Below are 115,343 nucleotides of genomic sequence, written 5' to 3' on the forward strand. Positions count from 1 at the left end.
TGTAAGCATTAAAGACGAAGACGGCGACTCATTGAGTGAAGTACGGCATGTTCCTTTGGAATCAACACATTTGAAAAAAATAGTAGAAATAAACCAGTTGGTAAGAGATATAGGAAAATTAAAATATAATATAGATGAAGCCAGAAAAAAACTTGAAGAATGCGAGGCCGTTCCTGAAACTTCGTTACTTACCGGACTGTTATTCTGTGCAATAGGAATAGGGGCGTTTACTTATATATTCGGCGGAACCTTAACAGACGTATTGTTTGGATCCCTGATAGGAGTGGTAGAGCAGTTGTGTGTTGCCACACTTTCCCGTTTTAATGTTAATAAGTTTCTAACCGTAACATTCGGCAGCATGACTGTGGCGCTTTTATCGACTCTTTTGGTTCAGATCGGAGTACTTACGGGAAGCAACATGGTGGTAATAGGCGGAATAATGCCGCTGCTTCCCGGAGTTGCCTTTACGACATCAATAAGAGAGTTGTATAACAAAAATTATATGTCAGGAATAATAAAACTTGCGGATACGCTTATTACAACCATGTGTATCGCGCTCGGAATCTATATTCCGATTGTTATGACGCACTACTTGGGAGGAATACTTTAATGGATATCATCATACATTTTACGGTATCCGCCGTTGCAACATTTGCATTCGCTAAATTGTTTAATGCTCCGGTAAAGGAATTGTTATATTGCGGAATTACCGGCGGAATTGCATGGATAATATTTTTTATACTCTCAAACAATAATTTAGGTGTGGTTTTGCCGATGCTTATTTCATCCTTCGGACTGACAATATTTGCAAGAATTATTGCCGCAATCAGAAGGGTTCCGGTAACGGTCTATCTCGTATGCGGCATATTTCCGCTTGTTCCCGGTAGGGGAGTATATTATACAATATATTATCTTATTACGAGAGAGAGCGGACTTGCCGGAGAATACGGTCTAAGGACGCTTGAAGTTGCAATAGCCATCACATTCGGGATAATATTCGGTTCGTCAATACCTCAAAAATTCTTTAACAGATTTAACAAAGAATACCGTAATAAAAAAGAACTTACAAAATAAAACTTAAAGAATAGAAACCCCGTTTTTTCGAAGCACGTACTTAATAATTTAGGTCGGTTCGAAAAGGACGGGGTTTTATATTAAATATTAAAACAAAGAGTGTATAACTCATTATGAGTCATACACTCTTTTAATTTATACTTAATTATCCTTAAAATACGGTCTTACATTTTTAATAGCGTTAATGCCGTAAACAATTTATTTATTATATGCCGGGCTATGCCTTGTAAATCATTTAAATATAAACTGTATTAACAGCATATAGCTTATTGTTCCTCCGGCAATTGATATAAGCATGTTTCTTTTCCACAAATGCAAAACGATTATTATTCCGATTGCAATGGCTTCCGGTATGCCGTGACTGCCCGACAAAACATTTGTATTTCTCAGAGCATATACAACAAGAAGACCGAATATGGAACCGGGAATTACTTTCCCGAGATACTGAATATATTTTGGGGTTGTCTTACCCGACGGAAATATTATAAACGGCAAAAACCTTGTTATAACAGTTCCTAGAACAACCATCCCTATTGTAATTATCTGTTGTTCAAGTGTCATGATTATCCTGTTTTTCCTTTATTATTTCATATGATTTATTTTCTTTTTTATTATTAATATCGTATTCATTGTCTGCACAATATTTCTTTCTTAAAAATGTCAAAAGAATGACTATGGCAGCCATGGAAGGAATTATAAATTTATCGGGTCCCAGCAATATAAGAAAGATAACAGACGCCGCAAGTCCTATAATAGCATTGATATGTTTTTTCTCACTTAACCACTGTTCAAGGAAAATGACAACAAACATTGCCGTCATTACAAAATCTATTCCCTCCAGATTAAACGTTATAAAAGAACCGAGTATTCCTCCGAGTGTGGAACCGACTATCCAATATATCTGATTAAGGAGGTTTACAAAGAACATAAACCAGCCTCTGTCAACATGATGCGGAATATCTGCAGTATAATTAATGGAAAAACTCTCATCACACATACCGAATATTAAATATCCCTTTTTCCATCCTGTGCCTCTGTATTTATCGAGCATGGATAATCCGTAAAATATATGTCTTGCATTAATTATCAGAGAAGTAGTAAACGCCTGTAAGGGATTAAATGCCGTAAGAAGTAAATTGACGGTTACAAATTCCATGGAACCGGCATAAATAAAAGCACTCATAAACATGGGATAAAGAAATGAAAAACCCGATGCACTCATATATATGCCGTAAGATATTCCCAGAAATATAAAGCCTGCAAGAGTGGGTATGGTGTGAGGAAATGCCGCAGCAAGTGCCGTCTTAACCGTGTTTGACTTTCTATTCATAAAATTTCCTTCACATATCGATAAATTTATTTATAAACTTATAATTTGCAATGAAATGAATTCTAACATAATATTATTTAATAGTAAATTTAAAAGGAGATAAGGAAAATGGTGAAAATATACGGTGTGGACGGATGTCCTTTTTGCGAATATATTAAGCCTCAGGTAGAAGGCAGAGAAGATGAGTACAGATATATAAATGTCGGTGAAAACATAAGGTCTTTTAAGGAATTTATGGCATTAAGAGATAACCGTCCGGAATTTGACGATGATAAAGCAAGAGGGAAGGCGGGTGTGCCGGCATTTCTTCTTGAAGACGGAACAATTACATTTAATCCGTATGATGTAGGGCTTGAAAGACTCGGCGGAAGACCTTGATGATCCGGACCATAAATCGCTTTATGAAAATGATATGGAACAGATGACAGCGTATTCCGTATCAATATTAAAAATGAAATTTATAAAAAACTCATGAATATGGGAATATAAAAACAACCGCCTCGGAATAATCGATTGATATGTAACCGTAATCCCGGACACATATCAATACCCCGAAGCGGTTGTTTTTATGGTTCAGTATGTATTCGTAAATATTCAAATGAAAAATTACAACTGAAAACAGTGTGAAAATAAATTACTCGGAATATTTTAATATCTTTTTTAACAGCGGCGCAACAGGTATTGCGATGGCTGCCGCAACGGAAACCTGTATAATGTTTCCCGGTATTGATCCTATCGGAGCAACCCAGTTACCGTAAATAATTCCTTCTGCAAGATAATATCCGCCGACTTTTATTACAATGGCAATAATCACGGAGATGATTGAGTTTATCACGTAATTTTTTATAGGTTTTTTCTCGGCAAATAATCCTACGACCATTCCCATAAGACCTACAATGACAAATGTGAACGGCGACCATAAAACCCATCCGCTCGTAAGATCGAATAAAGCCATTCCGAAGGCTCCCGCGACAGCTCCGGCTTTCCAACCGAAGACTAAGGCGGCAATGAGCATCGGAAAATTTCCCAGATGAATAAGTCCTCCGCTTCCGACAAACGGCAATCTGATATTTATAAGCCATGTAGAAATATATGTAAGTGCAATAAATATTGCATAAACGGCGATTATTTTCGTTTTACTGTTTAATTTTTGGGCATTTGAACCTTGTTTCACTGTTATATTTCTCCTTTGCCGTAATTATCAATAGAAAAACAACAACCGCCAATATACTTTAATCTTCATATTGAACAGTCGTTGTGTATAATATTCTTATGATTTTATATACAATACTATAAAACAATGATAAATTAAAGTAAAACATATGTTTTACTTTAATTTATCATTTAGAAATACATAAGGAGTAAGTTATGTTTAATGAAGAAGAAGCATTTGTATCGCCTGATGCGGACGTGTTCGGAGACAGAGAACATAAACCGTTCAAGCTTCATTCCGATTTTGCTCCCACCGGCGATCAGCCACAGGCAATTGCAGAGCTGGTGGAAGGATTCAAAGAGGGAAACCAATTCGAAACGCTGTTAGGTGTTACCGGCTCCGGAAAAACATTTACAATGGCAAATGTTATAGAGAAGCTGGGAAAACCCACATTGGTAATAGCTCATAATAAGACTTTAGCGGCTCAGCTGTATGGGGAACTTAAACAGTTTTTTCCCGAGAATGCAGTTGAATATTTTGTATCATATTATGATTATTATCAGCCGGAAGCATATGTACCGTCTTCGGATACTTATATTGCAAAGGATTCTGCAATAAATGATGAAATAGATAAGTTAAGACATTCGGCGACAGCATCCCTTTCGGAACGAACCGATGTAATTATAGTAGCATCCGTTTCGTGCATTTACGGTCTCGGAGCGCCTATTGACTACAAAAACATGACTGTTTCACTCAGACCCGGCGATATAAGAGACAGAGATGATATAATCAGAAAACTTATAGATATCCAATATAACCGTAACGAACAGGATTTTCACCGCGGAACATTTCGTGTAAGAGGAGATGTCCTTGAAGTATTTCCCGCATCATCATCCGACGACGCCGTAAGAATAGAATTCTTCGGTGATGAAATAGACAGAATATCGGTTTTTGATTCTCTTACGGGAGAAGTTAAAGGTGTTCTGACTCATACGGTTATTTTCCCTAATTCTCATTTCGTTGTCGATAACAATAAACAGGAAAAAGCCATAGAGGCGATAAAGAAAGAATTAAAGGAAAGGGTGCAATATTTTAAATCCGAAGATAAGCTGCTTGAAGCCCAAAGAATAGAGGAGAGAACCAACTTCGACATAGAAATGCTTGAGGAAACGGGATTCTGTTCCGGCATAGAAAATTATTCAAGACATTTGGCGGGACGAACGGCAGGTGAAGCTCCGTATACTCTCATTGACTATTTCCCGAAAGATTTTCTTATAATTGTGGATGAATCACATATTACAATTCCTCAAATAGGCGGAATGTATGCGGGAGACCGTTCAAGAAAAAATACTCTCGTGGATTACGGATTCAGATTGCCGAGCGCTCTTGACAACAGACCTTTAAGTTTTGAGGAATTTGAAAGCAAAATTTCGCAAATGCTGTTTGTTTCCGCAACGCCTGCAAAGTATGAAAAAGAACATGAAATACTCAGAGCAGAGCAGGTTATCAGACCTACGGGTCTTCTCGATCCTAAGATAGACGTAAGACCTGTTAAAGGTCAGATTGACGATCTTATTTCAGAGATTAATAAAGAAGTCGCAAAGAAGGGCAAGATACTGATAACCACCTTAACAAAGAAAATGGCGGAAGATTTGACACTTTATCTGAAAGAAGTCGGTATAAGGGTTAATTATCTTCACGCCGACATAGATACTCTTGAAAGACAAAAAATAATAAGAGATATGAGACTTGACGCTTTTGATGTTCTTATAGGCATCAACCTGCTGAGAGAGGGACTTGATATTCCGGAAATAAGCCTTGTTGCCATAATCGACGCCGATAAGGAGGGCTTCCTTCGTACGGAAACATCACTTATTCAGACAATAGGCAGAGCCGCAAGAAATGCAGACGGACATGTTATCATGTATGCCGATAAAATAACGGATTCCATGCAAAAAGCCATTGACGAAACGGCCAGAAGAAGAAGTATTCAGGAAAAGTATAATAAAGAGCACGGAATTACTCCTAAAACAATTAAAAAAGCCGTAAGAGACCTTATAAGTATTACAAAAGCCGCCGATGCGGATACGCCTTCCAAAACAATAGAAAAAGATATTGAATCCATGAATATCGGAGAACTCAAAAAACTTAAGAGCAGCATTGAGAAAAACATGCATAAAGCCGCTGCCGAACTTAATTTTGAAGAAGCCGCAAGATTAAGAGACCGAATGATAGAAGTTAATAAATATATATATGAAAATAAGTAATATTTATAAAAATATTTACACGTCACGAAGAAAACTCCGAAAAATATTTAATATGATTATAATTTAAGTATTGTGCTTTTTATTGAATATAATTATAAATTATTACGGCTATTTTGTTATAAAATTAGGTTATGTATATAGTATACTGATTCTATTATTTATATTTGGAGGACTCTCATGGTTAAACATATTGTTATGTGGAAATTAAATGATGATATTCAGTCGATGGATAAAGAACACATACTTGATAATATGAAGACTCATTTGGAAGACCTTAGAAATGATGTTGAAGGATTGTTATCAATCAGTGTAAATATATATCCGCTGGACACTTCTACGGTTGATGTTATGTTAACTTCACTTCTTATAGATGAAGAAGCTCTTAAAAATTATGCAAATCATCCTAAGCATATCGAAGTTGCCGAAAAGTATGTAAAACCTTTCGTATGTTCAAGAAGCTGTATGGATTATACGGTATAACCGGTCAGTCCGTAACGGATTTACACAATAAAACTCCTGCCCGTTAAATTGAGTAATGCTCAATAAACGACAGGAGTTTTATTAAAATATCTTATATGAATTGATTATATTCTTGATACATTTGTTTTTTTTGCGGCATCGGCAACGGCTTTTGATACGGCTTTACCGACTCTTTCGTCAAAAGCTTTCGGTATAATATAATCCGGACTTAATTCATCCTCCGAAACAAGGTCGGCTATTGCTTTGGCAGCCGCCATTTTCATCTCTTCATTTATCTCACTTGCGCGAACATCAAAAGCGCCCCTGAATATTCCCGGAAACGCAAGTACATTGTTTATCTGATTAGGATAATCGCTTCTTCCCGTAGCGATTACCTTAGCGCCGCCTTTCCTTGCCTCATCCGGCATAATCTCCGGAACGGGATTGGCGCATGCAAATATTACGGCGTCTTTATTCATTGTTTTTACCATATCCGCGGTAAGAAGTCCGGGAGCGGATATTCCTATGAAGACATCGGCTTCTTTTATAACATCCGACAGACTTCCCGATTCATTGTTCGGATTAGTTATTTTTGCCATTTCTTTTTTTACGGGATTAAGATTGTCGCGTCCGGCTGCTATGGCACCGTGTCTGTCCGTCATAATTATATTTTTATATCCCGCCGAAAGGAGTAACTTTACTATTGCTATACCGGCGGCTCCGGAACCCGAAGTAACTATTTTTACACTTTTATCTTTTCCCACAACTTTTAAGGCATTTGTTAAACCTGCCAATGTAATAATGGCCGTGCCGTGCTGATCGTCATGAAAAACGGGAATATCACATCTTTCTTTTAATTTTTTTTCTATTTCAAAACAACGGGGAGCAGATATGTCTTCAAGGTTAATTCCGCCGAATGAACCTGATATATTTACAACCGTTTCCACAAATTCATCAACATCCTTTGTCTTTATACATATAGGAAATGCATCCACTCCTCCGAATTCCTTAAAAAGTACACACTTGCCTTCCATTACGGGCATTCCCGCCTCAGGACCTATATCACCGAGACCCAGAACGGCACTTCCGTCCGTAATTACGGCGCAAAGATTCCCTCTTCTTGTAAGATTGTATGATTCATTAACATCATCTTTTATCGCAAGGCACGGAGCGGCAACGCCCGGGGTATATGCAAGGGCAAGATCTGTATCATTTTTAACCTCAACTCTTGAATTTATTTCTATTTTTCCCTGTTTTTCTCTATGTAATCGTAATGCTTCCTTAGCGTAATCCATAATAATCCTCCAAATAAAATAACTGTTCATAATCTTATTACATACAACCGTATAATTCAAATATTTAAAAAGGAGATATCATGCAGTTTTCAGTTGAACAATTAAAGGCAATTCACCATATGAAAGGACCGGCTCTTGTACTTGCGGGACCGGGCAGCGGAAAAACCGCTGTATTGACCGAAAGAACCGTTAATCTGATAAATCAAGGAGCAGACCCTAATGGGATTTTTGTATTGACATTTACGAAAAATTCCGCATATGAAATGGAAAAAAGGTTTATTGATAAATACGATGCATGCGGAGACGTATTCCGTATTCCGTCGTTTTCCACAATTCATGCTTTGGCATGTAAAATAATAGGTAATTCCGAAGAGAAATACGAAATTATTAATGGAACAGAACAGGCGCAGCTGCTTAATTATGTTTCAAATGAGGCGGCAAAGAGAGAACTCGTCACCGTTACGGGCGATAAATTCAACAAAATGATTTTGAATGAAATATCAAATTATAACAATTCTTTTAATGATATGTTGTTCAATGTTAATAATTGCAAAAAAATACAGGATAATACATTCATAAAAGATATTTTCAATGCAGAATTAAATAAAAAAATACTTTCGGACTATAAACCTATAATATTGAATTCATCTCAATTTGTATTTATATATAGCATGTATGATCGAATATTAAAGCAGCGAAAACTTATTACATATGATGATATGATAAAAAATGCGATTAATACATTGTCAGTCGATGATAAAGTATTAAAAAAGTTCAGAGATACGACTCGTTACATACTGGTTGACGAATTTCAGGATACGGATTTAAGCCAGCTTTATATGATTATGCTGCTTTTGGGAGATGAAAAGAATTTATTTGCCGTAGGCGATGAAGATCAGAGTATTTATTCATTCAGAGGCGCTAATCCGGATATTATGCTTATGTTTAAAGATATTTTCCCTGATTCATGTAAATATTATCTCAAAAATAATTACAGATGTGCCAAGAAGATAGTTCAATTATCATCCACCCTCATAAAAAACAATATTAAAAGATTTAATAAGGAGACGATTGCGGTTCGAAAACACAACGGTAATTTCAAAATAATTAAGGCGGAAGACGAAAACAGCGAAGCGGTGCATGTACTTAATTTTATAAAAAACATTATCGATGAGGAGAAAAGCACCGATAAATCCGTATGCGTGCTTGCAAGGACCAATCAGGGTTTAAAGAGAATATCCAACCTGCTTATGGCAGAAAATATTGATTTTTATTTAAAAGACAAAATAGACAATATTTTTGAAAAAGATGTTTTTAAACTTTTGATTATTTTTTTAAAGGGGGCAGCCGATATGTACGATACTGATTCATTTTATATAATATTGTATATCGTAAATATCGGAATAAAGTCCGCATCGGTAAACGGAAATTCGGATGTATATTCCAACATGATAAAATATGCCGCAGGTGACGATTTTCTGATTGACAAAATAAATAAATTAAGAGAACAAATGGAATTTACGGCAACCTTACCGCCTGCGGCGGCAATTATTTTTTTGGAAAATCAATTTAATATCAGTGGTTTTTTAAGCAAAAGAGATGAATATAAAAATGTGAAACCGGAAATAATAAAAGAAAATATTTTATTCTTATGCAGGTTGTCATCCGGTTTTTCAACCGTCAAAGATCTTCTGAAATACGTATCCGGATATAATGAACGTATAAAAGCATCCTATGAGAAATCGTCAAAACCCGAAAACAGCCGTGTGAGAATAACCGTATCCACAATACATTCTTCAAAAGGCCTGGAATATGACTCTGTTTGGATAATGGGAGCAAATGAGGGAAGCATTCCTTCAAGAAAAGCATTGACGCCCGGCGCAACGGAAGAGGAGCGGAGACTGTTCTATGTAGCAATGACACGAGCCGAAAATAATCTTTATATAAGTTTTCATAACAGAGAACGCGGTAAAATCTCTAAACCGTCACGCTTTTTAAAAGACATCAATATTTAAACGCGATTTATACATTTATAAAATTATTCATAAATTATTAATATTCATATATAAAATCAACTTGAAACATTGTTAAATAAAGATTATTATATAGACGATATTATATTATTAATCAATAGTGTGTTCAGATTATAAATCCATAAGTCAGACTTTTTAAGCGGAATCTTATAATCTCTGCTGATTGAACATTACGGAGGCTATGTATGGATCGTATAGATAAGAAACTTGTTACACTTTTGCAGGACAATGCTCGACTACCCCTAAAGAACCTGGCGGAAAAAGTTTTTCTGTCATCACCGGCGGTATCGGCAAGAATCGAAAGGCTTGAAGAAGAGGGTATCATTCTCAAGTATGAAGCAAAAGTTGATTATAAAAAATTAGGATACAACATAACGGCATTTATTAATGTGGAAGTTGCTCCCGTAAGAAAGCAGGATTTCTACGAATTTATTAATAAATGTCCGTCAGTTATTGAATGTAACTGCGTAACAGGTGTGTATTCCATGCTTCTGAAGGTAGTGTTTAAGAGTACTGAGGATCTCGATATATTTATCGGACAGCTCCAGCAATTCGGCAGAACGTCCACACAGATTGTATTTTCCACTCTGGTGGAACCTCGCGGAATTGATGTCAACAGTAACGACACAGTTAATCAATGTACTAAAAAAGAAGAATAATCAAGACCGTATATAGTCCGGTGACCGCATTAAATATTGACAAATATATGTTTATTTAGTTAAACTATTGCCAATATATGTCGTTCGCCGGACTTATATTTTTAATAAATGAGCGAAATTTTAACAGGAGGTAATTGGTATGTTTGATCATAAGCAGTATAGCAGAGGCTATTTTATGCCACCGGTCGAATGCATTGACTGGGTAAAAAAAGAGTATATAGAAAAGGCTCCGATATGGTGTTCTGTTGACCTAAGAGACGGTAATCAGGCTCTTATCGAACCTATGAGTTTGGAAGAAAAGTTGGAGTACTTCAATATGCTTCTCAAAATCGGTTTCAAACATATTGAAGTAGGATTTCCGGCTGCCTCCGAGACAGAATATGAATTCTTACGCACATTAATAGAAAAGAACATGATTCCCGACGATGTAACCGTACAGGTTCTTACACAGGCAAGGGAACATATTATCAAAAAGACATTCGAGGCAATTTCAGGTGCCAAGAACGCCGTTGTTCATGTTTATAATTCGGTATCAAAAAACCAAAGAGAACAAGTATTTAAGAAATCTAAGGAAGATATTAAAAAGATTGCCATGGAAGGCGCTCATATGCTCAAGGAACTTGCAGCCAACGAAAAAGGCAATATTGTGTTTGAATACAGTCCAGAAAGTTTTACGGGTACCGAGCCTGAATACGCTCTTGAAGTAAGTAATGCCGTAATCGACATATGGCAGCCTACGCCTGATAAGAAATGTATTCTTAACTTACCTGCAACGGTTGAAGAGTCTCTTCCTCATGTATACGCACAGCAGGTAGAATATATGCATAAATATATTCATAACAGAGACGGAGTACTTATTTCATTACATCCTCATAACGACAGAGGAACAGGCGTTGCATGCGCAGAACTCGGATTACTTGCCGGAGCCGACAGAATAGAGGGAACTTTATTCGGTAACGGCGAAAGAACCGGTAATACGGATATTATTACGGTTGCAATGAATATGTATTCCCACGGCGTTAATCCTGAACTTGATTTCTCAGATATTACATCCATTGCAGAGAAATACGAGAGACTTACAAGAATGACCGTAAGTCCGAGACAGCCATATTGCGGTCAGCTTGTTTTTGCAGCATTCTCAGGTTCGCATCAGGATGCCATTTCAAAGGGATTACACTACAGAGCTGAAAAAGAACCTGAAAAATGGTCTGTTCCTTATTTACCTATCAACCCGGAAGATGTGGGAAGAACATACGATTCAGATGTAATCAGAATAAACAGCCAGTCCGGAAAGGGCGGCGTTGCATATATTCTTGAACAGAATTACGGACTTGACATTCCTAAGACAATGCGTGAAGACTTGGGATATGCCGTTAAAAATGTATCTGATATCGAACATAAGGAACTTTCTCATCAGGAAGTTAAGGATATATTTGATAAAAGATATATTAAATATAATGATGCATTTGCAATTAACGGAGTACATTTTATTCAGGAAGACGATAAGACGATTACCGCAAGCGTTACATTTGTTGAGAACGGAAATAAAACAATAGAATCCCAAAGAGGAAACGGACGACTCAATGCCGTATGCAACGTTATTAAAGCTCACTTTGGATTAGATTATGATGTAACAACATATGAGGAACATGCCATGACAGTGGGATCCGATTCCACAGCCATAGCATATGTAGGTATTACGGATAATAACGGTAAGTCATATTTCGGAGCCGGCGTGGATCCCGATATTATGAGAGCTTCCATCGATGCATTAGAGTCTGCATTTAACAGAGCAATAACAGACGGCAAAAATTGAAACGTCTGATTGCCAGTGATATTGACGGCACACTGCTAAAAGACGGAAAACAGACATTAGATAACGACTTTTTTGATTTAATAAACACCCTGTACGCTCAGGGTGTCTTATTTGTTGCAGCAAGCGGCAGACAGCTTGCAAGTTTGAAAATGCTGTTTGAACCGGTAGCCGACAATATTGTATTTATTGCCGAAAACGGTGCATATGTTTCCTACAAAAATGAGATAATACATGAAAGCTGCATGAACAAATCATTGGTTCACGGCATTGTCAAATACATTTTATCAAATAAAAAGTATGAACCTATTATCTCTACAAAGGATACCGTGTATTTATCAAAGAACTTTTATGATCATTTCAGAAAAGGTAATGAAAAAATACTGTATACGTCCACAATTACGGATGATTTCTTTGGGATTACGGAAGACGTCCTTAAGATTACGGCATGTTCCTTTGACGGATTTACAAAAGAAGATAAAATGAATATTGATGAGACATGGAGAAAATATGTTAATACAACCATGTCGAGCAGTATTTTTTTTGATTTTATGAATCCGGGAGTCAGTAAGGGCGTTGCATTAAAATCTGTTTTAAAACTTTTCGGACTCAGTTCTTATGATGCGATTGCATTCGGCGATAATTTTAATGACATTTCAATGTTTGAGAGTGTTGATAATTCATTTGTCATGGAAAGTGCAGATGATTTAGTTAAGCAGCACGCTAAGTTTGTTGTTTCTGATGTTCCTGAAACAATCAGAAAGATATACAATCTGTAATAATATGAAAAAAAGAATTATAAAAAGCAAAAAAAACAAATCATTTATTATATTGGGTATAGTTGCTGCCGCAATTACCGTATACGGAATATTTTTTAACGGTCACTTCGTATATTTTACATTCGGAGTTCCGAGCGGAAATGTTATGCGTGCCGATAATGAGAATATTTCTGAAATGGCCGCCAATATATTTCTGTCAGACGAAAAATCGTTATATGAACAGGTAGCCAATGACGATCTTTTTACAAAGAATATCGGTAATACAAGTATTGACGATTATTTAAAATCAAATGTTGAAAGCAGACTCTCCAGAATTGCAACTCTTAATGTCTATGCCGAAAAAGAGGGTATAAGCCTTTCACATTTAAAAAATAACGATATTGCCATAGCCGCCAATGCATATTATCAGGCTCTTACTCCTGAACAGCGTACGGCCATAGGAGCCGATGTCACGAAACTTGAAGAACTGTTCAGACAATATGCAATTGCCGACGAAACCGCGGATATATTATATTCAAAAAGCGATTATGAAGTAAGCGCCGATGAAGCAAGAGTTATTTCCGTTCAATACATCACAGCGGATTCAAAAGAGAAAATTGAAGAAGCAAGCAATAAGCTGTCATCCGGTAAAAATTTCTCCGACGTTGCCTTAGAGTATAACGGTAATTCCGATTATACAGTCGAGATGAAAAGAGGTCAGTTTGATAAAGCTTTTGAAGATGCCGCATACGCCTTATCTTCAGGTCAGACAAGCGGAATTGTTGAATCTAAAGGAAGATATTATATCATTAAATGTTCATCCGATAATGAACAGGCTAAAACCGACGCCAATTTAGTTTTACTCAGAGAACAGCGTAAAAATGAATTCTTTGAAAATCAGTTTTTAAAGTTTGAAAATAATATTTATGTCGAAGTAAATAACGGTATTTGGAATAAAAAATCAGTAAACGGAGCAACTTCGCTTCCGGTAAGATTTGAAAGCTTTTATGAACAGTATTTGAAATAAATTTATTTTAAAAGCGAAATAGCAAATAGACATTTGTTATTTTGCTTTTTTATTGTAAATAAAATATAAAACACGGTTTTAACATCATTTCCGTAAAAAGATTATTTTATAAAGATTTAAAAGTTTAATTAATACAAACAGGGATCAGAGGAGAGTATATGTCAGATAATAATTACAGCGCCGAACAAATTTCCATATTGGAAGGCCTTGAAGCTGTCCGAAAAAGACCCGGAATGTATATAGGAAGTACAGGGATAAGGGGGCTTAATCATTTAATATATGAAATAGTGGATAATGCAGTTGACGAGCATTTAGAAGGTTTTTGTTCAGAAATAACAGTTACTCTTGAATCTGACGGTTCGGTAACCGTTGAGGATAACGGTAGGGGAGTGCCCGTCGAAATGCATCCAACCGCCGGGATACCGGCAGTTGAAGTTGTATTTACCATGCTGCATGCCGGAGGTAAGTTTGAAAATTCCGGTTATAAAATATCGGGAGGTCTGCACGGAGTAGGCGCCGCCGTTGTAAATGCCCTCTCAAAACGACTTGTTGTTACAGTAAAAAGAGACGGCATAATCTACCGACAGATATTTGAAAGGGGTATAACCAAGTCCCCCCTTGAACAAGTAGGTAAATGCTTAAAAAAAGATACCGGTACAAAGGTTTCTTTTTTACCGGATGATGAAATATTTGAAAAAACAGTTTTTAAGGAAGATGCCGTTAAGTCAAGACTGCATGAAACCGCATACCTAAACCCCGATTTAACCATAATTTTTGAAGATAAAAGATTCGGAAGAGATGAGAGAATCATATTTCATGAGCCTAAGGGCATAGAAAGTTATGTCGCTGACATCAATAAGAATAAAGAAGCAGTTTCATCAATAATCCACTTTAAAGACGTTTATGAAGGAATTGAAGTTGAAGTAGCATTTCAATATGTAAATGTTTTCGAGGAGAACATTTTCGGATTTTGCAACAATATTTATACACAAGAGGGCGGAACGCATATTACGGGTTTTAAACAGAAATTTACAACCATTATAAATCAATATGCACGGGAACTCGGAATATTAAAGGATAAGGACGCAAACTTTACCGGTCTTGATGTACGAAACGGAATGACCGCAGTTGTTGCCGTTAAGCATCCTGCTCCCAGGTTTGAAGGTCAGACAAAAACGAAGCTGGACAACCCGGATGCGGGAGTTGCCGTATCAAATATTACGGGAGATGAAATAACCCTCTATTTTGACAAGCATCAGGAAGAACTGAAAGCTGTCATAGAATGTGCCGTTGCATCGGCTAAAATCAGAAAGGCTGAAGAAAAGGCAAAAAATAATGTCTTAAAGAAAACAAAGTATTCATTTGACAGCAACGGTAAACTTGCCAATTGCGAAAGTAAAAATCCGGAAGAATGTGAAGTATTTATAGTAGAGGGAGATTCTGCCGGAGGTTCTGCCAAAACCGCCCGTAACAGAGCTACTCAGGCAATTCTGCCGATTCGCGGCAAAATCCTTAATGTTGAAAAGGCATCCATGGATAAGGTACTGGCCAATACGGAGATTCAATCCATGATTTTAACCTTCGGATGCGGTTTCTCCGAAGGTTACGGAAATGACTTTGACATAACCAAACTAAGATATAATAAAATCATTCTCATGACTGATGCAGACGTTGACGGAGCTCATATAGATACTTTACTTTTAACATTCTTCTACAGATTCATGCCTGAACTGATTACAAACGGTCATATTTATATCGCAACTCCTCCGCTGTACAAGGTTATTCAAAAGAACGGAAAGGGTGAATATCTGTATGATGATAAGGCGCTTGAAGATTACAGAAAAAAACACAGAGGAAAATCATTTACTTTACAAAGATACAAGGGACTCGGAGAAATGGATCCTGAACAATTGTGGGAAACAACCCTTAATCCGGAAACAAGAATATTGAAACAGGTGGAAATAGAGGATATTCGCCTTGCAAATGAAGTTACCGAAATGCTTATGGGCAGCGATGTTCCTCCGAGAAGAAACTTTATCAGAGAACATGCCTCAGAAGCGGAAATCGATGCATAAACACACAATAGGAGAGAACTATGTCTGAAAAAATTATTAAAACCGAATATTCTGATGTTATGCAAAAATCATATATAGATTATTCCATGAGTGTTATTACTGCCAGAGCATTGCCTGATATAAGAGACGGGCTCAAACCTGTTCAAAGAAGAGTTCTTTATGCCATGGATCAGCTGGGTTTAAACTTTGATAAACCTCACAGAAAATCCGCACGTATAGTAGGCGATGCCATGGGTAAGTATCATCCTCACGGCGACAGTTCGATTTATGAAACCCTTGTTGTTCTCAGTCAGGATTTTAAAAAGGGAATGGCGCTGGTTGACGGTCACGGTAATTTCGGATCCATTGAGGGAGACGGAGCTGCCGCAATGAGATATACGGAAGCTAAGCTTAAAAAATTTACAAAGGATGTTTTTTTAACGGATCTCGATAAAAACGTAATTGATTTTATCCCTAATTTTGACGGTACCGAAAGCGAACCGGAAGTTCTACCCGTAAGAGTACCTAATATACTTGTAAACGGTGCCGACGGAATAGCAGTAGGTATGGCTACCAACATTCCGACTCATAATCTTAATGAAGTAATTGATGCGATTATTTATTATTTTGACAATACAATCATTAAAAACGGCACCGTATCTCTCTCGGACATATTAAATATCCTGCAAGGTCCTGATTTTCCCACAGGAGGCATAGTAATTAACAAATCGGATTTATATGATATTTATAATTCCGGAACCGGCAAAATACGACTGCGCGGTAAAATACAATTTGAAAAGGGAAAGGGAAGAGAAAAAGACAGGCTTGTCATTACCGAGATTCCATATACCATGATCGGTAATAATATTACCAAGTTCATGTCCGATGTGGCACTTCTTATTGACAGTAAGCAGGCAAATGAGATTACGGATATTTCAAACGAATCTTCAAAAGACGGTATAAGAATAGTTTTGGAACTTAAAAAAAATGCTGATACAGACTATCTTACAAACCTCCTTTACAAAAAGACAAAGCTTGAAGATACATTCGGCGTAAATATGCTCGCTACTGTAAACGGAAGACCGGAAACCCTTTCATTGATCGATATTTTTAAACATTTTACTGATTTTCAGATTGATATTAATAAAAGAAAATATTCAACTCTTCTCGAGAAAGAACTCATCAATAAAGAAATAAAAGAAGGATTGATTAAAGCAGTAGACTGTATAGATTTAATTATTGAAATTCTGCGAGGTTCAAAAAAACTTGATGATGCCAAACAATGCTTAATATACGGAAAAGTCGATAACATTAATTTTAAATCCGAAGAGTCAAAGGAAAATGCCAAGACGCTTTTATTTACCGAGAAACAGGCGGATGCGATCCTCTCAATGAGATTGTACAGACTTATAGGATTGGAACTTGAGCAGCTGCATAAAGAATATAATAAATGTCTTAAGGATATAGCATCATATGAGAAAATTCTTTCAAGTACAAAGGAAATAATAAAAGTTATAAAAAAAGATCTGGAGCACATAAAGAAAGATTACGGATATGAAAGAAAAACCGTAATAACGGATGCAAAAGAAGCGATAGTGCCTGAAAGAGAAATTCCTACGGTCCGCATGAACTTTTTAATGGACAGACTGGGATATGTAAGAATGATAGACGGAACTGTATATGATAAAAATGCCGATACGGTAATTTCGGAAAATAAATTCGTATACAGCTGTCTTAATACGGATACATTATTGATATTTACGGATAAAGGTAATTTACACAAAGTATCGGTAAGTGATATTCCTTTTACAAAGCTTAAGGAAAAAGGCGTTCCGATTGACAATATATCCAAACTTGTCACTGCAGAAGAAAATGTGGTTTATATAACAACAGACAGAGAACTTGAAAACGACGGCAACGGTCTTTTATTGTTTATTACATCAAACGGCTTAGGAAAAAAAGTTGAAAAATCCGAATTCTCGGTTACAAAAAAATTGACGGCATCCACAAAACTTAATCCGGGTGATCGTATTATAAGTATTATTGATATCGGAAAAAACAATATGTCGGATACGGATACAAGAACGGTAACCCTTAAGGGAAGCAACAAAAAGAGGATTAATTTTTATTTATCTGACATTCCGGTAAATAAAAAGGGTGCGGCAGGCGTAATATGCGTAAAATTAAATGACAGCAGTTCAGTAACCGAAGCTGAAGTAAAAGAGCCTGATGCCAGATTAAAAATCATAAAAAGAGGCGGATATATGTCATAATAAACATTTAAGAACATATATTTTTGACTTTATAATTTCAAATGTCACTTAAATCCCGAATATTATTTAACAGGCGAACAGCCTGATGTAATATGTAATATATAGATATACAAAAAGGAAGTGCGATATGCCGAATTATTAAGTAATTAAACCTGCTTATAACGGCGATTCCGTACTTCCTTTTTTGTTTTTTATATTTATAATTTTAATATTATTCCGTATTTAAATTATTCGGATAAATACTTTTCGTATTCATTGATGGCTTCACGCATTCTTTCCGGTCCCGGAGCACCCTTTGTAAGCCTTGCGTCGACGCATGTCTCAAGGCTTATTGCGTCATAAATATCCCCGTCAAATATCTCGGAAAACTCTTTAAATTCATCAAGAGTAAGATCCGAAAGAGATATGTTACGATCAAGGCAATACAAAACCATCTCACCGATAACTCGATGAGCATCTCTGAACGGCATGCCGTGTTTTACAAGATAATCCGCTGCATCCGTGGCATTTGTAAATCCTTTCATGGCACTGTCCTTCATTCTGTTTTCATTAAATTTCATGGTTACTATCATTCCCGTAAATAAAATGATGGAATTATTAACGGTATCAATAGCATCAAAGGATAATTCTTTATCTTCCTGCATATCTTTATTGTATGCAAGAGGCAGTCCCTTCATAACGGTCAGCAGGGAAACCAAAGCTCCGTATACTCTGCCTGTCTTTCCGCGAACAAGTTCCGCAATATCGGGATTCTTCTTCTGAGGCATAATGGAGCTTCCCGTAGAATATGCGTCATCAATTTCCGTAAAACCGTATTCGTTTGAATTCCAAATACATATTTCTTCGGACAATCTGCTTAAGTGCATCATTATAATCGAAAGATCCGATAAGTATTCAATCAGATAATCTCTGTCGGATACCGAATCCAAGCTGTTTCTTGTAGGGGCCGTAAAGCCTAAAAGTTTAGCTGTCTGATCTCTGTCAAGAGGATATGTTGTTCCGGCAAGAGCGCCTGCGCCGAGAGGACAATAGTTCATTCTCTTATAATTGTCTTCAAGCCTGCCTCTGTCTCTTACAAACATTTCAAAATATGCTCCCAGGTGATGTGCAAGCGTTATCGGCTGAGCTTTCTGCAAATGTGTAAATCCGGGCATAAAAGTATTGATATTTTCCTTCATTACTTTTAAAAGTGCTTCCAAAAACTCTTTAAGCAAAAGATTGGTATGTTCTATCATTGAGCGAATATATAATCTCATATCAAGAGCAACCTGATCGTTTCTGGAGCGACCCGTATGGAGTTTTTTCCCGACATCGCCGATTCTTGTAATGAGATTAGCTTCCACAAATGTATGTATATCTTCATACTCATTGTCTATAACCAGATTTCCGTCTTCAATATCTCTTAAAATATTCTTAAGTTCGGAAACAATAAGCTCGGATTCCTCTTTCGGAATAATATTGCAATCACCAAGCATGGCAGCATGAGCAATACTTCCCTCTATATCCTGTTTATAAAGTCTTTTATCAAAACCGATAGAAGCATTAAAGTCATTTACAAGTTTATCTGTTTCTTTTGTAAATCGTCCACCCCAGAGTTTCATATATGTCCTCCAAATTTTAAATATACTGTTCGTACAAATAACAAAGCCATAAGAATAAAATCTTATCTTATGGCTTTATAATATAATCATCTTATAATAACATATCAAAACGATATATTCACTTTTTATTTTTATATTTAATAATCATTATAGCTGCGAGCAATGATACACATGATAACGAAACAGTTAAACCAAGATATAAACCTTTCGGCTTATATTCCATAAATATATGATGTTTTCCGTCCGATATATCCGCGCCTGTTAATGAACCCATTACCTCATAAGTGTCGGTTTTTACTCCGTCCACATAAAGCGTCCAGCCCGGATCATAAGGAAATGTAAATAAAACGCTTCCTCCGGAAGAATCAATGTCGCCTTCAATTGATGTATCGGTATATCGCGAAAGTGTAACGGAGTTGTTGTTCAGTTTTTTTATTCCGTCTGAGAGATTGTTTTCATCCATTACATATATTTCGGCATTCATTTCTTTTTCAGAGTCAATATCTATGGATTCTCCTTTTTTAAGATATCCGATATCAACGATGTGATTATGCTTATTTAAATCAGAAAATGTTTTTGAATATACATCACTTTCCTTTGTAATAGTAATATCTTCCGGTGCATTTCCTGATAATTCCATATAATAGTGTCCGGATCGTTCTGCGGTAACGGTTTTTAATCTTTCATAATCTATTGTATCTGTTTTTGTAAATAAATCCCCGATACCGGTCATCTTTTTAAAAATGTCATTTTGATATAATAATGCACCTGAGATTGTTGTTCTTGACACAAAACTCTCTTTTGCAAGGGCAGCAGGAATTGAGTAACCTATAGGTAAGACACTGTTTAACTTATATATTGTATAATTTTCATTCTCTTCATATTTACTCATGAACGGATCGCTGTAATCTGAATATCTGCTTGAAACATATTGAACCCCGAAAAAGGCATATGCAAATAACGTGGCTCCCAGTCCGTTATATGAATTAACGGACGATTTCATTCCCATATTTTTATATAAAAGCGAAAGGCCCTTTGGAGATGAAGAAGAAAATATACTCATTGAGTGGTAGGAATACCAGTTTCCGTCATTGTTGGTTCTCGGCTCCTGTTGTTCAAGCCTGAAAAATTCATTATTATTGTCGGTAGAAATGCGTGAAACAGTTTCAGCCATTTTTTCGTCGTTTTTTATATATCCGCCGTATGATAGCGTCGGAAGTCCGGTAATTCCCATATTTAAAGCACATTCCGTTACCATTGTCCCGGAAATTACAAATGTAAACCATGCCTTCATTGACAATCTTCGTTTTCTTTTAACTCCCAAAGAAGATTTATCGGATTCTTGGGACAGAATATATTTATCCCAGAGCAATAAGCAATAGTATATCCATATTAATATAATTGTACCTATTATGCTCCATCTGCCGTATATATAGTTATTATCGTCAACAAGAGTTGTATCTCCGGCATACATAAAGTACACATATGCAAGAAATGCGTTGGATATCGAAGCGCTTATTATAATATGTGTAATACTTATTCCTCTTCTGTGTTTTATTGTCATATACATTACAGTCAGCATAAAGAATATATACATAAATGACTGTCTTGCCGGAAGAGAGTTCGGAAAATGCATACCATGCCATATATAATCCGGAATATTAGTCATGAAGCTAAACAGAAATACGGCAAGTAAAGCTCCGTATACAATTCTGGTTTTTAACTTTATTTCTTTATTCATGGCAAACAACGGTATCAAAACAAATACAAATGCTCCGCAATATATATTCGGATAATGCTTTGTCCACATATATGTATCGAGATTTGATATATGTCTTGAAAACATAAGGCCGAAATCAAAATAAAATCTTAATGTATTAGGAAAATCACTGTCAGACGAAGCCGATAACTTAAAAGCATAATATTCCGGTATTAGCAATATGCATGCAATTCCCACGGCAATCATTCCGTAAATAATAAATTTTGCCGTTCTTGATAAATAAAACTTTAATTTATTCTCCTTTGGATCTGCCAATATGAGCAATACAATAAAATATATAACCAGTGTGACGATAAGTATTATGGCAATATAGTAATTAAATAATACACTTAACGATAAAGTGATACAGAACATAAAAGGCTTATTCTTATTTACCAGCCTTTCCAATCCGAGAATTACAAGGGGCGCAACGGCAATACAGTCAAGCCACATAACATTCCATTTATATGCCGCCATGTAACCGGACAGAGCATAAAACACGGCCAAAAAAGCAGTAAATGAACTTTTCGTATTAAAATGTTTTGACAAATATACTGTCATTGTAAGTGATGCCATTGAACACTTCGCAACAATAATCCAATCCAAAACAACCGGTATCATATTATGCGGAAACAATGCAACAATCCAGTTGACGGGACTTGATAAATAATAGGCGTATTCCGCCAAAAAATTGCTTCCCAGACCGTTGTTCCACGTATAAAATATACTTCCGCCGTTTCTTATTTTGTACCATAGTTCCGAATAAAACGGAGTATATTGATGATACATGTCGGACGGCATATATAATCTGTTTCCGAAAGGCGCAACGCCTCTGATAATAAATAAGACCACAAATATAAGAATTGGAATGAGGACTGCCAATATATATCTGATATTACCGGTCAATATAAATTCATTTGTATCTTTTATAAATATGTTCCGAAAAAAAAGCCTGAATTTACTTTTTTTCTTTATGTATGTATTTGTATTATTCATAATCATCTCCATATATACTGTATCGGTTAAGTGTAGCATATTATAACCAACTCATAAAACTAAATAAAATTAAACCAAAAGGTGTTTGTATTTGATTACGATAAAATATTATATAATCCCATATATTTTTAATATAAAGCAGACGATATTTTACATATGTATTTTTAATGTTTTACCTTGTAAATACCTTTTATCTCGGATATTATTAAGACAGTATGCGATAGGAGATCCTTAATCTGATTAAGGAGCATAACTTGAAAAAGAATGTTTTTAAAAGATATAAATATACAAAAAACATAATTATTTTTTCATTTGTTTTTATTTGCGGAATCGTATCTTTAATATTTTTTCAAAGTAATAAAAATTCTTCGGATGATTTCACCGTTTCGGAGTCTTCCGCCGCAAATAAAGACAATAACAGGGAAAATGAATTTAATACCGATACATCCGCTGTCGAAAAATTAGTTGTATATGTGTGCGGAAGGGTTCGTACGCCCGGAGTATATGAGTTGAAATACGGGGACAGAGTAATAGATGCCGTAAATATGGCAGGAGGAACTCTCGAAGATGCCGATTTAACAAGCATTAATATGGCGGAACCTGTTGAAGATTCATCTAAGATAGAGATCTATTCCATGGGAAATACCGCAAATGATAATTCGGGGGAAAATAATACGGAATCAGATAAGGCGGATTCATCTTCGGACAACTCCGGTAAAATCAACATTAACAAGGCTGATTTGACATCTCTTATGTCTCTTCCGGGTATAGGAGAGGCAAGAGCAGGTTCCATTATTGCATATCGCAGGGAGCACGGCAGTTTTAAAACCATAGAAGATATTATGAACGTATCGGGAATAAAAGAATCGGCATTTTCCAAAATAAAGGATTTAATTAAAGTTTAAGTTGTTATTGAGGTGATTTATGGCTACAAAGGTTTTAGCTGTTGATGATGAAAAAATTATTATCAAAGGACTGAAGTTTAGTCTTGAAAGAGACGGCTTTGATGTTGTATGTGCATACGACGCCGACGAGGCGCTTGCGCTTGCGGAGAGTGAAAAGCCCGACATTATATTACTCGATGTCATGCTCCCCGGACTCAGCGGATATGAGGTTTGTGAACGAATAAGAGAGTATTCCGACGTACCGATAATTATGCTTTCGGCCAAAGGTGAAGATATGGATAAGATAATGGGGCTTGAATACGGTGCGGATGATTATATTACAAAGCCTTATAATATACTTGAGGTAAAGGCACGTATAAAAGCCGTTCTCAGACGAAGGGGATCTAACGATAAAAAGGAAAATTCTTCCAACGAAATTGTTTACGGCCTTTTCCGTCTTAATCTAGACAGCAGAACTCTTTATATAGACGGCAGAGATGCGGATCTTACGGTTATCGAATTCAACCTTCTTGAAGCTATGGCAAAACAGCCCAATAAAGTGTTTTCAAGACAGGATTTGTTAAAAATCGTAAGAGGGGAAGTAGATAAAGCTGACGCAAGATCCATTGATGTACATATAAGAAGATTAAGAGAGAAGATTGAAGAAAATCCAAGCAGTCCTAAATATGTTCATACAAAATGGGGAGTAGGTTATTATTTCCATGCCTGATAAATCATATTCCAATAACGATAAGAAAAGCTTTTCCGTTAAAATAAAAAATGTATTTAACAGTATTTTCTTTAAAACGGCTGCCATGTTTGTTGCTTTTTGTATAATACCCATTAATATTTTTAATTATTTTAACGGATATTATTATCAATCGGTCATCATTAATTCGGAGTTGACCGACAACATGCTTAAAAGTAATGTTGTAGCCGACAGAATAAGCAAGGTCGGTTCCTACAGTGAAGCGGAATCCCTCGGAATTGTGAATTCAATGTCTGATTTTGCAAGGTTAAACAATATCCGACTCCGTATTATCGATGATAATTTTTCCGTAATAATGGATTCATATTCTCTCGATAACGGTAAAACGATTTCCAAGTCGATTATATATAAGGCTTACGGCTCCGGAGAAGCCGCCAACATTTACAATAAAAATACCCGAAGCGTTGAAAGTGCTTCTCCTATTTTTGACAGCAATAATAAAATTATCGGCGTTGCTCTTGTAAGCTCAGATATTTCGGATATAGACGAAATGTTTCTCTATGAGAAAGAGCGGTTCCAGATTATATCAGTATCAATTTCATTTATATTGATTCTTATTATTATTCTCTACGTATATATAATAAGAAGAAAATATGTACAACTTGATAAATCAATAAGTTCAATAGCCGACGGAAATACTGAAATAAGACTTCAGGAAAATTCCGGTTCATTTGAATATAAGGCAACAGCCGCATCTTTCAACAGGATTATGTATAATTCCGCGGAGGTTGACAAGGCACTGAATGCATTTGTTTCTAATGCATCACATGAATTAAAAACACCTATGACATCCATGAAGCTTATTGCCGACTCTCTTCTTCAGGAGGAAGATGTTCCCGCAGATATCTACAAAGACTTCTTAAAAGATATTGCTTCCGAAATTGACAGGGAAAAAGAAATAATAGATGACCTTCTTATGCTCACAAGAATGGATAATTCCGTTTCCTCATTAAATATTTCGCTTGTAAATATTAATACTCTCGTAGAAGTAATGTTAAAGAAGCTTACTCCGATTGCTGACGAAAAAAACATTGAGATAGTTTATGAGAGTATGAGAAACATTGAAGCGGAAGTAGATGATATTAAGCTTACTCAGGTTGTCACAAACCTTGTTGAGAATGCTATAAAATACAATGTGCCAGGCGGAAAAGTCATTGTTACGTTAAACGCCGATATCGATTCCTTTTTCCTGCGAATTCAGGATACGGGTATCGGTATTCCTGAAGAACATCAAAAGCATATTTTCCAGCGTTTCTACAGGGTGGATAAAGCAAGATCGAGAGAAACCGGCGGTACCGGATTGGGATTGTCCATTGTTGATTCCATAGTATCCGGTCACGGAGGACAAATTAAAGTCGTAAGTAAACCGGCAGCGGACGGAGAAAAGTTCGGAGAAACGGTATTTACCATAAAAATCCCGTTAAAACACAAGAAATAAGCATTATGAAAAAAATATTAAACATGAATTTTTTAAAAAAACATGCCGTCAGGTCATTCGGTATAATAACGGCGCTGCTTACTGTAGGCATGAGTGCGTGTTCTCCGGCAACATCCAATGATAATACCGGAAATTATAATGTATATTATACGGACGGGGAAGGATTCAAGCTGACAAGTAAAGAATACCATATGCAGAAAGAAGATATTATAGACTCTGCCAATGAGCTGATATCAGAAATGAATAACAGTAAGGCCTCGGATAACGCCATCCCAATAAAACCGGCATATGTTGACATTCTTCAGGTAAATTACAACAACGACAATCAGGAATTACAAATTACATTCTCAGACAGTTATCTGAAAATGAGTAATATTACCGAAGCATTATACAGAACGGCAATGGTTAAAACTCTTTCTCAGATTCCAAATGTCTCATATATTTCATTCTACATCGGAGACAATCCCATTGTTCTTTCCGGTGGCTCGGTCTTAAACAATATGACCGCTTCTCAATATGTAACAACAGACAGTGATAAAATATACGAATACAGTCATATAACGGCAACATTGTACTTTGCCGACAAATACTCCAACAAATTGGTGCGTTACAGTGACGATATAGCATATACACAGGAAAAATCCTTGGAGGAATTAGTCGTTAACAGATTAATTAAAGGAACTGACAACAGCGAATTAAGAAATACCATTCCGGCAGAGGCAAAGCTTCTCGGTATATCCAAAAACGGAAATACATGCTTTGTAGCCATGGAAAATCTGTTTAGTAACGAACTTGAAACTCCTAAGGATTTAACCATATATTCAATAGTCAATTCCCTCTGTGAACTTAAGGGAACCGATAAAGTTCGTTTTATTATTTTGGGAAATGACCCTGTTAATGACATTAATTACATTGACTTTACATATAACAGCGCAATAGTTAAATAATTTATTTAGGAGCAATATAATTGAAACGACCTCTTATTTTCGTTGCAATTATAGCGGTAATAATAGCTGCCGTACGCTGTATTTATTTTACGGACGGTTCGGCAGCTTTTAAACTTACGGAACAAAACAGAGATTTAAAAGCAATAACCTGCGGAGAAATATATAAGAAAACCGATTATGAATCTGTTACGTCATTATATTTAAAGAACTGTAAAATAAAATATAATGATAATGATTATATTTCCGGTAATATTTCCGCCACAATAAAAAAAGAAGCGGCATCGGATTTACAAACAGGTGATGTTATAGAAGGCGAATCCGTCATAAATATTCCCGAAAAAAGCAGAAACGACGGCGGGTTTGACGAAAATATGTATTTATTCTCCAACGGTATTGAATTAAAATCTAAGATTACATCTGTAAATAATGTCTGTAAATCAAATATTCCAATCTTTATTTTCTCTGATTATATCTATAATCTGTTATCACAATCATATACAAATATTTCTCCCGACCATTCAGACATTTTAAATACAGTTATTCTGGGAAACAGGGCAGAACTGAATAATCATACAAAACAAATATACCGGAATGCCGGAATATCACATTTGCTTTCAATAAGCGGTCTTCATATTTCCCTTATAGGTATGCTGATGTTTAATGTATTAAAAAAACTGAATATAAACATGTTTTTAAATACTATAATCTCGGCAATTTTTATTTTCATATATATAATTATAAGCGGAAGCAGTATTTCATCCGTGCGTTCCGCTGTTATGTTCTGTATATTTCTTGTCTCCGTTCTGCTTGGAAGACGATATTGTATAATATCCGCTCTCAGCGTTCAAATTATTATTTCTTTGGCGATATCGCCTTATCTTTTATTTAATCAGAGCTTTTTATTAAGTTATACCGCCGTAATTGCAATATTTATCGGAAATAAACTGACAAAACATTTAATTAATAATATTTCAAATGATTTCTTTTTCATAAAAAACTTTCTGAAGGGCATATTCATTTCTTCATTTGTAACCATATGGCTTTTGCCTCTTCAAATATATTTTTTTTATCAGATACCTCTATACGCCATTCTTGTAAATATAGCGGCAATCCCCCTTGCGGGTATTCTTATACCGATATCTCTAATCGCCGGTATTACCGGTTGTATATATGAACCTCTCGGAATATTTTTTATCGGAACATCGGATATGATATTAAATATTTATGACACAATATGCAATTTTTTCCTGTCAATTCCTTTTTCTGTAATAATTGTAGGGCATATTGATATTTTAACGGTAATATTAATGTACGTTATTATTTTTTGTTTATCGTTATATATTTACGCAAATATACAGTCTCGCTTTAAGAAGAATTACATAAACAGGTTGAGTAATGTAACAAAAATATACGTTAATGCAGATGAGTACAAAGAATTTCTAAACGATTACAGCTTTGTCATAAATAACAAAGTATTTTTATTCACTACGCTGTCTCTTATTTTATTAGTCTTTGTTAAACAAGGAATAATAAATCAAATAACAACAAAAACAAAGATTAGTGTACTGGATATAGGGCAAGGGGACAATACCGTCATATCAACGGAATCCGGGCTGCATTTCATGTTTGACTGCGGAAGTTCGAATATCAAAAATGTATATCACAATATAACAGAAAAATATCTGTTATATAACAATATAAAAAAACTTGACGCTGTATTTGTAAGTCACTCCGACTCAGACCATGTAAACGGAATTATTGAAATGCTTGACGGAATATATAACCGTACAACATTTATAAAGGTGAAAAATCTTATTATGCCTGATATAACGGAAGCGCATAAAGATGAAAATTATAAGAAATTAGTTGAATCCGCATATAAAAACAATATAAATATCTCATATGTGTCAAAAGGAGAAAAATTCAGCGGAGAGGACTATTCAATAGACATGTTATGGCCTATGGATAATATCGGAAACAAGGCATATTCGGAAGGAGGAAATACGGATAAAAGCAATTATCTCAGTTCCGTATGCAGCGTCAAATTAAAAAGCGGCAGTGACGTGTTATCAATTATGATGACGGGAGATGCGACGGTTGAAACGGAAAGTAAAATAATAAAACATTCAGAAAAAACAGATATACTGAAAGTAGGGCACCACGGTTCCAAATATTCTTCAGGTGAAAAATTTTTAAAGAAAATTAATCCGATGTATTCCGTTATTTCATGTTCGGCTGATAACAGGTATAACCACCCGAATCCCGAAACAATAGAAAGACTTAAAGCAATTAACTCTGATATATGTTTAACAATGTTGGGCGGTCAGATAGATATTTATAAAAAAGACGGGAAAATAAAAACAGATGAACATTTACGTAATTAACATTTTTAATTATCGATTTTTAATATATGTTTTTTAATCGTATTTTACTTTTTATCCATGCCTTAAAAGAAATTAATCCGTAAGCCGTCTGTTTGCGCATTTATTTATATAGAGAAATTACCCGTTAAATAGTATAATTATTTTCACATGTTGATAATATGATTAATAATAATGTTGATAATAAAATTACAATTTAATACGGAGATCGAATATGAATAATCACTTTAATAAGGAGATATATGCCAAAATAAATGATTTATTTTGGAACGATAAAAAAAGGCTGGCACATGTTATAGCGGTGGCGGACCTTTCATTCGCACTTGCGGCAAGATACGGTGTAAACCTTGATGATGCATATATTGCCGGATTATTGCATGACTGTGCCAAAAATTACTCATGGAAAGAATTAATTTCAATTTCCGAATCCAACAATATACCGATTACGGAGAGTGAATACAAAAGTCCGTATCTTCTGCATGCAAAAGTAGGAGCATTATTTGCAAAAGAAAAATATAATATAGATAATGACGATATTTGTGAAGCAATCGAATGCCATACAACCGGTAAAGTTCAAATGAGCAGACTGTCCGAAATATTATTTATAGCAGATTATCTTGAGCCGAACAGAAAACATTCGGAATTGCTTGATGAATTAAGGTATTTAGCATTTAAAGACATTGAAATGACAATGTATATAATATTAAGAGAATCTTTAAATCATTTAAAAAGTAAGCATTTGCCTATTGATCCCATGACGGAAGATACCTTTTCTTATTACGAAAGAATCATAGAAAGCAGATAATAATATAATTGATTATAATAATTGATTATAATAATTAATTATAAAAATCATGAATTTAATACGGGGAGAAACGTGAAATGACAGACAGAGACAAAACAATAACAGAAAACCTTAAAATTATCGTTAAAGCAATGGAGGATAAAAAGGCATATAACATACAAATTCTTGATATTAAAGATATAAGTCCTATTGCAGATTATTTTGTAATATGCTCCGGTTCAAACATAAGACAAACACAAACCATTGCAGATGAAGTTGATGAAAAAATGTCCGAATATAATATACATGCAACTAAAATTGACGATACGGATCTGTTCGGAAATCCGTTAAAAGAAGGATATGATACCGGAAAATGGATCCTTCTTGATTATAACGGAATAGTAGTCCATATTTTTTCAGAAGATGAACGGGATTACTATAATTTAGATAAAATATGGTCAGATGCAAAAACAGTTGACCTTAATAAACTTAAAGAGATGTAAAAACCATATATAAATAAAAAGCCGTATATATCATGTCAGATAAACCTGACATGATATATACGGCTTTTCTTCATTATAATATTATAATAACGATAATAACGATAACGAATAACAAATTAAGAATATAACGGGGAATGTAAAAACAAGTCTTTTTATTCAATAATATTTATTGTTACTCATTATAATGATATATCATCATAATATATCATTACGACATCGTTTTATAATATTATTTTATCAATGTATATCAAATCTGAACAAACCGACAACTTTTCCGAGTATGGTGCAATTATCTACAATGATAGGTTCCATATCCTTATTCTCAGGTTGAAGTCTGACGTGATCCTTCTCTTTAAAAAATCTTTTAACGGTTGCCGAATCATCCACCAATGCAACAACGATGTCTCCGTTATTTGCAACATTTGTCTGTTCAACAATAATTTTATCACCGTTAAGCATTCCGATGTCTGTCATGCTGTCACCCTTAACTTTAAGAATAAACGTCTGTTTATTAGACAAATATTCCGTCGGTATCGGAAAATATCCCGTTGTATTCTCAACCGCCAGCATTGGCATTCCTGCGGCCACTTCACCCAATTCAGGTATAAATGACATTTCTTTTCTTACTTCGTTAAAATCGTCATCTACAATCTCAATACTTCTTGATTTAGCCTTATCTCTTTTGATATATCCGTTTTTTTCCAATTTTTCAAGATGAGAGTGCACCGATGAAGTTGAACGAAGATTAACCGCAGAACAGATATCTCTTACAGACGGCGGAAAACCCTTCTGAACTATCTGTTCTTTAATATAATCTAAAATTTCCTGCTGTTTTTCGGTAATTTCTCCGTATTCATATCCCGACATAAGCTACATCCTCCGTAGATTCGACCCAATAAATAATTTATCACAATATGCAAAGATTATAATAATCGCAGCATTTAAACAACCATATAAACAATATTTTTACAATGATACCATGAATTTAATATGCAATACAACCGTTTTAAGAAAAAATGTTCCAAAAAAATGTTCGCAAATATATTGACAAAAATTTGTTCGCGAAATATAATTTCTAAAAACAGTTGTTCTGAACAAATATTCTTTTTGGCTGCATAATTAAAAAAGGAGTGATATTATGGGGAAAATAGTTGTATTTGATTATAATACGGACGGATACAGGTTTAATGCACAGGATTATCGTAATATCAATAATATGCCGGGCAACAATGGACCGGCTGTTCAATTTGCATATGAACCGTCAGACCGTACCGATTGCAACAGACATGTGAAAAAAAGTATATATTCATTAAACAGAAAATATTTAATGATCGGTGTATCCGTTATAATTTCTTCTATTATAGCCTGCATAATTATTATGAATTCATATATGCACATGACGTCAAAAACATCAAACCATGATTATATGAATACAGATAATATACAAACATCAAATATGATAAATAATAATTATTCAGGCAGAACCTTGGCCGATAACAATATCAAAGGTATTGTGACCGGTTATGGCGATATATATTATTCAAGTATAGTTATTAATAAAGGAGATACATTGACAGGTATTGCCAAAAAATATAAAGCTCCGCATGAAACCGTTAATGAATATATAAATAATATAATTCGATTAAACAATATGAAAAATGATACAATATATTCCGGAACAAAAATAATATATTATTACTACAGGTGAAGAATTATTGAATTAAGCAAAAAATATATAACAAATACATAAAAAGACTTTCGCAATACACTCGAAGGTCTTTTTTATGTATTTGTTATTTACACATATAAATAATAACTCACAATACTTATGCAGACTGTATAAGTATTAAGTATTAATATTATTAATATAAGTTTATTAAGCCCGGCATGCGGCACAAAAACTTAACATATAAATTAATCAAACATGCATCCATACGGGGTTTAATCACAATTATATACTGTAATAAAAAGTAAGTGCATTATATTTGCATTAATTATATTGTTTTTTTGTTATCTATTCGTTAAACTGTAATTTAGCGAATAGATATATATACCACCCTTATATCTTTAATTTCCGTATTATACTGCTGCTTTTTTAAAATCCTGCCGCAGATAATATCTTCTTTTTATATAATAATTATTTATCGAATATATTATTATATATTATGTAATTGATATTGTACGTATGTTGGAATATACTCTTTGTTGCATTATATATCACATACGGACGGTGTCATCGACAAATAATCTGTCATAAACAGTCTGATAAATATACATGTACTTAACTTATGGAGGTAAATGCTATGGCAGGTTCCACATATTCAAAACAGGAAGAAGCAAAATATACGCTTAAACTCAATAAAATGCTTGATTCAATGCCAAGATTTCTTGTTGAATATTTTAACAGTCTTGAATTTACCAAACAGCCGAGAACTAAAATTGCATATGCATATGATTTAGATACTTTCTTTGACTTTTTGGTTCAAAATAACAGAAGTCCTCTTAAAGGTATGGATAAAGCATTCTTAAGACTTTCCGACCTTGATAAGGTAAACAGCGAAGATATTTCCGATTTTTTAAGATACTGCAAGGCATACAATAATAACGGAAAAATTGTCACTAATTCCGACAGCGCGATAAAAAGAAAACTGTGTTCCGTAAGAGGTATGTATAAGTACTTCTATAGAATGGATAAGATAAAAAACAATCCTTCAACTCAGGTTGATATGCCCGTTATTCATGAGCATAATATTATCCGATTAGAGGCAAATGAAGTTGCCGAACTTTTGGATAATGTTGAATCCGGAGCAAAATTGTCAAAGCACCAGGCAAAAGTCCAAAAAAAACTTGCCGTAAGAGATCTTGCACTCCTCACTCTTCTGCTCGGAACCGGAATCCGTGTATCGGAATGTGTCGGACTGGACATCTCCGATGTCGATTTTGACAATGACAGAATAAGAATTATAAGAAAAGGCGGCGCCGAAAGTTTTGTATATTTCGGTAATGAAGTTCGTGAAGCGCTTATCGATTACGCCAATGAAAGAAAAGATAAAATCCCTTTAAAAGGTCATGAAAACGCGTTTTTTCTGTCATTGCAAAACAAAAGGCTCGGAGTAAGATCCATTGAACTGTTAGTCAAAAAATATGCATCCACCGTTACAAACATAAAAAAAATAACCCCCCATAAATTAAGAAGTACTTACGGAACAAACCTGTATCAGGAGAGCCGTGATGTTTATCTGGTTGCCGATGTGCTTGGACATAAAGACGTTAATACAACGAGACGACACTATGCAGATATGGCAGAGGAAAATAAAAGAAAAGCTCGAAATATTGTAAGATTAAGAAAAGAAGAGTAAATTGCGATTCCGACGCTTAAATTATGATATATAATATTTATTACATTTTAATTAGGTAGGTTAACATGAGTTTTGTTGAATTAATTATTATTGCCGTCGGTCTTGCAATGGATGCCTTTGCAATATCCGTTTGTAAGGGCTTGTCATTCGGTAAATTAAAACCTAAGCATTTTCTTATTGTAGGTGCTTATTTCGGATCGTTTCAGTTCGGAATGACAGTCGCCGGATATTTTATCGGAGAAAGATTTTCTTCCTTCATTGAATCCTTCGATCATTGGATTGTGTTCGGATTATTAATGCTTATCGGTATTAACATGATCAGGGAAGCTCTTGATAAAAACAATAACGATATAAACGATAAACTTGATGCAAAAACAATGATTCTGCTTGCAATTGCCTCCAGCATAGATGCTCTAGGTGTCGGAGTTTCATTTGCATTCATACATGTCGATATATTCTATTCTTCATCAATTATAGGAATAACGGCCTTTGTTCTTTCCGTTATAGGCGTAAAAATAGGAAACATATTCGGTGTTAAATACAAAAGAAAGGCTGAACTGGCAGGAGGAATTGTTCTATGTCTTATGGGACTTAAAGTTCTGTTAAATCATTTCGGTCTGCTTCCGTTTTGATTTAAAACCGAGGAATAAGAAATAATAAAAACCGTCTAAACTGCCTGCCTATGGCAATTTGGATGGTTTTTTATTTATTAACATTATCGTAATTGTCAAATATACCGCATAAGCAACTCTCTTTCGCCCTTTTTACCGGTGGATTTTGGTTCTATATATAATATATTTTCTGATACCTACCATAGTTACATTTATTAAGGTATAATTAAAAAAATATTATAAATTTATATCGAAAAAGGAGTTTATGTTATGAGTGAACATGATTGCAATATCGAAAAGTTATGTGTGCTGATTGACAGACACAAATTCGTAAGCTTCAATGACTTCTTATTCTATCTCAAACAGGTTAAAGATAAAGATGTTGTTGAATTCGCCAAGAAAAATCAAGACTCTTTCAAAAGTTATATTGATAAGATTAATAAGGTTGATGATGATACTTACGAATTCTTTATGTAATATTTTAGGTAATATTATTTAAGAAAATAATATATTATCCCTTTAACTTTTATAAAATCAATCAATATATTGTAATCGTAAATTATTTATGATATTTTTATGTACAGTATATAAAATATTAAGAAAGGAGAACAGATACATATCTGTGATTTGAAATGTCAGAAAAAAAATCAAGAAGTTCATTTTCTGGCTCAATCGGATTTGTACTTGCAGCCGCAGGTAGTGCCGTAGGTCTTGGTAATATCTGGAGATTCCCATATCTCGCAGCAAAAGACGGTGGCGGATTATTCATTATTATTTATCTGATACTCTCTGTTACATTTGGTTTTACGCTCATAATAACGGAAGTTGCAATCGGACGAAAAACAAAAAAAGGTCCTTTATCCGCTTATAAAGCTCTTAATAAGAAAAGCGGATTTATAGGTTTTTTTGCCACCATCGTTCCAATGATGATTTTGCCTTACTACTGTGCCATCGGCGGTTGGGTAATAAAATACTTTATAGGTTTCCTCACCGGTCAGGGTGTAAGCATGGCTGATGACGGATACTTTACCGGATTTATTACAAGTACGGCTGAGCCGCTTATCTTCATGTTCATATTCCTGGGAATATGTGCAATTGTTATTTTACGTGGAGTTGTAAAGGGAATTGAAAATCTGTCTAAATTCCTTATGCCTATTTTGCTTGTACTCGTTGTAGTTATAGCAATCTTCTCTCTCACTATTACACATACCGACGCTGACGGAACAACAAGAACAGGTCTTGAAGGTTTAAAAATATTGTTTATACCTGACTTTACAGGTGTTACCGTAGGTTCATTCTTCTCTGTTCTGGTTGATGCCATGGGACAGTTATTCTACAGCTTATCCATTGCCATGGGTATCATGGTTGCATACGGATCATATGTTAAGGATAACGAAAACATCTCAAAAGCGGTTAATCGTATAGAGATTTTTGATACTGCCGTTGCCATTCTTGCAGGTGTAATGATTATACCTGCAGTATACAGTTTCATGGGATCTGAAGGTCTCAGTGCTTCCGGTCCGGGACTTATGTTTGTTTACCTTCCTAAGATATTTGCTGCCATGGGTGTTTGGGGCAATATAATCGGAACCATCTTCTTTGCAATGGTTCTTTTTGCGGCAATCACAAGTGCCATATCCATTCTTGAAGCCGTAGTATCCAGCTTTATGGATGAATTCCATATTTCAAGAAAGAAGGCTACTATTATTGAAACAGTTATTGCTGCCGTTGTCGGTGCAATTGTTTGTCTCGGATACAATGTTATGTACTTTGAGGCTCCGCTTCCTAACGGTTCTACAGGTCAGATATTAGACATTCTCGACTACGTAAGTAATAATATTCTTATGCCTATTGTTGCGATTGCAACCTGTATCCTTATAGGATGGGTTCTCGGACCGAAAACCATTATCGGCGAAGTTGAAAAAGGCGGAGTACAAATGGGAAGAAGTAAACTTTATGTTGTAATGATTAAGTTTATTGCCCCTGCTCTCCTGGCTGTTCTCTTCTTAAAAGCCATAGGACTTATACTTATTTAATAATTATTTAAAGTAATTCTTTAATAATAATTCATATAACAGAAAAAGGACACAAGCAATAATGTTTGTGTCCTTTTTATATTATATTTCGTAAACCGGTGTTAATGTTTAAATTATTATACCGTGCAAATGATCTATTTCATGCTGTATAATCTGTGCCGTCCAATCTTCATATGTGCCGGAATGATTCTTAAAATCACGATCCTGATATTCGACCGTAATTCTTTTGTATCGTACACATGGTCTTATCCCCGTCAACGAAAGACATCCTTCCTCTGTCGCATACGGCTCCTCTCTTTTAACTATAACCGGATTAAACATTACAATAGGTATCAATCCCATACTTACAATAATTATGTTTTTATTCTCACCTATCATGTTAGCGGCCATACCCACACACTCGTCTCTGTGTACCGAAAGTGTGTCGATCAAATCATCTGCTATGTATTTATCCGAAACATTTGCCGGAATCGATTTTAATTTAAGAAAATTAATATCTTTTATTATCGGTCTTATCATATCGAATATATTTAAATAAGGAATTAATCCTCATACTTTCTTCTTCCGCCTCTTCCCGAATTATTTCCGGAAGATCTTCTGCTGTCACGACTGCCTGAACGTAAATTATTCTTCTTTTTGGTATTGGAAATTTCCGTATTAACTCTTCTTCCGTTCATCATAATTCCGTTAAGCGCAACAAAAACATCGTCAACCTTAGAGTTATCTATCTCGATAAATGAGAACTTCTCCATAATATCAATGTCATAAATTTCATCATCGGAAATATTTGCATCGTTTAAAAGTTTTCTCATCGTATTAACATTAACTCTGTCCAAACGGCCGACATTAATGAACATTCTTGTAGCATTAGGATTGCCTGACTTTGAATTGCCGCGTCTTCTGTCTCCCGAGAAATTCTCTTCTATCTCTTTAAGATCTCCCGTGTCGGAATCTCTTGCAAGGAATGCTGCGGCAATATTGAGAATCGTATAGGACTCTTCTGTATTCTCAATAAAATCGAGAATAGCCTGTTCATATGTGTCCAGCTTCTGATGACTTAAAATATCAAGAATACCGTTTAAAGTCTGCTGTATACGGACATTTGTAATCTCTGCAACATTCGGTACGGTCATGAGCTTGATTTTTGCTTTTGTATATCTCATGATTTCATGAAGTCTGTACATTTCTCTTCGGCTTACAAGCGAATATGATACACCTTCCCTGTTGGCTCTTCCTGTTCTTCCTATTCTGTGAACATAATATTCCATATCATCCGGAAGATCATAGTTGAATACAACATCTATATCTTTGATGTCAATGCCTCTTGCGGCTACATCGGTCGCAATCAGAGTTTCTATATTGCCGTTTTTAAACTCTCTCATGACTCTGTCACGCTGCGACTGCTTCATGTCTCCGTGCAGTCCCATTGCATTGTAACCGCGAACCGTAAGGTCATGGGCAAGCTCGTCTACTTTTTTCTTTGTATTACAGAATACCATTGAAAGTTTAAAATCATTAACATCAATAAGTCTTGCCAGTACATCCGTTTTATTATCGGGAGAAACCTCAAGATAGTACTGTTTTACGGAAGATACGGTAACTTCGCTCTTGGTTGTCTTAATCTTAACCGGATCCTTAAGATATTTCTTTGTGATATCGAGAATTTCCCTTGACATGGTTGCGGAAAAAAGTACCGTCTGTCTTTCTTCAGGAACAGACTGTAAAATCTCGTCAATATCCTCTCTGAATCCCATGTCAAGCATTTCATCTGCTTCGTCAAGAACAAGAGTTTTGAGATGATCTAATTTTATGGTCTTTCTTCTCATATGATCCATAAGACGACCCGGAGTGGCCACGATTATCTGCGGTTTTCTTTTAAGAGCGAGAATCTGTCTGTCAATATTCTGACCTCCGTATACAACCGCAATTCTTATTGACTTCTTGTATTTTGTAAGTCTTATAAGCTCATTTGCAATCTGAAGCGCCAACTCTCTCGTAGGTGCGAGAATAAGTGAAGTAACATTTCTCTCGGATGTATCGGTATTTTCAACAACCGGTATACCGAATGAACATGTTTTTCCTGTTCCGGTAGGAGCCTGAGCCACAATATCATTACCCGCTATCATTGCCGGAATACTTTGGCTCTGAATTGCAGTCATCTCAACGAATTCCATATCGTTAAGAGCCTTTTTTAATTCTTTGGACAGGTCGAGATTTTCAAATAAATTTACGTTTGCCTCTTCCTGAACTTCATTAGTCTCTGTGTTTTCCATATTATCCATTATTAATCCTCATGTTTATCCGTGAGATCAATCTTAACCTCACCGTTATATAATTCGTCTATTGCAACACTTAAAGGCTTTCTGTTATCGCTTCCCGGGATTTTTGCTCTTCCGTTCTCAAGATTAAATCTTTCTTCAGGCTTAAGTTCAGGTGTCGCGGTAGGATCGTTTTTTAATTGCTTTGCAATTTTCTCTTCAATAGATCTTGATTCTATAATCTCTCTTGCACGGTCCGCAGCTGCCATTACTATTGAATAACGGCTTTCAATCATATTATCCTTATCTGCTTCTGAGTTTATTTTATCCATTAATTCACTGTATGATGGATGTAACATATGAATACCCCTTTCATTATTCGCTACAAATATTACCTAACTCTTTTTCAATATTATGAATCACTTCTTCTTGTCTATATGCTTTAAGTCCTTCTGTTTCCACTATATTATGTATGGTAGAAACACAGTCGTCAATTGTATCATTTACAACCACATAATCATATTCTCGTATGACCTTTGCTTCTTCGCGTGCTCTGTTGATTCTGTCTGCAATAACATCTTCTTTTTCCGTACCGCGTTCTTTAAGTCGCTTTTCAAGTTCTCTGATACTCGGCGGCAGAAGAAAAATAAGCAACGCATCAGGATATAATTTTTTTACATTTAACGCACCGTCAATTTCTATTTCGAGAATAATGTTGTGACCGGCTTCCATTTGATCTTCAACGTATTCCTTGGGAGTACCGTAATAATTATCCACATATTGTGTATATTCTATCAACTCCTGCTTTATAATCATTTCTTCAAAATCTTCTTTTGTCTTAAAAAAATACTCTCTGCCGTGAACTTCTCCCTCTCTGGGATTTCTTGTCGTGGCAGATATGGACAGACAGTAGTCATTAGGATAAAGTTCAAGTAATCTCTTAATTACGGTCCCTTTTCCTGTTCCGGAAAAACCTGAAATTATGATAAGCAAGCCTTTTTTTATCATTCCAATACCCCTATATAACTTTAAGATATATTAGTTGTTGCAATTACATATTTTTTTATTATATCATTACTGTATTATATAGTCAAAAGTATAAAAATGAGGTTATTATGGCATTTGATGGAATATTTTTATCCGGTATAAAAAATGAACTTGAGAAATATCTTTTGGGAGGAAGAATTTTTAAAGTAACCGAACCGGAACGGGATGAAATAATATTGACGGTTAAAAATAACGGCTCCGCATATAAATTGTCCGTTTCCGTTAACCCGTCTTTAAGCATTTGCATGCTCACCGATATTAACAAACAAAGTCCCATAAACGCTCCCACATTCGTCATGCTCTTAAGGAAGCATATCCAAAACGGAAAAATACTCTCAATTACACAACCGAATGTTGACAGAGTAATTGATATGGAAATTGAGCACATGAATGAATTGGGTGACATGGTAAAATTACATCTGTGTTCTGAATTTATGGGTAAATATTCTAATATAATACTATGCGATAATGATTATAACATTATTGACAGCATAAAACGTATACCGTCTACCGTGAGTTCCGTAAGAGAAGTTCTTCCGGGGAAAAAATATTTTATCCCGGACGGAAACAAATTGTCTCTCAACACTTTAAATAAAGAACAACTATTTGAAAGCATACGAGAGAAGAAATGTATCTTACAAAAGGCGATTTATATGTCGATAACCGGTCTTTCCCCCGTTATCGCAAACGAAATATGTATTGATTCCTGGCTTCCTGCGGACCTGCCCGCAACATCCGTATCTTTATCGGAAATCGAAAAGTTATATAATTCTCTCATCAAATTGAGAGACCGATGTGTTAATAATGATTTTACTTTTGCCATATACAGGGATTCTCATTCAAATAAACCGGAATTCAGTGCCGTTCCGCTCACAAACGGATATTATGATTCCGTCGAATATGACAGCCCGAGTAAACTCCTTGCGGATTTTTATAACAGTAAAGCTCTGAGAAACAGAATTGCTCAAAAGTCAATTGAATACAGAAAGCTGACTTCCAATCTTCTTGAGAGAGAAACAAAAAAACTTGCTCTTCAGGAAAAACAGCTTGAAAACACATTAGACAGAGACAAATACAGAATATACGGCGAACTGTTGCAGGCATACGGCTACAATGTTGAAAGCGACGCTGAATCAATTACGGTTCCTAACTTTTATGACAATAACAACAATATAACAATACCCTTAAAAAAGGAACTTACGCCTCTGGAAAACGCCAATTATTATTTTAAAAAGTACAACAAGCTAAAAAGAACATATGAGTCCGTTTCTTTACTTATAGAAGAAACGGAACGTGAAATAAATGCTTTAAGATCTGTTTTCAACGCCCTTGAAATATCCGAAAACGAAGACGATTTAATTGAAATAAGGGAAGAACTCCACTCTTTGGGATACATAAAAAAGCAGGGAAAGGACAAGCTTAATAAAACGCCGAAACCTATGCACTACATATCATCCGACGGGTTTGACATTTATGTTGGGAAAAATAATTACCAAAACGAATATGTCACATTTAAGCTTGCCGATCCGAATGACTGGTGGTTTCACGCAAAAGATATGCCCGGCTCACATGTAATCGTCAAAGCAAACGACAGAGAACTTACTGATAAGACATTTGAAGAAGCAGCTGCTCTTGCGGCATATTACTCTGCTGCGGGAAATGCCAAAACAAATGAACAGACAAAAATAGAAGTTGATTATGTAAGGCGCAAAGAATTAAAGAAGCCTCCGAAAGCCAATCCCGGATTGGTCATTTACCACACGAATTACTCTCTCATCGCCAATACCGATATTTCAGCTCTTAAAAAAGCTGATGAATAATTAAATAAAACCGGTATGCAGCAGGCAGACAATAATATATTGCTTTTACATGATAATCCGAAAAGCAATATATAGGATGCTGACTGTCACATACCGGTTTCTCCATCACCGTTTACCTGTTCATTTAAAGTAAGTGTAAAAATTACAATACTTCTTTGTAAAGCTTTATTACAGGTTCCTCTGCAAGAAGAGCTCCGATTTCGGGAATTATTCTTGTGAAATGTTCCGAATTATTATGAGATTCAATGGCGTCCTTATCCTTCCACTCCTCTACAAATGTGAACTGATTATTATCCTTTATATTCTCATGAAGATGATATGAGATATTACCCTCTTCCTTTCTTGTACACTCAACTATTTCCTTTGCAAGCTCCATAAACTTTTCTGCCGCATCTTCTTTAACTTTAAAATCCGCAATAATCTTAATCATGATAACCTCCGTATGTTCAATAATTTCCTGAATATAATGACTACAATCTAACATAACGGAGCAAACCGCGCAATTGCCATATATTTAAAAATGACATGTAAAACAGTTATTTTTACATGTCATTTTTATTTTTATTTTTCTTTTATCATATTCCTGCAACTGAAATATGTTATTACAAAATAACCGCCGTAAATTGCCAGAATAAATGCTATCGCTCCGAATAGTGATGCAAAATTCAAAACCGAATTCAGCGTTGCCATTTGCAAAATATTATCTACGAACATAAGTCCCACTATCGCATGAATGACTCCCAGTATCAGAGGCAGTATGAAAAATGAAATCATTTGCGAAAACAGACCTTTATTTAATTCTCTTTTGCTTACTCCGAGTTTTCTTAAGATTGCATATCTTTCCCTGTTATCACTCGTCTCCGATAACTCCTTAATGGAAAGTATTGCACTTCCGGTTATTAAGAAAATGATTCCGATATATACACCGACAAATAATACTATGGCATTAAGGCCGACAGCCGATGAACGTATCCTGATTTTGCTGCTTATACCAAAAACAGAGTTACCGTTGATTAATTTACCCATATTGGATTCATACAAATCATATATCATTTTTTCAACGGCATCTTTCCCTGCTTTATCATTTGCATTATAATTTGCCGTTAAATATTCTCTTGAGCTGTCTGCATATTTAACAACATTGTCGGGAACTATTATAATTCCGAAGTTATCCTTTGACGCTGACATTTGAACAAATCCGTCGACACAATTTGCATATTTAGGTTTTAATACATTATTACCTAATATAATTGTCTTCCCGGATTCCAGAGACTTATTCCTTATCTTGGTTGCCATATCATGATTGGCTGCAATAATATATTCATTGTCACCTAATGTATATGTCTCGTTTCCGAACGCTTCGGCAACCTTATTATAATCGCTTATTGACATTACCTCTTCCTGTGAATAATAATCCCTGTGATTCGGATCACTGTTTGTTGTATTAAATGTGACATCATTGAATTTGTATATATTATATTCAACCACATCTTTTAAATATTTATCCGTATCAAATCCATAAGATTTAAGAGTATCTTCTATTGATGTGTTTTCCTTTGCATTGTCCGACTCAGTTACATTATTATTTTCTGTGGAATCGAATATGTAATTGCCGTCATCCGTAAATGATCCCTTCATAATCTGCACATCTACGGGAGTAAGTTTATTCATGTCTTTATTAATTGAATTAATAACCGTAAGTCCGGATGTAAGTATTGTCATCGTCAGGAATAACATTATACATATAATGGTCATTACAAATATATTTGTATTTATTTTGCTGCTGACCTGTCTGACTACAAACGAATTAATCCCCCTATAATAAAAACCTTTAAAAGATTGGCATAATCTGAGTAGTAATCCGGAAGCAGACCAGAATATAAAAAATGTCGAAACGCAAAGAATTGTTAACGGTATCCAAATTTCCGTAAATACTAATGATTGAAAATTGACCGTAACCATCATATAAGCATAAATCAAAGCTGCAACGGATATTCCGAATACTATAATACATAGTATGGGATTTTTCAGTTTAACTTTCTCCGATTTCTTATTTGAATTAATAAGATCAATTATCTTTTTCACATTAACGCTTATAACGTTAAATAATATAACTACGGCATATATTATTACAAAATATATTATTGTTTTTATAAATGAGCTCTCAGAAAAAACAAATGCAAATTTAGTCATATCAGCCTCAAACATATTGGCTATTATAAGGCTGATGCCCTGACTTGCGGCTATTCCCACTCCGAGTCCCACTCCTAATGATATGATGCCTATAAAAAGAGTTTCGATTGATAATATGGCTGAAACACTTCGTTTACTCATTCCGAGAATTAAATACGTACCGAATTCCCTGTTTCTTCTCTTCATTAAGTAACGGCTTGCATATATTATTAAGAATCCCAGCACTATTGAAATGAATATGCTCAGGTTCCCCATTACGGTAACCATTAATTTGACAGCCTCTTTCGAGCTGTCGTTCATTTCAAGAATGGCCGCCTGAGAATCCATGGCATTAAATACATAAAAACAGGCGATTCCTATAACAAGAGTAAAGAAATAGATTGCATAATCTTTAATGCTTCTTCTGATGTTTTTAAATGCGATTTTAAAGAGCATCACTTAAATCACCTCCAAGTAATGAAATCACATCGATAATCTCATCAAAAAATTCTTTTCTGCTTTTATTTCCTCTTATTATTTCATTGAATATTTTTCCGTCCTTGATAAATATTACTCTTGACGCATAACTGGCGCTGAATGTATCGTGAGTTACCATTAGTATAGTCGCCGAAATATCATTGTTTAAATATTGCAGTCTTTCAAGAAGCATTTTACTTGATTTTGAATCAAGCGCTCCTGTCGGCTCATCCGCAAGTATGAGTTTAGGATTTGTTATAATCGCCCTTGTGGCAGAAACCCTTTGCCTCTGTCCTCCGCTCATTTGATACGGATATTTGTTAAGAATTTCTTCTATCCCGAGTTTAACCGACATTTCACGTATTCTTCTGTCAATCTCTTTGTAATTTACCTTTTGTATTGAAAGAGCAAGTGCGATATTTTCATATGCCGTAAGTGTATCCAAAAGGTTAAAGTCCTGAAAAATAAATCCCAGTTTATCCCTTCTGAATGCAGCCAGCTGTTTATCGTTTAACTCCGTAATATCATTGCCTTCAACATAGATATGACCGGCGGAAACCCTGTCGATAGTCGCAATACAGTTGAGAAGAGTTGTTTTCCCTGAACCGCTCGCTCCCATTATTGCAACAAATTCACCCTCATTTACATCGAATGATATATTGTCTATCGCTTTAGTAAGATTGGTTCTGTTTCCATAATATTTTTCTATATTTCTTATCCTTAAAATATTATTCATATTCATCCCTCCGTGTACCTTTCTTACTCAGCATTATATATACAATAATATTTCATGTCGTTTTTCTAACATTAATAAACATTACATTTTTGTAATGTTATAATATTCATTATCTGCAAATGTAATCGTCAGGCAGGTATATTCTCCCTTCTTTGATTGTATATCCACGGTATGTCCCAGTCTGTCGCAAAGTTTTTTTACTATATACAGCCCCATACCGGTTGACTTGCCTATATGTCTGCCGTTTTTTCCCGTAAATGATTTTTCGAAGACTCGGCTTAAATCACAGTTATCTATGCCGATTCCGTTATCTTCTATATTTAAGCGTGTTATATTTCCGCTTTTTTCCGAATAAATTTTTATTGACGCACCGTCTTCTCTTTTATATTTTATACTGTTGTTTAATACCTGATTAATAATAAACTCAAGCCATTTACCGTCAGTAAGCACCATATTCTCCTTTATGTCTGCTTCAAGTTCAATATTATTCTCAAGAATCAAATCTTTATTCTTTAAAGCCACATTTCCGATAACCTTATTCAAATCCGTATACTTAATTATAAAATCCTTTTCCGCATATTCCGAACGCACATAATATAATATCTGTTCTAAAAAATTGTCTATTCTGTTTAACTGCACCGTATATTTTTTATCTTCATTATTTGAATTATGGTTAATAAGCATAAGCGAGGCCAACGGGATTTTTACTTCATGTATCCACATTTCAACGTACTCCTTAAAGTTATCAATACTCTCTTTATATTTCCGTATATTCTCCGCCATTGACTTATCCGTGATGTATAAAATATCGGTAAAGAGTTCGCTCTCATAGAACGACTCGGGAGTAACAACTTCAGTTATAAGGTATTTTTTATCTAATTCTTCCAATTTATGAATTATATTATTGTAGAATCTTCTTTTCCTTACAAAATCAATAAAAAGCAATACTGTTCCCGCAGCGGATAACAAAACAATTACTGCGGTTATTAATTCATTATTCACCTTGAAAGCGTTGAGTAACATTACAATAAGCACCGATAATGTAACGTATACGATAATATGTATTATTTTATCCCACAAATATTTACCGAATTTCATACCAAAATATATCCCTGTCCTTTTCTTGTTTCTATTACGTCTTCATATCCAAGTTCCGACAATTTGCTTCTTATTCTTGAAACATTTACCGTAAGTGCATTTTCATTGATATATTCCGCATTGTTCCACAATATTGTCATTAAGCTGTCTCTCGAAACTATATGTCCCCGGTTGTTAAATAAATGCTGCAAAATCAGCATTTCGTTTTTTGTCAGACTTATTTCTGATTTTTCCGTTTTTATTGTTCCCTTGCATATATCCAATGACAAATTACCGTATGTCAATATGTCGGAATTCTTGTTTACTCTCTTTAATACAGCCGATATCCTGAGCTTTAATATTGTGGGATTATAAGGTTTAGTAACATAATCATCGGCCCCGTAACTCATACATAAAACTTCATTTATTTCATCACTGTTGCTGGTAACTATAATAACCGGTATATCCGATACCTTTCTTAAGTTTTGCAATAACTGATCTCCGTTTAAACACGGAATATTAATATCCAGAAGTATAAGATCCGGATTGTACTCCGATATTTTATCCAATGAGTTTTCAAAATCACATAATATTTCTACCGTATATCCGCTTAATTCCAATAAAGTTGCAAGTTCTTTGCTTACTACTTTATCGTCTTCAACTATCATTATTTTACTCATAATCCACCTGCTGATTAAAATTTATATAATATTAAAATGTATTTAAATTATTATCTTATATTACAAAAATAAAATAAAGTAAAAAAAGAGGGGATATCCCCCCTCTTTTTCGTTAATATTACTTTATTACTGCTTTGACAAATGTCTTTTTTCCTTTTTGAATAACAACACCGTCTTTCAGCTCATCTTTCGTATATATTCTCTCTATAGTGTTAAGTTTTTCTCTGTTTTCGTACAAACCTCCCTGAGTTATGGTTCTTCTGATTTCAGACTTGGATTTACCGAGCCCCAGCTTAACCCCCAATGTGAGTATATCTATTTGTCCGTCTTCCAAATCCTCTTCACTGAGTATAACTTCCGGAATATTTTCATTTCCGCCCGCAAATACGGACTTTGCGTCTTCCAAAGCTTTCTTTGCTTTTTCTTCACCGTGAACGAGAGCCGTTACTTCATATGCCAAAATTTCCTTTGCCTTATTAAGTTCTGCGCCTTCCCATGATTCCATTTTCTTTATTTCATCAAGCGGAACAAATGTGAGCATTTTCAAACATTTAATAACATCAGCGTCGTCAACGTTTCTCCAATATTGGAAAAATTCAAACGGAGTAGTCTTATTCTCATCAAGCCATAAAGCACCTGACACGGTTTTACCCATCTTAATTCCCTGTGAATTTGTAAGAAGCGGAATTGTCATGGCACTTGCGTCTTTACCCAGTTTCTTTCTTATAAGTTCCGTACCGGCAAGCATGTTGCTCCACTGGTCGTCACCTCCGAATTCAAGATTACATCCGTACTTTGTATATAAGGTATAGAAGTCAAAGGCCTGCATAACCATGTAGTTGAATTCCAAAAAGCTTAAACCGTTCACAAGTCTTTGCTTATAGCATTCCGCTCTGAGCATGATATTTACATTAAAATAAGGACCCACTTCTCTGAGCATATCTATATAGTTAACATTACCGAGCCAGTCTGCATTATTAACAAGAATGGCTTTATCATCACTAAAGTCGATGAATCTCTCCAATTGTTTCTTTATTCCGGCAACATGTATATCTACCTGCTCTTTTGTAAGCATCTTTCTCATGTCCGTTTTACCGCTCGGATCACCGATTAAAGCCGTAGCTCCGCCGATTAATGCTACAGGCTTATTACCCCCTGCCTGAAGCCTCTTCATAAGCGAGAGTGTCATAAAGTGTCCTGCGTGCAAACTGTCGGCAGTAGGATCGAATCCTATGTAAAAACAAGCTTTACCGGAATTAATAAGCTCGCTTATCAATTCTTCATCCGTTGTTTGAGCAATAAGACCTCTCTCTTTTAATTCCTCATATAATGTCATGTCTTTCCCCTATCTGCGATTTATTTTGTTTTCAAATATACTATAAATTACTGTTTTTTTCTATTACTTATTATTCTGTCATATGAGTATGATTCTTTATATGTTCACTGCAATATTCATAATTGCCCTTACATATCGAACAATATCGGAATGTTTCATTTTCATCGTCAATATCCGTTTTTCCGCAAACTGCACATACATGTATAGGTTTGTTGTTTCCGAATCCTCTTGTGGCATTTGTCGCTCTGTTATGATTATTTCTTTCTGCGGAAGAGCCTGAAGTTTGACTGCTCCAATACCCTCCTCCGCTTGAATACGCTCCGCTGTTCATTCTTTGGTAGAATTCTTTCTGTCTCTTCTTTGCCTTTGCTCTGCTGTTATTCATCAGACTGAATATTAAGAGATTTATCAATGCGACCGCAGCGGCGGTTGCATCTGCCGGATTGCGTCCTATACCGAAATATCCGACAAAATAAGGTATGTCTACAACATATGACAAAAATCCGCAAACTACGGTAGCAGATATATATACGGCATCAATTATCGCAAGCCATTTTGCCTTTACCGGTATAAAGAACATAAATAAGAACATCATGTTCGGCACTTCCATGGCAAATGCAATAAACATTGAAAAATTAATATAATACATTGACAGTATAAATACCTGATTGAATATTACATATATCAATATGGATGAGACTTCCGTCATTGCCATTCCCATAAAAAAGAAAACATTAAACTTAAATGCACCCCATGTCCGTTCCAGATTTCTTCCTATAAAATAATAAATATATAATACAAAAATAAAAAATATAGGAGATGAAAGGGACGGAGGTTCAATTAGAAACGTAAATATTCTCCATATCTGTCCTCGTAAGATTTCGGCTGGATTCAAATTCAGCGCCATTACCGCGGATATGTTGCCTGAAATATACAATAAATAACCTATTGCATATGCGATAATTACATATAACATCAGATTCTTTATTGCATATTTACCGATTTTCTTCTCTAATTTATCAAGAAAACTCATAAAAATTTATCACGATTCCTTTCCTTATAGTTAATCATTAAATTTTCTGTATAATATCAATTTAATACCTTAATTGCAAGCAAAGCACTCTCAGCCTTTTCCAGGGAAAGTTCATATTGTTATTTTTATACACATATAAAAACCTTTGATTATTGAATTTAGGAAATTTTGAATATATATTATGCATAATACTTAACAGTGTTAACTATTTATGCAGGGGGTATGGGATATATAGTCAGAATTATATCCGCTACAATATATGAATACATATTTTTTAGGAGTCGATATCGGTTCCACAACCGTAAAAGTTGTCATTTTAAATGACAAAAATGAAGAGATATTTTGTGAATACAGACGACATTTTGCAAACATTCAGGAAACCGTTGCGGATTTGCTTGAAGATTCTAAGAAGAAGTTGGGTAATTATAATGTAAAAACATGTATTACAGGCTCAGGCGGTCTTGCATTGGCGGATAAATTAGGCGTTGATTTTGCTCAGGAGGTTGCCGTTGTTGCGGACGCCGTTTCTCTTAAAGCTCCGCAGACGGATGTGGCAATTGAACTCGGCGGAGAAGATGCAAAAATTATATATTTTAAGGGCGGATTAGACCAGAGAATGAACGGTATATGCGCAGGAGGTACCGGTTCATTTATCGATCAAATGGCCTCACTGCTTAAAACCGATGCGCAAGGTCTTAATGAATATGCAAAAAAATATAAATCAATTTATCCTATTGCGGCCAGATGCGGCGTATTTGCCAAAACTGATATTCAGCCTCTTATTAATGAAGGTGCAACTAAAGAAGATCTGTCCGCTTCTATTTTTCAAGCTGTTGTAAATCAAACCATTTCCGGACTTGCCTGCGGCAAACCAATACGAGGTCATGTTGCATTTTTAGGCGGTCCCCTTCATTTTCTGTCCGAGTTACGAAATACTTTTATCAGAACATTAAAACTTACGGATGAGGAAGTGATTATTCCTGACAATTCTCATCTTTTTGCAGCTCTCGGTTCTGCCGTACATGCCATGAATGAAGCAGACAATATGTACGAAGTCGATAAACTTATCAATATGCTCAGAAAAGGCGTTAACCTGTCTGTAGAAGTTCAACGACTCGAACCCTTATTTAATAATGAAAATGAATACAATGAATTCCTTGACAGGCACTCCAAAGATTCTATTCGTAAAATGGAGCTTGGAACATACTCCGGAAAAGCCTTCCTTGGAATCGACGCCGGCTCTACCACCACCAAAATCTCTCTTATTGCCGACGACGGTTCTCTGTTATATTCTTTCTACGGCAGTAATAACGGCGCTTTAATTGATACGGTAATTAAAGGACTTACGGAATTATATGAAAAGCTCCCGGAAGATGTTGAGATTGCTTACGGCTGTTCAACAGGATACGGAGAAGAACTTATTAAATCAGCATTAAACCTGCCGGACGGTGAGGTTGAAACAATCGCACATTATACTGCCGCAGCTTTTTTTGACCCGAAAGTTGACTGCATAATCGATATCGGCGGTCAGGATATGAAATGTATAAAAATTAAAGACAATACCGTAGATTCGGTTATGCTTAATGAAGCATGCTCATCCGGATGCGGTTCATTTATTGAGACATTTGCCAATTCATTGGAGTATTCCGTATCGGATTTTGCAAAAGAGGCGTTGCTTGCCGATAATCCGGTAGATCTCGGATCAAGATGTACCGTATTTATGAATTCCAATGTTAAACAGGCACAAAAGGAAGGAGCAAGCGTAGGTGACATATCAGCCGGACTTGCATACTCCGTAATTAAAAATGCCATATATAAAGTTATTAAATTGTCCGATCCTTCAAAACTCGGCAATAATATAGTCGTCCAGGGCGGAACTTTTTATAATAACGCCGTACTCAGAAGCTTTGAAAAAATAGTTGAAAAAGATGTTATAAGACCTGATATTGCCGGAATTATGGGAGCTTTCGGAGCCGCTCTTATCGCCAAAGAGAGATATAAGGGTAAGAATGCCGAAATACTAACCGCCGATGAATTAAAAAACCTTACTTATACCGCTTCTTCGGCCCGATGCGGATTATGTGAAAATAATTGCCATCTTACCGTTAATAAATTTTCAGACGGACATAAATTTATTACGGGAAACAGATGCGAAAGACCCGTTAAAAACATTAATAAAGACAGAAAAAAAGATTTGCCTAATCTGTTCGAATATAAATTAAAAAGACTTTTTGATTACTATACTCCTTTAAATGAAAATGAAGCACCGAGAGGCACAATCGGACTTCCGAGAGCTCTCAACATGTATGAAAATTATCCGTTCTGGTTCACTTTCTTTACGGAACTGGGATACAGAGTAGTACTTTCACCTCCGTCATCAAAAAGTATATATCTTTCCGGCATGGAATCAATTCCGTCAGAATCCGTATGTTACCCTGCAAAACTGGTTCACGGTCATATTGAGTGGCTTATTAAAAACGGAGTAAAAAATATTTTTTATCCATGTATTCCGTATGAACACAAGGAACAAAAAGATTCAAACAATCATTTCAACTGCCCTATTGTCACTTCATATGCGGAAAACATAATGAACAATATGGAAAGTATTAAAACCGAAAATGTTAACTTTATGTCTCCGTATCTTTCATTTGAGAATACATCCATATTAAAGAAGAGATTAAATGAAATATTCCCGGACATTCCTAAATCTCTTGTAAACAATGCCATTGATAAAGCATGGAATGAGCAAATGAAATCAAGAGAAGATATCGAAAAAAAGGGAGAGGAAGTTCTGGAGCTTCTCGAAAAGACCGGCGAACACGGAATCGTTGTTTCCGGCAGACCGTACCATACGGATCCCGAGATTAATCACGGCATTCCTGAACTTATTAATTCTCTGGGAGTTGCCGTACTTACGGAAGATTCCATAGCTCATCTCGGAAAAGTCGAAAGACCGCTTATAGTGCTTGATCAATGGATGTATCATTCGAGACTGTATGCGGCGGCAAGCGTTGTAAAGGAAAGAGACGATCTTGATTTAATACAGCTTACATCATTCGGATGCGGTCTTGATGCCGTAACAAGCGACGGAGTCAATGACATTCTTAAAAATTCCGATAAACTCTATACACTCATCAAGATTGATGAAATTAATAACCTCGGAGCAGCCAGAATACGTATACGTTCTCTCCTTGCGGCAATCAGAAGTCGAAAAGAGAAAAACGAAAAAAGAAAACACAGGCCTTCACATATGAGAAGAGTTGAATTCACCGACGAAATGAGAGAAAAATATACCATTCTCTGTCCGTCCATGTCTCCGATACACTTCGATCTGGTTGAACCTGCCATGCGGTCATCCGGATACAATTTTGTTGTTTTGGACAACGACGGCAAATCCGCCGTGGATACCTGAGTAAAATACGTAAATAATGACGCCTGTTATCCTTCAATGATGGTTGTCGGACAAATTATGAACGCTTTGGAATCCGGAAAATATGACTTAAACCGTACCGCTCTTCTTATTACTCAAACCGGAGGCGGATGCAGAGCTTCCAACTATGTGGGCTTTATCAGAAGAGCCATTGCCGAGGCCGGTTTTGAACATATACCTTTGATTTCCGTGAGTGCCCAGGTTTTTGAACATAACAGCGGAATGATTTATGACATTAACATGGGAATAAAAGTTTTTGCGGCAATTATTTACGGCGATCTCTTTATGAACATGGTCTATCGTATGAGACCATATGAACAGGTGCCCGGAAGCGTTAATGCCATGCATGAAAAATGGGTTAAAATATGCAGCGAACAGTTAAGTCAAAAGAAGCTTAAACTCAAAGACCTTAAGAAAACCATAAAAGAAATGGTTAATGACTTCGATAATATCCCAATTACCGATGAAGTAAAACCGAGAGTAGGCGTTGTGGGAGAAATTCTCGTTAAATACCTGCCTTCGGCCAATATGGAAATGGTGGATTTGCTCGAATCGGAAGGTGCGGAGGCCGTAGTTCCCGGACTTATCGGATTCCTGTACTATATTTGCAAAAACGCAATATTTAAAAAGGATAACCTCGGAGCATCCAAGTTGTTTGCATTCTTTAATACTCTCGCCAAAAAGTTTATTGATTTCTTTAATAAAACCGCGGTTAAAGCACTGGCAGAAAGCAAACACTTTGAACCGCCGATGCCTATAGATGAAGTTGCCGCCCTTGCCACACCTTTTGTTTCTCTCGGCAATCAGACAGGTGAAGGCTGGCTGCTTACAGGTGAAATGGTTGAACTGATAAAAAGCGGCGTTCCTAATATTGTATGCTGTCAGCCTTTCGGCTGCCTCCCTAATCATATAGTCGGAAAAGGCGTAATAAAGGGCTTAAAGGAGGCTTATCCGAATGCCAACATTACCGCCATCGATTTTGATCCGGGTGCATCCCGTGTAAATCAGATTAACAGAATAAAACTTATGCTCACATCCGCAAAAAGAGCATTGAAAAATAATCAAGATGTATGTACTAATTCCAACGAATCAAAAAAAGTGATTTAAAATTAATTTATGAATTGAATAGTAAATATATTTAAAAAGACTGTATCTGTAATTAAGTGATATACGAAAGGATTCCCTAAAACTTTGTATATCAAAATACAGATACAGTCTTTTTTGCACTCGGCCGACATCACATGCATTTACATGATACATATTCAGCATTATCGTCATTCAATAGCTTCAATATATGATGTTAATTCTTCAAAAGTATCGATGAATTTAACGTTTAAAACCTCTTCTCTTTTTACAAATCCCTCTTCAATCATCTTTTGTGCAAGAATCTTTAAAGGATCATAGAACCCGTTAAGGTTAAAAATGATACACTTTTCTTTTACGACATTAATCCTTGCAAGAGAAATGACCTCCGAAATTTCTTCGATAGTCCCCGGACCTCCCGGAAATGCGATAAATACTTCACCGAGCTCTATCATCTTTTTCTTTCTCTCTCTTATGGAGGGAACAATAAAAGTTTCCGTTAAATCCTCTCTGCATCCCTCTCTTTTATATAAAACTTCGGCAAAAACTCCGTATACTTTACCGTTATGTTTTAATACATTGTCGGATATGGCTCCCATAAGGCCGTTACCGGATGCACCGTATACCAATGAGTGTCCATTTTCACCTATCCATTCACCGAACTTTTCCGCCGCTTCACGATATATTGGATTGTGTCCGAAATTAGATCCGCAATAAACCGTAATATTCATTATTCCCCCCTTCATATTCCCTTCCGGGAAATCCATGTGTGAAATTGTAACCGTTATATATTTTCAATCTGCCAATCAATGGGTTCCTCTCCGTGACTGATAAGATATTCATTTGCCTTTGAAAAATGCTTGCATCCAAAAAATCCCCTGTATGAAGACATGGGACTCGGATGAGAAGCCGTCAGTACCAAATGATTCTTATTTGTAAGCATCGACATTTTCTTTTTTGCAGGCGATCCCCAAAGCATAAAGCATATAGGTCTGTCCGATTCATCCAATATTTTAATAATCGAATCGGTAAATCTCTCCCACCCTATTCCTTTATGGGAGAACGGCTCGTGCGCTCTGACCGTTAGAACCGTATTGAGCAGCAGAACACCTTGTTTTGCCCATTTAGTCAAATCACCGTTATTTGGTATGTAACAACCTACATCTTCCTGTAATTCATGATAAATATTTACAAGAGACGGCGGAACGGCAACTCCTTTATTGACTGAAAAAGACAGCCCGTGAGCCTGTCCCTCATTGTGATAAGGATCCTGTCCCAGAATAACAACCTTTACTTTATCAAGCGGGGTTGTCCTTAAAGCGTTTAAAATATCTTTTTTAGGCGGATATATCGGTATGTCTTTTTCATATTCCGATATAACAAAATTATAAAGTTCCCTGAAATAAGGTTTTTCAAACTCTTCTTTCAGAGCTGCTCCCCATGTTTTTAATTCATCTGACATATTTAGCCTTCTCTAACTTATAATCTCACCGATATTCCGTTATCTCTTAAATATTCTTTTAACTCTTTGATACTTATTTCATTATAATGAAATAAGGACGCTGCAAGGGCCGCATCCGCTCCGGCTTTCGTAAATGCATTAAGAAAGTCTTCCATGCATCCCGCTCCGCCTGATGCAATAACCGGAACGGAAACACTGTCTGATATCGCCTTTGTAAGCGCAATATCGTAACCTTTTTTTTGTCCGTCTTCATCCATGCTTGTAAGAAGAATCTCACCGGCGCCAAGACGTTCCGCATCTTTCGCCCATTGTACGGCGTCAATACCCGTATCAATTCTTCCTCCGGAACGATAAATATTCCAGCCTCCGTCTTCTCTTTTCTTTGCATCAATTGCCACAACCACACACTGTGAGCCGAATTTTTTTGCAGCTTCGCTTATGAGTGATGGATTGAGTATGGCAGCGGAATTAATCGATATTTTATCGGCACCTTCTCTTAAAAGTACCTTAAAGTCATCTGTTGTTCTGATACCGCCTCCGACCGTAAACGGTATAAATACTTCCTTTGCAACTTTTCTGACAAGATCCACCGTTGTGTTTCTGTCGTCGGATGTTGCCGTTATATCTAAAAACACAAGCTCGTCCGCCCCGTCCGCATCGTATTTTTTTGCGACTTCTATGGGGTCTCCCGCATCTCTAAGATTAACAAATGACGTCCCTTTTACAACTCTTCCGTCCTTGCAGTCCAGGCAAGGTATTATCCTTTTTGTAAACATACTTTTCTCACTTTATCTCTAAAAAATTCTTTAAAATATGAAGCCCCGTATTACTGCTTTTTTCAGGATGAAATTGGCATCCAAACACATTATCCCTTTCAACCACAACGTCCATTGTCGTAGTATAATCGCATGTGGCGGATATATCGTTTTTATCACATGCATCGGCATAATAAGAATGAACGAAGTATACATACGATTCAGAATCAATTCCTTTTAAAATACGACTGTTATTTTTGGTAATATTCAGGTTATTCCAACCCATGTGCGGTATTTTAAAAGAATCCTTTGTCGGAATCTTCTTTATGCTTCCCTTTATAACGGAGAGTCCCTCCGCTTCCTTATCTTCATCACTGTTCTCAAAAAGTATCTGCATTCCGAGACATATGCCCAGAAACGGATTACCGCTTTTTGCATAATCCTTTATTGTCTCTACAAGATCATACTTTTTAAGGTTGTCCATGGCATCGCCGAACGCACCTACGCCGGGTAATATAACCCTGTCCGCAGACTTTATTATTTTTTTGTCATTTGAAAGTACAACATCACTTCCGAGATATTCAACTGCCTTTTCAACACTTTTAATGTTGCCGGCATCATAGTCAATTATTACAACCACGGTATTCTCCTTATATAATATTTTCAGGGCTTTATATGTCATTTACTACATCGGCAAGCATATACTCTTTGTTAAATCTGCCGCTTACAACTGCTTTTACGGTATCGCCTATATTAATGCCGTCATCACGACGAATTAAACATTTTACATACCTTGTGGTATATCCCGTGTAATATGACAAACCGTCCGCTTCAATAATTTCTTCTATAAGAATGCTGTCTGCTTTTCCGATACAGCCGTCATTATATTTTTCTTTTAATTTATTAGTAATATCTGTCAATTTACCCGTTCTCTTAGATTTTATATCTGACGGAATCTGTGACGGCATATCGGCAGCAACGGTTCCGTCTCTCTTTGAATACGGAAATACATGAACTGCCGAAAATCCTATTTTTCTGACATAATCATATGTCTCCTGCGCCATCTCTTCCGTCTCTCCCGGAAATCCCATTATTATGTCCGTAGTTATGGCGGGATTATCATAATACTCTCTAAGAAGATTACATTTTTCAAAATATTCTTCCGCCGTATATCCGCGTTTCATATTTTTCAAAACAGGGTTTGAACCGCTTTGAAGCGAAAGATGAAAATGCGGACAAACTTTCTTACTGTTCCTGATTTTTTCAAGAAAATCCACGGTAACAATATCCGGATCAAGAGAACTTATTCTTATTCTTTCAACTAAAGGCAATTCATTTACACTGTTAATTACATCCGCCAAATCGTGTTCATAATTTATATCCGCACCGTATGCCGACATATTTATTCCCGTAAAAACAAATTCTTTTATGCCTTTTTGAGACAGATTGTCAATCTCGGTAACAATATCTTCTAATTTTCTGCTTCTGACATGACCGCGAAGAAAAGGTATAATGCAAAATGTACAGTACTTATCGCAACCGTCCTGAATTTTTATAAATGCTCTTGTATGAGAGGTATTGTCCGCTATTGTCAGTTCTTCAAACTCAACCTTCCTTTTTAAATCCGTAACAAATGATTTTTTACCGTCTATTATACCCGTACTTCTCATTTCAATAAGTTCATGGATACTTGTCACGAGATTTTTCTTATCCGATGAACCTATAACTATGTCAACGGGTTCATTTTCCAATACTTTTTCGGCATTTGCCTGTACAAAACATCCTGCGGCGACAATAATTGCATCCTCGTTAAATGATTTTGCCCTGTGAATCATTTGTCGGGACTTTCTGTCTGCAATATTTGTTACGGAACATGTATTAATTATATATACATCCGCAGGGGAATCTTTCGAAAAATCCACTATTTCAAAGCCTGCACTTCTTAATGCCTCTTTCATACTCTCGGTTTCGTATGAATTGGTTTTACATCCCAAGTTATGTAATGCTGCTCTCATCTTAAATCTTTCTCTACAATTTCATTTTGATTTTTATATATTTGATTGCTTTTCACAAAGCCTCTCACACTTGACAGAGGGTACACCTGTGTATCCTTACCGATTATAGTTCCGGGATTAAGTACGCTTCCGCATCCTATTTCAACTCCGTCGCCTATAATCGCTCCTATTTTTTTCATACCTGTTTCTATTTTTCCGTCCGGATACTTAATTGTAATCAACTTTTTGTCGGAACGGACATTTGACGTAATTGAACCCGCTCCCATGTGAGCTCCGTACCCCAAAATCGAATCCCCCACATAGTTATAATGAGGAACCTGAACCTTATTAAACAGTATTACATTTTTCAACTCGGTTGAATTGCCGACCACACAGTCATTTCCTATAAGCGCCTTACCTCTTATAAATGCGCAGTGGCGTACCTCCGTATTTTCGCCGATTATACACGGACCTGTTATAAATGCCGAATCATATATTTTGGCGCTTTTGGCAGCCCAAATATAATCTCCTATCTGATCGTACTTATCACCGGGAAGCTTTTCCCCGATCTCAATAATATATTCGCCTATTCTCGGCAATATTTCCCACGGATACTTACATTCCTTAAGGAAATGTCCGAAAAGGCTTTGCTCTAAAGAGAATAATTCTTCTGAAATATTTTTTAACATATTTGCCCCCGTCTACTTTATTTTTTTATAATACTTCTTTAATTCGTTTATTTTATTCATCAGTATGGATTTATTGTTACATTGTATAACAGCCTTGGTTCTTATATCAATAAACCCGGACAGTTTTTGCATATATTCTTCTGAAGAAATCTCACCGTTGGAAACATAATTTAAACCCTTTTCCCAACTTGCGGTAAATGCCGGATTGAGAAGCTGAGGAATTGAAATACTTGTTGCGTCATAAATCACTTCTCCCATTAATGTAGGCGTAAGAACCTGAGTCTTTTTGTTTGTGGAAATGTATTTATTGGTATTTAGTTTCTTTAGTATTTCCGCTCTCGTGGAACTTGTACCTATCCCGCTGTTTTTTATCTGTGCTCTCAATTCTTCGTTTTCTATTAATTTACCCGCGTTTTCCATTGCCAAAATAATAGACCCCGAATTGTATCTTTTCGGCGGAACCGTTTCACTCTCTTTTATTTCGATACAATCAATAAAAATTGTATCTCCCTTTTTTAATTTAAGTACTTCAGGTGAGATTTCACTCTCAGATGATTTATCTTTTGAAAATGACGGTCTTGCAACTTCTAAATATCCCTTTTCTTTTAAGGCTTTAAAATTCGCGGTAAACTTTTCCTTATAATCTTTTTCATCCGATTTGCTTTCGCCTGATTCCTGTATTTTTCCGTTTACGGACATCTCCGACTCTATGGATATCTTTTCATATACCGCCGGAGGATAAAATATACTTAAAAACCTTCTGCATATAATTTCGTAAATTTTTTTACCGGTTGTCGAAAGAGTATTAATCCCCGACAGCCCCTGTCCTGTCGGAATAATTGCATAATGGTCGGTAATCTTTTTATCATCCACATACTTTGTTTTTGAAATACCGTAATAAAGTCCGTTATTTAATATATTTTCAACAAATGGTTTATAAGGTGTTATATTTCCCAATCCGGAAATGTTTTTGTGAATTTCTTTTGCGATGGCAGTGGACAAAACTCTTGCGTCCGTTCTCGGGTATGTGGTCAGTTTTTTTTCATATAATTCCTGTACGGTTTTAAGTGTTTCATCCGGAGATATCTTAAACAATTTTGAACATTCATTTTGCAATTCCGCCAAATTATACAGAAGCGGAGCCGAAACTTTTTCTTTTTTTCTTGAAAGATCGGATATTAATGCTGAAAGTCTGTTTTCGGTAAGCTCGGTATTCTCTTTAATATCGTCATCCGAATGCACCGCTTCAGATAAATTGTCGGTGTCTGAATCCGGAAGTTCGTTTTCAGGTATGTCGTTTTCTTCTGATGTATTTCTGTTATTTTTTGGGATAAATACAATGCTGTCTCGTTTGATTTCAATATTCTGTTTTTTATATAAATCCCGTGCAAAAGAAATCGCTTCTTCCTTATCATAAAAACCGTTATCTTTATATATCAGACTTGAATCAAGGTATCTGCTTGTATCTGATACTTTCCACTCCGCGCTGAAACTTTCCGATTTTGTTATTACTTTATAATACGGAGTTGTAATAAAATTTCTTATTTCACGTTCTCTGTTTACAATCATTCCCAAGACACATGTCATAACTCTTCCTATGGCCATTACGCATCTGTCCATGGAGAGTTTTTTTGAAACATCATTTCCGTATGTAAGAGTTAAAAGTCTTGAAAAATTAATTCCCATCAAATAATCTTCTATCTGCCTCAAATATGCGGCTGCCGAAAGATTATCATACTCGCTTAAGGGTTTTGCTTCATCTATTCCCCTTTTTATTTCTTCCTCGGTTTGAGAATCTATCCAAACCCGTCTTTCTTCTTTTCCGGACACTTTGGCTTCCTGTTTTACAAGCCTGTAAATAAGCTCTCCCTCCCGTCCGGAGTCGGTACATACATATATCTTATCTACATCTTTTCTGTTCAGAATGTTTGAGACTACGGAAAATTGTTTTTTGGTAGCCGGTATAAGTTCGTATTTAAATTCTTTCGGTATAAACGGAAGTGTATTTAAAGCCCACTTCTTTAATACGGGATTGTATTCCTCGGGATAGCTCATTGTAACCAGATGACCGACGCACCATGTAACCACATATTTATCCGATTCCAAATACCCGTCTCCCGTTTTAAAATCGGAATGTAAAGCCTTTGCAAATTCTCTGGCCACACTGGGTTTTTCGGCTATAAAAACTGATTTACTCATACTTCGCATTCCTTCACTGTAAACAATTATTAACAGGTAACTCATTCCCAAAAAATGACTGTCAGTGTCTTATTATATATCATAAACCATATAATTCATAACTTTACTTCATCTTATGCATAATATGATAAAAACCACAAATACCAAGCGGGATGGTATTAAACCTTAAATGGGTTCCAATATCATCCCGTGTCGGATCTGTGGTCTTATATTAATTCGTATTGTAAAATGTCACGATATATCAGTTTTTAGGCGTAATATATCCTTTGGCAGCCAATAACTCCGCAATAAGAACGGCGCCGCCTGCCGCACCTCTTAATGTATTATGAGCAAGTCCTATAAACTTGTAATCAAATACCGTATCTTCTCTTAATCTTCCGAGAGAAACGCCCATACCGTGCTCATAATTTACGTCCAAAAGAACCTGCGGTCTGTCTTCTTCCTCTCTGTACTGTATAAAGTTCTTAGGAGCGCTTGGAAGCTCTAATTCCTGGGCAATGCCCTTGAAATTAACCCACTTTTCGATAATCTGTTCCTTTGTAGGTTTCTTCTCAAAATTGACATATACCGATGCGGTATGTCCGTTGAGAACCGGAACTCTGACACACTGCGCCGTAATTACTGGCTCTGTAGCAGGGATAACCTTTCCGTCCACTACTTCACCCCAAAGACGAAGAGGTTCTTTCTCTGATTTTTCTTCTTCTCCGCCGATGTAAGGAATAATATTTCCTACCATTTCAGGCCAGGTTTCAAATGTCTTGCCTGCTCCGGAAATTGCCTGATATGTTGATACAACAACAAGTTTCGGACCGAACTCTTTAAGAGCATGAAGAGCAGGTGTATATGCCTGAATTGAGCAATTAGGTTTTACACATATAAAACCTCTCTTAGTACCCAGACGTTTTTTTTGTGATTCTATTACTTCAAGATGTTCAGGATTGATTTCAGGCACTACCATAGGAACATCAGGTGTCCATCTGTTGGCAGAGTTGTTGGAAACTACGGGAGTTTCTGTTTTTGCATATCTTTCTTCAAGGGCTTTGATCTCTTCCTTTGGCATATCAACGGCACAAAGAACAAAATCTACCTTTGAAGCTATTTCGTTCATATCGGCGTCCATATCCATAATCGTCATCTTCTTAACGTATTCAGGAGTAGGAACATCTAACTTCCAACGATTACCAACCACTTCTTCATATAATTTTCCGGCTGACCTGCTGCTTGCGGCAACAACCGTAACTTCGAACCATGGATGATTTTCAAGAAGAGTAATAAATCTCTGTCCAACCATTCCCGTAGCTCCAAGTACTCCTACTTTTAATTTCTGATCCATAATCTGATTCCTTTCAATATACTTGAAGTGTAAATGTACATCAAATATTAGCACAAACCGCTTTTCTCGTCTATTATTTTATTTTTATCCGCAATTTGTACAATATACGATGCGGTTTCCTCAATCGACTTATTTGATACATCTATGATATTACAGTGTAAATGCCTCATAACGCCCCTTGCATATTCCATTTCACTGTTTATTCTTGCCAAATCAAAATAATCGGACTCGCCCTTTATCCCCATGTTTTCCATTCTGGTCTTTCTTATTCCGTTTAATTTATATGTATCTATAATGAGTCCGATAATCTTTCTCGGCGGCACCGTAAGAATTTCTCTCGGCAGCGGAACCTCCGGAACAAGAGGTAAATTGGCCGTTTTGATCCCGTAGTTGTAAGCAAGAAACAGTGAAAGAGGCGTTTTGCTTGTACGTGAAACGCCTACGATAACAATATCCGCCTTTGGAAATCCCGACGGATCCTTTCCGTCATCATATTTAACGGCGAATTCCATTGCATCGATTCTTTTAAAATAATCCGTTGAAAGTCTTCTTGCCTGACCGACATTCATATCCGCATCTTCGTGAGTAAGCTTCTCCGCCCCCCATATTACCGGCCCCAATACGTCTATTACATCTATATCATACTCTGCCTTCTTTTCCAGTACGTATTGTCTTAATTCAGGGTTAATAAGTGTATGCACTATCATTCCTCTGTTATCGGAGGCTTTTTCAAATATTTCATCGACCTGTTCTCTTGACAGCACATAAGGCTTTCTAATAACTTTTATTGTTGTCTGGTCAAACTGATTTGCTCCCGCTTTGGCAACCTGCCATGCCGTATCGCCCACTGAATCTGATACGGCGTAAATTATTTTCCTCATAGACGCTCCTAAAAATATAACAACAAAAACCGTCGGCTAATAATAGGTAATAATATAATAAAAAATTACTTTAATTCAATTCCTATCGGACAGTGATCAGATCCCAATACATCTGTATAGATTATTGAATCCTTCACGGAATCCGCAAAGCTTTTATTAACAATAAAGTAGTCTATTCTCCACCCTACGTTATTCTCCCTTGCTTTTCCGAAATAACTCCACCAGCTGTATTTCACCTCTTCAGGATAAAGATACCTGAAGGTATCAATAAATCCCGATTCAAGTAAAACCGTCATCTTATTTCGCTCTTCATCGGTAAATCCCGCGGACCTTCTGTTGGAAGATGCATTCTTTATATCTATTTCCTCATGGGCAACGTTAAGGTCTCCGCAATAAATAATATTTTTCTTTTTTGAGAGTTTTAAAAGATAGTTTCTCATAAGATCCTCAAATCTCATTCTTGAATCAAGTCTTTCCAGTCCCCGTTTTGAATTCGGAACATAACAGTTTACAAGATAAAAATCCTCAAATTCAAGGGTAATGACCCTTCCCTCACTGTCATATTCCTCATCGCCGATTCCAAACGTTACATTCATGGGATCTGTTTTTGTATATACCATTACTCCAGAGTATCCCTTTTTTTCGGCAGGATACAGGTATTCCTTATATCCGTCTTTGTGCATCGGATTCTGCTCATCAGTCATTTTTGTTTCCTGAAAACAATATATATCCGCATTCTCCCTGTCGAAAAATTCTTCAAGTCCCTTTTTATGGCAGGCTCTGAATCCTGCTACATTCCACGATATTATCTTCATAATAATTCTCCGTATTAAACATTATTTTTAAATTATACATTAGACAATGTATTTAATACAGTAAGTAAAACTTATTTATCAAAAAAAGAATAATAAAAAAGCACCCCTTTGTCATTTAAAAATATGACTGCGGGATACTTTTTAAATATTAATAATCACTTCTTATTGCCCAACGCATTTTAGTAGACTTAGCTCTTCCGTTTCTTCTGCATTCATCGGCGGACGGTCTTATGATATTTTCCGAAATATCACTGTAAAGGCCGTTTCTTTTACCGTCCCTGAAAGCCTTTTTTACAAGTCTGTCTTCTCCTGAATGAAATGTTAAAACGGCAACTCTTCCGTTTGGTTTAAGAACAAAAGGAAGTTTTTCAAGAAAATCATATAACACTTCAAATTCACTGTTAACATCTATCCTCAATGCCTGAAATGTTCTCTGACAGGATTTTTTTATGCTTTCCGTTCGTTCATCTTTAGGTAAAAGAGATAAAGCATCTTCAATTGAATGCCGTAAATCAGCAGTTGTCCTTACGGGAGTTCCGTTTCTTTTTCTCCTGAATACTTCTTCGGCAATTTCTTCCGCATACGGCTCATCCGCATTTTCCAAAAGCATTCCGATTAATTCATCTTTTGTTATATTGAGAAGTCTGTCTGCGGCACTTTCGCCTTTATTCGGATTCATTCTTAAATCGAGAGGCGCATCTGTTTTATAAGAAAACCCTCTTTCCGGGTCGTCTATTTGCATTGAAGAAACTCCCAAATCAGCCAAAATAAAGTCAAATTTACCTGCTTCCTCCGAAACTGTGTCTATGTTTGCAAAATTAGTAAGCTTAACCGTAAGTACATCTTCTCCAAAACCCTTTTCTCTAAGCCTTTTCTCTGTTTTTTCTGATTCTATCGGATCTATATCAAGAGCGTAAATATGCCCGATGCCGTTTAACTGTTTTAAAATCTCGGAGGTATGGCCTCCGTATCCGAGAGTAGCATCCAAGCCCGTCTGCCCGGGTTTTATATTAAGAAACTCAATTATTTCATCCACCATGATTGAAATATGCATGCCTGCCGGAGTTCCGCCTTTTTCAATTACTCTCGCTACCGTATCCGCATATTTTTCGGGATTATGTTCCTTATATTTTTCTTCAAACTTCTTTGGATATCTTCCCGAATAACGTACTCTGCGCTTGTGAATATGATTGTTTTCTTCCATTATTTACTCCGTTTTGAACCAATCTTTAAGCAAGAATGGATGAAACAAGGACTTTTGCCTGATTGAAGTCTTCATCGGTAGGATTCCATAATGATTTTACATTTTCATCTATAACATCAAATCCGGCTTCTCTTAATTTATCCTGTATAATATTTACCGATTCTCCGCTCCATCCGTAACTTCCGAAGGCTGCTCCTCTTTTATTCTTAAGCTTTAGCTGCTTTAAATATTCCAACCATCCCGCAACTCCTGATATTATACTGTTAGATATGGTCGGCGATCCCACAATCAATGATTTTGATTTAAAGACCTCCGTCATTACATCATTTTTATCCGACTTAGATATATTATAAAGTTTAACAACCGTTTCCGGTGACTGTTCATTTATTTCTTCAACTATTTTTCTTGCAATTTTTGCGGTACCTTCATACATTGTATCATATGCAACAACAATTTGATTCTCTTTATAATCATTTGCCCATTGCTCATATTTCTCAATAATACGCATTGGATTTTGTCTCCATACGGCCCCGTGAGACGGAGCGATAATATCTATATCCAATTGCATTTTTTTAAGCTCGTCCAATTTTTTTCTCAACACATTGGCATATGGGGCAATAATATTGGCATAATACTTAAGAGCCTCTCCGTCAAGGACGGCACTGTCCGCAAGATCGTCGAATAGTTCTTCCACTGCATAGTGCTGTCCAAACGCATCATTTGAAAATAATATATTATCTCCCGTCATATAAACAGCCATGGAATCCGGCCAATGAAGCATTTTCATCTCTATAAATCGAAGTTTCTTTCCGTTACCTATATCCAGCTCATCACCCGTCTTTACAATATTAAAATTCCAACCTGATTTACCGTATTGTCCCTCTAAACTTTTTACCGCGGCAGCCGTACAATATATAGGCGTATGCGGTATCCTTTTCATTAATGATGCCAATGAACCGGAATGATCGCATTCACCGTGATTTACAATAATATAATCAATCCTGTTAAGATCGATTTCCGATTCAAGATTCTCCACAAAGTCGGATCTGTGCGGAGTCCATACGGTATCTATCAGGACCGTCTTTTCTTCTTCAATAAGATATGCATTCTGACTGCTTCCGTTCATCGTTGAATAATCGTCACCGTGAAATTTTTCGAGTTCCCAGTCGATAAAGCCTACCCAACTTACATTATTCTTTATATGTTTTCTCAAATTATAATACTCCTATGTTCTGTATATTTGACAGTTATTCATTATTTCGAATAAATGCCGATATTTTAGAATCATATAGTATTTAACTTATAAAGTCATTGTTACAATTAACAATTTTTATAACAAAAAAATAAATTTGTATGATTTATGTTTATTATTATTTTTTAATTTCCTTATATTTAGAGCCTGTATCAAGTTTTTCGGAATTCATATTGTAAATTGCATCTATAATATAATTTCTGTATGACGAATTACCGTCTAAATCAGTCATTCTCTCGTATGCAATTTCTCCCGCCAATCCCATCATACAAACGGCAGCCAGCGAGGCTTCCGTCACCTTGTCCGTATTTGCGGATATAAAAGCGGCCGTCAGCGCCGATAACTGGCATCCGGTACCTGTTACCGATGACATTTCCGGTCTTCCGTTTCTTACTTCGTATGCCTTTTCGGCATCACATATAATATCTATTGCACCCGTAACGACAATAACGGAGCCTGTCTTTTTCGCAAATGATTTGCAAAAGTCCGATAACTGAATAATATCGTCAGCAGTAACAACATCGGAAATACCGGCATCCACGCCATTTGTATCGGCACTTAAACCGGCGATGGTTTTAATTTCCGAAATGTTTCCTCTTATAACAGAAAAATGTATCTCATTTAATAATTTTTTTGCTGTTTCTGTTCTTAGCTTTGAGGCTCCGGCTCCCACGGGATCCAAAACAATGGGTTTGTTCAGTTCATTTGCTTTTTTCCCTGCCGCAATCATTGATTCTATTGTTCTTTTGTTTAATGTTCCTATATTAATGTTAAGTCCGTCGCATATACTTACAATTTCTTCAACCTCATCTATATCATCCGCCATTATAGGAGATGCACCCGATGCAAGAATAATATTTGCACAGTCATTTACCGTTACATAATTTGTAATATTGTGAACCAAAGGTTTATTATTTCTCACATTCTGAAGTAATGTACTTATCATATTATTGTTCAACCTTGAAAAGATTGATCTGTCTCCTTTCTCATATTTTGAAGCATGTTTTATGTTTAATGCATATGGTTATATTATTCTCATTTTTACTGCTTAACAACACTTTTAAATCAGTCGTCCTAAAATATAAAAAAGCTCAGACCGCTTGGTCTGAGCCGTTTCAAGGATATATCTATATCCATTTTTATTAATGGATTATAACCCATAATAAAAATTATTCAGCAACTTCAATGATCTGCTTCTTGTTGTAGCTTCCGCATGTTAAACAAACTCTATGAGGTGTCATTAATGCGCCGCATCTACTACATCTTACGAGTGTCGGAGCAGTCATCTTCCAGTTAGCTCTTCTCTTGTCTCTACGTGCTCTAGATGACTTATTCTTAGGACAAATTGACATTCTTCACACCTCCTTCTGACAACACATATCGCATATTATATAATTAAACATATATAATGTCAATATATTATATTTCATTGCCAAGGAGTGCTTTTATTTCTCTTGCAATGGCAAGTTCTTCGTTAGTAGGGATTACACATACCTTAACCTTAGAATCCGGTGTGGATATGACTGCCGGTGTTCCGTGAGTATCCGCATTAATTTCTTCATCTATGGTGATACCCAAATATCCCAGGTACTCGCATGTCATGCTTCGTATCCATTCGGCGTTCTCACCTATGCCTGCAGTAAACGTAATCGCGTCTACACCGTTCATTGCGGCTGTATATGCACCTATATATTTAGCCAATCTGTATGTAAACATCTCCAATGTCTCTGTAGCAAGCTTATCTCCTCTTTCCATAGCGGCTCTTAAGTCTCTGAAGTCACTGGAAAGTCCGCCTGAAACGCCGAATACACCTGATTTATGATTTAATACATACAAAACATCCTGAATTGACTTCTTCTCTTTTCTGCATATGTATTCAAGAATGGCAGGATCGAGATCGCCTGATCTTGTACCCATCGGAAGACCTTCAAGCGGAGTAAGTCCCATGGACGTATCAACACATTCTCCGTTAAGAGTGGCTGAAACAGAGGATCCGCCGCCGAGATGACATACGATAATCTTAGAGTTATCCCTGTCTAATCCTAAGAAATCCATTGTTTCTCTTGCGACAAATCTGTGCGAAGTCCCGTGGAATCCGTATCTTCTTACATGATATTTATCATAATATTCTCTCGGAATGGCATATAAATATGCTTTCGGAGGAAGTGTGTTGCCGTATGCCGTATCAAATACACCTACATTAACAACTCCCGGAAGATTTTCCTCAGCACTTGTTATTCCTATGAGGTTGGCAGGATTATGAAGAGGTCCGAGTTCAATGTGATGTCTGATTACGTCTTTAACATCTTCAGTGATGATTGCACAGTCTCTGTACTTAGTTCCTCCATGGAGAACTCTGTGACCTACCGCAGTGATATCGCTTAAGCTCTCCAATACACCCGTGTCTTTATCTACAAGAGCCTTAATAATAAGCTCCATGGCGATACCATGGTTTTTGATAGGCTGTTCAATTACTATTTCCTCACCGTTATGCGGCTTGTATTTAAATCTTGAGCCGTTGATGCCGATACGCTCAGCCAATCCTTTTGCAAGAACAAACTCGTCCTCCATTCTGAAAACCTGGTATTTAAGGGAAGAACTTCCGCAATTTATTACTAAGATATTCATATATAACTTAATCTCCTCTTAAAACTTAACTATGCTGAGCCTGCACTACCGTAAGTGCAACCACGCCTACGATATCGGATGCGCTGCAACCTCTTGACAGGTCGTTAACCGGCATTGCCGTTCCCTGAAGCAAAGGACCGTACGCATTGGCTTTACCAAGTCTCTGAACCAATTTATATCCGATATTGCCTGCATCAAGATTTGGGAATACAAGAACATTTGCCTTACCTGCCACATTGCTGTCGCCGCATTTTATCTTTGCAACTTCCGCGTCAATGGCCGCATCTAACTGCAATTCTCCGTCTATTGCGTATTCAGGGTATTTTTCTTTCGCAATAGCCGTCGCATTCTGTACCTTTTCCACATCTTCATGCTTTGCCGATCCGAATGTGGAATATGAAAGTAAGGCAACCTTTGCCTCTGCGTCAATGAATTCTTCAAATGATGCCGCGCTTGTTCCCGCAATAACCGCCAACTCTTCAGCAGTAGGATTCTGATTAAGCGCACAGTCCGCAAATAAGAAAATTCCGTTATGACCATATTCAGGCACAACCGTTTCCATGAAGAAAAGAGTTGAAACAAGTTCGGTTCCCGGCTTTGTCTTAATAATCTGAAGAGAAGGTCTTATTGTATTGGCAGTTGAGTGACATGCCCCGGATACAACACCGTCAGCCAATCCGCATTTGCACATTAAACATGCATAATACATATAATCTTCATCCATCATCTGAGCTGCTTTTTCCGCATCAACGCCTTTAGATGATCTGAGCTCCACAAATTTGTCGATAAGCATTTGTCTGTTAGGATATGTAAACGGATTAATAATTGTTGCACCCGTAATATCATACCCTTTGCCGTGTTCGGCAATCTGCTCTTCCGTACCTATGATGATAATGTCCGCAATATCTTCCTTCAATATGGTTTCCGTTGCCGCATATATTCTTTCATCCATTGATTCCGGTAAAATTATTATCTTTTTATCTTTTCTTGCAAGTTCCTTAATATGATCAATAAAACCCATATATAACACATACTCCTTTTTATTTAGAAAACAACGCAAACGAAATATAATTCACGCCGCAAAATTTAAAATATATTCGTAAATTATATAATGAAAAGTCAAATTGTACAAGTATTTATACATTATGAGTTTGTAATTAAGGTTTTTAAATATATGTATTTATTTGTTAATGTTTATTCTTATAATGTGATAGTATAATCCTATGGTTTGACAACGGAATTCACATTGTTATACCATTGAATTATTACTTTGATTTAATCTTTTTAAGGAGTTTATATATGAAAGCTGTAGGTTTAATCACAGAATATAATCCCATGCACAAAGGTCATGTTAAGCATTTGGAAATGTCAAAAGAACTTTCGGGCGCGGATGTTGCCGTCTCCGTTATGAGCGGTGACTTTGTGCAGAGAGGCGAGCCGGCTGTTATGGACAAATATCTTCGTGCGGCAAGCGCCGTCAACTCCGGAGTTGACCTGGTTGTTGAGCTTCCGGTTCGCTATGCGACGGCCAGCGCAGAAGGGTTTGCAACCGGGGCTGTTGATATACTCCATTATCTCGGAGTTGACAGTATATGTTTCGGAAGCGAATCCGGCAATATCAACGCTTTAACAAAAATTGCATCTGTTCTTGCCAGTGAGCCGGACGGATTCAGTGATTTAATAAGAGAACATCTTAAGACAGGTATGTCATATCCCGCGGCCAGAGAGGCAGCCATAACTTCCCTGGGCATTTTCGACGGTAAAAAGGTTCATAATTTACTTTCCTCACCAAACAATATTCTCGGTATAGAATATATTAAATCCGTAATAAGAAATGCATATGATATCAAGTGTTTTACTTATGAAAGAACAGGACTTGCATACGACGAAGCTTTTAACGAAACAAACGACGGTGCCGCTTTTGCTTCTTCATTTGCCGTAAGAAATGAAATATTCGAGCAGCTTGACGCACTTATGGCAACAATAGAAAATAACGCGGATTTGGATGATGATTCATTAAATGAAATCATACGAAATGATTTATTTAAAAAAGTATTTGAAAGTATACCGGACGAAACAGAGGATATTATGTCCGAAAGCTTTGGACGGGCAATGCCTGTGGGCATAGACGATTTTAAAGAAATGCTTGCATATAAAATAAACAGACTGATGTATGAAACAAATTTTAAAAAGAAAGAGCTGATTGAGAGACTTTGCGAATATGAGGGAATCGGTTATAATCTTGCCGGAAGAATTGCCAATAATTATTTACCCAAAGCAACAATTACAGAATCCATAATGAATATAAAGGATAAATCTCTTACATACACCGCCGTTTCCAGAGCTCTCATACATATTTTACTGGGTATAAAGAAAAAGCGTGACAATGATGCCATTGATAATCTTGATGATGCGTCAAACGGAGAGGTTTTTGTATTCGACAATAAACCCGATACGGTTCCGTATATAAGAATTCTCGGAATGAATAAAAAGGGAAGGGAATATTTAAATTCCATTAAAAAGGACTGTCTCGTTCCGATTATAACGAAGGTTGCCGGCAACGAAGAAATACTTGCCGAGGATATATTTGCTTCAAATTTATATAATCTTGTTATTGCAGAACAATTCGGAATTGACGTGCCGGATGAATTTAAACGCGGAATATATATTTACGAATCGGGCTTTACCGGAGAATCATTTTAAAAAAAGGTGAATCGATAATGTTCATAACACTGTTATGTAACCGAAATCGATTCACCTTTTTTTATTTTTCCGTAATTATTAAATCAGTTTTTAAAACTGTGAATAGGAGCCGGAATTCTTCCTCTTCTGTTAATAAATTCAGAGCAGTCAAAATTATTAACGGGCATTATAGGAGCATAACCCAATAAACCGCCGAATTCTACATTGTCTCCGACACCCTTACCGGCTACCGGAATAATTCTGACAGCCGTTGTCTTTTGATTAATCATTCCGATTGCCGATTCATCCGCAATCATACCTGATATGGTTGTCGCCTTTGTATCTCCCGGAATCGCTATCATATCAAGTCCGACCGAGCAAACACATGTCATGGCTTCAAGCTTTTCGATTGTTAAGCAACCCTTTTCTACGGCATTTATCATTCCCTGGTCCTCGGAAACCGGAATAAATGCTCCGCTTAATCCGCCGACATATGAAGAAGCCATAACTCCGCCCTTTTTCACCTGATCGTTAAGTAATGCAAGCGCCGCAGTTGTTCCGGGTGCGCCTACACATTCAAGACCTATCTTTTCAAGTACTTCGGCAACACTGTCTCCTATTGCAGGGGTAGGAGCAAGCGAAAGGTCTACGATACCGAACGGAACGCCGAGCCTTGCCGCCGCTTCCTCAGCTACCAACTGTCCTACTCTTGTAATCTTAAATGCCGTCTTTTTAATGGTTTCACAAAGAACCTTAAAGTCCTCGCCCTTTGTAGCCTTAAGAGCATGATTAACAACACCCGGACCGCTTACACCGACATTGATAACGGCATCTGTTTCAGTAACTCCGTGAAAAGCTCCCGCCATAAAAGGATTATCATCCGGAGCATTACATAAAACAACAATCTTGGCACATCCTATGGAGTCCCTGTCTTTTGTTAACTCAGCCGCTTCCTTGATTACTTCACCCAATAATCTTACCGCATCCATGTTGATACCCGTTCTTGTTGAGCCTACATTAACGGACGAACAAATATGTTCCGTTTCGGCCATTGCCTTTGGAATCGAACGAATAAGAAGCTCGTCAGCCTTCGTCATTGACTTAGATACAAGTGCCGAATATCCTCCGATAAAGTTTACTCCCGTTTCAACCGCCGCTTTCTCAAGAGCTTTGGCAATTTTCACAAAATCATCAGCCGAATTACAGCATCTTGATCCTACAAGAGCAATAGGTGTAACAGAAACTCTCTTGTTAACTACCGGAATACCGAAATCCCTGCCGATATCATCTCCGGTTTTCACAAGATTCTTTGCATATGAAACTATTCTGTTATAGACATTTTCACATGTTTTATCCAAATCCTCGTCAACACACGGAAGGAGATTTATTCCCATCGTAATTGTTCGAACATCAAGATTCTCCTGCTCTATCATCTTGTTGGTTTCGGTTACTTCATATAAATTAATCATAATATTATAAACTCCTGCTTCATTATGTTATATAAATATAACTGAGAATTAAATTCTATGCATCATATCAAAGATTTCTTCTCTTTGAATTTTTACGTTTACACCTATTTTTTTGCCTAATACTTCTAATTCATCGCTGATTTCTTCAAGAGTCTTTGTGCTTTCCTTCAAATCAACCAACATCATCATGTTAAGATAATCAGAAACAATAGTCTGGCTTATATCCAAAATATTAATTCCGTTATCCGCAAAATATGTACATACTTTGGCAATAATACCTACAGAATCATGACCTACAACCGTAACAACACACTTTTTCATAATATTCTCCTTATTGTCTATTTGTATAATTAATTACTTAGTTTATATTTCTATAATTTCGGACGGCTTATCACTGCTTGCAACCCGAATATCAAAATCATTGGCTCTGTATTCATGTTCGCCGCTGTCTATGCCGTGTCTTACCGTTTCATATGCCAGTAATTCATAATTATTATTTTTACTCAAATGCCCAAGCAGCAGAGTTTTTATATTGTCATGGAGCAAATGATTAATCAAATCGGAACAGTCATCATTTGACAGATGACCGTACCTGCTCATTATTCTTTGCTTAGTTTCATACGGATACGGACCGACTTCCAACATCTTTTTATCATGATTGGATTCCGCAAGCAGAATTCTGCAATTCTTTAACATATTAATCTGTGATTCGTTATATTCTCCGAGGTCCGTTACCACCCCTATCTTTTTAGTCGCATCATCCTTATGCCTTACCGTATAAGCTACCGGATCCGCCGCATCGTGACTTACGGCAAACGGATTAATAATTAAATCTCCTATAACAATATCACTGTCTTTATTGATTATGTTAAATAAATCCTTATCAATGCTTCCGAGAGATTTTTTCTTCAATATCTCTTCAGTCGTTTTTTTCGTTGTATAATATGCAATCCCGTCGTTTCTTGCGAGAACACCTGCTGCGGCAATGTGGTCGGAATGCTCATGAGTAAAGAAAACGGCATCTATATCCTTGATTGAAAGATCTGCCTTTTGTAATCCCTCACATATACGCTTTCTGCTTACACCCGCATCAATAAGTATATGCGTATTGTCCGAACCTATATATGTACAGTTGCCTCCGCTCCCGCTGGCAATACTCATTAAACGCATATTCATTACATACACCTTATTAATCAAGCAATAATTTCTGAATTCTCTGTAATTTATCCTTGGATATTAATTCATCATCCCAATTTGATATTTCAATAAATTTTGGATGAACGTCAAATTCCTTTATTCCGTTGTCAATTGTGTGAGGAATAATTCCTCTCAGGTATTTTTCCCTGATTTCCACATCCGACATCTGCGTGGACATTATCTCCAATATGTGTTCTGCGGTCATGTTTCTGTTTAGAACTAACCTCTTTATCCTTACATCCTCCGGAGAATAGATATACCATACTTCATCACATATTTTTTCATAGTGTGACTCAAGCAGCAATGCCGATTCGATAAAATAGTACCTGTATCTTCCTATTGTTTCCGGGTTGGTAATATCGGAAATAATCTCATTTTTAACTATCGGGTGAACAATGCTGTTAAGAACAGCTAACTTATTTTTATTGTTAAAAACAATATCTCCCAGAAGGTTTCTGTTTATCTCTCCGTTTTCAAGTAAAATGTCGTCACCGAAGAAAAAAACGATTTTTTTATATGCGATTTCTCCCTTTTTCATGAGATATTTGGCAATGTCGTCCGTATAAACAATCTTCGTATCGTTTCTTCCTTCCAGACTTTTAAGGAATGTACTTTTACCGGAACCTATACCGCCTGTTATTCCAATAACTTTCATATATTGTCCTATATCTGTATAATTAATGTCAATTATCAATGAGCATCCAACCAGTTATCTCCCTCTCCTATTTCAACTATAAGAGGAACCTTCAGTTCAACGGCCTTCGTCATTGACTCTTCCAAGATACTTCTTACTTCATCAACCTCATCACGATAAGTTTCAATAAGCAATTCATCATGTACCTGTAATATAAGTCTTGATTTAAGGTTTCGGGAATACAATTCATTAAATACCCTTACCATTGCAATCTTCATAATATCTGCGGCCGTTCCCTGTATCGGAGCGTTCATGGCTACCCTTTCGCCGAAGGATCTTAACCTGAAATTCTTCGAAGAAAGCTCCGGTATCGGTCTTTTTCTTCCTAAAATCGTCTCCGAATAGCCTTTTTCTTTGGCGCTTTTTACGAGATTATCCAAAAATGTTTTTATCTGTGGATATGATTCAAAATAACTGTCAATATATTTTTTTGCATCCGAAACAGATATGGAAAGATCATTACTCAGTCCGAAGGAACTTATTCCGTATATAATACCGAAATTAACGGCCTTTGCATTCCTTCGCATTTCAGGAGTTACCATATCAACCGGAACATGAAAAACCTGTGATGCAGTCATTGTATGAATATCTCTTGCACTTTTATATGCCTCAATTAATTTTTCATCACCGGACATATGGGCAAGTACTCTTAATTCTATCTGTGAATAATCCGCATCTAAAAATACGCATCCTTCTTTAGGTACAAATACCTTTCTTATCTGCCTGCCTATATCCATTCTTATGGGGATATTTTGTAAGTTAGGCTGAGATGAACTTATTCTTCCCGTCGCAGTTACCGTTTGATTGAATTCACCGTGTATCCTTCCGTCGGGTTCAATAAATGATACCAGACCTTCTCCGTATGTTGATTTCAGTTTTGTAAGTGTTCTGTATTCCAGAACGTTTGCAACTATGGTATATTCGGAAGCCAGCTTTTCAAGTACATCCGCCGCAGTTGAATATCCCGTCTTGGTTTTCTTTCCGTGAGGCAGGTGCAGTCTGTCAAACAGAACTTCTCCCAGCTGCTTCGGAGAACTGATATTAAAGTCAATACCCGCCTCGTCAACTATATGATCTCTTATCAGGTCTATTCTGTCCGTGAGTCTTTGAGTATAATTGTTTAACTCATCTTCTCTTACACGAATTCCCTTCATTGACATATCCGCAAGAACAAGACTCGCCGGCAATTCGATATCTTTATAAAGGCTGTCGCCTCCCGCTGAAATAAGCTTGGAATATATCTCTCTTCCGCAGTAAAACAATACGGAAGCTTCCAATACGGTTTGCTTCTGAACATCCTTTTTCAGGTCCTTCGGTGTTTCCTGCACTGTCTTAAGGTATGTAAAAGACAATATGTCATATGAATAATTTCCGGTATTGGGATCAATAATATATGCAGCCAGTCCCAAATCAAAAATATTGTCCACCGGAAATCCGTAACTTGTATCAAAGCCTAAATTTTTAATGAAAAAATTAACGTTATTGACGTATATCTTCGCAAATGATTCTCTATTTTCGGATTGAGATATTTTATTAAATAATTCTCTTACCGTACTCAATATCTGTTCTTTTGAAAGATACGGCTCTCCGACCGTATATACGCATTCTCCGAAAGCAACGGAAACAAATACTTTATCTCCGTCATTCATCAGACTGATTGATACGTTTCTGCCGTCGGAAATACTTTCAAAAACATCTTCGAATAATTTTGAATATTCGTCAAAGCTTTGAATCTCCGAAAGGTTTAATTCAGTCATTGCGCCCGTATTATTAAATATTTTGTCATCTATGCTGATTTCTTCACGGTCAGGCTCGGCACTTTCCTTTATCAGTTCACCGAACAGTTCTTCAATATCATCATTTGAAACATGTTTTGTTTCCTTTTTTTCGTCAGCCGCTTCAATGACCGTATCATCGGATTTGCCCGCATATCCTTTCTTTTTCAACCTGTCAACAAATGACTTCAGGTTCAATTTCATAAGCAATTCCATGGAATCGTCGTTGCAGATATCTTTTATCGAAGCGCTTTCAATATCTGTTTCTATAGGTGCGTCGACGTCTATCTTTGCCAGGAATTTGCTTAGAATAATATTATCTCTGCTGTCTGCGATTTTTTTAGCGGTTGATTTAGACTTTATTTCATCAATATGATTAAGCAGATTCTCTACGGTATGATATTCTGAAATAAGAGGTATTGCCGTTTTAGGTCCTATTCCCTTTGCTCCGGGAATATTATCGGACGTATCTCCCATAAGAGCCTTCAAATCCACAAATTCATCCGGTGTCACGCCGTATTCGTCAAAAAGTTCTGAAACGGTATAGGTTTCAACCGTGGTTCTGCCGCCTTTGGTTTTAGGATTCTTTATGGTGATATTGTCATCCAGTAATTGAAGTAAATCTTTATCTCCGGATATTATGACTACCTTTTTGCCCTTTGCAGACATTCTCTTTGACAATGTTCCGATAATATCATCCGCTTCATATCCTTTTTTTTCGGAAACGGTAATATTCATGGACTTAAGCACTTCTTTTATAAGAGTAACCTGAACTCTTAAATCAGGATCCATCGGCTTTCTGGTTCCTTTGTATTCATTGTACTTCTCGTGCCTGAATGTGGGTTCAGATCTGTCAAATGCCACTACCAGTTTGTCAGGGTTTTCTTCATCAATAAACTTGAACAGTATATTGAGAAATCCATATACGGCACCCGTTGGAGTACCGTCTGGAGCACTTAACGGAGGAATGGCATAAAATGCTCTGTTGAGTATGCTATGACCGTCTATAAGCATAAGTTCTGAACTCATATGAATACCTCTTGTTAAAATAAAAAAACGCAAATATAGAAATATCTATATCTGTGCTTAAAAAAAATATTTAAATTGTAATTCCTAATGCGGATGGTGGGAGTCGAACCCACACGATGTCACCACCGGCAGATTTTGAGTCTGCTGCGTCTGCCATTCCGCCACATCCGCAACTAACCATATTATAATAACATATATGATTAGATTGTTCAATATATTAAATTTTAAATAGGATTTCCGTTTGGCCATACCCAACCGATGTACCCCTGATATCCTCTGCATGTAGCAGTGGCATCCGAGTCAAATGACTGAATCGACTGAATTTTTATATAACCAACATTACTTGCAACCATGCCGTCACCGAGATATATTCCGATATGACCGTACTCGGCACCTGCCGCACCCCATCCCGAACTGATTACGCATGCTCCCACAGGTATGTTACTCATGCTTGTACTTCCCGACGAACTCCATTTAAGCCAATAATCTATGGCGTTTCCTCTCGGAGGCGTTATGCCCGTATAGCTGTATACACCTGATACCCATGCTGCACACCAACCCGGTAATGCAGGAAATGTTGAATTGCCGGCAGCCGCATTTCTTGCCACCTGTTCTCTGAGAGAAGCATTGCCGCTTGGTTTTGAGGAGTTATTTGTTGAATTTGAATAATCTTTATCCCCGTCATATGATTCTTTGTTGTTTTCCTGAGCCTGCAAAGCCGCTTTTTCAGCCTGCTCCCGTTGTTCGCGCTCAATTCTTTCCAATTCGGCTTTTCTCTTTGCCTCCGCGGCCTTTGCTTCTTCTTCGGCTTTCTTTCTTGCCTGTTCCTCTTCAAGTAAAGCTTTTGAAAATTCCGTATTCAGTTTCTCAATTTCGGATTTCTTTGATGTAATCAGATTATCGAGCTCTTTCTGTTTGTTGCTCATTTCCTCTTTTGCACTGTTCATCTCCGCAATCTGATAATTAAGCTCTTCTTTCAGGGAAGATATCTTATCTGCAGTTTTCTTAATTTCGTCAAGCTTTCCTCTGTCATATGAGTAAATCTTTTGATAATATTCCGCGGTGTTTAACACTTCCGCAAATGATTTAGATGAAATAAGGCTCTCGGTAAGACTTTTATTGCCGTTTTCATAATTATATTGTATTCGATATTTCATGTCCGAATACTGTTTATCCAATTCCTTTTGTGTATTCTCTAAATCCCTGTTAACATCATACATTTTTGAAATAAGATCTGTAGCCTTGCTGTCTAATCTGTTAATCTCGCTGTTGATGTTCTTAAGAGTATTCTCCAATTCGGAGAGTTCATTATTTGATTGATTTATTTTATTGTTTATTTCCTTGCTTGACTCGGCATTAATGTCGGCAGTTAATCCGACAACCGCAGTCCCGGCGGAAATAACGGCAGTTCCGACTGCTCCTGCTTTTATAATAAAAGATTTCATAATCCCCCTCGTTTATGATAAATCTGTATTTTATCTGCGTATCGGACAGTTTTTGTTGAATATTATGTTAATTATTTAACTTTTTAACAACAAATCAATTAACTGTATACATTAATTATAAAATAGTAATGTATAAGTAATTTGATTAATAACCGTCATGTAAATAATAACATATAATTAACATTATTTTATAATTAAATATTTTATATTAAATCAAAAGGCGTACAACAATAAATCCAATATATAATTTATTGTCATACGCCCTAATGATATTTTATTGTGATTAAATATATAATCAATTAAATTCTTCTGATTGTTGTAGGTCCGCCTATAATATTTATTGACGAATACTGTACCGACATACCCGGCTGAGGTGCATGAATCATCTGACCGTTCCCTACATATATACCTACATGACCCGGATAACAAACAATGTCGCCCGGCTGAGCTTCAGATAATGAAACAGCTCTTCCCGTAGCTGCAAGCGCGGAAGACTGACGAGGTACGCTTATACCGACAGCCGCATACGCGTTATGCACAAGACCGGAACAGTCAATACCGTCGTAGCTGTTGCCTCCCCATACATACGGTGTTCCCAAATAGCTTGCTGCGGCTGAAACCACATCGCCGTATGAAGCACTTCCGGCTGAGGATGATGAATATGATGAAGATGAATCACCTTCGGTAACGGAAGATGAACCACCGGAATATCCCGAATTATCCGAAGAATCGGCAACCGAAACAGCGTTACTTCTTGTTGCGGCTGCTTCAGCCTGTGCTTTTGCAGCTGCTTCAGCCTGTGCTGCTGCTTCTCTTGCAGCTGCTGCTTCCATAGCTGCCGCAATCTGTGAATCAAAGTTCTGAACGGTAGCTCTCTTATCAGCTATTGTCGATTCAAGCTTTGATTTCTTCTCCTGATATTCCTGCTGTGAAGCCGCAAGCTCGTCCATGTCTGATTTAAGTTTTTCGTTAAGAGCCTTTATCTGCTTGGTTGTGGCATCAAGTTCATTAAGAGCTTTTCTGTCATAATCATACATTTTCTGAGCATATTCCGTCTTATTGAGCGCTTCACTCATATCGCTTGAAGTAATAAGCGCTTCTTCAACGGTTTTATTCTTATTCTCGTACATGTACTGAATACGAAGTTTCATATCCTGCTCTTGCTTTTTTTGCTTCTCTTCGGCAACCTTTAAATCAGCCTTTGCCTTATCCATCTGATTATTAAGATCGGCGGCTTTGCTTTCAAGATTGTCAATCTGCTGTAAAGCGTCGGTTAATTCTGCCTGTAAAGAGTTGATTTCAGATTCAGCATTATTCTTCTGATTCTGCAAATCGTTAACTTCATCGGCAAATACCGTTGAAATCATAGGTGTTGACACAGCTGCGGCACCTGCAACCGATATTGTAATAAGTTTCGCGAGTTTCTTAGATTTATAAAATTTCATAACTGAATAATTCCTTTTCCAAATACTTCATGTAATCCATCAAGTATATAATTTTAAAATTTCGGTAACAAAAATACGTGACGGTTAATTGTTACGCAATTATTACTGTTGTTTTACAAACTACTAGTACAGTATATATGCAGTATTACAAATTATCAAGCAAATATAGCTTTTTATAATATAAAAAAAGTGTGAATCCTTAATTTATAATTACATTATAAACTTTTAAGATTTACACTTTTTGAAACTTCGGTTATGAATATATTATTGTCTGTTCTTGTAATCATCGGCAAGCTGTTTCATCTCTTTTGCGTTTTCTTTAACATTTTCCGTAATTTTACTTCCGCCCAAAAATCTTGCCAACTCGTTTATCCGTGCTTCTTCATCTAATTTTTTCATATCTGTGATTGTCTTTTTATCACTTACTTCCTTATATACATAAAAATGTGTGTCAGCCATTGCAGCTATTTGCGGAAGATGCGTGATACATATAATCTGATGTGATTTTGAAATATTGTGCATCTTTTCAGCAACACATTGAGCCGTCCTGCTGCTTATTCCGGTATCTATCTCGTCAAATACCATTGTTTCGGTAATATCCCTCTCGGCAATTACACTTTTTATTGCAAGCATAATACGACTGATTTCTCCCCCCGATGCAATATTTTTTAAAGGTTTCACATCTTCTCCGGAATTAAGACTGATTAAAAATTCCACATCGTCAAAGCCGTTATATGAAAATGAATTGTTCTTTTTTACTTCAATCAAAAACTTAACATTGTTGAAATTCAAATCCCGCATTTCAGACATAATAGATGTTTGAACATTTTCCGCGATCTCGATTCTTCTGTCATGTATAAGTTGACACACATGATTCATTTCACTAATGAGGCCGTCTATTCTCTTCTTTAATTTGGTAATATATTCATCGGAATTTAAAAGGGTATCAAGTCGTTCTTTTTTATCTTCAAGTACCGCAAGAATATCCTTTACATTTCCGTTGTATTTCCTCTTAAGAGAATTATATAAATCAATTCTGTCTGATATACGAGAAAATTCTTCTTCATCAATTTCATTATTCCCGATATAGGAATACAGTTCTCCTCCGACATCCGAAAGAATATTTTCGGCATCTCTCAAAGAATCGTATATTTGAACCAATTCTCTGTCGTGGTTAACCGCATCGCCGAGAGATTTTATTGCTTTGCCGAGCAGATCAATACTGTTATAATCGCCCGACTCAAGAAATTGCAATGACTCCGCAACTCCTCTTCTTATTTTTTCCAAATACGAAAGTTTAGAGAATTTTTCATCCAACTCCGTATCTTCTTCGACACTTAAAGATGCTTCGTCTATTTCTTTTATTTCATATTCCAGCAAAGAGATTTCTCTTTCCCTTAAGCCTGCGTCATCGCCTATACTTTCGATTTTCGAATTGCATTCCGTATATTCTTCAAATAATTTCTTTTGTCTTTCAAGAAGATTATTCAGCTCTTCGTCTCCGAATGAATCCACCAGTTTTAATTGATTTTCACTTTTAAGAAGCAAAAGGTTATCACGCTGACTGTGTATGTCAATAATCATTGAAGACAGCGATCTGACCTGTGATGCGGACACCGTCACGCCGTTTATCTTAAATACCGACCTGTTAGGCAGAATCTTTCTCCAAATAATTATGTCTCCGTCCGATAAATCTATTGAATCCGGTTCGATAACAGCTTTCAATTTAGCGATATCATCTATATGAAATGATACCGAAATAAATGAATACTCTTTTCCCGCTCTGATTACATCCGAATTAACCTTTGCACCCAATGCGGTATTAACGGCTCCCAGTATAACAGACTTACCTGCACCGGTTTCGCCGGTTATTATATTAAGACCTTCGTTAATATCTATATCCAGACAGTCAATAAGTGCATAGTTCTCAATATGTATATTAGTTAACATTAATATCCTCTCTTGATTTGAGTACAATGTGCAGTCTTTCTTTAAGGGCTGTGGCATCTTCCTTTGATGATGTGGCAGCCATAATAGTATCGTCTCCCGCAACGGAACCGACAACCTCTTCCAAGTCCATCGCATCAAGAGCCGCGCAAACCGCACCTGCCATACCCGGAACCGTTTTAATAATAAGAAGATTTTGAGCAACAGACATGGATATAAATCCATCCCTCATTACATTTACATATTTATCAGCCAGGTTAATATCCGCAGACTGATATATTACATATTTCTGATGTTTGCCGTCTATGGATGTCTTAGTAAGATTTAATTCTCTGATATCTCTTGAAACCGTTGCCTGCGTAACATTGTACCCCGCAAGATTCAAAGCGTCAGCCAATTCCTCCTGAGTCTCAATGTTATTTTTTCTGATTAATTCGATTATTTTATTTTGGCGTTCAGACTTCATGTATCCTCCTGCTTAAATTCAATAGTCAAAACTTTAATGATCCATCATCTTATCTCTGATTCTCTGCAAGAAACTTATTTTACTTGTCTTTGCAAATATCGCGCACTCAGGATGTTTTGTAATTACAACCTTATCTCCCGGTACAAGCGCAAAACCGGTTTCACCGTCAAATGTAACAACTCTTTCGTCAGCCAATTGCTTACTGTCTGTCATAACAACAGTAACTTCTGCATTACAATCCAGTATAATACTTCTTGAATTAAGAGTATGAGGACAAATCGGAGTTATCATTATATCTTTTGCGGTAGGCTCAATTATCGGACCTCCGGCGGAAAGAGCATATGCGGTCGAACCGGTAGCCGTCGATATAATAAGACCGTCGGCAACATATGTATTTAAATATTGATTGTTAACCACAACATCAAAATCAATTACTCTCAATGAACCTCTTCTGTTAATTACTATATCGTTTAAGGCAAAGTCTTCATATACCACTTTTCCGTCTCTTATTACCTGACCTGAAATCATCATACGGTGGTCGATTTTAAAGTCTCCGCTGACTATTCTTTCAAGAGCTTCGTCAACCGTTTCCATCTCACAATCCGTAAGGAATCCGAGAGTTCCGATATTTACTCCCAAAATAGGCTTTTGAAGCACATGAAGATCCCTTGATGTTTGAAGTATTGTTCCGTCTCCTCCGAGAACAACTATTATGTCAACATCATCGGGAACATCATCCGGGTTTGTATATAAAAACTTCGTATTGTCCAAGTTTGAATTACTGTCATTACACTCGCAAATATGTCCCATTGATTCAATTTTTCTTCTCAGTTTGTCTATTGCTGCGCCGTCGGCATCTTTCCTTTTATTAGCGAGAAGAAAAAACTTTATTTTCTTACTGTTCGAATCACTACTCATTCCGTTTAACTCCATCAACACAACAAATATGAATAATTATTATATTAAGGTAAGCGAAGCATTTGCAGCATCCGTTACCGCAATAATTTTTTCATGGAGAACTTGCATATCGGTTATGCCGACATTGCCTCCTTTTCCCAAATACAATAAATATTCTATATTTCCTTCCGGTCCCTTTATAGGCGAATAATCCAATCCAATAATATTGAATTTTGAATTTATTGCAAATTCAATAACATTTTCTATTACTTCTTTATGAACGTTAATATCTCTTACAACTCCGTGTTTTCCCACTTTGTCTCTTCCGGCTTCAAATTGCGGCTTAATAAGACAAACCATTCTTGCGCCGTCCTTTATAATTGAATATGCGGCCGGAAGAATTTTTTCAAGGGAGATGAATGACACGTCACAACCTGCAAAATCTATAGGTTCACCTATATCATCCGGTGTCAGATATCTGAAATTGGTTTTTTCCATGCAAACAACCCGTTTGTCATTTCTAAGGCTCCAAGCCAACTGGCCGTGCCCGACATCAATGGAATAAACCTTTAAAGCTCCGTTTTGAAGCATACAATCCGTAAAACCGCCTGTACTTGCTCCGATGTCCATACAGACCATACCGTGTAAATCAATATTGAAAGCTTTAACTGCTTTATCCAACTTTAAACCGCCTCTGCTTACAAAAGGCGGCTTTTCATCTTTTACGACAATATCGCAATCATCAGAGAATGTATCGCCGGCTTTTGTTTCCTTTTGACCGTTTACGTATACGCTCCCTGCCATTATTAATGCTTTTGCTTTTTCTCTTGAACCGATTAAGTTTCTTTCAACAAGAAGTACATCAAGCCTTTTCTTTGCCATAATTACCTACCAAATTATTATAAGCGGATTCCACCCTCTTATATATTGACTCCGTATCCATTCCTAATTCGTGGAACAGTATGTTAATGTTTCCATGCTCGACGTACGCATCGGGAAGTGCTATCGGAAGCACTTTTACATCTATATCATTACTTAAGACATACTCACATACATGTTCGCCGTATCCTCCCGACAAAACATTTTCTTCCATTGTAACAATAAGCTTATGCTTCTTTGAGAGCTCTTTAATAATCTGTCTGTCTATGGGGCTGACAAATCGTGCATTAACCACTGTGGCGTCTATACCCTTATTTTTCAGCTTTTCCCGTATCTTCAGTGCATTTTCCATCATTCTGCCCACCGCAATGACGGCAATTTCATTTCCTTCGTATACATATTCTGAACATCCGTATCTTATCGGCTTAATATCATCTTCCAATATGTTACTTGCCGTACCGCTTGGATACCTTAAAGCAATAGGTCCTCTGTGAACATTAACGGCATAATCGATCGACTGTCTCAGTTCTTCCGCATTAATCGGTGCAAGTACCGTCATATTCGGAATACATGACAAAAATGAAATATCAAAAATCCCCTGATGTGTTTCACCGTCACTTCCTACCAGACCCGCATGGTCTATTGCAAATATGACTTTAAGGTTCTGATTGCATACATCGTGTATCATCTGGTCATAAGCACGCTGCAAAAAAGAAGAATAAACGGCAAATACCGGTATCATTCCCGCAGCCGCCAACCCCGCAGAAAATGTTGTGGCATGCTGTTCCGCAATTCCCACATCAAAATACCTTGTCGGAAATTCTTCCGAAAACGCAGTAAGACCTACACCGTCAGGCATAGCCGCGGTTATGCCTACTATCCTGTTATTTTCTCTTGCAAGTTCGCATATCTTTTCGGAAAAAACCTTCGCATATGATTTGGATGTATTCTTTTTCTTAGGTTCTCCCGTTTCCACAATAAACGGACTTACGCCGTGAAATTGCTGAGGATAATCCTCGGCAGGAGCATATCCTTTACCTTTTACGGTTTTAACATGCACAAATACAGGTCCCTTTATTTCGGATGCCGCCTCAAATGTTCTGATCAGCTGGAATATATTATGACCGTCAATCGGGCCGAAATATGTAAGTCCGAAGGATTCAAACAGTTCTCCAGGAAGAAGTCTGTGTCTGATCCTGTCCTTTGATTTCTTCAAATTCCTGATTAACATTTCGCTGTACGGTAGTTTCTCAAGAATATTTTGTAAATTGTGTTTTATTTCAATATATCTGTGGGATGTTCTTATATTATTAAATATTTCCGATACTCCGCCCACATTGTTTGCTATTGACATATTGTTATCATTTAACACAATTGTGTAGTTGCCCTTAACGCTTGAAATGTTATTAAGAGCTTCAAAGGCCATACCTCCCGTAAAGGAGCCGTCGCCTATAACAGATACGACTTTGTATTTCTGATTCATTATGTCTCTGGCTTTTGCTATGCCAAGCCCCGCAGAAAGAGATGTTGTACTGTGCCCCGTATCAAAGGCGTCATAATCACTTTCCTCTCTCTTCGGAAACCCGCTGATTCCTCCGAACTTCCTGAGGTGATCAAATTCCGTCTTTCTTCCTGTAAGAATTTTATGTGCATATGACTGATGACCTACATCCCATATGATCTTATCCTTAGGAAGATCATATACAATCTGAAGAGCCATGGTCAGTTCGACAACACCGAGATTAGATGCAAGGTGTCCGCCGGTTTTACTTATTTTATCAATAAGAAATCTTCTGATTTCGGCAGCCAGCTGTTTATATTCCCTTGGACTGATATTTTTAATATCATTAGGTTTATTTATTTTATCTAGTACCATTTATCCACATCTTTCTAATTTCCATACGGATAAACATATATCATTTGTTCCTTACGGTTAAATAAGTAATAAGTTCCGTTAAGAAATCATTGTTTCCCAAACTTTTCAATATATCTATGGCTTCCGAAGAATAATTTTCAACATCTTCCTGAGCCTTTTCAAGTCCATACAGAGATACATATGTCGTCTTCATGTTATCCGCATCCGAATGTACCGGCTTTCCGATTACATCTTCTTTTCCTATTTCATCCAACATATCATCTCTGATTTGAAACGCAAGACCTATAAGCTTTCCTGCTTTTTCTATCTTTAACAATTCATCATCCGAACATCCGGCAAGAATTGCTCCGATCTTTAAAGCGGCTCTTATTAATGCTCCCGTTTTAAGGTCAAATATAAAATCCAGTTCATCGCTTGTTATTGATTGACCTGTTTTTACAACATCAAGAGTTTGTCCGCTTATCATGCCGTACAATCCTGCGGCTCTCGAAAGCTCTTTCCCCGCTTTTAATACATTTAAAGCGTATTCTTTATTTAATTTGCTTACGCTGTACGAGACATTAAAAAGTATTTCATATGCATAATTAAGAAGTGCATCTCCCGTTAGTATGCCTATATCCTCGCCATATTTGACATGTGTGGTCGGAAGTCCTCTTCTCAATGCATCATTATCCATGGCAGGCAGGTCATCATGAACCAAAGAATAAGTATGAATATATTCTATGGCTGTCATGAACTGCTCAAGCACTTTTCTGTGAGATTCATCTCCGTTCAATAATTTAAACGCCTCGCTCACCAGCATCGGTCTGAGTCTTTTTCCGCCGGCCGAAACACTGTATTTCACAGGCTCGATAATAAGCGAATAAAACCCGCCGTCTTCCGGAAGATTATCAATAAGCACTTTATTGATATAATCTACCCTTTTTTTTAATTCTATATCTAAGTGCATATTATTTCTCCGCTTTAATTATTCGTTAATAACAGTAATCTGTTTTTCTATCATATCAAGCCTTTTGGCAGTATCTTCTACGAGAAGTGTTCCTTCTTTGTACATTTCAAGGGCTTCTCCCAAAGAAATCTCTCCTGATTGCATTTTGGATACAATCTCATCTAATTTTTCAAAATTTTTTTCGATCGTATCGGAATTAGATTTATCTAATATGTTTTTATTTTCTTCACTCATATAAGCCTCCGTTAATCAGGTATCCAATATATTTACGTTATCAATATTATTGACCGTGGTATTTATTTTACCGTCTTTAAGATAAATACTGACGTTATCCCCCACGTTAATATCCCGTACGGATACTATTCTTCTCTGCCCGGATTCCAGATAACCGTATCCGCTTGAAATCCTTTTTACAGGCGAAAAAGCGTCAAGATTATTATAAATAAGTTTAAGTTTATTTTTATTAACATCTATACTTTTGTGTATAGATGTTAATAATGAATTCCTGATAAACGGTAATCTGCTTTTATACTGAACCGTCATACCGGACAATGTATATTTTAATTTATCGGCCAATAAGTTGTTTGCGCCTTTACGCTCTTCCAAAACATTAGACAATAACAAGCCTATACGCTCCTTAAAAGAGGATAATTTTTCTTTATTTTGGGCAAGTTTTTTTGCGGGACTTAATGCCGTAAGCATATCATTTGCAGACTTTAATCTGTTTTTGTGCTCATTTATTATTCTCCTTGCGGCCGATAATAATGTATCCTTATATGTATCCAGCGAAAGAATTATTTCATTAATGTCAAACGCCGCAATTTCAGCCGCCTCTGACGGTGTTGCCGCTCTTTTGTCGGCAATATAATCTGAAATTGTATAATCAATCTGGTGACCTACAGCCGAAATAATCGGCGTTTCGGCATAAAATATCGCCTTAGCCACCTCAGGCTCATTGAAAGCCCACAAATCTTCTATCGAACCGCCTCCGCGCCCGACTATAATTACATCCAACCCCAGTTTGTCAAGTGTTTCTATTCCTCTCGCAATGCTTAATTTTGCATTAACACCTTGAACAAGTGCCGGATATAAGACGATTTGTGCATACGGATTTCTTCGTTTTATTATCTTTTCTATATCTCTGAAGGCCGCGCCGTCCGGAGCGGTACAAACTCCTATCCTTGTCGCAAATTTAGGTATCGGCTTCTTGTGCTCATCATTGAATACACCGGATTTACGGTATCTCTCCATAAGCTCCTGTAACTTTTGATACAGGTCGCCTACTCCTTCTTTTGTAATGCTGTTAACATATATTTGATATCTTCCGTCTCTCTCATATACATCCACTCTGCCGTTGACTATGATTCCCATACCTTCTTCAAGACGAAATGTCAGATTGGATGCATTGCTTCTGAACATAACGGCCGAAACGGCAGAGTTTTCACCGCTGTCGCCCTTGCTCTTTATTGTAAAATATATATGTCCCGTGGCATTATGATACTTCACGTTAGAAGCTTCTCCCTTAATATATATATTGCTTAATAAATATTCACTGTTTATAAGTCTTTTAATAAATGTATTAAGTTCCAGCACGGAATATATTTTTTTGTTCTCTTCCATTTACCCGGGCCTCAATTATCCGCTGTTTTTTCCTTAACGATATTTGAAAGAATTCCGTTAATAAATGATCCCGCGGAATCATCTCCGTATTTATGCGCCAATTCGATTGCTTCATTCATGGCAACTCCGTCAGGAATATCGTCATCATATAATATTTCATAAACCGCAAGACGAAGAATGGCGAGTTCCGCTTTGGCAATTCTGTCTATTTTCCACTTGTTTGACAATGCTTCGATTTTCTTGTCTATTTCGTCTATTTCGGAAACAATATTATTGACTTTTAACACTATATAATTTTTATCATCTTCGGAGAATTCAATATGATCATCGTTTACATTTTTTGCTGTATCTAAATAATTACAAACTATAAGATCACAATCCTCCGGCGCTTTATGAAAATCATACCCGAAAACAATCTTAAATATGTGTTCTCTTACAGCGCTTCTCGACATATTCTTAGCCATTATTCATTCTCCACGGAAACACCTGTTATTCGTACATTAACTTTATCAACCGACAACCCCGTCATTGTTTCAATCGCCTGCTTAACGCGAGTTTGTACCTGAGAAGATACATCAGGTATCGCATAGCCGTCCTTTATGTTTATGGAAACATCCACAGATATTACTCTGTTGTTAATGTGAATTTTCACACCCTTTGACAGCTTTCCGGCTCCAAGTCTCGACGCTACGGCATTTGTGATGTTTCCCGACAATGAAGCAACTCCCTCTACCTCTGTAGTGGCAAGTGCCGCAATAACAATTAACACCTCATCAGAAATACTGATTTCTGCTATACCGACACGGTCTTTTATGGAATATTTAATATTACCTTTTGAATTACCAGTCATATTAATCACCCTACCTTTATAAATCTGTCTATATTTATACATCTATGATTAATGATATTAATCAAATCATTGTTTTATATTGGGTTATTATATCACAGTATTTGTAAATGTGTGTATATTTATACATAAGTTGCACTGTGAAATATTCATAAATAACAAAAAGACGAAGTGTATTCACTCCGCCTTAAAAAATCAGGAAACACAAAATGCATCCGTAAATGTTAAATAATCAGCCAACTTTCAGCCTTCTGCAAGTTTTTTTAAATTTTCTTCAAACGGTGCATAAGCAATTCCGTTTTCCGTAATTATTGCCGTAATAAGATCGGCATCCGTAACGTCAAATGCCGGATTATAAACATTAATATCTTCCGGAGCCATTGGCTTTTTAAACCACATACTCGTAACTTCTTCTATGTCTCTTTGCTCAATTACAATATCATTTCCCGTTTCGGAAGCAAAATCAATTGTTGATGAAGGAGCGCATACATAAAACGGAATGTTGTAACGTTTGGCTGCAATGGCAAGAAGAAGTGTTCCGATTTTATTGGCTGTATCGCCGTTGGCCGCCACTCTGTCGCATCCAACGAACACTGCGTCAATTTTTCCGTCCTTCATAAGAGACGCAGACATGTTGTCACATGCAAGAGTAACATCCATTCCCGCACTTGACAGTTCAAATGCCGTAAGTCTTGATCCCTGAAGAAGAGGTCTTGTCTCGTCGCAATATATTTTGAAATTATAACCTTTTTCTTTTCCGAGATACATTACGGATGTTGCCGTTCCGTATTTGACTGTCGCAAGCTTTCCGGCATTACAGTGTGTAAGAAGAGAGTCTCCGTCTTTGACCAACGTAAGTGCATGTTCGCCTATCTTCCTGCACATTTCAATGTTGTTGTCATATATGGCGCAGGCAGCTTCCTTTATACCGTTAACGATATAATCAAGACGGTCTCCTATATAATCTCCCGTAAAATTATCGTTTGCTTTAACCGCAGCCTCGTATGTTCTGTTTAATGCCCATGACAAGTCCACCGCCGTCGGTCTTGACAGATTAATATATTCTCTTGCATCGCTTAACTGAAGGAAGAATTCTTTAATAATATCTTCATCGGAATATCCCTCATCATTTGCAATTTCCATTGAACCGGGAACTTCGTTATGAGTACGGCTGTATGATATCTCCTTTGAAGCAAGATAAAGAGCAAATGCTCCCGTAATGCCGATTGCGGGAGCTCCTCTTACCGCAAGTCTGCTTATGGCATCTCTAATATCTTCCTGTGTACTTAGCTTTAATATTTTGATGTCATCGGGAAGCCTTGTCTGATCTATAATTTCTATACAATCATGTTCATCGTTTAATCGTACGGTTTCATAATCCAATATATTCTTTTTCATGATTAATCTCCTTATGTGTTGATTTACATCACGTTCAAATCAAGCCATTTGTCGACATAACTTTTGCCGTTAGCAAAAATATCGCTTTCCGACATAAGTATTTTTGCAAACAACAATAATTTGCGCTCCGAAACGGCTCGTTTTTCCTCATCTTCAATGGATGTGATATCCTTTACCTTTGCCATTCCGACTATTCTTCTTATTATCTCCGTTCCTGCATACCCTGCGGTGTCCTTAAGAATATTTTCCATATATTTATTCTTAAATATTATATTGTCAGCCATAATGTCAGAACATTTTTCATCATATAATACATTTGATTTTTCTAAAAACAAATCTATGATGTCTCTGACAGTGTCCAAAATCCACTTTTTAAATAATTCCGCATCAATATCGTTTTTTTCGGATAATACTTTGTCTGCATGTTCATATGCAAACAGCAGATTGGCTACGATATTACCGATGTCATAACCGGCAGGACCGTAAAACGCGAATTCGGGATCGAATACATATAAATGATCCTTATTAATAAATATTGAGCCTGTGTGCAAATCCCCGTGGATAAGAGAATCCGCATTGTTCATAAATTTATATTTAAGTTCGGCTGCTCTTGCCTTTAAGCTTTCATCGGAATAAATATTCTTTGCAATAAATTCCCTGTTTTTTTCGAAAGGATTGTTTCTTTTATTATAGTCCGAATAAGGTTCCGAAAACACAAGATGTTCGGTAAGATCACATAAATCCGGATTGATAAATCTTCCGACAAGTTTCTTTTTTTCCATATGATTCATAACAATATCGCCGGATAAAATCAGAGTTTTTGCAAGGAAATCCGAAATCTGTTCCGCAAAAAGAGGGAACACATTCCCCTTTAACAATTCTGTTCTCATCATGCCGTGTCCTATCATATCTTCCATAACCTGAACACACATTACTTCATCATATAAAAAAACTTTAGGTACATATCCCGGAGCAAATTCTGCCTGCAATCTAAGGACGTTGGCTTCTATTCTGCCTCTGTCAGTGGACAGCTTAAGATCCTTTGAAATCCTGAGTTCCTCCCCGGCCTGTTTAATTATTATACTCTTGCCGTTCTCATTAACGAGCCTGAAAACATAATTAAGATTACCGTCGCCTATTTCCTTACATACAAGTTTATCTTCACTGTCAAAATATTCCGGAAGCTTTTCTCTTATATATCCTTCAATATCCGATTCTGACATCAAAAAATACTTATCATACATAAGATTAATCCTTTCTCGCTCTGTAAACCTCAAGCAACTTTTCTTTTTCTATGGCGGAAAGAGGAAGATCCGGTCCGAGAGCTTCGGAAGCAATAACAATCTGAGCCAGCTTCTCAACGGCTTCTGCCTTACTGAAGGCCTGGCTTACGCTTTTACCGGCCGCAACAAGTCCGTGGTTGGCAAGCAGTACCACATCTTTATCCTTATCCAGGAAATATTTTTCAAAATGAGCATAAACCGCAGGTGTTCCCGGTCTGCCGTACGGGCAAACCGGAATGTCTCCGCCGTAATACATATACCCTTCAGCCATTTCGTTTGATATCGGCCTTCCGACCAGGGCAAATGCCGTTGCATACGTGCTGTGATTGTGTACTACGGCACTTATGTCCGGACGAAGTTCATAAATCTTAAGATGCATACCAAGTTCACTTGAAGGCTTCCACTTCGATTCTTCCACAAGATTGCCGTTCTTATCAACTTCCAATATCATGTCAGGAGTAATTTTCTCTTTATCCTGCTGTGTGGGAGTTACAAGAAAGTTCTCGCTGTCAGGTATTCTTACGGTTATATTTCCTTCAAACGTATTGAGCATTCCCAAATCATATTGCTTTTTAAAGTAATAAATAATATCTCTCTTTAAATCATCTTTTATCATTGCAGATATCCATATAAATAACAAAATTGCATACTGTATTAATGCAATTAAAGAAATGTATACTTTTCCTTTCGTATTGTAAATATTTATAAAAGTATTCTACTACAATTATCGTAAGTTTTAAACATTTCAAGCCATAAATAGGCATATGTAAAAAAAACGGAAGCATATAACCGTTTTACTCGGCAAATGCTTCCGCAAAAATTAATAATTAATATTTAATCGTTTTGAAAAAACTTATTCGCTTCTTAAAGCTTCCACAGGGTCTTTCTTGGCAGCCCTTCCCGCCGGAAGCAATCCGCCTATAAATGTTACCAAAACGCTTATTCCTACAAGAATAATTGCATGAACCGGATTAAGTACCACAGTAACATTTGCTTCTTCCACAACACTTCTGATTATTGCCGTGGCAGGTATATCCAACAAATATCCGACTCCTATACCTATTCCTCCGGAGAATAATCCGATAATGATTGTCTCTGCGTTAAATACCTGAGCAATGTTGGATTTGGATGCTCCCAGTGCCCTTAAAATACCTATCTCTTTTGTTCGTTCCAATACGGAAATATGTGTAATAATTCCGATCATTATGGAAGAAACCACCAGGGATATGGACACAAAGGCTATAAGTACCGCAGAAATTACGGTAACCATACTTGTTACCGAATTAGCTATCACGACTACATAATCCGTAAACGTAATTTTTTCATTTTCAGGAACGGTTTTATTATAATCATTTATTGCATTAATCAGCTTGTCTTTGGATTCAAAGCTGTCCGTATAAATATTAATGGATGAAGGATTGTCCTTATCTATCATACCCAATTTATTAAGAGTATCTTCATAAGTAATATTTCCTATGTAATCTTTATAAATACTAAGTAACGCTTCTTCATCCGATGTGGTATCAACCCAATTATCCAAGGCCGCAGCCATCATTGATTCATATGTCGCTCCGTTTGTCAATGTCTGCGGAACCATTCCCGCATTCGGCTGAACAGGCTGTTTGGAATTCGCCGCAATCAATGTATAAGTCTGAACTTTTTTACTGTCCGGAAGCGCCTTTAAATAACTTTTCGCCGCCTCCACCTTCTCTTCATCGGTAGATACATTGAATTTGGTTCCGGTTATTACACTCTTATCTTTGCTTTCCAATTGTGCCTTTACGACATCGGATTGTGATTCAATATCATAAATGCGATCAGTCATTTTAGATGTAAAGCCTATAGGTGTATCAAATGTGGAACCGCCGTTTCTTCCCTTTGATTTTACAATTCCCACTATCTTAAACGGAATTGATTTGTCAAGGTAATCTTTTTGATTGAGAGATGACAATTCTTCTTTATAAAATGTTCCGTTACCGCTGCTCTTATAAAATTCACATGTAGGAATCATGTAATATTCTTTACCGATAACCTTTGAATAATCCGATATAATTTCAAAATCGCTGGTATTTACATCAGCTTTATCCGCATAGTCATCATATTCATCCTGCGTAATCAGCCCCATGCTGTATGCCTGCGAAAGTGTTATGGAATTGGCTTCATCCAAAAACAGTACGGCTTCGTTGTATTCTGTAGGCCATCTTCCGCTCACCACACTGTAACCTTCGGTCATGGTCGCATTAACGCCCGTTTTATCTCTGTTTGAAGGTATTTCGGAAAAAATCGTTGACTTCTCCGTATTACTTCTTCCTATCAGAGACGACATCATGCTTAAAGTACCGCCGGTAGTACTTCCGTCACTGGGAGAACTTGAGGAATCAATATATTCCCCCTTTGAATCTTTTGAAAGAACAGTAAATGTCATGTCATATTCATATGATACACCGTTTTCTCCTATGTACTTATGAATATCGGAATCAGGGTTGTCAATATACTTTTTAAATGCCGACAAATTATTCCTGATGATGTTAAAGCCCCTTAACCCGCTGACAGATCCGTATACTCCCTCTCTCTCCGTCTTACCGGCATTAGGATTACTTGTAAATCCCGATGATGTTATTGATGATAAATCAACCGTTTGGGATTGTATAAGTAAAGGATATGAACTAAGGGTGTCCTTTTGAAGTGTATCCATATAATCATTTACGCCGGAAGAAAGCGATAAAATAAGCGCGATACCCACAATACCTATAGATCCCGCAACAGATGTAAGAATTGTCCTTCCCTTTTTTGTTTTCAGGTTATTTAAGCTGAGCTTAAATGCCGTTCCAAGGCTCATTCCGACTTTATTCCTACGCACGCTCTTATTTTCGGTTATTTCACTTAATTCCACAGGATTGGAATCAGACTTAATTTTTCCGTCGGTTATGGAAATTATTCTTGTGGCATAATCCTGTGCCAGTTCAGGGTTATGAGTTACCATAACCACAAGTCTGTCCTTTGATACTTCTTTAAGCAGTTCCATTATCTGAATGCCCGTTTCCGTATCAAGAGCCCCGGTAGGCTCATCGGCAAGTACAATCTCCGGATCGTTGGCAAGCGCTCTTGCAATGGCAACTCTCTGCATCTGTCCTCCGGAAAGCTGATTAGGCTTCTTGTTTATATGTTCTTTAAGTCCTACCTTCTCCAAAGCCTCTGCAGCCCGCCTTTTTCTTTCGGCCGGAGACACTCCGGCTATTGTAAGCGCAAGCTCAACATTGGATAAAACGGTTTGGTGACCTATAAGATTGTAAGATTGAAAAACAAATCCGACAGAATGATTTCTGTATGCGTCCCAATCCTTATCCTTATAATCCTTGGTTGAAATTCCGTTAATAAGCAGATCTCCGGATGTAAAATGATCCAATCCGCCTATTATGTTCAACATTGTCGTTTTACCCGAACCTGACGGTCCGAGAACAGCTACAAATTCACTGTCACGAAACTTAATGCTTACATGATCTAAAGCGTGATTAACAAAACCTCCGGTATTATACTCTCTTACAACATCCTTTAATTCAAGCACGACATCACCCCGTATTCCTGCTTAATTTGCAATCTCATTTATTAAATACATTAATTTGTGACAAATATCATTCCAGTCATAATTTGCATTTACATATTTAAGGCCGTTTTTACCGAGACTTCTGTTCTTTGAGGCGTCATTTTCCAAATTATAAATAGCATCTTTAAATTCATCGTAATTGTAATAACAATATCCGCCGTCGGATCTGTCAATATGTCCTTTCAAAACCTTACACTCTCCGTTTACGATAACCGGGCGTGAAAGTTTAAAGCTTTCAAGAACCACCATCGAAAGGCTTTCATATTTCGATGGCTGAACAAGGGCAACGGAGCCCGCAATAGCCGCATACTTTTCATCTTCATCGATAAATCCGAGAGAAATAACATCATTCCGTCCTTCAATATCAATTTCCGTTTTGCCCACAAGCACCAGTTTAAGATTGTCGGTGCAATCATTGCACTGTTCTTCTTTATATTTTTCAAAATAATCAAGAAGCTGACCTACATTTTTGGATTCGCTTACTCTTCCCACATAAGTAATATACCTGTCCAGATTGTATTTTTTCTTGAATCCTTCCACATCAATGTGTTCGGGAAGATCGACGCCGACACCACCTATCAGATAAGGTATACCGTAATTTTTGAATACATGACGAACAAGATTCCTTTCTTCTTCGGTATTAAAAAAGAACGCTCTCGGAAGACTGAACAGCTTTTTAAATATACCTATATAGAGTTCATATTCATCATGGGCAAGAGGTAAAAGAATTGACTTATCGGCTACCTCCGGAAGACCTTTCACGGTAGGATAATATAAATATGTAAAAAACACGAATACATCATAATCGTCTTTGTGTTCTTTTATATATTTAACCAAATCCGGAACGAGAGGTCCCTGCTCGTCTATCCACAGATTCTCAACTTCTTCCTGAAGTTCTTCATCTCCCGAATAATTATTTCTCAAAGACATGGATACATTTGAAAATGTATCCGTATTTCTTTCGGCAGTCACTCCGAATCTTCTTATTTTGACATTATTAAGCCACTCTATATCCTCTTTATATTCGTTTTTCCAGGTTATGTAATCCTTTGCCTTAGTTGTAAGAACATCAATATTACAAAACTCAGCCATGCGTTCCGCCAGAAAACGGCAATGCTGCTCCGCTCCGCCGTTAACTTCTTCACCGTATCTTTGAATAACAAAGCAAACCTTTTTATTTTTCATTCTTTTCTGCTTCCTCTAATCTCTGTTCCAACTTCATAACTTTATTTTCAAGAACATTAATTTGGATGTCCATTTTCTCAATAACATCCCATAATCTGCTGATTTCGCTTTCGGATTTTTCATTGTTTGTCTTTACAACGTCGTCAAGCTTCCTCAAATCTTTTTCTTTTTGTATAACATTTTCTATCTTTCGTTTTTGTTCACCAGCAAACTCTCTGAAAGAGTGATAATATTCCCTGATTTTATCCTTGCCGTCCATTTTTCGCACCCCCTGACTTTTTTGTATTTTACCATATTTATGTATATTATTCTTTAATTTATGTATTAAATTACCGGATTTGTGTAACAATTTCTTTACTTCAATCTGTTATAATATTTTATACATTATGGCTTTTTATTATAAAATCAGAGAAATCAATTAAGGGGGAACTATGGCTAATTACAATCCGGCTTCTTCTAAAGCCGAAGAATTTATCAATGAACGGGAAATTCTTGATACAATAAAGTATGCTCAGGAAAACAAAAATAATTTAGAGCTTATCCGTTCCATCATCGAGAAAGCAAAGCCGATAAAAACTTCTACGGGATATGTCTGCAAAGGTCTTACACACAGGGAAGCAAGTGTACTCCTTGCCTGTGAAGACGAAGAAATCAACAGTGAAATATACAAAATCGCAGAAGACATCAAATTAAAATTCTACGGCAACAGAATTGTTATGTTTGCTCCTTTATACCTTTCCAATTATTGTATAAACGGTTGTCTCTATTGTCCGTATCACGCAAAAAACACAACTATTCCGAGAAAGAAGCTTACTCAGGAAGAAATCCGAAATGAAGTTATTGCACTTCAGGACATGGGACATAAACGACTCGCACTCGAATGCGGCGAAGATCCCGTTAATAATCCCATTGATTATGTTCTTGAATCAATTAAAACAATCTACAGTATTAAGCATAAAAACGGTGAGATCCGCCGCGTAAATGTCAATATCGCCGCCACAACGGTTGAGAATTACAGAAAACTCAGGGATGCCGGAATAGGAACATATATCCTTTTCCAAGAGACATATAATAAAAAAGCATATGAGGAACTTCATCCGACGGGACCTAAACATGATTATGCATACCATACGGAGAGTATGGACAGAGCCATGGAGGCGGGAATTGATGATGTAGGTCTCGGTGTGTTATTCGGCCTTGACAATTATCAATATGAATTCGCAGCATTACTTATGCATGCAGAACACCTTGAGGCAGTCTTCGGCGTAGGCCCTCATACAATAAGTGTTCCGAGAGTTAAACCCGCCGATGATATTGATCCCGACGAATTTGACAATTCTCTTTCCGATGATATGTTCGTAAAGATTGCGGCATGTATAAGACTCGCCGTACCGTATACGGGTATGATTATTTCAACCAGAGAAAACGAGGAAGTCCGCGCAAAAATGCTCCACGCGGGTATTTCACAGTTAAGCGGCGGTTCCAGAACCAGCGTGGGCGGATATACGGAAAATGAACGTCCTCACGATACGGAACAGTTTGACGTATCCGATCAGAGGACACTTGATGAGGTTGTTCAATGGCTTATGGATAACGGACACATTCCTTCTTTCTGTACGGCATGTTACAGAGAGGGAAGAACCGGCGACAGATTCATGGAACTTTGCAAGAGCGGTCAGATTCTTAACTGCTGCCACCCTAACGCACTCATGACTCTTGCCGAATACCTTGTTGATTATGCATCGGACGGAACAAAAAATCAGGGCTTTGAAGTTATCGAACAGGAACTAAATAAAATTCCGAAAGAAAAGGTAAAGAAGATTACGGAAGAACATCTCTATGATATAGAACATTCCAACAGAAGAGATTTCCGATTCTGATAAAATATTCCGTTAATTATTAAACTTTTTGTATATATTTTTATCCTGTAAAAAAGACTTGTACATCATATTAAGAAGTTGAATCCGATTTTGATTATTCGATAATCTTCTTAACAGAGTACAAGTCTTTTTTCATGCAAAATTGTTTTTCTTAAAGTATTTCATCTTCCGATTTATTATATGCAGGCATCGGAAGTATTTTGTGCAGGTTTCTTATATGCAGTCTTTCAATACGCTCTTTTGAAACGGCATTGTCACAATCTCCGGAATAAATATATTTCTCCAGTTCTTCATATGTAAAACCGAGTTTTTCCTCGTCACTTGAACCGCTGAGACCGTCAGACGGCGTTTTATATATTAAATCGTCCGGAAGATTCAACTCCTTCCCTATCTGTAAGACTTCCGAAACCGTAAGTGATGACAGCGGGCTGAAATCCCCTGCGGAATCTCCGTATTTTGTGGAATATCCGACAAAATCTTCGGAATAATTACATGTATTAACAACCAGTCCGCCCTTGTCCAGGGATTGGGCCACCCCGTACAGTACGCTCATTCTTATCCTCGGCGGCATATTTATTTTGGCATCCCGGCTTATACCTTCTCTGTTATTTGACAATTTCTTAAAGTCATCGTTACTTTCAAATAAATCCAAGTATGCTGCAGTGATTTTTTTAATATTAATTTCAACATGTTTAATTCTCAAATATTCCGTAAGCCTGTAACTGTCGTCAATATCATTTTGTTCACCGTCAGGCATAATAACGCCGACAACACGGTCGGATCCAAGTGCCTCTGCGCACAGAGCAGCGGCTATGCTAGAATCCTTTCCTCCCGAAATACCTATGACCGCATATGCATCAGGTATACTTGATTCAAAATATTCTTTTATCCACTCTACTATTTTTTCTTTTGTTTTTGACGGTTCTTTTAACATTCGGTACTCCTAAAAATAATCATCACGAAAATATTATCGTAAAATTTAAACATACAACAGGCTGCTTACCGTGGCAATCATATCCGTGAAGCAAAAATCACATTTAATTACGAATCTAAATGTACATCATTGGGCTATGTGATGCAAATTATTATATAAATAAGCTTTAATAAAAAATCCGGACTTCCGTGTTTTAAAATACTATTACCGTGATTAATATGCTATAATCTACCCAAAACTTTGTTTACGGTTATTATAAGATTAAAGGAGGTTTAGCATATGGCAAATATAACGGAGGATAATCAATGTTTTCAATTTATATGTCCTAACTTTCCAAAATGTAAATGGACCCGTGCCGGACGATGCTGTGCCATAGAAGCAGATCCTTATGTTAAGGAAATAGACGAGAGTATGTGTAATAAGGACAATAATTACGCCTGTTTTGAACCTGATGAAAGGGTTATAAAATAATATCTTAAATTAAAAGCCTGATTATATAATATACGTTCCCGTATTTACGTAATCAGGCTTTTTAATCTAAATTCTATGATTATATTTTATTATTTACCGTATTTTTAACTTTGATTGTATCTTTAAGGATATCATTCCGGTGTATTACAATCTGCATACACCGTCACTGCATCCGTGTTCATGATTATCATCCGCAATATTTTTATGTGCATCATCCGCAACACTTTCCGTTTCATCATGTGATACATTATCTAAGTCCATTTCATCAAAAATAATTTCATCTTCATTATGTTCTTTTTTCATAGCTTCATTAACGGCGGTGATAAATGCATTTTCTTCAACCGCCCCCTCCAATCTTTTATTTCCTATAATGAAAAACGGCACTCCGTAAACTTCCGCTTCGTCTGCTTCTTTCTCGTCAGCTCTTACCTCATCGGTAAATTTATCGCTTTCCAATATATTAATAATATCATTCTTTGCAAGCCCGGATTCAACTCCGATTTTTATAAGGGTATCTCTGTCGCTTAATTCAAGTCCCTTTGCAAAATATGCATCAAATAAATTATTTATCAGTTTTTCTGTCGTTTCCTTATCTCCGTTTAACTGAGCTGCCTTAAGGAGTCGGTGTGCATCAAGAGTATTGGTATATCTCGACTTTGCGTAATCCATTTCCAGACCTTCCATACGGCCGAGCCTTGAAACTCTGTCAACGTGGTATTCAGCGCCCTTAGGACCTAATTTCATTCTTTTTGCGTATCTTTCCGCCGTTGTTCCCGTGCATTCTTTAGGCGCATTCGGATTTAACTCATAGCTTTTCATTTGAAGCTCAATGCTGTCTTCCATTCCAAGCTTTTTAACCGCTTTTAACAGTCTTGTTTCTCCTATATAACAATACGGACATGCGAAATCAGCCCAATAAGTAATCTTCATTTGTACCACTCCCCTCTTTAAATATATTACCGAATTATATCGATTTGTCAGAAAAACGTATTCATAAAATTATCAGTTAAATAATACGCCCGGCAATTGTCTGACTATTATGTCAGGTTCATTTGCGTATATATTAACTGACTACATAATATATCCATGTGAATTATAAAACAAATTATATTTTTAAAAAATATTTTACAAAATATAATTTTAGTCCATTTTTGTAACATTTTTGATAATATAAGTAAAAGACGCCTTTCTTTTAAGAAAGAAAAGCGTCTTTTATCATAAAAATATATCAGTTTATTCCGGCAGCATCTTTAAGTGCCTTAACGAACATAACGCCGTCCTGAGCACCGTTGACGGTAAATTCACCCTTTACGCCGTCTATAATTGTATAAGGCGTTCCGATTCCCATACTCTCTGCCTCTGCTTCATCTGCGCGAACTTCGGCTTCGAATTCATTTCCGTCCAAAACCTTCTCAACTTCATCTCTGTTAAGTCCTGCTTTTACCGCAACATCAATGAGTACTTTCTTGTCGCTGAGTTCCGCGTTGTCGGTAAAGAAGGCTTTGAATAATCCGTCAACAAGATTCTCCGTTACATTTAAATCTCCCTTTGACTGAGAAAACTTAAGAAGTCTGTTGGCGTCAAGAGTATTGGTATATCTTGCGGTTAAATAATTCAATTCCAAGCCTTCAAACCTACCCCAATCGGATATTCTTTTCATTGCCATCTTAGCTCCGGTAGGGCCGTAGTAATATCTCTTACATACAATCTGAACGGAAGAATCAACACATTCCTTAGGAGCGTTTTTATCGTATTCGAGACTTTTGTATTCAAATTCAACATCGTTTCTGTCAATACCCGCTCTCCTAATTGCGTCTTCCAGTCTGGCTTTTCCGATATATGAGTGCGGACATACAAAATCCAACCAATATGTAATCTTCATCTTACTTCCCCTTATAAACTTCTTATAATAATCTCCTGATTTAAAATCCGTTTAATAAAACGTGACGAAATATTATCTTTATATTTTAAACCTGCAATTACTCTTTACATTTTCCGACTTCGTCAAATACAGCCGTAACTTCAGTATCAGGTGCCTTTGTACATAAACTTACAATTACGTTTACACCGATTGCGATGATAAATGCAGGCAATAATTCATAAATATCCAAAGCTCCGCCCAACGGTCTTATTACGAACTTCCAAATAAATATTGCGGCTCCGCCTGCAATCATACCTGATATTGCTCCGAAGAAATTGGATCTTCTCCAGAAAAGAGCAAGTAAAACCACAGGTCCGAATGTAGCTCCGAATCCCGCCCAGGCAAATGAAACTATCTGGAATACGGAACTGTTTGGATTCCATGCAAGGAAAACTCCGACAACGGCAATGGCCAGCAGGCTTAAACGGGAAATAAGCAATAACTTCTTTTCCGAAATTTTCTTTTTGAAAAAGCCCACCAAAATATCGTTAGTTACACTTGATGATGCCGCAAGAAGCTGTGAGTCGGCCGTAGACATGGTCGAAGCAAGAATACCGCTTAAGATGATACCCGCAACTATGGCAAGTATCCATCCGTTTTGTGACAGCAGCGACGCAATCTCAACAATAACGGTCTCCGATGCAGATCCTTCAAGAGTGTTAATGGAACCGTTCTTTGAAAGAGTTAATCCGATAACTCCTATTAACACGGATATTGCCATTGCTACCAAAGCCCAAATTGATGCAACTCTTCTTGAAGTCTTAAGCTTGCTTACATCTTCAATGGCCATAAATCTTAAAAGAATATGAGGCATTCCGAAATATCCCAATCCCCATGCCAATGTGGAAATAATATTTATAAACGAATAAGACTTCGCCGCTCCCGTAACGGGATCGTGAGTTTCGGTAAATGACAGATATCCGGCAAGACCTGACGCATTCTCTATTACCTTTTCCATGCCTCCGGCGGCATAAACGCCGAATCCGAGGACGATAAACAAAGCTACGGTCATTATAATACTTTGTATAAAGTCGGTTGTGGATGCGGCAAGGAAACCTCCGAGCATGGTGTAAAGTATTATAACAATTGCGCTGATAATCATGGCCAAATGGTAATCAATTCCAAACAGACTGTTAAAAAGCTTTCCGCATGCCGCAAATCCCGATGCGGTATACGGAATAAAGAATACTATTATCCAAACAGCGGCAAGAAGCGTTAAGTATTTCCTTTTATCGCCGTATCTGTTGGAAAAGAATTCCGGTATGGTTATTGATTTTGTCTTTTCCGTATAAATTCTAAGTCTTCTCGAAACAATCAGCCAGTTTAAATATGTACCTGCGGCAAGACCTATAATTGTCCATCCCACATCAGCCAAACCGGTCAAATAAGCAAGTCCCGGCAATCCCATAAGCAAATAACTGCTCATATCACTGGCTTCCGCACTCATTGCGGTAACTAACGGCCCCAGCTTTCTTCCTCCGAGATAAAAGTCCCCCATTGTTTTGTTCTTATTGGAGAACTTAAATCCGATACCGACCATTGCCGCAAGATATGCAATCATGGCCAGTAACATTAATATTTGCGCTGAACTCATAAATTTCTCCTAACAGTTAAATTTTACAAACATAAAACAGTTTATAAGTACATTCAAAAATTGTCGCATCTCACATCTGAGTTAACAGACAGTTAATATAAATTTTATCATTTTTATAAAATAAACGCAATTAGACAAAAAGCAACGAAATAATGATATGTATTCATTTTCATAAACAAACATATCACTATTCCGTTGCTTTTATAAATTTTATGTTATAAATAACCGCGGTTTCTGAGCAGCCAGATCCATAACGTCATTGTAAATGAACTGAGAAGTGTACTGAGTGCCGCCGACCCGGCCGAAACACTTCCTTCATGTCCCATGTTTTTAGCCATAATAAATCCGCCCACCGTGGACGCCGAACCGAGCATAACAATAATCGCAATAAGCTTTTCACCGTCAAATCCAAACCATACGGCAAAAGGCGCAAATAATACAACAAATAAAATAAGCTTCATAAATACCGAAAGAATAACGGGACCCTTTTGTTTAATTATACTTCCGAAATCCACCATTGCTCCCATGGCAAGCAGTCCGAGAGGACTTGCGGTACGGCCTATGTACGATATCGTTGTTTCGGCCATGACAGGAAGGCGAATGCCCGTCAAAGACCATGCAAAGCCGAAAATAATTCCCCAGATAATCGGATTCTTTACTATACCCGTGACCGAGGATTTTATTTTCCCGCCGTCAACACCGGTATTGGTCGGGTTCATTAACGACAGAACAATGACAGCCGAAATATTATACAGCGGCACGCACCCAATCATCATAAGCGAACCTACGGTTGCCGAACCGTAAATATTTTCAATATATGCCATACCCAAAAGGGAAGCGCTGCTTCTGTATGAAGCCTGAACCACCTCTCCTCTTACACTGCCGTCTTTAAGGAAATGTGATACACCCCATGAAATTAATACGCTTATAAGAGTAACGGCAAAACAAAAAATAACATAACCGGTATCCCATATGGCAAATATATCCACATTATGCAGCTGGATAAACAGATTGGCCGGAAGAGCAACCTTAAAAACGAATTTATTAATACCGGAGGCAAGGTTTTCACTTAACAGGCCGATCTTTCTGAATACGACTCCGAGCATCATAACAAAAAATATCGGCATTGTTGCATTTAAACTGTAAAAAAGACCGTCCATACCTTAATGTCACCCATTAATAAGTCCTGTAATAAATACGGCAACTATAAGTATCGGAAGACCTATCATAAGATAATATCTGCTCCAGGCAGGAATCTTAAGTCCCTTTCCTTCATTGACTTCTCCGATGTAACAGTCATATCCCCATCCCCATTTTGTTGTACAGAATGCGGTAAACCACAGAGCACCGACAGGCAACAGAATGCTGCTTAAGATAAAGTCTTCACTGTCGAGAATACCTCTTCCGCCTATTAAATGCACTCCGGAAAGCAGGTTGGAACCGAGAGCACAAGGAACAGATCCGATAAGAATTATTATTAAGTTAATAATTACGGACTTTCCTCTTGATATTCCCTTACTGTCCACTAAATTTACCGTAATATTTTCAAATACGGCTGTTACCGTGGAAAAGCTGGCAAATGTCATGAAAAGGAAAAACAGCGTTCCCCATATCCTTCCTCCTCCCATATGTATAAATATCTCGGGAAGAGTAACAAATATTAATGAAGGTCCCGCATCCGGCGCAACACCGTAGCTAAAGCATGCAGGAAAAATAATAAGTCCAGCAACTATCGCCACAAATGTATCCAATGCCGCAATGGTAACGGCTTCGTTTCCCAGAGTGTGCGACCTGTCCATGTAACTTCCGAATATCTCCATGGAGCCTATTCCGACACTGAGAGTAAAAAACGCCTGGTTCATTGCTCCGACAATTACATTCCCCAATCCTACCTGATTGACATGGTTTATATCCGGCATAAGATAGAACTTAACGCCTTCTCCCGAACCCGGGAGGGTTAAACTGTTAATTGCAAGTATGATTATAAGACCGAGCAATGCAATCATGATTATCTTGTTGATATTTTCCAGACCGTTTTTAACGCCCAAACTGATTACGGCAAACCCGAGAATTACTATAATCGACATAAAAAGGATTTGCTGGAACGGATCCGATATCATGCTCTCATACATATATGAAGAAAAAGATTTTCCGTCAACATTTACCGGCGAATCAAATTCTCCCGTAGCAAACTTCCATGTATAATTAAGCATCCATCCGGCAACCGTGGTGTAATACATCATAAGGATATAATTTCCCACCAGAGCAAACCAGCCGTGAACATGCCAAAAACTTCCTTTTCTCTCAAGCTGCCTGTAGGCTGACGTAGTACTCTTCTTTGTAGCTCTTCCTATAGCCAGTTCCATGGTCATAACCGGTATTCCCAAAATTGCCAAAAATACCAAATATAAAATTACAAATACGGCTCCTCCGTTTGAGCCTGCCATATACGGAAACTTCCAAACGTTTCCTATTCCTATGGCACACCCCGCACTTACAAGAATAAATCCGAGACGTGACTGAAAACCTCTGCTATTTTCCATAATATTCTCCCTAATAAAATATTTGTGTATTCTAACACATTTATTTTAAAAAAGAAATTTCAGAAGAATAATTATCCGGTAATAATCCGAAATTACTGCGAAAATCATTACCATATGATAATTATGTAAAAATTACTTATTTTTGAACAAAAAAAGAGCTGATTTAATAGTCCGCTCTATACATAATTAAAATTGTATCTATTGTTTTCATCAGTGTTTGTATATTGATAATATGTTAGAGTTTTGTGGAGTTACAAGTCTTATAAACTTACATTTATGGTCGCAACTGAGGATGACCGTTTTAGAGCCGTATGAAATTACAAGTATCTGAAACTCGCTTGTCTGCCTATTCTTTTTTCTGCCATATATTCCCCTTAGTTAAATAATTCAATTATCGGAATAGCCTCTTTAAGAGTTCGCGCTATTTTTTGCATTGTACTGTTCTCTCTTAAAAACTCTACCCCGTCATATGTTATTTCGATGTTTTTATAATTAAAATATACTACGTCCCCGCCGAATACGACTTTATAATCTAAATTTCGTATATATCCTTTTTCTTGTAGTTAAATAAGCACGTTTTGTAAATAATCTTCACTGATTGGAAAGTCTTTTGTAAACGGTTGTATATAGTATTTATCTTGCTCTTGTTTGCCTTTTAATACTTTGTATAGATATACTAATATCTTACAAAACAAAACTGGCATGTCGTCTTTAGCCATAAGTTAAACCTCTTTAAACAGTATTATGTCTGATATCTTAATTTCTTGGCAAGGGTATTCTGGCCAATTAACAGCTATAATCGTTATCTTTTCTTCATTGGAATCATCATCAAAACCGTGATCATAATCAATCATCTCTCCAACAAACATATTGCCGTTTTTCTTTTCTACCATAACACGTTTACCAATATATTTTTCATAATCAACCATGTTTACCTCCTTGGATATATATGATACCCGTTTTTTGAATATATAATCATACTAATACTTTGAATTTAATCACATTGTAATCAATCTTTAGCCATGTTTAATTCCCTTTGTTGTTATAAAAAATTCTGTCATACAACCTTTCGAGTTCAATGCCTTTTTCGTTTATTTCATCATTTTCTTTAAATCCTATTTCAAGCATTTTTACCGATATTTCTTCAAGTACATCATTAATGGGCATTGTTTCATTAACTTTAATATTATATTTTTTCAATATTTCAAATTCTACGTCACCAATTTTAGTCATTTTTTATTTCAGTTCCCTTTATAACTTAGCGGGTTTGTTTGTATTAAATTTCCTGTTGTGGGATTAATTGAAACTTCAACCTTCCTCCCTTTAAATAATTGACTGAACCCATGCTCGTTTCTGCCATATACTCACCTTAACTTAACACCACATAACTAATATTTCTTCTGTAATTTCTTCGTTGTTTTTTAACAATTCTATTAATTTCCATCGTGCATGGGAAGCATGATTTAAACACCATTCATAACCTTGCGGAAGTTTACAGCTTAATATTACTTCTGTTTTTGTTGATACAATTATATGTCCGGGAAACGTGCTGTCTTCCGGATATATATCACACTCAATAGTGTTATCACTCTTTTTTATATTTTTTAATCTTACCATTGTATTCTTCAATAACTTCTCTTATTAGTTTTTTGTATTTTTTTTCAAGTTCAATTGTTTTTTTGAATCCTATACCATCTAAAAGATTTTTATTTTCATTAGGCTGTATTTTAGAATATTCTTTTATCCACTCATCTTTTAATTCTTCTATTTTTTTATTTTTTTCTTCTTCTGTCATATTTTATGTATCCTTCTTTTTTTATTTCAATCATAACTAAATGCTGAAAATCAACTTCCTTAGATAAATCCATATTTAACATTGCTTTGTGATAGTATTCACTATATGAAACATTTGAGATGTCTTTTAAGGCACTCATTGAGTAATCAAATTCAGGGTTGGAACATAAAAAATTCCTGATGTTCTGATTGTTTTTTAAGAATTCAAAATCATCGCCGCCAAAAGATGTTATGCCGTTAGCTTTGGGATGATTATGTAATACTGTAGAACCATTTAAGTCACAATTAAAGATTTCTACGCTTATTTCTGAATTGCTCTTGAAACCTATTAACTTCCCGTTAGATTGTATTACAAAAGCATTTTCTACAGTATCATATCTAATTAAATACCGGCATATCATCTTTAGCCATTTACACCTCAACAACACTTACAATATCTACTATCTTTATTTCCTGATATGGATGTTCTGCCCAATTAATTGCATGAATAATAATTGTTTCTATATTTGTGTCATCATTAAATCCGTTATCATAGTCTAAAATTTTACCTGTAAATATGCTATTATCTTTTGTTTTTATAAGAACTTTTTTCCCAACATATTTCTCATAATCAATCATTCCTACCTCCTTTGGTATATATGATACCCGCTTTTTGAATATATAATCATGAATCTATTTGTCTCTATAGCAACTCCATTTTGATCTATATATACACCAATAGTACGCTCTGCAGTAATCCTCTCTTTTTTCAGCCATTCGCCTTTATACTCTATCAAATCTCCTTTACCAGAAAATTCGTTGTATAAATCTTCGACCGTTTTTTTATCTCCATATATATAAATCTTACCAATTCTATAATTAGGGATATTAAATATGTGTTCTCTTTGTTTATTAACCTTTAATACGTCTTTGATGTATAGCATTTTTCTTGTAGTTCAATAAGTACGGTTTGTAAATAATCTTCGCTGATTGGAAAGTCTTTAGTTAACGGATGTATGTAGTATTCGTCTCGTTCTTGTTTGCATTTTAATACTTTGTATAGATATATTAGTACTTTACAAAATAATACTGGCATATCATCTTTAGCCATAATTTAAACCTCTTTTAATATTGCTAATGTGGGGTTTTCTTTTTTAAATATTTCTTTCTGCTCCGGTGTAAGTTCATTGTATTCAGAAAAAAAGTTATATAAAGTTTCTCCGTCAAAAGAAAATACATGTTCGCCAACTTTGTCGTAAATATCTAACCAATAAATTTTATCACTTTCATTTTTTTATATAAACTATACTTACTATATTTCCCTTTTTTATAATTACTTGACACGTCCATGCGCCCCCTTCCATTCCTTGCGGAGTATTTATAAATTGCAATAATTTCGAAAACTCATTATTTTTACCTAAACTTTCAACATCAATAAGATAGCTGTTTTTCTCATATTTAATTCCTGTAGAAGTTTTATTACTTGATACGGTTCCAAATCTTTCCCTTAACGCTTTATTATTTAACGGATAAAATTTGTTAGCCATTACTAAATGGATGTTGCAATTCTAAATATTCTAATTCACCGTTATTTTTTCGTACTATTGCCGCATGTTCACCAGTAGCTAATATGTATTCTTTCTTCTCTTCAACCTTGGATAATAACTTTTTTACGGCCATCTTATCGCTATTGTGCTTTTCTATATATGATTTTACACCGTTGAATTTGCTTATTCTGTCTAACGTTTTATAACTTGAAAAAAATCTTGACTTTCACCACCTCTAAAGTCGTTCACTTTATACCCTGCTTTATTGCCTGCATATGCATAAGCTAACGACGCACATGAACCCTCCGTTTCATCGCCACCCGATATATTTTTTATAATTTCCTCTGTACTCGATTGTTTTTCATACATCTTAACTTTGTAAGATTTTATGTTCCTTTTTAAAATTTCTTTCCTTACTTCGCTCATTCCTGCGATTGATTCTGCTTTTTTTATGTTTTCAATGTCAACCTTGCTTGCGGAATATTTCTTTTTTGTGTGTGCATTCTGATATATCCCGCTTCCGTTATCATACTCGACTAAACATCTGCAATTTGCATTGTTATAATCTCTCCCAGATTTACTCCTGATGCTTTTGAAAGAACCTCTGCCTTTGCTTTTGCGTCTGTTACCGCATTTGCCAACAACTCGTTTTTGCATTTCTCCGGCTCCGCTACCGTATATTCAATACGAAACTCTGGTCTTACCGGAGAATGTCCAAGTTTATATAGTACCTTACCCAAGCCTCTTAAACACCACCTCAAACCGTCCATCCTCTACATGAAAAGACGGACATACATGCCCGCCTTCTCCATGGTTATTTTATCGTTTTATTTTTTAACTATCGTTTCTATGAATTCAAATTTTCTCTGCGTTTCTTTACGGTAATAATCAATCCCGTTCCGGAAAGAATTGATAGTATAAACAGCCATACAATCGGTGTGTTGTCCCCGGTTTTAGGTACATCATCCTTCTTATCAGTTCCACTCGATGGCTTGTCATCAGAGGAATCGCTATTGTTATTATCATTCTGGTTGTTATTACTGTTATCAGACACATCCGGTGTCTGGCTTTCCTGCTTAAAGGTAACTTCTATGGTGTGATTCGCATTTACATCTCTAAAGGTGTAGCTTGTGGTTGCTGTCACTTCCAAACCGTCCACCTTTAAGGTATCAATCACATAGTCGGATGACGGACTAATCGTAAATGTCTGACTGCCCCCTGCTGCAACCCCGACAGCTCCGCTAGGAGTAATACTTCCGTTTGCTCCGGCTGTGGCTGTGATGGTGTACTCTGTCACAGGGACTGCTTCATAATTTGCTTTCACGCTTACTGCTTCTGCAGGCATGGTGAAGGTAGTTGTTTCACTCGTACTGCTTGCAAGTGTAATCGTTCCGCTTACTACTTCCCATTCCTTAAACTGCTGTCCGCTTGGTGCTGCCCCCGCTGTAATCGTTACCGTCTCGCCCTGTACATATTGCCCGGTGCCGCTTCCGTTCGTTACAGTCACAATATATTTCGGTACCGGAATCTGAATGGTATAGGTAAATGTCTCTACACTACTATCCTGCATACCGTTCTTTACAGCGATTGCCTTGATGGTGGTTGTAATACTTTGTCCTTCTGTTCCTGTCACTGCAATCGGTGTTGTGTACTTTTGCGTGGTTCCACCAGTTATTGTAGGTTCACTTCCATCGGTTGTATAGTAAATCGTTGCTCCCTCTGTGGAAGAAGTAAGTGTTACCGACTGATTCTCTGTATAAGTTCCGGCTGTCGGATTTGCTGTCGGTACTTTAACAATGTCTGCCGCAATGACTGTTACACTGACTGTTATATTTAAGTCTACATTATCCGGATTATCAATGCCTTGTGGAAGTGTCACGGTTCCCTTTACGGTAAAGCTCTGCTCGGTAAATACGGACGGGTCATAGCTTCCACTTGCAAGGTTTGTCAGATCCCATGTCGCATCTGCTGTTGTGATACCGGTATCTTCCGTTACAATTGTCACAGTTGCCGGCAGTCCCAGTGCTGCGGCAGTCTTTTCCGTTCCGTTTGCCACACCATCTATGGCAGTCGGCTGAATGATGCTGATAAGCTTTGGATTTTTCACAGTTAATGAAAGTTCGGTTGTATTCGGAGTCTCGTTTCCATTTCCCTGCACAAAGCTTTCACCCATTGGATTATAGCTTACGGTCAGTGTATAGATTCCTACTGAAAGTGTCTGTAAATATTCCTTCTTGAAGGTAATCTCTCCATTTCCGTCCACGGTATAATCCGTTCCATTTGTGAGATCACTGCTTCCGTTTTTAATGCCCGCAACTGTGTTTCCATTCAATATTACATTTGCTGTCACATCACCTGTTACGTTCTTTACATAAGTAACCGCTGTGGTATCCGCAGCGGAATCCGTATATACAACAATTCCATCCGAATTCACAATTGTAGTATTGCCTGCATCATCCGTGACTTTTGCATAGACAATTTTCTTACTGCTGGCATTTATGTCAAACTCATCTGAATAATCTGTCCATGGTATGCTGTCTGACTGTACTTCTGTTAATGCTAATTCGTTGTCAGACAAGTAGTATTTTATCGTCGGACTTGCTGTCACATTGTCGGATGCAGTTATGGTTACCTCTTTGGTATTCTTAAAGAAATGTCCAAAGGTTACTGTATTCCAGAACTTATTCCAGCTGTTTGTGTCAATCTTTATCTCTGCCGCTGGTGCTGTGGTATCCGGAATCTCAATCTTATAACTAAATGTTGAAACACTACTGTTCTGCATTCTGTCCTTTACAGCGATTGCCTTGATGGTAGTTATAATACTTTGTCCTTCTGTTCCTGTTACTGCTATCGGTGCTGTGTACTGTTGCGTGGTTCCGCCAGTTATTGTTGGTTCGCTTCCATCGGTTGTATAGTAAATCGTTGCTCCCTCTGTAGAAGAAGTAAGTGCTACCGACTGATTATCTGAATAAGTTCCGGCTGTCGGATTTGCTGTCGGTGCTCCAACTGTGCCTGCCTCACTTATGGTAATAGTAATGGTCGTAGTTAGTGGAACTCCGTTAGCATCAATACTGTCCGGACATGTTACCGTACCAGTTAAGGTTACGGTCTGCTGGGTTAATACAGCAGGGTCATAGCTTCCGCTTGCCGGTGTAGTTGTATTCCATGTGACCGGTGCACTACTTACCGTATTACCTTCTGTCACAATCCCAACCGTTGTAGGCAGATTCATAGCACTATAAGCGGTTCCGTTCGCTACTGTTATTGCCTGAGGTGCAGTGATACTTGTCAATTTATCTTTTGCTGTGGCAGGAAAAGCATATGTTACTGTAAGCGTTCCGTCAGCATTCTTAACACTTGTTGCATCATTACCCTCTATGGTAGCTTTCGGGGAATCAATAAATTCGTAGTCTTCATCTGCTGTAAGTGTAACGCTTGCCGTGTAGCTTGTATGATATCCTGCTTTAGTATCACCTGGTGTCCATCTAATCAGGTGTGTGGTACCGCTTACACCTGTGGTTACGCATTCTGCTTCGGGATCTAATGGGGTATTAGGCACCGGAGTATCAATACCTGTAATGGCTACAGATGTGATACTTTCCTTTGCTGTGGTAGGAAAAGCATATGTTACTGTAAGCGTTCCGTCATCATTCTTCTTAACACTTGTTGCGGAATTACCTAATACAGTAGCTGTCGTGGAATCCGTAAATTCGTAACCTGTAGCTGCTGTAAGCTTAATACTTGCGGTGTAGCTTGTATTATATCCGGCTGTGGAATCATTTGGTGCCCATGTAATCTGTGGTGTGGTACTGCTTACTCCTTCGGTTACGCATGATGCCCCGGTATCTAATGAGGTATTAGGCACCGGAGTATCAATACCTGTAATTTCTACAGATGTGATACTTAATATTTCGGTTGCCCCTACCGCATAAATTAAATTTTCCGTGCTGTCTGTAGTTTCCAGCCAGATTTTGCAGTCGGATAAATTTATATCTGACGACAAACTAAGTGCTGACTTGATAGCCGAAGCATTTACCGTTTCTGATGTATCAATCTTTTTACTGTAATACCAGTCGTTTATTCCGTCATTACCCTGTACAACAAGTGCCACGGTTTGCGATGTACTTCCCTTCGCTGCCTTAATATCACCTGTTGTGGCATTATAGGTTACTGTACCAATATTCTTACCTGTTCCGTTAAGTCTTAAAGTCATCGCCGTACCGCCTGTTAGCGTTCCCCATACTGGATCAGATGATGCTGCTGTCGCAGCAGATGCAAAGAAAACAGATGACAGATTCAGATTGGAAGCGGGCCGAACAGCGAGCCCGTTGCTAACACGGAAGTTAAAGCCGACAGAACTGCCCGGCTTAGCGACCATCGCACTGGTACCACCATAATTGGCGCGAGGCGAGCGCAGCCAGAACCAAGCTCCGCTGCTCCAGTAACTACTCATGGCAAGTACTGTACTGTCACTGGTTCCTGCCCACAGTTTTTTATCATTAGCATAATCTCCCTGTAATGCATACAGCGTGTCTGTGGTGGTATAGGTCACACTACTGTTATTCGTATCCTTCGTTGTCACTGTGGTGTCATTCATCAAGCCCTGCTCGGCTGTGGTGAAGTAGGATGTATCCGTAGCCATATTCTGCAGTGCCACACGAAGGTCACTTGCTCCGTAGTGGTTTGGATATACTTCTGATGGATTACTTGCATATACACCAAAACTTGATTGAAAAGCCTTATTGTTGGAAGAATCATCCTCAAACTTCTGTCCTGTTGCTATGGGGCTTGCGGCAAAGATGATGGTATTATCCCCTGATACACCCTCATCCTTTCCTAAGATGTACCACTGCTGTGCTGTTCCACTGCTGTTTTTACCAAATACAAGCTTTCCAATATTTGTGGCATTACCATCTGAATCCGGAGCAAATTCATTCTTCAACTGCTCCTTTGTGGCATAGGCGGACACACTTGGTTCCGTTCCCGAACCGGGTGCTGCCAGCACCTTATTTGCTCCGCCTGACATGGCAGGAGCCAGTCCTGCTACCATGGCAAGTGAAAGAACAAACGCCATTCCTTTCTTAAAATTATGCTTGCATCTTTTCATCTGAATCCTCCTTGGATTTTGTAAATATAGTATTGGAATAGATATGTTTTCTTAATTTCCATTTATGTCCATGCTTTAAATGTCCATCTTTATTAGTCAGAAAAAGCACCAATAAATACATACATCTTATCCATGTACATATTTATTGATGCTTTTATCCGTTTCCTTTTATGAACAGTCGAAAAAAAAGCGCAGTCAGAGTGCTGTGCTGTGCTGTGCTGTGCTGTGCTGTGCTGTGCTGTGCTGTGCTGTGCTGTTAAAA

General features: G+C 36.8%; 105 protein-coding genes, 1 tRNA gene and 2 pseudogenes. 29 read left to right on the forward strand and 79 right to left on the reverse strand.

Features of this window, described 5'->3' with window-relative positions; translation table 11 throughout:
• Together ACYQ1N_RS03910 and ACYQ1N_RS03915 are read left to right on the forward strand one after the other, a co-directional pair.
• The coding region (locus ACYQ1N_RS03910; protein ID WP_459832990.1) for a threonine/serine exporter family protein at nucleotides 1-610 on the forward strand (610 nt) is incomplete at its 5' end.
• Nucleotides 610-1,074, forward strand: coding sequence for a threonine/serine exporter family protein (locus ACYQ1N_RS03915; protein ID WP_459832993.1), 465 nt, complete (start codon nucleotides 610-612; stop codon nucleotides 1,072-1,074). The genes ACYQ1N_RS03910 and ACYQ1N_RS03915, both read left to right, overlap by 1 nt.
• 231 nt (nucleotides 1,075-1,305) lie before the next feature.
• Here ACYQ1N_RS03915 and ACYQ1N_RS03920 read toward each other — a convergent pair whose 3' ends face one another.
• Nucleotides 1,306-1,635, reverse strand: coding sequence for a branched-chain amino acid transporter permease (locus ACYQ1N_RS03920; RefSeq protein ID WP_459832995.1), 330 nt, complete (start codon nucleotides 1,633-1,635; stop codon nucleotides 1,306-1,308).
• Entirely contained in the window at nucleotides 1,625-2,404 is a 780-nt protein-coding gene (locus tag ACYQ1N_RS03925) for an AzlC family ABC transporter permease (RefSeq protein ID WP_459832998.1), read from the reverse strand. The genes ACYQ1N_RS03920 and ACYQ1N_RS03925 overlap by 11 nt, the downstream gene beginning before the upstream one ends.
• Before the next feature lie 108 nt (nucleotides 2,405-2,512).
• Here ACYQ1N_RS03925 and ACYQ1N_RS03930 point away from each other — a divergent pair, with 108 nt between their 5' ends.
• A complete protein-coding gene (locus ACYQ1N_RS03930) occupies nucleotides 2,513-2,782 on the forward strand; it encodes a glutaredoxin-related protein (RefSeq protein WP_459833000.1) in 270 nt (89 codons plus the stop codon).
• 256 nt (nucleotides 2,783-3,038) lie between these two features.
• On the opposite strand, the gene ACYQ1N_RS03935 is transcribed toward ACYQ1N_RS03930, so the two are convergent.
• On the reverse strand, nucleotides 3,039-3,578 hold the full coding sequence (locus ACYQ1N_RS03935; RefSeq protein ID WP_459833003.1) for an ECF transporter S component: 540 nt from the start codon (nucleotides 3,576-3,578) through the stop codon (nucleotides 3,039-3,041).
• 194 nt (nucleotides 3,579-3,772) lie between these two features.
• On the opposite strand from ACYQ1N_RS03935, the gene uvrB reads away from it, so the two are divergent.
• Together uvrB and ACYQ1N_RS03945 are read left to right on the forward strand one after the other, a co-directional pair.
• Nucleotides 3,773-5,824: an excinuclease ABC subunit UvrB gene (gene uvrB, locus ACYQ1N_RS03940; RefSeq protein WP_459833005.1), complete on the forward strand. Its 2,052-nt coding sequence runs from the start codon at nucleotides 3,773-3,775 to the stop codon at nucleotides 5,822-5,824.
• A gap of 177 nt (nucleotides 5,825-6,001) precedes the next feature.
• Nucleotides 6,002-6,304, forward strand: a complete 303-nt coding sequence (locus tag ACYQ1N_RS03945) for a Dabb family protein (protein WP_459833007.1) — start codon at nucleotides 6,002-6,004, stop codon at nucleotides 6,302-6,304.
• A gap of 104 nt (nucleotides 6,305-6,408) precedes the next feature.
• Here the strand turns inward: ACYQ1N_RS03945 and ACYQ1N_RS03950 are convergent, their stop codons facing one another.
• Nucleotides 6,409-7,578, reverse strand: a complete 1,170-nt coding sequence (locus tag ACYQ1N_RS03950; protein ID WP_459833009.1) for an NAD(P)-dependent malic enzyme — start codon at nucleotides 7,576-7,578, stop codon at nucleotides 6,409-6,411.
• An 80-nt stretch (nucleotides 7,579-7,658) separates the two neighbouring features.
• On the opposite strand from ACYQ1N_RS03950, the gene ACYQ1N_RS03955 reads away from it, so the two are divergent.
• The 7 genes from ACYQ1N_RS03955 to ACYQ1N_RS03985 all read left to right on the forward strand — a co-directional run bounded on the left by ACYQ1N_RS03955 (nucleotide 7,659) and on the right by ACYQ1N_RS03985 (nucleotide 18,195).
• Nucleotides 7,659-9,593 (forward strand): ATP-dependent helicase, encoded by a 1,935-nt coding sequence (locus tag ACYQ1N_RS03955; protein ID WP_459833011.1) that lies wholly within the window; start codon nucleotides 7,659-7,661, stop codon nucleotides 9,591-9,593.
• A gap of 203 nt (nucleotides 9,594-9,796) precedes the next feature.
• On the forward strand, nucleotides 9,797-10,270 hold the full coding sequence (locus ACYQ1N_RS03960; protein ID WP_459833013.1) for an Lrp/AsnC family transcriptional regulator: 474 nt from the start codon (nucleotides 9,797-9,799) through the stop codon (nucleotides 10,268-10,270).
• Between the two features lie 175 nt (nucleotides 10,271-10,445).
• On the forward strand, nucleotides 10,446-12,086 hold the full coding sequence (locus ACYQ1N_RS03965; RefSeq protein WP_459833015.1) for a 2-isopropylmalate synthase: 1,641 nt from the start codon (nucleotides 10,446-10,448) through the stop codon (nucleotides 12,084-12,086).
• Nucleotides 12,083-12,862 (forward strand): HAD family hydrolase, encoded by a 780-nt coding sequence (locus ACYQ1N_RS03970; RefSeq protein WP_459833017.1) that lies wholly within the window; start codon nucleotides 12,083-12,085, stop codon nucleotides 12,860-12,862. The genes ACYQ1N_RS03965 and ACYQ1N_RS03970 overlap by 4 nt, the downstream gene beginning before the upstream one ends.
• 4 nt (nucleotides 12,863-12,866) lie before the next feature.
• Entirely contained in the window at nucleotides 12,867-13,868 is a 1,002-nt protein-coding gene (locus tag ACYQ1N_RS03975; RefSeq protein WP_459833019.1) for a peptidylprolyl isomerase, read from the forward strand.
• Between the two features lie 158 nt (nucleotides 13,869-14,026).
• Nucleotides 14,027-15,943, forward strand: coding sequence for a DNA gyrase/topoisomerase IV subunit B (locus ACYQ1N_RS03980; RefSeq protein WP_459833021.1), 1,917 nt, complete (start codon nucleotides 14,027-14,029; stop codon nucleotides 15,941-15,943).
• A gap of 20 nt (nucleotides 15,944-15,963) precedes the next feature.
• Nucleotides 15,964-18,195, forward strand: a complete 2,232-nt coding sequence (locus tag ACYQ1N_RS03985; RefSeq protein ID WP_459833023.1) for a DNA gyrase subunit A — start codon at nucleotides 15,964-15,966, stop codon at nucleotides 18,193-18,195.
• A gap of 227 nt (nucleotides 18,196-18,422) precedes the next feature.
• Here ACYQ1N_RS03985 and argH read toward each other — a convergent pair whose 3' ends face one another.
• Complete coding sequence (gene argH / locus ACYQ1N_RS03990) at nucleotides 18,423-19,796, reverse strand: argininosuccinate lyase (protein ID WP_459833026.1); 1,374 nt, start codon at nucleotides 19,794-19,796, stop codon at nucleotides 18,423-18,425.
• Between the two features lie 118 nt (nucleotides 19,797-19,914).
• The gene (locus ACYQ1N_RS03995) at nucleotides 19,915-22,551 is read right to left on the reverse strand and encodes a YfhO family protein (protein ID WP_459833028.1); all 2,637 of its coding nucleotides are present in this window, start codon (nucleotides 22,549-22,551) and stop codon (nucleotides 19,915-19,917) included.
• 254 nt (nucleotides 22,552-22,805) lie between these two features.
• Between ACYQ1N_RS03995 and ACYQ1N_RS04000 the strand changes: the two genes are divergently transcribed.
• The 7 genes from ACYQ1N_RS04000 (at nucleotide 22,806) to rsfS (ending at nucleotide 30,257) form a co-directional block, all read left to right on the forward strand.
• The gene (locus ACYQ1N_RS04000) at nucleotides 22,806-23,456 is read left to right on the forward strand and encodes a helix-hairpin-helix domain-containing protein (protein WP_459833031.1); all 651 of its coding nucleotides are present in this window, start codon (nucleotides 22,806-22,808) and stop codon (nucleotides 23,454-23,456) included.
• Nucleotides 23,457-23,475: 19 nt separating this feature from the next.
• Nucleotides 23,476-24,165: a response regulator transcription factor gene (locus tag ACYQ1N_RS04005; protein ID WP_459833034.1), complete on the forward strand. Its 690-nt coding sequence runs from the start codon at nucleotides 23,476-23,478 to the stop codon at nucleotides 24,163-24,165.
• Nucleotides 24,158-25,642 (forward strand): sensor histidine kinase, encoded by a 1,485-nt coding sequence (locus tag ACYQ1N_RS04010; protein ID WP_459833036.1) that lies wholly within the window; start codon nucleotides 24,158-24,160, stop codon nucleotides 25,640-25,642. The genes ACYQ1N_RS04005 and ACYQ1N_RS04010 overlap by 8 nt, the downstream gene beginning before the upstream one ends.
• A gap of 5 nt (nucleotides 25,643-25,647) precedes the next feature.
• Entirely contained in the window at nucleotides 25,648-26,589 is a 942-nt protein-coding gene (locus ACYQ1N_RS04015) for a GerMN domain-containing protein (protein WP_459833039.1), read from the forward strand.
• Nucleotides 26,590-26,609: 20 nt separating this feature from the next.
• A complete protein-coding gene (locus ACYQ1N_RS04020; RefSeq protein WP_459833042.1) occupies nucleotides 26,610-28,973 on the forward strand; it encodes a DNA internalization-related competence protein ComEC/Rec2 in 2,364 nt (787 codons plus the stop codon).
• 211 nt (nucleotides 28,974-29,184) lie between these two features.
• Nucleotides 29,185-29,775 carry a bis(5'-nucleosyl)-tetraphosphatase (symmetrical) YqeK gene (yqeK, locus tag ACYQ1N_RS04025; protein WP_459833045.1) on the forward strand — a complete coding sequence of 197 codons (591 nt, stop codon included), beginning with the start codon at nucleotides 29,185-29,187 and terminating at the stop codon, nucleotides 29,773-29,775.
• A 77-nt stretch (nucleotides 29,776-29,852) separates the two neighbouring features.
• Entirely contained in the window at nucleotides 29,853-30,257 is a 405-nt protein-coding gene (gene rsfS, locus ACYQ1N_RS04030; protein ID WP_459833048.1) for a ribosome silencing factor, read from the forward strand.
• Between the two features lie 237 nt (nucleotides 30,258-30,494).
• Here rsfS and lexA read toward each other — a convergent pair whose 3' ends face one another.
• On the reverse strand, nucleotides 30,495-31,124 hold the full coding sequence (lexA, locus tag ACYQ1N_RS04035) for a transcriptional repressor LexA (RefSeq protein ID WP_459833050.1): 630 nt from the start codon (nucleotides 31,122-31,124) through the stop codon (nucleotides 30,495-30,497).
• A gap of 271 nt (nucleotides 31,125-31,395) precedes the next feature.
• Between lexA and ACYQ1N_RS04040 the strand changes: the two genes are divergently transcribed.
• The 5 genes from ACYQ1N_RS04040 (at nucleotide 31,396) to ACYQ1N_RS04060 (ending at nucleotide 36,263) form a co-directional block, all read left to right on the forward strand.
• A complete protein-coding gene (locus ACYQ1N_RS04040; protein WP_459833053.1) occupies nucleotides 31,396-31,965 on the forward strand; it encodes a LysM peptidoglycan-binding domain-containing protein in 570 nt (189 codons plus the stop codon).
• Between the two features lie 595 nt (nucleotides 31,966-32,560).
• Nucleotides 32,561-33,616, forward strand: coding sequence for a tyrosine-type recombinase/integrase (locus ACYQ1N_RS04045; RefSeq protein WP_459833056.1), 1,056 nt, complete (start codon nucleotides 32,561-32,563; stop codon nucleotides 33,614-33,616).
• A gap of 65 nt (nucleotides 33,617-33,681) precedes the next feature.
• Nucleotides 33,682-34,248, forward strand: a complete 567-nt coding sequence (locus tag ACYQ1N_RS04050; RefSeq protein ID WP_459833058.1) for a manganese efflux pump MntP — start codon at nucleotides 33,682-33,684, stop codon at nucleotides 34,246-34,248.
• Between the two features lie 249 nt (nucleotides 34,249-34,497).
• On the forward strand, nucleotides 34,498-34,704 hold the full coding sequence (locus tag ACYQ1N_RS04055; RefSeq protein WP_459833060.1) for a hypothetical protein: 207 nt from the start codon (nucleotides 34,498-34,500) through the stop codon (nucleotides 34,702-34,704).
• 155 nt (nucleotides 34,705-34,859) lie between these two features.
• Nucleotides 34,860-36,263 (forward strand): sodium-dependent transporter, encoded by a 1,404-nt coding sequence (locus ACYQ1N_RS04060; protein ID WP_459833063.1) that lies wholly within the window; start codon nucleotides 34,860-34,862, stop codon nucleotides 36,261-36,263.
• 108 nt (nucleotides 36,264-36,371) lie between these two features.
• Here ACYQ1N_RS04060 and ACYQ1N_RS04065 read toward each other — a convergent pair whose 3' ends face one another.
• From ACYQ1N_RS04065 to gmk, 4 genes are read right to left on the reverse strand one after another with little or no spacing between them, the layout of a single operon-like run.
• On the reverse strand, nucleotides 36,372-36,782 hold the full coding sequence (locus ACYQ1N_RS04065; RefSeq protein WP_459833066.1) for a peptide deformylase: 411 nt from the start codon (nucleotides 36,780-36,782) through the stop codon (nucleotides 36,372-36,374).
• Nucleotides 36,783-36,805: 23 nt separating this feature from the next.
• Nucleotides 36,806-38,545 carry a DEAD/DEAH box helicase gene (locus ACYQ1N_RS04070; RefSeq protein ID WP_459833068.1) on the reverse strand — a complete coding sequence of 580 codons (1,740 nt, stop codon included), beginning with the start codon at nucleotides 38,543-38,545 and terminating at the stop codon, nucleotides 36,806-36,808.
• A 2-nt stretch (nucleotides 38,546-38,547) separates the two neighbouring features.
• Nucleotides 38,548-38,880, reverse strand: coding sequence for a DNA-directed RNA polymerase subunit omega (gene rpoZ / locus ACYQ1N_RS04075; RefSeq protein WP_459833070.1), 333 nt, complete (start codon nucleotides 38,878-38,880; stop codon nucleotides 38,548-38,550).
• A 16-nt stretch (nucleotides 38,881-38,896) separates the two neighbouring features.
• Nucleotides 38,897-39,529 carry a guanylate kinase gene (gmk, locus tag ACYQ1N_RS04080; RefSeq protein ID WP_459833073.1) on the reverse strand — a complete coding sequence of 211 codons (633 nt, stop codon included), beginning with the start codon at nucleotides 39,527-39,529 and terminating at the stop codon, nucleotides 38,897-38,899.
• Nucleotides 39,530-39,636: 107 nt separating this feature from the next.
• Here gmk and ACYQ1N_RS04085 point away from each other — a divergent pair, with 107 nt between their 5' ends.
• Entirely contained in the window at nucleotides 39,637-41,388 is a 1,752-nt protein-coding gene (locus tag ACYQ1N_RS04085) for an Rqc2 family fibronectin-binding protein (RefSeq protein WP_459833075.1), read from the forward strand.
• A gap of 142 nt (nucleotides 41,389-41,530) precedes the next feature.
• Here the strand turns inward: ACYQ1N_RS04085 and ACYQ1N_RS04090 are convergent, their stop codons facing one another.
• From ACYQ1N_RS04090 to ACYQ1N_RS04120, 7 genes are all read right to left on the reverse strand, one after another.
• Nucleotides 41,531-41,818 carry a putative quinol monooxygenase gene (locus tag ACYQ1N_RS04090; RefSeq protein WP_459833078.1) on the reverse strand — a complete coding sequence of 96 codons (288 nt, stop codon included), beginning with the start codon at nucleotides 41,816-41,818 and terminating at the stop codon, nucleotides 41,531-41,533.
• A gap of 131 nt (nucleotides 41,819-41,949) precedes the next feature.
• A complete protein-coding gene (locus tag ACYQ1N_RS04095; protein WP_459833232.1) occupies nucleotides 41,950-44,016 on the reverse strand; it encodes an ABC transporter permease in 2,067 nt (688 codons plus the stop codon).
• On the reverse strand, nucleotides 44,006-44,773 hold the full coding sequence (locus ACYQ1N_RS04100) for an ABC transporter ATP-binding protein (protein ID WP_459833080.1): 768 nt from the start codon (nucleotides 44,771-44,773) through the stop codon (nucleotides 44,006-44,008). The genes ACYQ1N_RS04095 and ACYQ1N_RS04100 overlap by 11 nt, the downstream gene beginning before the upstream one ends.
• 81 nt (nucleotides 44,774-44,854) lie before the next feature.
• Nucleotides 44,855-45,871, reverse strand: a complete 1,017-nt coding sequence (locus ACYQ1N_RS04105) for a sensor histidine kinase (RefSeq protein WP_459833082.1) — start codon at nucleotides 45,869-45,871, stop codon at nucleotides 44,855-44,857.
• The gene (locus tag ACYQ1N_RS04110) at nucleotides 45,868-46,530 is read right to left on the reverse strand and encodes a response regulator transcription factor (RefSeq protein ID WP_459833084.1); all 663 of its coding nucleotides are present in this window, start codon (nucleotides 46,528-46,530) and stop codon (nucleotides 45,868-45,870) included. Before ACYQ1N_RS04110 ends, ACYQ1N_RS04105 begins: the two co-directional genes overlap by 4 nt.
• Before the next feature lie 118 nt (nucleotides 46,531-46,648).
• Nucleotides 46,649-47,866: a tyrosine--tRNA ligase gene (tyrS, locus tag ACYQ1N_RS04115; RefSeq protein ID WP_459833086.1), complete on the reverse strand. Its 1,218-nt coding sequence runs from the start codon at nucleotides 47,864-47,866 to the stop codon at nucleotides 46,649-46,651.
• Between the two features lie 70 nt (nucleotides 47,867-47,936).
• Complete coding sequence (locus ACYQ1N_RS04120) at nucleotides 47,937-48,899, reverse strand: DUF1751 domain-containing protein (RefSeq protein WP_459833088.1); 963 nt, start codon at nucleotides 48,897-48,899, stop codon at nucleotides 47,937-47,939.
• 259 nt (nucleotides 48,900-49,158) lie between these two features.
• Between ACYQ1N_RS04120 and ACYQ1N_RS04125 the strand changes: the two are divergent.
• Nucleotides 49,159-53,436 (forward strand): annotated as a pseudogene (locus ACYQ1N_RS04125) (acyl-CoA dehydratase activase-related protein).
• Nucleotides 53,437-53,603: 167 nt separating this feature from the next.
• On the opposite strand, the gene ACYQ1N_RS04130 reads toward ACYQ1N_RS04125, so the two are convergent.
• From ACYQ1N_RS04130 to pta, 16 genes are all read right to left on the reverse strand, one after another.
• Nucleotides 53,604-54,143, reverse strand: a complete 540-nt coding sequence (locus tag ACYQ1N_RS04130; RefSeq protein WP_459833090.1) for an LOG family protein — start codon at nucleotides 54,141-54,143, stop codon at nucleotides 53,604-53,606.
• Nucleotides 54,144-54,196: 53 nt separating this feature from the next.
• Nucleotides 54,197-54,874 (reverse strand): uracil-DNA glycosylase, encoded by a 678-nt coding sequence (gene ung / locus ACYQ1N_RS04135; RefSeq protein WP_459833093.1) that lies wholly within the window; start codon nucleotides 54,872-54,874, stop codon nucleotides 54,197-54,199.
• Nucleotides 54,875-54,891: 17 nt separating this feature from the next.
• Nucleotides 54,892-55,650: an imidazole glycerol phosphate synthase subunit HisF gene (hisF, locus tag ACYQ1N_RS04140; protein ID WP_459833095.1), complete on the reverse strand. Its 759-nt coding sequence runs from the start codon at nucleotides 55,648-55,650 to the stop codon at nucleotides 54,892-54,894.
• A gap of 7 nt (nucleotides 55,651-55,657) precedes the next feature.
• Nucleotides 55,658-56,311 carry an imidazole glycerol phosphate synthase subunit HisH gene (gene hisH / locus ACYQ1N_RS04145; protein WP_459833098.1) on the reverse strand — a complete coding sequence of 218 codons (654 nt, stop codon included), beginning with the start codon at nucleotides 56,309-56,311 and terminating at the stop codon, nucleotides 55,658-55,660.
• The gene (gene mtaB, locus ACYQ1N_RS04150; RefSeq protein ID WP_459833100.1) at nucleotides 56,301-57,644 is read right to left on the reverse strand and encodes a tRNA (N(6)-L-threonylcarbamoyladenosine(37)-C(2))-methylthiotransferase MtaB; all 1,344 of its coding nucleotides are present in this window, start codon (nucleotides 57,642-57,644) and stop codon (nucleotides 56,301-56,303) included. Before mtaB ends, hisH begins: the two co-directional genes overlap by 11 nt.
• Nucleotides 57,641-58,312 carry an acyltransferase gene (locus tag ACYQ1N_RS04155; protein ID WP_459833102.1) on the reverse strand — a complete coding sequence of 224 codons (672 nt, stop codon included), beginning with the start codon at nucleotides 58,310-58,312 and terminating at the stop codon, nucleotides 57,641-57,643. The genes mtaB and ACYQ1N_RS04155 overlap by 4 nt, the downstream gene beginning before the upstream one ends.
• A 12-nt stretch (nucleotides 58,313-58,324) precedes the next feature.
• The gene (locus tag ACYQ1N_RS04160) at nucleotides 58,325-60,511 is read right to left on the reverse strand and encodes a DNA topoisomerase (RefSeq protein WP_459833104.1); all 2,187 of its coding nucleotides are present in this window, start codon (nucleotides 60,509-60,511) and stop codon (nucleotides 58,325-58,327) included.
• Nucleotides 60,512-60,752: 241 nt separating this feature from the next.
• Nucleotides 60,753-61,844 carry an aspartate-semialdehyde dehydrogenase gene (gene asd / locus ACYQ1N_RS04165; RefSeq protein ID WP_459833107.1) on the reverse strand — a complete coding sequence of 364 codons (1,092 nt, stop codon included), beginning with the start codon at nucleotides 61,842-61,844 and terminating at the stop codon, nucleotides 60,753-60,755.
• 47 nt (nucleotides 61,845-61,891) lie between these two features.
• The gene (locus ACYQ1N_RS04170; protein ID WP_459833109.1) at nucleotides 61,892-62,725 is read right to left on the reverse strand and encodes a pyruvate, water dikinase regulatory protein; all 834 of its coding nucleotides are present in this window, start codon (nucleotides 62,723-62,725) and stop codon (nucleotides 61,892-61,894) included.
• Between the two features lie 65 nt (nucleotides 62,726-62,790).
• Nucleotides 62,791-63,540: an exodeoxyribonuclease III gene (locus tag ACYQ1N_RS04175; RefSeq protein ID WP_459833111.1), complete on the reverse strand. Its 750-nt coding sequence runs from the start codon at nucleotides 63,538-63,540 to the stop codon at nucleotides 62,791-62,793.
• A 148-nt stretch (nucleotides 63,541-63,688) separates the two neighbouring features.
• Nucleotides 63,689-64,744 carry a 16S rRNA (cytosine(1402)-N(4))-methyltransferase RsmH gene (rsmH, locus tag ACYQ1N_RS04180; RefSeq protein WP_459833114.1) on the reverse strand — a complete coding sequence of 352 codons (1,056 nt, stop codon included), beginning with the start codon at nucleotides 64,742-64,744 and terminating at the stop codon, nucleotides 63,689-63,691.
• 25 nt (nucleotides 64,745-64,769) lie between these two features.
• The gene (locus ACYQ1N_RS04185; RefSeq protein WP_459833117.1) at nucleotides 64,770-65,957 is read right to left on the reverse strand and encodes an oxygen-binding di-iron domain-containing protein; all 1,188 of its coding nucleotides are present in this window, start codon (nucleotides 65,955-65,957) and stop codon (nucleotides 64,770-64,772) included.
• 157 nt (nucleotides 65,958-66,114) lie between these two features.
• Nucleotides 66,115-66,942, reverse strand: coding sequence for a hydroxyethylthiazole kinase (thiM, locus tag ACYQ1N_RS04190; protein ID WP_459833120.1), 828 nt, complete (start codon nucleotides 66,940-66,942; stop codon nucleotides 66,115-66,117).
• Nucleotides 66,943-67,165: 223 nt separating this feature from the next.
• On the reverse strand, nucleotides 67,166-67,348 hold the full coding sequence (gene rpmF / locus ACYQ1N_RS04195) for a 50S ribosomal protein L32 (protein WP_177956772.1): 183 nt from the start codon (nucleotides 67,346-67,348) through the stop codon (nucleotides 67,166-67,168).
• 67 nt (nucleotides 67,349-67,415) lie between these two features.
• Nucleotides 67,416-68,624, reverse strand: a complete 1,209-nt coding sequence (locus ACYQ1N_RS04200; RefSeq protein ID WP_459833123.1) for an acetate/propionate family kinase — start codon at nucleotides 68,622-68,624, stop codon at nucleotides 67,416-67,418.
• 25 nt (nucleotides 68,625-68,649) lie between these two features.
• A complete protein-coding gene (gene pta / locus ACYQ1N_RS04205; protein WP_459833126.1) occupies nucleotides 68,650-69,645 on the reverse strand; it encodes a phosphate acetyltransferase in 996 nt (331 codons plus the stop codon).
• Between the two features lie 278 nt (nucleotides 69,646-69,923).
• Here pta and ACYQ1N_RS04210 point away from each other — a divergent pair, with 278 nt between their 5' ends.
• Nucleotides 69,924-71,327, forward strand: coding sequence for a tRNA(Met) cytidine acetate ligase (locus tag ACYQ1N_RS04210; RefSeq protein WP_459833128.1), 1,404 nt, complete (start codon nucleotides 69,924-69,926; stop codon nucleotides 71,325-71,327).
• Nucleotides 71,328-71,410: 83 nt separating this feature from the next.
• On the opposite strand, the gene ACYQ1N_RS04215 is transcribed toward ACYQ1N_RS04210, so the two are convergent.
• The 24 genes from ACYQ1N_RS04215 to ACYQ1N_RS04330 form a co-directional block, all read right to left on the reverse strand.
• Nucleotides 71,411-72,775: a PFL family protein gene (locus ACYQ1N_RS04215; protein WP_459833130.1), complete on the reverse strand. Its 1,365-nt coding sequence runs from the start codon at nucleotides 72,773-72,775 to the stop codon at nucleotides 71,411-71,413.
• A 48-nt stretch (nucleotides 72,776-72,823) separates the two neighbouring features.
• Entirely contained in the window at nucleotides 72,824-73,096 is a 273-nt protein-coding gene (locus tag ACYQ1N_RS04220; RefSeq protein ID WP_459833132.1) for an ACT domain-containing protein, read from the reverse strand.
• Between the two features lie 42 nt (nucleotides 73,097-73,138).
• Nucleotides 73,139-73,951 carry an MBL fold metallo-hydrolase gene (locus ACYQ1N_RS04225; RefSeq protein WP_459833135.1) on the reverse strand — a complete coding sequence of 271 codons (813 nt, stop codon included), beginning with the start codon at nucleotides 73,949-73,951 and terminating at the stop codon, nucleotides 73,139-73,141.
• 13 nt (nucleotides 73,952-73,964) lie between these two features.
• Entirely contained in the window at nucleotides 73,965-74,627 is a 663-nt protein-coding gene (gene coaE, locus ACYQ1N_RS04230; protein ID WP_459833137.1) for a dephospho-CoA kinase, read from the reverse strand.
• Between the two features lie 35 nt (nucleotides 74,628-74,662).
• Nucleotides 74,663-77,470 carry a DNA polymerase I gene (gene polA / locus ACYQ1N_RS04235; RefSeq protein ID WP_459833140.1) on the reverse strand — a complete coding sequence of 936 codons (2,808 nt, stop codon included), beginning with the start codon at nucleotides 77,468-77,470 and terminating at the stop codon, nucleotides 74,663-74,665.
• Between the two features lie 88 nt (nucleotides 77,471-77,558).
• Nucleotides 77,559-77,641, reverse strand: a tRNA-Leu gene (locus ACYQ1N_RS04240).
• A gap of 53 nt (nucleotides 77,642-77,694) precedes the next feature.
• A complete protein-coding gene (locus ACYQ1N_RS04245) occupies nucleotides 77,695-78,915 on the reverse strand; it encodes a coiled-coil domain-containing protein (protein WP_459833142.1) in 1,221 nt (406 codons plus the stop codon).
• Between the two features lie 299 nt (nucleotides 78,916-79,214).
• Entirely contained in the window at nucleotides 79,215-80,360 is a 1,146-nt protein-coding gene (locus ACYQ1N_RS04250) for a C40 family peptidase (protein WP_459833144.1), read from the reverse strand.
• 264 nt (nucleotides 80,361-80,624) lie between these two features.
• Nucleotides 80,625-82,310 carry a DNA repair protein RecN gene (gene recN / locus ACYQ1N_RS04255; RefSeq protein WP_459833146.1) on the reverse strand — a complete coding sequence of 562 codons (1,686 nt, stop codon included), beginning with the start codon at nucleotides 82,308-82,310 and terminating at the stop codon, nucleotides 80,625-80,627.
• Nucleotides 82,300-82,773, reverse strand: coding sequence for an arginine repressor (locus tag ACYQ1N_RS04260; RefSeq protein ID WP_459833148.1), 474 nt, complete (start codon nucleotides 82,771-82,773; stop codon nucleotides 82,300-82,302). The genes recN and ACYQ1N_RS04260 overlap by 11 nt, the downstream gene beginning before the upstream one ends.
• A gap of 33 nt (nucleotides 82,774-82,806) precedes the next feature.
• A complete protein-coding gene (locus ACYQ1N_RS04265; protein ID WP_459833150.1) occupies nucleotides 82,807-83,691 on the reverse strand; it encodes an NAD(+)/NADH kinase in 885 nt (294 codons plus the stop codon).
• 39 nt (nucleotides 83,692-83,730) lie between these two features.
• Entirely contained in the window at nucleotides 83,731-84,552 is an 822-nt protein-coding gene (locus ACYQ1N_RS04270; protein ID WP_459833152.1) for a TlyA family RNA methyltransferase, read from the reverse strand.
• The gene (dxs, locus tag ACYQ1N_RS04275) at nucleotides 84,533-86,425 is read right to left on the reverse strand and encodes a 1-deoxy-D-xylulose-5-phosphate synthase (protein ID WP_459833154.1); all 1,893 of its coding nucleotides are present in this window, start codon (nucleotides 86,423-86,425) and stop codon (nucleotides 84,533-84,535) included. Before dxs ends, ACYQ1N_RS04270 begins: the two co-directional genes overlap by 20 nt.
• Before the next feature lie 40 nt (nucleotides 86,426-86,465).
• Nucleotides 86,466-87,374 carry a polyprenyl synthetase family protein gene (locus ACYQ1N_RS04280; protein ID WP_459833156.1) on the reverse strand — a complete coding sequence of 303 codons (909 nt, stop codon included), beginning with the start codon at nucleotides 87,372-87,374 and terminating at the stop codon, nucleotides 86,466-86,468.
• Nucleotides 87,375-87,392: 18 nt separating this feature from the next.
• Nucleotides 87,393-87,608: an exodeoxyribonuclease VII small subunit gene (xseB, locus tag ACYQ1N_RS04285; RefSeq protein WP_459833159.1), complete on the reverse strand. Its 216-nt coding sequence runs from the start codon at nucleotides 87,606-87,608 to the stop codon at nucleotides 87,393-87,395.
• A 15-nt stretch (nucleotides 87,609-87,623) separates the two neighbouring features.
• Entirely contained in the window at nucleotides 87,624-88,994 is a 1,371-nt protein-coding gene (gene xseA, locus ACYQ1N_RS04290) for an exodeoxyribonuclease VII large subunit (RefSeq protein WP_459833161.1), read from the reverse strand.
• An 11-nt stretch (nucleotides 88,995-89,005) separates the two neighbouring features.
• A complete protein-coding gene (gene nusB, locus ACYQ1N_RS04295) occupies nucleotides 89,006-89,458 on the reverse strand; it encodes a transcription antitermination factor NusB (RefSeq protein ID WP_459833163.1) in 453 nt (150 codons plus the stop codon).
• Nucleotides 89,458-89,844 carry an Asp23/Gls24 family envelope stress response protein gene (locus ACYQ1N_RS04300; RefSeq protein WP_459833165.1) on the reverse strand — a complete coding sequence of 129 codons (387 nt, stop codon included), beginning with the start codon at nucleotides 89,842-89,844 and terminating at the stop codon, nucleotides 89,458-89,460. The genes nusB and ACYQ1N_RS04300 overlap by 1 nt, the downstream gene beginning before the upstream one ends.
• A gap of 240 nt (nucleotides 89,845-90,084) precedes the next feature.
• The gene (mtnA, locus tag ACYQ1N_RS04305; RefSeq protein ID WP_459833168.1) at nucleotides 90,085-91,239 is read right to left on the reverse strand and encodes an S-methyl-5-thioribose-1-phosphate isomerase; all 1,155 of its coding nucleotides are present in this window, start codon (nucleotides 91,237-91,239) and stop codon (nucleotides 90,085-90,087) included.
• Nucleotides 91,240-91,262: 23 nt separating this feature from the next.
• Nucleotides 91,263-92,483, reverse strand: a complete 1,221-nt coding sequence (mtnK, locus tag ACYQ1N_RS04310; protein ID WP_459833170.1) for an S-methyl-5-thioribose kinase — start codon at nucleotides 92,481-92,483, stop codon at nucleotides 91,263-91,265.
• A gap of 4 nt (nucleotides 92,484-92,487) precedes the next feature.
• Nucleotides 92,488-93,138, reverse strand: a complete 651-nt coding sequence (locus ACYQ1N_RS04315) for a class II aldolase/adducin family protein (RefSeq protein ID WP_459833173.1) — start codon at nucleotides 93,136-93,138, stop codon at nucleotides 92,488-92,490.
• 237 nt (nucleotides 93,139-93,375) lie between these two features.
• The gene (locus ACYQ1N_RS04320; RefSeq protein WP_459833176.1) at nucleotides 93,376-96,087 is read right to left on the reverse strand and encodes an ABC transporter ATP-binding protein/permease; all 2,712 of its coding nucleotides are present in this window, start codon (nucleotides 96,085-96,087) and stop codon (nucleotides 93,376-93,378) included.
• A gap of 21 nt (nucleotides 96,088-96,108) precedes the next feature.
• A complete protein-coding gene (locus ACYQ1N_RS04325) occupies nucleotides 96,109-97,311 on the reverse strand; it encodes a glycosyltransferase family 4 protein (RefSeq protein ID WP_459833178.1) in 1,203 nt (400 codons plus the stop codon).
• On the reverse strand, nucleotides 97,301-97,570 hold the full coding sequence (locus tag ACYQ1N_RS04330; RefSeq protein WP_459833180.1) for a hypothetical protein: 270 nt from the start codon (nucleotides 97,568-97,570) through the stop codon (nucleotides 97,301-97,303). Before ACYQ1N_RS04330 ends, ACYQ1N_RS04325 begins: the two co-directional genes overlap by 11 nt.
• Nucleotides 97,571-97,742: 172 nt before the next feature.
• Here ACYQ1N_RS04330 and hydG point away from each other — a divergent pair, with 172 nt between their 5' ends.
• On the forward strand, nucleotides 97,743-99,191 hold the full coding sequence (gene hydG, locus ACYQ1N_RS04335; protein WP_459833183.1) for a [FeFe] hydrogenase H-cluster radical SAM maturase HydG: 1,449 nt from the start codon (nucleotides 97,743-97,745) through the stop codon (nucleotides 99,189-99,191).
• Nucleotides 99,192-99,342: 151 nt separating this feature from the next.
• On the opposite strand, the gene nadE is transcribed toward hydG, so the two are convergent.
• Nucleotides 99,343-100,125, reverse strand: a complete 783-nt coding sequence (nadE, locus tag ACYQ1N_RS04340) for an NAD(+) synthase (protein ID WP_459833186.1) — start codon at nucleotides 100,123-100,125, stop codon at nucleotides 99,343-99,345.
• Between the two features lie 279 nt (nucleotides 100,126-100,404).
• On the opposite strand from nadE, the gene ACYQ1N_RS04345 reads away from it, so the two are divergent.
• Nucleotides 100,405-100,596, forward strand: coding sequence for a hypothetical protein (locus tag ACYQ1N_RS04345; protein WP_459833188.1), 192 nt, complete (start codon nucleotides 100,405-100,407; stop codon nucleotides 100,594-100,596).
• A gap of 144 nt (nucleotides 100,597-100,740) precedes the next feature.
• On the opposite strand, the gene ACYQ1N_RS04350 is transcribed toward ACYQ1N_RS04345, so the two are convergent.
• The 20 genes and pseudogenes from ACYQ1N_RS04350 to ACYQ1N_RS04445 form a co-directional block, all read right to left on the reverse strand.
• Nucleotides 100,741-101,526, reverse strand: a complete 786-nt coding sequence (locus ACYQ1N_RS04350) for a DsbA family oxidoreductase (protein ID WP_459833191.1) — start codon at nucleotides 101,524-101,526, stop codon at nucleotides 100,741-100,743.
• 298 nt (nucleotides 101,527-101,824) lie between these two features.
• Nucleotides 101,825-102,478, reverse strand: a complete 654-nt coding sequence (locus tag ACYQ1N_RS04355) for a DsbA family oxidoreductase (protein WP_459833193.1) — start codon at nucleotides 102,476-102,478, stop codon at nucleotides 101,825-101,827.
• 97 nt (nucleotides 102,479-102,575) lie between these two features.
• The gene (locus ACYQ1N_RS04360) at nucleotides 102,576-104,111 is read right to left on the reverse strand and encodes a sodium/proline symporter (protein ID WP_459833196.1); all 1,536 of its coding nucleotides are present in this window, start codon (nucleotides 104,109-104,111) and stop codon (nucleotides 102,576-102,578) included.
• 215 nt (nucleotides 104,112-104,326) lie between these two features.
• Nucleotides 104,327-105,271 (reverse strand): AEC family transporter, encoded by a 945-nt coding sequence (locus tag ACYQ1N_RS04365; RefSeq protein WP_459833199.1) that lies wholly within the window; start codon nucleotides 105,269-105,271, stop codon nucleotides 104,327-104,329.
• A gap of 9 nt (nucleotides 105,272-105,280) precedes the next feature.
• On the reverse strand, nucleotides 105,281-106,654 hold the full coding sequence (locus tag ACYQ1N_RS04370) for a sodium-dependent transporter (RefSeq protein WP_459833201.1): 1,374 nt from the start codon (nucleotides 106,652-106,654) through the stop codon (nucleotides 105,281-105,283).
• A gap of 374 nt (nucleotides 106,655-107,028) precedes the next feature.
• Nucleotides 107,029-107,205 (reverse strand): annotated as a pseudogene (locus tag ACYQ1N_RS04375) (YjcQ family protein); the annotation flags it as partial.
• Between the two features lie 12 nt (nucleotides 107,206-107,217).
• Nucleotides 107,218-107,373, reverse strand: coding sequence for a hypothetical protein (locus ACYQ1N_RS04380; RefSeq protein ID WP_459833204.1), 156 nt, complete (start codon nucleotides 107,371-107,373; stop codon nucleotides 107,218-107,220).
• A gap of 3 nt (nucleotides 107,374-107,376) precedes the next feature.
• Nucleotides 107,377-107,583, reverse strand: a complete 207-nt coding sequence (locus tag ACYQ1N_RS04385) for a hypothetical protein (protein ID WP_459833206.1) — start codon at nucleotides 107,581-107,583, stop codon at nucleotides 107,377-107,379.
• Nucleotides 107,584-107,680: 97 nt separating this feature from the next.
• Nucleotides 107,681-107,887, reverse strand: coding sequence for a hypothetical protein (locus tag ACYQ1N_RS04390; RefSeq protein WP_459833209.1), 207 nt, complete (start codon nucleotides 107,885-107,887; stop codon nucleotides 107,681-107,683).
• A 141-nt stretch (nucleotides 107,888-108,028) separates the two neighbouring features.
• Nucleotides 108,029-108,283, reverse strand: a complete 255-nt coding sequence (locus ACYQ1N_RS04395) for a hypothetical protein (RefSeq protein ID WP_459833211.1) — start codon at nucleotides 108,281-108,283, stop codon at nucleotides 108,029-108,031.
• Entirely contained in the window at nucleotides 108,240-108,449 is a 210-nt protein-coding gene (locus ACYQ1N_RS04400) for a hypothetical protein (protein WP_177956343.1), read from the reverse strand. The genes ACYQ1N_RS04395 and ACYQ1N_RS04400 overlap by 44 nt, the downstream gene beginning before the upstream one ends.
• Nucleotides 108,427-108,870: a hypothetical protein gene (locus tag ACYQ1N_RS04405; RefSeq protein WP_459833213.1), complete on the reverse strand. Its 444-nt coding sequence runs from the start codon at nucleotides 108,868-108,870 to the stop codon at nucleotides 108,427-108,429. Before ACYQ1N_RS04405 ends, ACYQ1N_RS04400 begins: the two co-directional genes overlap by 23 nt.
• Entirely contained in the window at nucleotides 108,860-109,066 is a 207-nt protein-coding gene (locus tag ACYQ1N_RS04410; RefSeq protein ID WP_459833216.1) for a hypothetical protein, read from the reverse strand. Before ACYQ1N_RS04410 ends, ACYQ1N_RS04405 begins: the two co-directional genes overlap by 11 nt.
• A 2-nt stretch (nucleotides 109,067-109,068) precedes the next feature.
• A complete protein-coding gene (locus ACYQ1N_RS04415; protein WP_459833218.1) occupies nucleotides 109,069-109,371 on the reverse strand; it encodes a polymorphic toxin type 50 domain-containing protein in 303 nt (100 codons plus the stop codon).
• Entirely contained in the window at nucleotides 109,347-109,538 is a 192-nt protein-coding gene (locus ACYQ1N_RS04420; RefSeq protein ID WP_459833221.1) for a hypothetical protein, read from the reverse strand. The genes ACYQ1N_RS04415 and ACYQ1N_RS04420 overlap by 25 nt, the downstream gene beginning before the upstream one ends.
• Nucleotides 109,539-109,541: 3 nt before the next feature.
• Nucleotides 109,542-109,703, reverse strand: coding sequence for a DUF7675 family protein (locus tag ACYQ1N_RS04425; protein WP_459833235.1), 162 nt, complete (start codon nucleotides 109,701-109,703; stop codon nucleotides 109,542-109,544).
• 10 nt (nucleotides 109,704-109,713) lie between these two features.
• The gene (locus ACYQ1N_RS04430) at nucleotides 109,714-109,974 is read right to left on the reverse strand and encodes a hypothetical protein (RefSeq protein ID WP_459833223.1); all 261 of its coding nucleotides are present in this window, start codon (nucleotides 109,972-109,974) and stop codon (nucleotides 109,714-109,716) included.
• A gap of 192 nt (nucleotides 109,975-110,166) precedes the next feature.
• Nucleotides 110,167-110,400 carry a hypothetical protein gene (locus ACYQ1N_RS04435; RefSeq protein WP_459833225.1) on the reverse strand — a complete coding sequence of 78 codons (234 nt, stop codon included), beginning with the start codon at nucleotides 110,398-110,400 and terminating at the stop codon, nucleotides 110,167-110,169.
• A 110-nt stretch (nucleotides 110,401-110,510) separates the two neighbouring features.
• Nucleotides 110,511-110,735 (reverse strand): SIMPL domain-containing protein, encoded by a 225-nt coding sequence (locus tag ACYQ1N_RS04440; RefSeq protein ID WP_459833228.1) that lies wholly within the window; start codon nucleotides 110,733-110,735, stop codon nucleotides 110,511-110,513.
• Between the two features lie 86 nt (nucleotides 110,736-110,821).
• Entirely contained in the window at nucleotides 110,822-115,081 is a 4,260-nt protein-coding gene (locus ACYQ1N_RS04445) for a chitobiase/beta-hexosaminidase C-terminal domain-containing protein (RefSeq protein ID WP_459833230.1), read from the reverse strand.
• Between the last annotated feature and the right edge of the window lie 262 nt (nucleotides 115,082-115,343).

It is taken from the genome of Howardella ureilytica, assembly GCF_054657495.1.

Bases quoted from the DNA above. Each gene is read 5' to 3' on its own strand.
- ACYQ1N_RS04380 (WP_459833204.1), bottom strand. From the start codon at position 107,373: ATGGCTAAAGACGACATGCCAGTTTTGTTTTGTAAGATATTAGTATAT.
- ACYQ1N_RS04015 (WP_459833039.1), top strand. From the start codon at position 25,648: ATGAAAAAAATATTAAACATGAATTTTTTAAAAAAACATGCCGTCAGG.
- nusB (WP_459833163.1), bottom strand. From the start codon at position 89,458: ATGGCTAAGAATATGTCGAGAAGCGCTGTAAGAGAACACATATTTAAG.
- pta (WP_459833126.1), bottom strand. From the start codon at position 69,645: ATGGGTTTTATTGATCATATTAAGGAACTTGCAAGAAAAGATAAAAAG.
- ACYQ1N_RS04325 (WP_459833178.1), bottom strand. From the start codon at position 97,311: ATGAAAAATAAAAAGGTTTGCTTTGTTATTCAAAGATACGGTGAAGAA.
- ACYQ1N_RS04330 (WP_459833180.1), bottom strand. From the start codon at position 97,570: ATGGACGGCAAGGATAAAATCAGGGAATATTATCACTCTTTCAGAGAG.
- ACYQ1N_RS04175 (WP_459833111.1), bottom strand. From the start codon at position 63,540: ATGAAGATAATATCGTGGAATGTAGCAGGATTCAGAGCCTGCCATAAA.
- ACYQ1N_RS04105 (WP_459833082.1), bottom strand. From the start codon at position 45,871: ATGAAATTCGGTAAATATTTGTGGGATAAAATAATACATATTATCGTA.
- ACYQ1N_RS03950 (WP_459833009.1), bottom strand. From the start codon at position 7,578: ATGGATTACGCTAAGGAAGCATTACGATTACATAGAGAAAAACAGGGA.
- ACYQ1N_RS04265 (WP_459833150.1), bottom strand. From the start codon at position 83,691: ATGAGTAGTGATTCGAACAGTAAGAAAATAAAGTTTTTTCTTCTCGCT.
- ACYQ1N_RS04160 (WP_459833104.1), bottom strand. From the start codon at position 60,511: ATGAGTAAATCAGTTTTTATAGCCGAAAAACCCAGTGTGGCCAGAGAA.
- recN (WP_459833146.1), bottom strand. From the start codon at position 82,310: ATGTTAACTAATATACATATTGAGAACTATGCACTTATTGACTGTCTG.
- ACYQ1N_RS04420 (WP_459833221.1), bottom strand. From the start codon at position 109,538: ATGGCTAAAGATGATATGCCAGTATTATTTTGTAAAGTACTAATATAT.
- mtaB (WP_459833100.1), bottom strand. From the start codon at position 57,644: ATGAGAGCAGCATTACATAACTTGGGATGTAAAACCAATTCATACGAA.
- ACYQ1N_RS04100 (WP_459833080.1), bottom strand. From the start codon at position 44,773: ATGAATAATATTTTAAGGATAAGAAATATAGAAAAATATTATGGAAAC.
- nadE (WP_459833186.1), bottom strand. From the start codon at position 100,125: ATGTTAAAAGAACCGTCAAAAACAAAAGAAAAAATAGTAGAGTGGATA.
- thiM (WP_459833120.1), bottom strand. From the start codon at position 66,942: ATGATAAGTACATTACTTCAGAATGTGAGAAATAATAAACCTTTGGTT.
- hisH (WP_459833098.1), bottom strand. From the start codon at position 56,311: ATGACATATAAAGCCCTGAAAATATTATATAAGGAGAATACCGTGGTT.
- ACYQ1N_RS04300 (WP_459833165.1), bottom strand. From the start codon at position 89,844: ATGACTGGTAATTCAAAAGGTAATATTAAATATTCCATAAAAGACCGT.
- mtnK (WP_459833170.1), bottom strand. From the start codon at position 92,483: ATGTATGATAAGTATTTTTTGATGTCAGAATCGGATATTGAAGGATAT.
- ACYQ1N_RS04245 (WP_459833142.1), bottom strand. From the start codon at position 78,915: ATGAAATCTTTTATTATAAAAGCAGGAGCAGTCGGAACTGCCGTTATT.
- asd (WP_459833107.1), bottom strand. From the start codon at position 61,844: ATGGATCAGAAATTAAAAGTAGGAGTACTTGGAGCTACGGGAATGGTT.
- rpoZ (WP_459833070.1), bottom strand. From the start codon at position 38,880: ATGTTACATCCATCATACAGTGAATTAATGGATAAAATAAACTCAGAA.
- hydG (WP_459833183.1), top strand. From the start codon at position 97,743: ATGGCTAATTACAATCCGGCTTCTTCTAAAGCCGAAGAATTTATCAAT.
- rpmF (WP_177956772.1), bottom strand. From the start codon at position 67,348: ATGTCAATTTGTCCTAAGAATAAGTCATCTAGAGCACGTAGAGACAAG.
- ACYQ1N_RS04210 (WP_459833128.1), top strand. From the start codon at position 69,924: ATGAAAGCTGTAGGTTTAATCACAGAATATAATCCCATGCACAAAGGT.
- rsmH (WP_459833114.1), bottom strand. From the start codon at position 64,744: ATGGAAGAAAACAATCATATTCACAAGCGCAGAGTACGTTATTCGGGA.
- ACYQ1N_RS03965 (WP_459833015.1), top strand. From the start codon at position 10,446: ATGCCACCGGTCGAATGCATTGACTGGGTAAAAAAAGAGTATATAGAA.
- ACYQ1N_RS04010 (WP_459833036.1), top strand. From the start codon at position 24,158: ATGCCTGATAAATCATATTCCAATAACGATAAGAAAAGCTTTTCCGTT.
- yqeK (WP_459833045.1), top strand. From the start codon at position 29,185: ATGAATAATCACTTTAATAAGGAGATATATGCCAAAATAAATGATTTA.
- ACYQ1N_RS04250 (WP_459833144.1), bottom strand. From the start codon at position 80,360: ATGAAATTTTATAAATCTAAGAAACTCGCGAAACTTATTACAATATCG.
- ACYQ1N_RS04360 (WP_459833196.1), bottom strand. From the start codon at position 104,111: ATGAGTTCAGCGCAAATATTAATGTTACTGGCCATGATTGCATATCTT.
- hisF (WP_459833095.1), bottom strand. From the start codon at position 55,650: ATGTTTACAAAAAGGATAATACCTTGCCTGGACTGCAAGGACGGAAGA.
- ACYQ1N_RS04090 (WP_459833078.1), bottom strand. From the start codon at position 41,818: ATGATTAAGATTATTGCGGATTTTAAAGTTAAAGAAGATGCGGCAGAA.
- ACYQ1N_RS04370 (WP_459833201.1), bottom strand. From the start codon at position 106,654: ATGGAAAATAGCAGAGGTTTTCAGTCACGTCTCGGATTTATTCTTGTA.
- ACYQ1N_RS04215 (WP_459833130.1), bottom strand. From the start codon at position 72,775: ATGATTAATTTATATGAAGTAACCGAAACCAACAAGATGATAGAGCAG.
- polA (WP_459833140.1), bottom strand. From the start codon at position 77,470: ATGAGTTCAGAACTTATGCTTATAGACGGTCATAGCATACTCAACAGA.
- gmk (WP_459833073.1), bottom strand. From the start codon at position 39,529: ATGATAAAAAAAGGCTTGCTTATCATAATTTCAGGTTTTTCCGGAACA.
- ACYQ1N_RS03920 (WP_459832995.1), bottom strand. From the start codon at position 1,635: ATGACACTTGAACAACAGATAATTACAATAGGGATGGTTGTTCTAGGA.
- ACYQ1N_RS04280 (WP_459833156.1), bottom strand. From the start codon at position 87,374: ATGCACTTAGATATAGAATTAAAAAAAAGGGTAGATTATATCAATAAA.
- ACYQ1N_RS03975 (WP_459833019.1), top strand. From the start codon at position 12,867: ATGAAAAAAAGAATTATAAAAAGCAAAAAAAACAAATCATTTATTATA.
- ACYQ1N_RS03925 (WP_459832998.1), bottom strand. From the start codon at position 2,404: ATGAATAGAAAGTCAAACACGGTTAAGACGGCACTTGCTGCGGCATTT.
- rsfS (WP_459833048.1), top strand. From the start codon at position 29,853: ATGACAGACAGAGACAAAACAATAACAGAAAACCTTAAAATTATCGTT.
- ACYQ1N_RS04365 (WP_459833199.1), bottom strand. From the start codon at position 105,271: ATGGACGGTCTTTTTTACAGTTTAAATGCAACAATGCCGATATTTTTT.
- mtnA (WP_459833168.1), bottom strand. From the start codon at position 91,239: ATGAAAAAGAATATATTGGATTATGAAACCGTACGATTAAACGATGAA.
- ACYQ1N_RS04085 (WP_459833075.1), top strand. From the start codon at position 39,637: ATGGCATTTGATGGAATATTTTTATCCGGTATAAAAAATGAACTTGAG.
- ACYQ1N_RS03980 (WP_459833021.1), top strand. From the start codon at position 14,027: ATGTCAGATAATAATTACAGCGCCGAACAAATTTCCATATTGGAAGGC.
- ACYQ1N_RS04130 (WP_459833090.1), bottom strand. From the start codon at position 54,143: ATGAATATTACGGTTTATTGCGGATCTAATTTCGGACACAATCCAATA.
- ACYQ1N_RS04435 (WP_459833225.1), bottom strand. From the start codon at position 110,400: ATGAGCGAAGTAAGGAAAGAAATTTTAAAAAGGAACATAAAATCTTAC.
- xseA (WP_459833161.1), bottom strand. From the start codon at position 88,994: ATGGAAGAGAACAAAAAAATATATTCCGTGCTGGAACTTAATACATTT.
- ACYQ1N_RS04060 (WP_459833063.1), top strand. From the start codon at position 34,860: ATGTCAGAAAAAAAATCAAGAAGTTCATTTTCTGGCTCAATCGGATTT.
- ACYQ1N_RS03955 (WP_459833011.1), top strand. From the start codon at position 7,659: ATGCAGTTTTCAGTTGAACAATTAAAGGCAATTCACCATATGAAAGGA.
- ACYQ1N_RS04005 (WP_459833034.1), top strand. From the start codon at position 23,476: ATGGCTACAAAGGTTTTAGCTGTTGATGATGAAAAAATTATTATCAAA.
- ACYQ1N_RS04385 (WP_459833206.1), bottom strand. From the start codon at position 107,583: ATGGTTGATTATGAAAAATATATTGGTAAACGTGTTATGGTAGAAAAG.
- ACYQ1N_RS04410 (WP_459833216.1), bottom strand. From the start codon at position 109,066: ATGATTGATTATGAGAAATATGTTGGGAAAAAAGTTCTTATAAAAACA.
- ACYQ1N_RS03985 (WP_459833023.1), top strand. From the start codon at position 15,964: ATGTCTGAAAAAATTATTAAAACCGAATATTCTGATGTTATGCAAAAA.
- lexA (WP_459833050.1), bottom strand. From the start codon at position 31,124: ATGTCGGGATATGAATACGGAGAAATTACCGAAAAACAGCAGGAAATT.
- ACYQ1N_RS04065 (WP_459833066.1), bottom strand. From the start codon at position 36,782: ATGATAAGACCGATAATAAAAGATATTAATTTTCTTAAATTAAAATCG.
- ACYQ1N_RS04355 (WP_459833193.1), bottom strand. From the start codon at position 102,478: ATGAAGATTACATATTGGTTGGATTTTGTATGTCCGCACTCATATATC.
- ACYQ1N_RS04415 (WP_459833218.1), bottom strand. From the start codon at position 109,371: ATGCTATACATCAAAGACGTATTAAAGGTTAATAAACAAAGAGAACAC.
- ACYQ1N_RS04390 (WP_459833209.1), bottom strand. From the start codon at position 107,887: ATGACTAAAATTGGTGACGTAGAATTTGAAATATTGAAAAAATATAAT.
- ACYQ1N_RS04225 (WP_459833135.1), bottom strand. From the start codon at position 73,951: ATGAATATGCGTTTAATGAGTATTGCCAGCGGGAGCGGAGGCAACTGT.
- ACYQ1N_RS04445 (WP_459833230.1), bottom strand. From the start codon at position 115,081: ATGAAAAGATGCAAGCATAATTTTAAGAAAGGAATGGCGTTTGTTCTT.
- xseB (WP_459833159.1), bottom strand. From the start codon at position 87,608: ATGAGTGAAGAAAATAAAAACATATTAGATAAATCTAATTCCGATACG.
- ACYQ1N_RS04315 (WP_459833173.1), bottom strand. From the start codon at position 93,138: ATGATAAAAGATGATTTAAAGAGAGATATTATTTATTACTTTAAAAAG.
- ACYQ1N_RS04110 (WP_459833084.1), bottom strand. From the start codon at position 46,530: ATGAGTAAAATAATGATAGTTGAAGACGATAAAGTAGTAAGCAAAGAA.
- dxs (WP_459833154.1), bottom strand. From the start codon at position 86,425: ATGGTACTAGATAAAATAAATAAACCTAATGATATTAAAAATATCAGT.
- ACYQ1N_RS04120 (WP_459833088.1), bottom strand. From the start codon at position 48,899: ATGAGTTTTCTTGATAAATTAGAGAAGAAAATCGGTAAATATGCAATA.
- ung (WP_459833093.1), bottom strand. From the start codon at position 54,874: ATGTCAGATGAATTAAAAACATGGGGAGCAGCTCTGAAAGAAGAGTTT.
- ACYQ1N_RS04070 (WP_459833068.1), bottom strand. From the start codon at position 38,545: ATGGATAATATGGAAAACACAGAGACTAATGAAGTTCAGGAAGAGGCA.
- ACYQ1N_RS04055 (WP_459833060.1), top strand. From the start codon at position 34,498: ATGAGTGAACATGATTGCAATATCGAAAAGTTATGTGTGCTGATTGAC.
- argH (WP_459833026.1), bottom strand. From the start codon at position 19,796: ATGAAACTCTGGGGTGGACGATTTACAAAAGAAACAGATAAACTTGTA.
- coaE (WP_459833137.1), bottom strand. From the start codon at position 74,627: ATGAAAGTTATTGGAATAACAGGCGGTATAGGTTCCGGTAAAAGTACA.
- ACYQ1N_RS04260 (WP_459833148.1), bottom strand. From the start codon at position 82,773: ATGAAGTCTGAACGCCAAAATAAAATAATCGAATTAATCAGAAAAAAT.
- ACYQ1N_RS04270 (WP_459833152.1), bottom strand. From the start codon at position 84,552: ATGGCAAAGAAAAGGCTTGATGTACTTCTTGTTGAAAGAAACTTAATC.
- ACYQ1N_RS04095 (WP_459833232.1), bottom strand. From the start codon at position 44,016: ATGCTCTTTAAAATCGCATTTAAAAACATCAGAAGAAGCATTAAAGAT.
- ACYQ1N_RS04220 (WP_459833132.1), bottom strand. From the start codon at position 73,096: ATGAAAAAGTGTGTTGTTACGGTTGTAGGTCATGATTCTGTAGGTATT.
- ACYQ1N_RS03930 (WP_459833000.1), top strand. From the start codon at position 2,513: ATGGTGAAAATATACGGTGTGGACGGATGTCCTTTTTGCGAATATATT.
- ACYQ1N_RS04350 (WP_459833191.1), bottom strand. From the start codon at position 101,526: ATGAAGATTACTTATTGGGCTGATTTCGCATGTCCGTATTGTTATATA.
- ACYQ1N_RS04040 (WP_459833053.1), top strand. From the start codon at position 31,396: ATGGGGAAAATAGTTGTATTTGATTATAATACGGACGGATACAGGTTT.
- ACYQ1N_RS03960 (WP_459833013.1), top strand. From the start codon at position 9,797: ATGGATCGTATAGATAAGAAACTTGTTACACTTTTGCAGGACAATGCT.
- ACYQ1N_RS04050 (WP_459833058.1), top strand. From the start codon at position 33,682: ATGAGTTTTGTTGAATTAATTATTATTGCCGTCGGTCTTGCAATGGAT.
- ACYQ1N_RS04400 (WP_177956343.1), bottom strand. From the start codon at position 108,449: ATGACAGAAGAAGAAAAAAATAAAAAAATAGAAGAATTAAAAGATGAG.
- uvrB (WP_459833005.1), top strand. From the start codon at position 3,773: ATGTTTAATGAAGAAGAAGCATTTGTATCGCCTGATGCGGACGTGTTC.
- ACYQ1N_RS04170 (WP_459833109.1), bottom strand. From the start codon at position 62,725: ATGAGGAAAATAATTTACGCCGTATCAGATTCAGTGGGCGATACGGCA.
- ACYQ1N_RS04430 (WP_459833223.1), bottom strand. From the start codon at position 109,974: ATGGCTAACAAATTTTATCCGTTAAATAATAAAGCGTTAAGGGAAAGA.
- ACYQ1N_RS04045 (WP_459833056.1), top strand. From the start codon at position 32,561: ATGGCAGGTTCCACATATTCAAAACAGGAAGAAGCAAAATATACGCTT.
- ACYQ1N_RS03995 (WP_459833028.1), bottom strand. From the start codon at position 22,551: ATGAATAATACAAATACATACATAAAGAAAAAAAGTAAATTCAGGCTT.
- ACYQ1N_RS03945 (WP_459833007.1), top strand. From the start codon at position 6,002: ATGGTTAAACATATTGTTATGTGGAAATTAAATGATGATATTCAGTCG.
- ACYQ1N_RS04200 (WP_459833123.1), bottom strand. From the start codon at position 68,624: ATGAATATCTTAGTAATAAATTGCGGAAGTTCTTCCCTTAAATACCAG.
- tyrS (WP_459833086.1), bottom strand. From the start codon at position 47,866: ATGACATTATATGAGGAATTAAAAGAGAGAGGTCTTATTGCTCAAACA.
- ACYQ1N_RS04155 (WP_459833102.1), bottom strand. From the start codon at position 58,312: ATGTTAAAAAATATTTCAGAAGAATTATTCTCTTTAGAGCAAAGCCTT.
- ACYQ1N_RS03915 (WP_459832993.1), top strand. From the start codon at position 610: ATGGATATCATCATACATTTTACGGTATCCGCCGTTGCAACATTTGCA.
- ACYQ1N_RS04345 (WP_459833188.1), top strand. From the start codon at position 100,405: ATGGCAAATATAACGGAGGATAATCAATGTTTTCAATTTATATGTCCT.